Consider the following 115,343-nt stretch of genomic DNA (forward strand, 5'->3'; position numbering starts at 1 on the left):
CAACCGCAGTTCGTGAAGCATCTTCCAACCTGCCAGCAGGAGAAGGTCAGGCGGGGAATGTCAACGTTAATGTCACAGGGGCAGTGACGATTGCTGGGGTGAACAACGCACCCAGTGGTATTTTCAGCTATTTGGGAAGTGGGGCGATTGGTAAAGGAGGAAATATTAATGTCACATCAGGCTCAGTTTCCTTAACTGATGGTGCTCGACTTTTTGCCAGCACCTCAGGAAAAGGGGATGCAGGCAGTGTATTCGTGCAAGCAAAGGATTCTGTGTCTGCTTCTGGTAACAGTTACATCTTCAGTGATGTGGAATATGGAGCAGTGGGCAATGGTGGCAACGTCAACATCAATGCCGCAACACTGTCGCTCAAGGATGGCGCTCAACTGTCAACCAGTGTTCGTGGAGCATCTTCCACCCAGCGTGCAGGACAAGGTCAAGCGGGGAATGTCGACGTTAATGTCACAGGAGCAGTGACGATTGCTGGGAAGGACACAGGATATAGTGGTATTTTCAGCTATTTGGGAAGTGGGGCGATTGGTAAAGGGGGAAACATTAATGTCACATCTGGCTCAGTTTCCTTAACTGATGGCGCTTTCCTGGAAGCCAGCAGCTTTGGACAGGGGGATGCAGGAAAGATTCAAATTAACGCTACTGATTGGGTCAGTGTTTCTGGAATCGGTTCAATCACAGGTTCTGAAGCTAGAGGTGGCTTGTTTGTTCTTTCTCGAAGTTCAGGAGCAGCAGGAGACATTGAAGTTACCGCACCGCAAATTCGTTTAGACAACTCAGCGAGGTTCAATGCTGAATCAGCATCAGGTAACGGCGGCAATATCAACCTGCGAGTCGGAGACTTACTGCTGCTGCGCCGTGGAAGTTTCATCTCAGCCACTGCGGGTACTGACAAACTTGGTGGTAATGGCGGTAACATCACTATCAACGCTCCCAATGGCTTTATTGTTGGTGTCCCTAATGAAAACAGCGACATTACAGCCAATGCTTTCAATGGCACTGGTGGGAAAATCGATATTAACTCATTAGGCATTTTTAACTTCACTCAGCGTAGTCGAGAAGACTTGGTGGGCGAGTTGGGAACTGATAACCCAAATGAACTCAACCCGCAACAGTTACAAACTAACGACATCACAGCATTTTCCCTAACCAACCCAACTTTAAGCGGTCAGATCATTATCAATACACCGGATGTTGACCCAAGCAAAGGATTCGTCGAACTGCCCACAGTGTTAACAGAGACATCAAACCTAATAGCAGACACTAGCTGTGATGCCATTGCTAGCACAGATTCTGACACAGATAAAAGCAAATTTACGATCACCGGACGCGGTGGTTTGCCTCCCAGCCCCTACGAACCCCTCAGCACTGATGTCGTCTGGTTAGACACTCGATTACCAGCTATCACATCACAACAGCAACGTTCACAAGGAAGCGCAGCTAAACCACCCTCTAAAGCTGATGTTGTGGAAATTGTCCCCGCTACAGGTTGGGTATTCGACGGCAAGGGGAATGTTACCCTCATTTCCCATGCATCCAAAACCAATAGTTTGGGGTCTACTCCTGCTGGGTGTGCCAAAAAGTAAAGACCCCACCCCCGTAAAGCTACGCTTCACGTCCCCTCCCCCTTCGGGTTCGCCAGTTGCCTGCGGAGGGAAACCCTCCTGCAGCACTGGTCTCACCGCAAGCGGGGAGGGGATAAAGGGGTGGGGTGCAGTCAACGTGGAAATCATAACTAATTAGCCGAACATGATATAAGTCATGAATGCAACTTAGTATGAGGACATAAAAAAAGGACAAGAACTTTCTACCTCAGTGTGCGTGTTCTTCAACATACATTACCATCTAATAGGTGTTGAAAAATCCAACAAGGAGATACGTCAATGGCATACATATTAAAAGTCACATACTCAAGTGGAACGAATTTCAAACAGAGTCTCAAGGACTCAAGTCAGCTTGGTCTTTGTGAAAAGTATAATATTAGCAATGGGAAGACATTTAGAGTTAGAGAAAGAGCAGACGCAGATACAGACCACTACAGAGTGACTCTGTTTGATAAAGTCGGAAATGCTGGATGTCCTCAGTACGACACTTGGTATGTCTTTAAAAACCATGTAAGTATCCAGCCTGAAACGTCTGGTGGTTCTGGTGGTGTTGCAGAAGTCATCGTTATCAATGCTACAAGTGGTTTGAATGTTCGGGAACAACCCGACACGAGTGCTCGTGAACTTGGTAAGATTCCCAATGGGTCAAGAGTCACCGTATACGGCGAAGGCAAAGATAATGACGGGTTTCGTTGGATTAAGGTTAAATCCAACCAATGGGTTGTTTCTGAGGGTTGGGTTGCTACTGAGTATCTGAAGATTTTATCTGTGCGTTGACGCAAATGTGATTCGGTGGTGGGGTACTCTTGCGCTTCGCACCTTACGCTGTACCTGTCCGTTGAGGCAAATTTGATGAGGTAGTCCGTTAAGGGACTTCCAAATTAAAAAACATCCAACTTTTTTTTGTGGGATGGGCTTCTAGCCCGTCCTATAAACTGGGGGGAACCAGATGCCATTGGTGTCAACTTAAGCTGAAAACCAAGTCAAGAGCGTTACATTATGCCTTATTCTACTCACCCACAATTGCCGCTTCACCCCACCCCGGTTTTGTCTTACGCCAAAACCTCCCCTCCCCGATGCCTTGGGGAGGGGATTAAGGGGTGGGGTAAATCAACGTGGGATAAAGGCTTGAACGTGATTGTTGACACCAATGACCAGATGCCCACCCCACATAAGATTGGATAATTTATTTGTTGGAAATCCCTAAGCTCATGCTAACGCACCCTACGCAGTACGAAAACGCGCCAATTCCTCACCGGTCTTTGCATCATGGGCGTGAACGGTGCAAACCAAACAAGAATCAAACGATCGCGCTACATGACCCACTTCTACTGGATCAGTTGAGTCGTAAATGGGTGTCCCAACTAAAGCTTCCTCAATAGGTCCACGTATTCCTTCAGCGTCACGCGGTCCAATATTCCAGGTACTGGGAGCCATAATTTGGTAATTTTTAATCTTACCACCTTCAATCTCCAACCAGTGACACAGGGAACCCCGCGATGCTTCGGTTGCACCCCAACCGCGTCCATCTTTTTCTTTGGGTTTGATATACCAAGGGTCATTCAGGTGGAATTCGCGCAAGCAGCGTTCGGCTTGGCGATATAACTTGACAATTTCGTGAACTCGTGCTAACTGCCGCAGATGGATACTTGCCCCACCCATTTGTCTGAAGGCATCCAGGATAAACCCGTCGAAGTGTTGCCAAGATTCTCCATGTTTACCACCCGCCACTAACTGACGTGCGAGTGGTCCTGCTTCCAAGCGTCCGAGTTCTTTGTGACGCACTGCTGTTGACCAAGAGTATCGCCCTGTGAAGTCTTTGGCATTGTTCTGGGCTGGTTTGGTCGTGCGATCGTACGGGTGAATGTCCTCTGTCAGTTCCTCATACCAGGAGTGAGTTGTATTTTCCCGGACAAAAGCCTGATCCATCAAACTGTGAGTGTCGGTGAAACTGTCATACACTCCACTCTTCATAATCAAGGCAGAATTGCGCCCTTCAATTGTCGGCTTTTGGTATTTTGCTTCATGAGGTAAATATCCCCAACTGACATATTTACCTACACCAGCACCATATTTATCCAAACCAATATCTAAACCCATGCGCCAATAAAAACCTAAATCAGAATTGGCATGGCTTGGGTTTTCGTCCAACCACACCATAAAGTCTTCATAAGTTTTGATTTCTTCGTAGCGTTCTAAAGAACAACCCAACCACACGGGTTCTAACCAATTAGTGCGGAAGTATTCCAGAATCGACCAAGCGCGAGTCACGTCTGTTAAGGTGGGGGAACACATCACGCCACCAGGAACCATGTAGCTAGAATGGGGCCATTGACCGCCAAATAAGGCGTAAATTTCTACTGGTTTGGCAGAAATTGTGATGCCAAGTTCGTAGGATTTACCAGTAAAGGCAGCAAAGCGTCTGCATGCTTCTTGGTAAAAAGGGCTGTACCTATACTTTTTATTGGTCAAATCAATCGCATATAAACCGTAAAAGTAGCGGGGTATGCTTTGAATTGACTCGACAATTTGACCTAAGTTTCTTGCCAAAATCGCATTGCGCGGAACTTCTGTTCCCCAAGCGGTATCTAATGCCCAAGCTGCACTGGTGAGATGGGAAGCACCGCAAATACCGCAGACACGAGGTGTGACAATTAATCCTGCTTGGGGGTCTTTACCGCGCAGGATAACTTCAAATCCTCGGAAGAGTTCGGCATGTGTCCAAGCGTTTACGACTTGCCCATCTTCTATTTCCACTCGCACATCTAAATCGCCCTCGACTCTGCCTAGGGGCGATATGTCTAATGTTTGGATTCCCATTTGTCCTTTGTCCTGTATCATTCGTCCTTTGGTGAAATTTATAGTGGTTGTTACTTGGTTCTCATACAGCCGGAACCTCACCCCCTAACCCCCTCTCCGCTAAGCAGAGAGGGAGAATTTTCCCCCCCTCCTCGCTTGCGGTGAGTAAGCGCGCTGCAGGCGGGAAACCCGCCGTAGGCGACTGGCGTTCGCCCTTGGCGTGCCGTTCGCGTAGCGTCTCCGTCAGGAGAAGGCATACCCGAAGGGGGAGGGGTAAGGGGTGGGGTCAAAATCGTACTGCACCAAAATGGAAACCGCCATAACCACTAACTAAGGTGAAATTTATAGTGGTTGTTACTTGGTTCTCATACAGCGGGAACCTCACCCCCAACCTCCTCTCCGCTAAGCAGAGAGGGGGAAGTATTTTCCCCTCCTCGCTTGCGGAGAGCAGCGCCGTGCGGTGAGACAGCCCTGCAGGCGGGTTTCCCGCCGTAGGGGACTGGCGTTCGCGTAGCGTGCCGAAGGCATACCCGAAGGGGGGTTCCCCCGTTGAGGCGACTGCGGAGGAGGGGTAAGGGGTGGGGTCAAAATCGTACTGCACTAAAATGGAAACCGCCATAACCACTAACTAAACTGTGAAAAAGTCGTCTTCTGCCCACTCGGGCATTGTGTCTTTTGCCACGATGGAGGCTAGGGCATAATCTTTTTTGTTAACTCCTGCGGGCAAGTCTTTGGGAACCCCCATCACGGTTTGTGTTTTAAATACGGTTCCTGGTTTGAGGTCGTAGAAGGGGAATTCGGGTTCGGTGCAACCTAAACAAGGCATTCCAGCGCGGGTTTTGGAGGAGACGCGGTTCCACAAAATGCGGTTACAGGAAGAACGGGTCATTGGTCCACGACAACCTAAGTCGTAGAACAAGCATCCTTTACGCTGACCAAATTCGGTGGTTGATGCTTTGTAGGCAAAGTGGATGTTACGGGTGCAACCTGTTTGGGTATAGGTGTTGAAGAAGGTTTGTGGACGATGCAGTTCATCAAGAACAATGTCGCCTATTCGACCGGTGGCGATCGCCACTAATATTTGGCTAATCCAGTCGGGGTGCGAAGGACATCCAGGAATGTTGATCACGGGTAATCCGGATTTTGACCGGAATTCTTTCCCTAAAAAGCCCCCTTCTTTGCGTTTGAGAAATTGCAATCCCTCGGATTCGCTAGGGTTGGGTGCCATTGCGGGAATTCCTCCCCAGGTGGCACAGTCTCCCACCGCGACGACATAGTTGGCAACTTGGGATAAGTCGTTTAACCAGTCTTTCATCGGGCGAGCGGCAAAACGGTTCCATTCTCCAGTGCCATTGGGCGCGTTGATCACGCTGCCTTCAAATACCAGGATATCCAAGGGTATTTTGCCCATAAGACATTCCCACAGCATCGTCTGCAAATTTGCACCTAGTTCCAATCCGAGCGATGGATGCCAAAGGACGTTAATGCCAAAGTCAGTGACCAAATCACAAACGGTGGGTTCTTCAGCGTTAAGAAATGACATGGTGTTGCCTGAACATGCACCACCTTGCAGCCATAGTAAGTTCGTCATCAGCTATCTTGATTTGTATTGTTTACCCTGCATGATTCAGGTGACGTTGTTTATAGCGTCTCAACTGTTTTTTTCCCTTTATTTCTAATATCATGTATTTTTTGATTCAATTGTTTATTTCTTACATAAAAATTTATCTTGTTTGAATTGGAATATATTCTAAAATTCCCGAAACAGTTAGCCATTAACATTTTCATCGATTAACCAGAGTTAGTATATTAACAGTACGACGTTCATCAAAAGATAAGTGACATCTCTATATTCTTTTTCGATTAGCTATGACATAAAATCAAGGCTTGCTTGAAAAATATACTGTTTAAAGACAAGAAAGATAAAATTATATTTTTATGAAATTCTCTTAGATAAAAGTTCACATAAACATTCTATTTATTTGTCATCAAATGTTTTATATTAAAAGAAAATAGACTTAATAAATTCAAGGAGTATTCATTAGACTTCTAGCAAAAAGACTAAGCGTTTAAAACCGCTGTACCCCCTTTGATCCATAAGCCTCTCACCCAAAGGGAACTCAAGCGCCTAATTTTGCAAAGAGGCGATTAACCGGAGTTGAGTGATCATCTGCGTAAACAAGCTTGGTTGGTACAGCCTAAAGACGCCGTGTTCGTAGCGTCTTTAGGGTATGCAGGCTTGAAAGACTCAATAGACATTTTGCAAAAGTCATCTATCGACTATGAATTAAGAATTTCTCCGATGTTCTGCATTGTGTGTTCTCCCCTTACAAGCAATCTATTTTTGCCTGCATATTTGATTTTCTCCAACCTGCTTTAGGAAGATAGTAATGACTCCCAGCATGACAGATTCAGCAGTGAAGGCGGCAATGGCTGTCATTGCTTCGTCTTCAGCAACGACACAAGAAAAAATTGAGATGCTGATTGAAATGGCGCAGGGCTTTCAAAAAAAGCCAAAAACTGCCCAAGATTTGTGGAATGCAGTTTCATTGTGTCATCAAGCGCATGAATTGTGCGCTGAGGATAATCTGCTGTGGAAAGCTAGGGCAAAGGCAGGTATGGCAACTGCCCTAAAGGCAATTCCTGATGTTGGGGAACAACTGTTGTTAGAAGCGAAACAACGATTAGAAGAAGCGCTACCTATTTTGCTGGAGTTTGCCCCGCAAGAGGAAGTGGCGGAAGCCCAAATGAATTTAGGGTTAGTGTTGCAATCGCTTGTACCATTCAATTTAGCGCGGATGACCGATAGCATCCAAGCTTATCAGAAAGCTTTGCAGGTGTTTACCTGGCAGAAGTACCCGCAGGAATATGCAATTTTACACAATAATATTGCAATTGCTTACCTTTCCATGCCCCTGACATCAGAAAAAGAATCGTTGCGTCAAGGGTTAGCAGTGCAGACATTTGAGGAGGCACTGAAGCATATTCGGTTAATAAACCATCCAAGGGAATATGCGATGTTGCAAAATAACTTGGGTAACGCTTTGCAATATTTACCGAGTTCGCATCCTTTGGAGAATATTTTGCGGGCGATCGCTGCTTATGACGAGGCGTTAAAAGTGCGTGATCCTAAAGACACACCCTTGGAATACGCCAATACCATTTCTAATAAAGCCAACGCCTTATTCAACTTACCAGATAACCCGGAAAAACCAGAAGCCGGGAATCTGAAAAATCTGCGGCAAGCGCGTACCTATTATCAAGAAGCTTGGGAAATTTTCACTCAAAATGGACAAATAGAACAAGCGGAAGTTGTCGTACAGATGCTGCAAGAACTTGAGACAGAAATAGACAATAGTTAGTGCTTCTTGTGTAGAGACGCTTTCATGAGAGTGCGCCTGTACAACCAACAACTAACAATTTCCATTCAGGAGATGAGAATGACAGATATTCTGACAAATCAGACTTTGAGAGATTTTCTCACAAGCTTAATGGCTGGCGATTTGAATCTCATGACAGGATTTGTGTGGTTTTTAGTAGCAACAGCTTTATCTATAGTTGGCGGTGCTATTGGCGGGATGATTTTAGCTGGGAAAGATTTAGGCTATCAGTTAGCGGCACTGCTAGGCGGATTTTTTGGTCCGGCGGGCGTCATTCCTGGAATTATCTTAGGACTCATAGTGCTGAATGCCTTGAGAAACTTTTAGGAGGAATCATGTTAGAGATAGGATGGTTTAGCGCTAGGTTATTTTTTCGGGGAAAGCTACTGCGCGATCCCATGCAATTTGTTAGGCAAACTGCAATTGGTATTGGTGTAAGTGCGCTACTGTTGTTCTTACTTGCACAAACTAGAGTTAGCCTTTGGATACCAGTTGTCATCTCAAGCTTTTTGACTGGTATACTTATGCCATTTCTACATAAAGATATCAAGTTGAAGTAATTTTTTAGCTTTAGTCTTGAAAAACTTCAAACTGAAAGCTAAAACCTGTTTTGACAGATTACAGACGATTAACTATCAAAGAGATTTCCATTATTTTCCACTCATTTGAGATTTTTGCCCAAATTTATTTGAGGGTAAAAAAGCCGCATAATCCCAAATCTACCGATGGACACAGGAACTGAAATGACTCTTACACCAATAGATGAAACAGAAGCGGCAAAAGTTCCCCAACTTTTACCTCTTTTTCCTCAAGGTGCAGAAGTCATTTTAGGAAAGACTCTTGAAGGTCAATTAGTCATGCCTGTTGCACCTAGCAGCAGAGAAATGTTTGGTCCTCGCGGTGCCTGCTTGATATCAGAAAATGGACCATTGTGGGTATCAGATACAGGACATCATCGTTTATTAGGATGGCAGAATTTACCGACTCAAGATAGTCAACCTGCTGATTGGGTGATTGGACAACCTGACTTTAATCATGAAGGACAAAATGCTAAAGGCAACCCTGGAAGGGCAACACTGAGTGTACCAACTGGAATTTGTGCTTGTGGTCAAGGTTTAGCAGTCGCAGACGCTTGGAATCATCGCGTTTTGATTTGGAAAAAACTGCCAGAAGACAATAATGTTCCAGCCGATTTAGTATTAGGTCAAACTCATTTTACGGAGAATGAACCCAACCGAGGAACCCAAAAAGCAGCAGCCAACACTTTGAACTGGTGTTATGGAGTTTTCTATCATCAAGGAAAGCTATTTGTTGCTGATACAGGAAATCGCCGAGTATTAATTTGGCATCAATTACCAGAAGAAAATGGTCAACCTGCCGATTTAGTTTTGGGACAACCAGATATGATCTCCCGCGATGAAAATGGCGGCGGTACTCCCTCAGCATCCAGTATGCGTTGGTGCCATGACATTACGGTTTGGGGAGAAAATTTAGTTGTCACGGATGCGGGGAATAACCGCGTGATGATTTGGCAGGGCATACCAACAGAAAGCAATGCTTCTTGTGCAGTGGTTTTAGGACAAAAAACTTTTGATTCTGTGGAAATCAATCAAGGAGTTTATTTCCCCAGCGCCAATAGTTTGAGTATGCCCTATGGCGTAGCTGCTGCTGGTGAGTGGCTGTTCGTTACCGATACTGCTAATTCAAGGGTTTTAGGGTGGAAAAAGCCACAAACAATTCTGTCTTTACAAGGTGCTGAAAGTCATGCGCTAGTTGGACAAAGAAACTTTCAAAGTAAAAGCGAAAATCGCGATTTTGGGCTACCAAAAAGAGATAGTTTAAATTGGTCGTACGGAATCAAAGTATGTGGAAATACTGCGGTCATAGCTGACTCTGGAAATAACCGAATTTTACTTTGGAAAATAACTTAAACACTTCGATTGTTTCTAGGGGTTTGCATTTGCATTTCATACAATTCTTGTAAGGTGGACATCTTGTCTGCCCTGAATTAAGGACGGGCGGGACGCCCATCCCACAAGAAAATTAAATTGTCATCGTTTCAATTAAAAACCGCTACACTTTCGCATCTACGTGATTCATTAAAATCTTATGTCTACTGAAGAAATCAGGGTTCGCGGTACCGTTCAAGGAGTGGGATTCCGTCCCACTGTATATAGACTTGCAAAAGCATACGGATTGCAAGGCGAAGTTTGTAATGACGGCCAAGGTGTCTTAATTCGGGCATCTGGTCGTAAAGAATCTATAGAAGAATTTGTTCAAAAATTACAGAAAGAATGTCCGCCACTGGCGAGAATTGATGAAGTAACGCGCAAGCGTTATGAAGGCAAATCAATTTTCCATGATTTTGTCATTTCTCAAAGTGTCAGCAGCGTGGTGACAACAGAAATTCCTCCCGATGCTGCCACTTGTGGAAAATGTAAAGCGGAAATCTTTGACCCTTTCAGCCGGTGGTATCGTTATCCCTTCACGAACTGTACTCATTGCGGTCCCCGACTAAGCATCATTCGCGCCATGCCTTACGATCGCCGCAACACAAGTATGGCTGCTTTTGGCATGTGTGCAGAGTGTCGTCAGGAATATAACGATGTCGCAAACCGTCGGTTTCATGCCCAACCCGTAGCGTGTCAGGTTTGCGGTCCTAAAGCTTGGTTAGAACGTTCCGATAGTAAACCAATTACACCTCATATGTTTTCTATGCTTGACGATGTTGATGCCGTTTGTACCCTGTTACAAAAAGGCGAGATTGTTGCCATAAAAGGGCTAGGTGGATTTCATTTAGCTTGCGACGCCACCCAGGAAACTGCTGTGCAAAAACTGCGCCAGCGTAAACAGCGCCATCAAAAGCCTTTTGCTTTAATGGCAAAAGACATGGCAGTTATTGAACAGTACTGCATTCCCAACGCCAAAGAAAGAGAATTACTGGAAAGTCCCGCTGCGCCTATCGTGTTAATTCAGGCAAAAGGGGGAGACGACGACGAAAGGGGAAGTGGAAGAATAGGCAGACAAGAAGTCATATTCAGTTTGTCTAATAACCTACAAAACGAAGACCCCATCCCGCCTACCGCACCCCTCCCCGCTTGCGGGGAGGGGCTGGGGGTGGGGTTCCGAAAACACGGAAAACCATCAATTGCGCCCTCAGTTGCGCCGGGGCAAAACACCTTGGGTTTTATGCTACCTAACACACCCTTACACCACCTCATTTTGAGGCGGATGAATCGCCCGATTGTTCTCACAAGTGGCAATCTTTCTGATGAACCGCAATGTATTGATAATGTCGAAGCGCGTGAGAAGTTAGGAAAGATGGCCGATTATTTTCTCCTACATAATCGCGATATTGTTAACCGAGTAGATGATTCGGTAGTGCGGGTTGTTGAGGATAAAGTGCTAACCATCCGTCGCGCTAGAGGATACGCACCAGCGTCTATCAATTTACCACCAGGTTTTGAAAGCGTTCCTCAAATTTTAGCAATGGGCAGCCAGCTAAAGAATACTTTTTGTTTATTGCGAGATGGGAAAGCAATTTTATCTCAACATCAGGGAGATTTAGAAAATGCAGTCACTTTTCAATCCTATCAGGACACGCTCAATCTGTACTTAAATATATTTGAGCATCAACCAGAAGCCATTGCTGTTGATTTACACCCCGAATATCTATCTACCAAATTTGGTAAAGAACTCGCAGTTTCCAATCAGTACGGGCACGGCACTGCCGTGCCCCTACTCCACATCCAACATCATCACGGCCATATTGCTGCTTGCATGGCAGAAAATGGTTTACAAATTAACTCACCACCTGTTTTAGGTATTGCATTAGATGGATTGGGTTATGGCGAAGATGGAACACTGTGGGGCGGAGAATTTTTGTTAGCAGATTATCGCCAGTTTCAGAGACTGGCGACATTTAAGCCAGTGGCAATGATTGGTGGAAAACAAGCAATGAAAGAACCTTGGCGTAACACTTACGCCCAGTTAATATCTGCCTTTCCTTGGGACGAATTAAAACAAAAATACGGAGATTTAGAGATTTTAGAATTTCTTGAACAAAAGCCACTGAAACTTTTGAATCAGCTTGTCGAAAAACGAATTAACTCTCCTCTATCTTCATCAGTAGGACGTTTATTTGATGCTGTCGCTGCGGCAATTGGTATCTGCCGAGAAGAATGTAGCTATGAAGGACAAGCAGCAATTGAAATGGAAGCTTTAGCTGATACCACTATTTTAGATAATAAAGAAAATTTAAATTATTATTTTAACTTTGTTGTTTCAGATAGTATTTATCATATAGATTCACGTTCCATGTGGCAAGCCTTGCTAAATGATTTACAGCAGCATACTCCTCAAGCAATGATTGCTGCTAAATTTCATACAAGCTTAGCTCATGCCATTGTAGAAATGGTTGATAATCTCCGTCAGAAAAATGACATTCATCACGTTGTGCTAACAGGAGGAGTTTTTCAAAATTGTATTCTGTTAGAACAAGTTAGCAAACGCTTACAAGCTTTGGAAATCAATGTCCTTACTCACAGCTTAGTTCCAGCTAATGATGGTGGTTTATCCCTAGGACAAGCTGTTATTGCAGGCGCCCAATTAATGAATTAATACTTTTTGTTAGTTTATTGTTAATTTTATAAAAATTACAATATAGCAACACTAAATGCTTTACGCAATACTCTCTCTTTTTTCCTTCCTCTGCGTCCTCTGCGTCTTAGCGGTTTATTAAAAAACAGAAAATACAAAATGTGTTTAGGAATTCCCGGTCAAATCATAGAAATAACCGACGTTAAACAAAAATTAGCTGTTGTCAACGTTGGTGGTGTCAAGCGTCAAGTTAATATTGCTTGCATTGTTGATGAACAGCATCCGGTTGAATCTTGCGTTGGCGATTGGGCGTTAATTCATGTGGGCTTTGCTATGAATAGAATTAACGAAAAAGAAGCGATGGAAACTTTGCAAATTTTGGAAGAATTAGCAGAAGTCGTAGCAGTGGATCTTTAAACGAACCGCCAAGACGCCAAGAACGCAAAGAAAAGAGCAACAGAGAGTTTTACAAATGATTTAGGATTGCTATCGTCAGCGCTGATTACAAGTCAATCAAAAATTTTCATAAAAACTTGATATGAAATACGTTGATGAATTCAGAGAACCGAGAAAAGCTGATGCTTTACTTCGTGCCATTGGAGAATTGTGCCAACAGCTAGAAAAGCCTATCAAAATCATGGAGGTATGCGGCGGTCATACTCATTCTATTTTTAAATATGGTATTGAAGATGTTTTACCGCAAGCAATTGAATTAATTCATGGTCCTGGTTGTCCTGTTTGTGTAATGCCAAAGGGAAGGTTAGATGATGCTATCTCTATCTCCCAAAATCCTAACGTCATCTTCACTACCTTTGGAGATGCAATGCGCGTTCCCGGTTCCACAACAAGCTTGTTGCAAGCCAAAGCACAAGGTGCAGATATTCGCATGGTCTACTCTCCTTTAGATAGCCTGCAAATTGCTAAAGATAACACCGACAAAGAAGTTGTCTTTTTCGCCTTAGGCTTTGAAACAACTGCCCCTAGTACTGCTTTGACTATCCTACAAGCAGAATCTGAAAAAATTCATAACTTCAGTATGTTTTGCAATCACGTTCTTGTGATTCCCGCCCTAGAAGCACTGTTAGATAACCCGGATTTGCAACTCGATGGATTTATTGGTCCTGGTCATGTGAGCATGGTGATTGGTACTGAACCTTATCAGTTTATTTCCCAACAGTATCAAAAACCTATTGTGATTTCTGGTTTTGAACCTTTAGATATTATCCAATCAGTTTGGATGCTATTGCAACAAATCGTTGAAAATCGTTGTGAAGTAGAAAATCAATATAATCGCTTGGTAGAGGAAGCGGGAAATTCGGTGGCGATCGCCGCCATGAATCAAGTTTTTAAAGTGCGAGAAAGTTTTGAGTGGCGCGGGTTAGATGAGATTCCCAATTCTGCATTTAAAATGCGTGCTGAATATGCGGAATTTGATGCAGAAGTAAAATTTACCATTCCTAATCTAAAAGTTGCTGATCATAAAGCTTGTCAATGTGGAGAAATCCTAAAAGGAGTTTTGAAGCCTTGGCAATGCAAAGTCTTTGGTACAGCTTGCACTCCAGAAACACCGATTGGAACTTGCATGGTTTCTTCTGAAGGTGCTTGTTCCGCTTACTACAAGTATGGTCGCTATTCTCATGTTGCTAAGAAAATGATGTCTGAGAAATAGTGGTAGACATGGTGAGAAAACCATAACATAATTACGAATTACGAATTATGAATTATTTTGTCACTTTCAGTATTAAAGTCAATCCTGTAGACTTTAACACTGTGACACAAACAACAACAGAACCATCTCCATGCAACTCAACCACGGCATCACACAACACAGCTCAAAACGCCTGCGCGTCGTAATTGCAGGAGGTTCAATGGGTGGTCTATGTGCAGGGTTAGCCCTACGCGGCATCGGTTGTGATGTAGAAATTTTTGAGCGTGGTTCCTACAATGAAGCAAATCTTACGCCTAGTGGTGTGCAAAGTCGAGGTGCTGGTCTTGTCCTACAAATGGAAATCAATCGGTTTCTGGCAGAACATGGTATCACCACAGCAGAAGCCCTGGGTGTGACTTCGTGGAAGAGACAATACATTGTTGGAGATGGCAGCATTATTTGGGAAGAATCGACGCCTCAATTGATGACTTCTTGGGATATGTTGTATCGTCAACTGCGGAAAGTTTTCCCAGATCAACACTACCATCAAGGAAGTAAGGTTATTGGTGTTGAGCAGAGTGGCGACTGTGTAGTAGTCCGCTTTGAAGACGGACGGAAAGAAAAGTGTGACCTCCTTATTGGGGCTGACGGTGTTGATTCAACCATACGCCAACAACTGCTACCGGATGCCGTTCCGCAGTATGCAGGGTATGTAGCATGGCGAGGACTGATAGACGAAAGTCTTCTTTCCTCAGACGTTGCGAAATTTCTCGCCGAACAATTTACCTTGTTTCACGGACCGGGTATGCAGGCACTATGCTATCTGGTACCTGGACCAAATGGAGAATTAGACGAAGGGAAACGTCGCATCAACTGGCTTTGGTACTTAAACGTCCTAGATGGTGACGAGTTGAAAACAGTGATGACTGACTGCGAAGGACGAGTGCGGAAGTTTTTCTTGCCTCAAGGAGAAGTCCGAGAGTCAGTCATCCAACAGATGAGAGTGGCGGCAAAGGGATATCTACCAGAAATCTTTCAGTATCTATTTGAGGTGACAGAAAAACCCTTTATTCAACCCATCTACGACTTATCATTGCCGCGTATGGTTTTCGGGCGGGTGTGTTTAATCGGCGATGCTGCATTTGTAGTTCGACCTCATACGGCTGCTGGTACTTTTAAAGCTGTCACGAATGCGATCGAACTTGCACAAGAGTTACAGGAATCTGGCAGTGATGTGGTGGCGGCGCTAGAAAAATGGGAACCAATCCAGTTAGCGATGGGGAATTACCTCAAGGTTTTAGGGGTCACTCTCGGAAATCGTTCTGGATTGGGTCACTATGTTTTGCGTGACACACTCCTACACTGACTCTTCGAGTACAGTGTAGGCTTCTCAGACAATCCGGCTATTGCTTAGGAGACTCTGAGCTTTGTTTTGAGTCCACGGAATGCCCTGCCGCAGACTGTGAATTTCTTATTTTGTACCCTACAAGTTTTACTGCCCTGGATGAGATGCTGGCATATTCGCACTATCGGGCAAACCAAATGGCAACTTGTATTAGTCAAGATGTGCCGACTTACTTTCATGCTGTGCAACGGAGTCGCTTACCAATGGTCACAATGCCACTAGACAGAGGCTTATCAGACACCAATGTGGGTGAAGCAAACCATCAATATTGTAGCAAAAAACGCAGAAATTGGCGATTTCTCAACCACCCCTCTCCCTGTCAAACCTACGGTTTGAAATGGTCGGGGATGGTTTCGTCATCGCCCCAAAATCCATCCCAACACCGAATCAAAGATTACGGTATGGGGTTTCTTTTGGTTCAAGCTAGAGTAGGGTCTAGGGTGTAGAAAGTTTGTGGGGTAGGCCGGAAAGCCTGCCTCAAACCAGATGGCTGATATCATGTTCGCTTAGCCCATAACAAAACTTATTTGTAGTAAGGACAAGAGTCCTTGCTTTATCAGTAAAGAGGACTTTAGTCCTCACTACGGACTTCCGCAGGCTTATCTAAACGGACATGATATGAGGATACCTGTCGCACAAAAAAATTTTATTTAAACAGAATTTAGGATGAATTCCTTCTCTAACTCAGCACAGCATTTCCTCTTTCAAAAAGTTGAAAAACTTCGCCGTCATCCAAGTAAAATGCGAGATACTCATATCACCCTCGCGCATGGTAGCGGTGGCAAAGCAACACGCGATTTAATTGATGATATCTTTGTCAAGAATTTTGATAATCCTACTCTCTCTCAATTAGAAGACCAAGCCAGCTTTGATTTGGCGAGTCTCATGCAACAGGGAGACAGGCTTGCTTTTACCACTGATTCTTACGTTGTAGACCCTTTATTTTTTCCTGGTGGTGATATTGGAGAATTAGCCATCAATGGTACAGTTAATGATTTAGCAATGAGTGGTGCCAAACCGTTATATCTTAGCTGTAGTGTCATTTTAGAAGAAGGGCTGGCTGTAGAAACTTTGCGGCGTGTTGCCGAAAGTATGCGAACAGCCGCAAAAAAAGCTGGTGTACAAATTGTCACAGGTGACACGAAAGTTGTCCATCGCGGTGCAGCAGATAAATTATTTATTAATACTTCTGGTATTGGTGTCATTCCAACAGGAGTTAACGTTTCTGCCCACAACATTCAGCCAGGAGATGCAGTCATTATTAATGGTGAATTGGGCAATCATGGCACAGCAATTTTAATTGCCCGTGGGGAATTAGCATTAGACAGTGATATTGAAAGTGACTGTCAGCCGTTGAATGGTTTAGTTGAAACTATCCTTAATGTCTGTCCTGATATTCATGCTATGCGGGATGCCACACGCGGTGGTTTAGCTACAGTATTAAATGAATTTGCTCTCAGTTCTGGTGTGGGAATTCGTTTAGATGAACAGTCTATACCAGTGCGTGAAGAAGTCAATGGTGTTTGCGAAATTTTAGGTTTAGACCCATTGTATTTGGCAAATGAAGGTAAGTTTGTGGTGGTAGTAGGACGCGAAAATGCTGACACTGTTTTATCAGCGATGAAATCTCACCCAGCCGGAAAAGATGCTTGTATCATCGGTGAAGTTATTTCCTCTCCTCCTGGTGTTGTCTTGTTAAAAACTGTTTTTGGAACTGAACGTATTGTTGATATGCTTGTTGGCGATCAGTTACCAAGAATTTGTTAATTACGATTTTTTGCAAAAGTTATGAGCAATGGATATTTTGAACCACAGATGGACACAGATGGACACAGATAATTTATCGGTGTAGCCTACGGCACGGCTTACGCCTACATGTGTGGTTTGATTTTCCTAAATTTTATTTTTGTAAAAGCTTTATTGTGGTACGTTACATTGCAAAAATATCCTTTGACTATTGAAAATCAATGCACGAATTAGGAATTACTCAAAATATTGTGGCAATTGTGGCTGAATATGCCAATGAAACAAAAGTAAAAAGAATATTGTTAGAAATTGGTAAGCTTTCAGCCATTATGCCAGATGCAGTGCAATTTTGTTTTGATATTTGTACTCAAGGTACTGTTTTAGAAGGGGCAAAGTTAGAAATATTGGAAACTCCAGGATTGGCTAAATGTCGCCAATGCAGTGCAGAAATTCCTTTAGAAAAGCCTTTTGGAAGCTGTCAATGTGGTAGTGTGCATTTGGACTTAATATCTGGGCAAGAACTGAAAATTAAGGAAATAGAAATAGAGGAACTATGTGTGTAACCTGTGGTTGTTCTGATGATGCCGAAGTCAAAATTACCAATCCTGAGACAGGTGAAGTAGCAACAATCAATTCTTCAAGTGATACTCAGCACCATCATCATACTCACACTTTACCAGATGGCACTGTCATAACTCATTCCCATAGTCACGACCCTATCACTGAAGCATCTCAAATTCATGCCAATATACATAGCACAACTATATCTTTAGAACATGATATTTTAGCAAAAAACAACTTACTAGCCGCTCAAAATCGAGGATGGTTCAAAGGTCGAAATATCATCGCATTAAATCTTATGAGTTCTCCTGGTGCAGGAAAAACGACTCTGTTAACTCGAACCATCAATGATTTAAAGCATCAGTTACCTATTAACGTTATTGAAGGCGATCAAGAAACCACAAACGATGCCAAAAAAATTCAAGAAACAGGTTGTCAAGTTGTTCAAATCAACACAGGAACAGGTTGTCATCTAGATGCAGCGATGGTGGAACGAGGGTTACAACAACTGAATCCACCTTTAAATTCAGTGGTGATGATTGAGAATGTTGGCAATCTTGTTTGTCCGGCTTTATTTGATTTAGGAGAACTTTTTAAAGTCGTGATTCTCTCGGTTACAGAAGGAGAAGATAAGCCGATAAAATACCCCCATATCTTCCGCGCCAGTCAAGTGATGATTCTCACGAAAATAGATTTGCTGCCTCACGTACAATTTGACGTTCAGCGTTGCATAGAATACGCTCAGCAAGTCAATCCCCACATTCAAGTATTTCAGGTTTCTGCACTGACTGGAAGTGGATTAGAAAATTGGTATGAGTGGCTGTTACAGAAAGTGCTATATAGCTAATATTACAGTAATTAGAGAGTACCAAAAAGTAAATTATCCATTATGTTAAGCTGTTCCACATTTAACTTGCATTATTCAGGCGGGCAAGATGCCCACCCCACAAGATGGATAATTTATTTGTTGGAAATCCCTAACCTAGATAAGGTGGAAGTGAAACTGCGAAATCGTTAATGTAAGTTTTGCCATTTACCAGAAAAGATACTTTCAGTTGCGATCGCTATTCTTAATAAATCTTCCTTTAACAGTGGTGGCCATTCAACTCCTACTCTCCGCCCAGCTGCAAAAAGCTGTTGACTTTTGATACTTAACTGGTATAAAACGTAAGCTAATTCTTTGTCTACAACAGTAGCATCTTTTAGACCTTCAAATACTACTTTCAATGCCAACAAAATCGATGTTATCTGACCAGGTACTGGTGGTTTTCCCTGTTGTAGACGTATTAACAAGGCATCTGGGTTGTCCTCGTTTATGACTGTTTGGTCAATCAAGAATTTATAAGCAGTTTCGTAATTCATGTTTGAGGGGCATCCATCACACCGTTGCCTACCTATTCTCTAGAGACGTTGTATGCAACGTCACTACACGTGTAAAATTTTCACAAAAAATCCTTAACTCAACGGTATTGCATTTTAGCGGATAAGCCAAAAAAAATGTAGAAACGCAAAATTTGGCGTCTCTAGTTTGTATGTCTGCATTTTTCCACGAAATCATCCCAAAATCTGGGCAATCATCCGGTTCGCTTGCGACAGATAACCGCCACCGAATAAATTGAAATGATTCAAGATGTGATACAGGTTGTATAGAGTTTTTCTCTGCTCATACCCTTCATCTAACTGCCAAACTTCGTTGTAACCTCGATAAAAGGCTGCTGAGAAACCACCAAAAAGTTCCGTCATAGCGATATCAACTTCGCGATCGCCAAAATAAGTAGCTGGATCAAAAATCACTGGTTCTCCTGAAACAGTACATCCAGCATTCCCTCCCCACAAATCACCATGTACTAAAGACGGCTGCAGTTTGTGCGCCAAAAGTTCAGGTATCGCTTCTATTAACTCTTTTTCTTGAGGAAAATGACCACCCTTGCGCCTTGCTAACTGGAATTGATACCCCAGCCGATGTTTGGCATAAAACTCTGCCCAATCTGCTGTCCAAGTATTGATTTGAGGCGTGGAACCGATAGTATTGTTGATGTCCCAGCCAAAACTCCCCTGAGCCTTGACAACGGGGTTACATCTGTGCATCGCTGCTAATTTGCGCCCCATTTCTTCCCAAGATTTGGTATTACCTGAACCTATTTCCAGCCATTCCAAAACTACATACGCGGAACTACCAGCAGTACCCCAACAAATGGGTTTAGGAACCCGGATGGTAGCAGATTGGTACATTTGCTGTAAGCCCAGCGCCTCAGCCTCAAACATAGCAACTTGCGACGCTTGGTTGAACTTAACAAAGTAGGTGTGCTGACCATCAGAGATACTATAACCTTGATTGATACATCCGCCACCAACTGAACGCCGTTGCGACGATTGAAATTTTTCGCTCCTCACTTGGCTAATATGGGCATCAATTTCAGTCCACATCATGGCAATAGGAATAGGGGGATGAGGGAGATGAGGGAGATGAGGGAGATATAGCGCTTTTCATCTGAATGAAGTACAGATTTATCTGTGTCCCATGAGTGTCCATCTGTGGTTCATTATTTCTTTGTGTACCTTACTCCAGGTTCTTACCGCTATAATTTCCTCATCTTCCCTAGTTTAAGATGGTTTGAGGACAACGACACCGTAAGCATCTGGGGAAAGAAATTCTTGTGCCGCTTGCATCAAGTCAGTTGCATCATGTGCTTGAATGCGGGCTGGATAGTTAAATGCTGGTTCCAAATCTCCCACCATTGATTGGTAGTAGCCGTATAAATTAGCGCGATCGCTTGGTGTTTCATTGCCAAAAATAAATCTGTTAGCCACTTTTGTCCGCACGCGAGCAATTTCCGCTTCTGTCACCATCTTTGTTTGCAGATTGCGGATATGTTGGACAATCCCAGCCTCTACAGCTGGTAAGTTCTCCACCGCACAATAAGCTGCAATGTAAAAAGTCCCCTGCAACTGTTGCGTCATATTACTGACAGAAATACCGGAAACCAGCCCTCGTTCTTCCCGCAAATCCCTTACCAGCCTTGATGTCAGTCCATGTCCTAGAATTCCCGCTAAAATATCCAGTGCATAAGTATTATCTAATTGGTTTAACCCAGGTACTCGCCAAACCATCACGAGTCTTGCTTGCTGGAGGCTTTCGTCAATAAATTCTCTACGGACAATTTCTGTAAACGCAGGTTCAGGATTAGCCTGTAACTGCTGAGTGCTGAGTGTTGAATGCTGATTTTTAGCGACTTTTTCAAATCCATCCGCAACAATTTCAATCAACTCTTCCACGGGTAAATTGCCTACAGCCACAGCAGTGATTTCGCGGGGTTGATACCAAGTTGCATGAAAATCTCGCATCTGCTGAGGTTGCAATTGAGAAATGACAGCTTCTGGTCCCAAAACGGAACGCCGATAAGGTAGCTTATCAAAAGCTGTCTCCATCGCCCGTCCAAAAGTGCGGCGGCGGGGATTATCTTCCGAACGTCGAATTTCTTCCAAAACTACCAATCGTTCGCGTTCAAAAGCTGGGTCAGGTATGCTGGCATTGAGCACAACATCAATTTGCAGGGGAGCAAGGTCTGCAAAATCCTTGGGAGCTGTCGTAATGTAGTAATGGGTATAGTCTTGACTTGTAGCAGCATTCGTCACAGCACCCCGCTCTTCAATTTGACGTTCAAACTCGCCGCTTGCTAGTCGCTCAGTTCCCTTGAAAATCATGTGCTCTAAAAAGTGAGCCATACCGTTAATGGTATCTGACTCGGCGGCTGAACCAACGTTAACCCACAAGCTTAGGTTAACTGCTTCAACAGGCATCTGCTCTGCCACTATGGTCAAACCATTAGGCAACTGGTGCAGCTTTGGGGCATTAAGACGAGGAAAGTTCAGCAGGGTTGAGGTCATTTGTACTTGTGGGGTGAGCCTATACTTCTTTAATCTTACCTACCACTGAATTTCGTACCGAACTTCTCAGTACATAGCTAGGAGTTTGCTGAAAAAAGGTCTCACACCACAAAAACAGACAAATTGCCCCAATGTCTGCGAACTTGGTCAGCTATGCTTTTCCTTAGAAGCAATTGGCAACCAACTTCGTGACTTTTTAATCAGTCGAGGAGTCTGAGCAAAATCTACGACTTTTATGACTTAATATAAAATTATAATTATAAATATTAAGAAATATGTCATAAACATCAATGCCAAATTATCGTGTTGGCAAAAGCAAATCCCGCGTCATAGTTATCGGTGCTGGAATTGGCGGACTCACCGCTGGGGCATTATTAGCCCGTAGAGGTTACAGTGTCTTAGTTCTGGATCAAGCCCTCGTACCAGGAGGGTGCGCTTCTACCTTTAAACGCAAAGGGTTTACCTTTGATGTAGGAGCCACCCAGGTAGCAGGGTTGGAACCAGGGGGAATTCACCACCGTATTTTCACAGAATTGGAAATCGACCTACCAGAAGCAACGCCTTGTGACCCCGCTTGTGCAGTGTATTTGCCTGGTGAAGACACACCAATCAACGTTTGGCGAGATCAACAGAAATGGAAAGAGGAACGACAAAAGCAGTTTCCTGGTAGTGAACCACTTTGGCAGTTGATGGCAGCTTTGTTTAAAGCCAGTTGGGAATTTCAAGGACGCGACCCAGTGCTACCGCCACGTAACCTGTGGGATTTATTACAGCTTACCAAAGCAGTGCGTCCTAGTACATTCAAAACTGTACCCTACACATTGTTTACAGTTGGGGATGCATTGCGCGCCTACAAGTTGGCAAACGACCACCGCTTAAAAAGTTTTTTAGATTTGCAACTCAAGCTCTACTCTCAGGTAGATGCAGAAGAAACAGCTTTGCTTTATGCGGCAACAGCGTTGAGTGTGTCGCAACTGCCGCAGGGGTTGTATCATCTTCAAGGTAGTATGCAAGTCCTGAGCGATCGCCTACTAGAAGCCCTAGAAAAAAATGGTGGCAAGTTGCTCATGCGGCACACGGTGGAACATATCAAGGTAGAAAATGGCAAAGCGAACACTGTAGTCATTCGCAATCAGAAAACTGACGAAGTCTGGACAGAAGGTGCTGACCACGTAGTTGCCAATGTTACTGCGCAGAATTTGGTGCAGTTGTTGGGGAATAACGTTCCCAATGGTTATCAGCGACGAGTAGAAAAACTACCACCCGCATCAGGTGCTTTTGTTGTGTATTTGGGCGTAGACGAAAGCGCTATTCCTTCTGGATGTCCACCTCATCTTCAATTTATGTATGATGCCAATGGTCCGATTGGCGAGAATAATTCTCTGTTTGTTTCTGTGAGTCATCCAGGAGATGGGCGCGCTCCAGATGGAAAAGCAACAATTATTGCTTCTTCGTTTGTAGATGCACAACAGTGGTGGCTGACTGAGGATTATGAGGGGTTAAAGCAACAGTATACACAAGAAGCTATCTCGCACCTGGCAAAGTTCTTTTACCTGAAACCAGAAACCATTGTTCATCTAGAAGCAGCTACTCCCCGCACTTTTGCAAGGTACACAGCACGCGATCGCGGTATTGTTGGTGGTATTGGTCAAAGGATATCCACTTTCGGTCCTTTTGGTTTTGCCAATCGTACACCCATCAGCAACCTGTGGCTTGTTGGTGACTCTACCCATCCAGGCGAAGGGACTGCTGGTGTCAGTTACTCAGCGCTGACAGCAGTCAAGCAGATTGAAGCTCAAAAATATTAAGAAGAACGCAGAACGCAGAACACAGAATGCAGAATAACAAGGAAAAAGCGGGGGTAAAGAACTGTAAGCTTAGCTTAGCTTGTTGGGTTTTCATATGGTAAACCCAACAGACTTCCTTTGTCTGAATCTAGTGGTTCATGTCATTAATTATGAGGGTTTGTAGAGACGTTGCATGCAACGTCTCTACGGAATTTCTGCAATTTAACAACGTGTTAAAACTAATGACACAGACCACTAGGCGTTCCACTCAGACATCCTGGACAGCAAATCTTCAAGATGCCTATTATCTTGGATAATAACGTCCAAATCGGGGTCAGTCTTGACAAATATGTGAAAATTCGGGTTAATTTTCAGCGCTGTCTCAAGGCTTTCAATCGCTAGCGATTCTTTTCCTAATCGGGCTGCACAACAAGCGCTATTATACCAAGCATACTCATCGTCTGGGTTCAGTTCAATTGCTCTTTGATAGCTTGCAAGCGCCTCATCATAGCGCTCTAAATATCTCAAAGTATCTCCTATTTTGTAGTAAGTCCAAAATTCATCCGAACGGATATATTGGGCTTCGTCGTAACTTTTGAGCGCTTCTTTATAGCGACCCAAATGTCTCAAGGCGTCTCCGCGACGAAACCACGCCCAGTAATCATTACGACGAATTGATAAAGCTTCATCATAGTCAGAAATTGCTTCTTCATAGCGTTCCAAATGTCTCAAAGCATCTCCGCGACGAAACCAAGCCCAATAATCATCGCGACGAATTGCCAAGGCTTTGTCAAAATTGGCGATCGCTTCCTCAAATTGCTCTAGTTCTTCTAGGAAAATATTGCCGCGATTATACCACGCCCAGTAATCATTAGGGCGAAGTGCCAATGCTCGGTCAAAGCTTGCGATCGCTTGCTCATAGTAACCCAATTCCCGCAGGACGCTACCTCGGTCATACCACAGCCAGTATTCATCAGGGCGAATCTCTATAGCTTTGTTGTAATAGGCGATCGCTTCTTCGTAACGTCCTTGCTTTTCAAGCCGTTTGCCCTGTCGATACAAGTCTCTATAGTCTTGTGTGACGAGCGATGGACTATCTGCCTCAGTTGGTGCTGCTGGACTCATTCTTGATTCCCCAAAAAGTTATTACTGTTACAGACAAGCGCACTATTTATATTATGGGAAAGTCCTAGAGTTATTTAAATATTCGGGTAAGAAGGCAAACAGATTGGCTAGTATTCCTGAGAGTGCAATGTTTTCCCATATGCTATAATTTTCTTTACACGTATTTCTCCGTGTTTTCACACTGCATTAGTCTTTAACTTCAGTTTCTTGGTTGAGCCTTAGTTTCTGTTAAGACAAGCACCTAAATAATACGATGCAAATGCTAGATGAGGTTTTTACGTACTCCCGCCCAACATTAAGTTGGTGTGCAAAAACAAAGATTTTAATTTTCTGGAATGGGCAAGCCTCTAGTTGTAGAGATTATTAGAGCATTTTATTTATAACTAAACTCTATAACTAACCGAAGGGGATATAACCCCACTGTTGTAATCAAAAGCCCAGCTGTCGTGACTGGGCTTTTGACATGAGGTGAATGTTCTGTGTTTTACCGTTTTGGGCAGCTAGCAGCAGGAGTCGCCATAGCATGAGCTTTGGATGCATCAGAAATCAAGGTTACTTGGCCCTTACCGTTGAACACCCAACCCGTAGCAGGGACAATTTTTATAGCCTCAGCTTTAGACTGTGGTAAGTCCGCAGGTTCCTGTTTCGCTTGCTGTTGTGTTGTGATAGCTGATAGACGAGTATCTAACCATACGACATCAGTGCTGAGGGGTTCGTTAGGACTAGGGGGTAAACCGCCACGTCCCGTGACAATAAACTTACTACCTTCTGCTGAAGCAATAGCTGTACAGCTTGTGTTTATTGCGCTTGACATATCTGTTAACACAGTGGGTAGTTCCACAAATCCTTTGCTTGGATCAATATCGGGTGTATTGATAATTACTTGACCTTCTAAAGTCGGGCTGTTTTGGGAAAATGCTGTAATATCGTTGGTAGCTGACTTTTCAGGCTTCAATTGGTTTGAGTCAGTAGTTCCCAACAGACTGATAAAGTCTTGTCGATTACGCTCTTGGATACCAAAATTACTTAAAGATGTGATTTTAATTTTGCCACCACCGCCAGTAGATGCATTAGCGGTAATGTCGCTGTTTTCATTCGGGACAGTAACAATAAAGCCATTGGGAATATTGATGTTGATGTTGCCACCATTGCCACTACCAGTTGCAGTGGTGGAGATGGAACTCTGACGACGTAACAAAAGTAAGTTTCCTAGCTGTAGCTCAATATCTCCACCCCTACCTGTGCCTCCGTCTTTTGCATCGCTACGAATACTTGAACCATCTTGCATCTGCAATTTCTTCGCACTAATGTAGATTTTTCCACCGTCAGCCACGCCACTAGTATTTGTATTTATACTTGCAGACTTGAGGTCTAAAGAGTCTGCGACATTAAAGTTAATTTCTCCCGCTTTACCTGTACTCTGTGTATTGCTACTAACCCCTGCCCTTTCAATCTGGGCATTCTTGGCAGTAATGCTGATACTTCCAGCATCACCTGTACCAGAACTGTTAGCACTTATACCTGCGCTGACCATCCTAAAAGAGTCTGTGGCTTTAATAGAGATGTTTCCTGATTTACCAGAGTTGTTAGTATCACTATTGATAATCCCACCTTCAATCTGCACTTTGTTGGCATCAATCGTGATAGTTCCAGCATTACCTGTGCCAGAACTGTTAAGGTTGATATTTGGCTTGTTGAGTACAAAAGAGCCTCCAACTCTAAAGCTGATAGTTCCAGCATCACCTGTGCCAGAACTCTTAGCATTTATACCTCCATCGCTCAGGCTAAAAGAGTCGGTGGCATTAATAGAGATGTTGCCTGATTTACCTGAATTAGACGCACTGCTATCGATACCTCCATCTGAAATCTGCACATTCTTGGCATCAATCGTGATAGTTCCAGCATCACCTGTACCAGAACTGTTAGCAGTTATACCTGCGCGGTTCACTTTAAAAGAGTTTGTGGCATTAATAAATATGTTTCCTGATTTACTAGAGTTATCAGTATCACTCTTAATAATCCCATCTTCAATCTGTACATTCTTGGCAGTAATACTAATAGTTCCAGCATTACCAATACCAGAACTGTTAGCATTGATATTTGGACTTTTAAGTTCAAAAGAGTTTTTGACATTGATGATAATTTCTCCGCCATTAGCCGTGCTATCTTTCGCCGTAGTACTAATGATTCCCCCAGATTCGAGTCGAAAAGAATTTGCCTCGATGTTGATTTTTCCACCATTACTTTCCAATGGGGGGTAATTTCCAATACCAGAGCCAATGACCTCCAAATCGCCAACTATAATTTTGGTTTCACCGACGCCGCCTTTACTAAAAGAAGTCCCCCCAAAACCAGATTCCTTTTCAAGCCGCACCGAATTAGCTTCAACGTTTATCACTCCGGTATTACCTGTATCAAAGGTTTTGCTGGCTAGCCCACTTTGATTATTGGCAACAAAAGAATTCTTAGCTATGAGGGTAACGTCTCCCGCGTTTCCCGATGCTGTTGCCTGAGTTCCTCCGCCACCATTATTCTTAAATGTAATGTTGTTAGCTTCCAGCTTTATTTGTCCGCCATTCCCTGAACTAATGGTGTTAGCGCCGATGTTAGATCTATCGACAACGATCGCATCGCCAAGAATGCTGATTTGTTGCCCATTTTTGTCGCCCAGCGTATCAGATCGTACTATAGATTCAGAAGTGAAATTAATATTTCTACCAGCAACTGCAATCGCACCACCGCGATCGCCTGTAGCACCAATAAACGATTTTTCTCTTAACTCGATGTCTGCAAAACTGGTCCCAGCTTCATAACCCAGCTTCCAACCTTGTTCTATCGGGACAAGGCTGACAACCCCATTGCTACCAACACTGCCGATTTCAATACGTCCTGCTGGTGACTTGAGAACGCCACCCGAAATTGACACATTCCCTCCCACCAGTGCTAAGGTTTTTCCCACCTCTAATCCTGGAACGTTACTGTTAAGAAGGGGAGCAGCTTCTTTGTTTTTAGAGCCATTACTATACTCGATGATATCTTTTTCATATGAAAATTCGTGCCCTGGTCCACGAACCTGAATTTCTTTAGGATTTGAACCAAATTGCAACCCCAGTGGAACGCTGATCGTTAATAGAGGAGTGGTACCAGGATTCGTTGCGCTAAATTCCGTACCATCAGCAAACTTCAGACTGCTGGCAGTACTACCAATAAACGAACCTCCAATATTTAACCGTGCATTCGGTCCAAAAACAATGCCATTGGGATTTATTAGGAATAGGTTAGCAGTGCCGTTAGCTCGGATGAAACCATCAATATTAGATCCTAACCCACCTGTGACACGGCTAATAATGTTGGCAATGTCAACCGTATTGTTAAAGAAAGCTTCGCTACCAGTGGGAACAGAAAACTGTTGAAAGCTGTGGAACAAGTTGCTACCCGCTTGAGTTCCGCCAGTGATATTTATGATATTACCAGAGGGTGTGACGATAGAATTATTCGGTAGAGTGGCATCTGGTGTAATTTGAGCAACAGCGCAATGTGCACTCCAAATATACACACCACCGATCACAATTCCTGAGAGCCAACCCCAACGAGTACCCAACTTGGACACTGCACCCTCCAGTTTTTATGGTATTTGCACTAATACTCAGTAAATCATAATTGCTACTGACATCGCTATTTAGGCATGCTACTGTAAGCAATAACTTTTGTGTACACTAGCAGTAAACCATTTAATGCACAGTTATGACTTCCCAAGGAACGTCAGTTGAGGATTTAGTACTCGTTGCTGGTGCAACAGGTGGAGTGGGGCAACTTGTGGTCAGCAATCTGTTAGAGAAGGGCTATAAAGTTCGTGTCCTCACACGCAATGCCGCAAAAGCCCAAAAGATGTTTAATGACAGAGTAGAAGTTGCCATTGGTGACATACGCGACGCGAATACACTACCAGCAGCGATGCAGGATGTCACCCACATCATATGCTCCACTGGAACTACCGCCTTTCCCTCTGCTAGGTGGGAGTTTGACCAAACTCCTAACTTGATTGAATGGGTTCAGGTGTTTCTTGACCCCAAAGATAGTGAAGCAAAGGCAAAGAATAGTCCTGCAAAAGTTGATGCACAAGGTGTCAGCAATATAGTAGCAGCAGCACCTCGCAACTTGAAGCGGTTTGTTTTTGTGTCTTCTGCTGGAGTTCTTCGCAAGGATAAGCTTCCTTTTAGTATCCTTAATGCATTTGGCGTACTTGATGCCAAACTCAAAGGTGAGGAAGCCGTCATGAATTCCGGATTACCCTACACCATCATCCGTCCTGGACGTCTCATTGATGGTCCCTATACCTCATACGACCTCAATACCTTGTTAAAGGCAAAAACAGGAGGGAAGTTTGGTGTTGTGTTGGGTAAAAACGATACACTCTCTGGTCAGACTAGCCGGATTGATGTGGCAGCCGCCTGCGTAGAATTCATTTCTACCCCTTTTTGTCAAGGATTAGTTTTTGATTTAGTAAACCAGGGACCAAGACCGTCTGTGATTGACTGGGAAGCGCTTTTCTCCCAGCAAGGCAACCCTTCTGAATAAGAGCGTAAAGCGCTAATTGTCACTGCAAAAAGTGCATCAACTCTGACTGATTCGCGGCTGTTGCTTGCTCGACTGAGTGAAGCACCTCGCGTTGGAGTTGAGTGCGATTGGCAATGTCTGTGTCCCTTGGGCTATGGCCCAGCGGTTGCAATTCCTGCCAAATTTGCTCCCGCACGCCTTGTAAAAAGATTCGCCATTCACTCTCTATATCTTGAGTACGAAGTATGCAATCTATAAATTCTTCTACAATTGCGTAAATCGCTAGGCTAGGTTCGCTCAGCAACTCTTTCAAGGCTTTTTCGCACTTACCAATAGTTTCTGCATAAGCTATCTTAAGATTAAGTACTACTTGTTCAGCAGAAGGCGAGCCGGAAAGCTTTAGGGTTGCAGGCTCATTTGGAGTGAGTCCATCCAAATGTTTGCGAATACGGTACTGTAATAATCCCCGGTAAGAAAGCTTAAACTCCGCTAGCGTTTGGAACCCATACTTAAGTTGACTCGGTATCCCTGGTAGGAGTTCATCGGGTATTTGGGCAGCAATGTCTGCAATAAATTCAGTTCCTTTAGCTTGCGTCAGTTTTCCTAAATGTCCCTTTTCCATCAGTACGTAAGCCACTTGCGATTTGACTTTGTCAAGCGATCGCTCCAAACCCCTATCTATTAACAACAGATGTTTTGATAAATGGGCGCGGATTTCATTGAGGTACTTTTCGTATACAATCGCGTAGCTTTTTTCAACACAAAAGCGCTGTTCTATTTCTTGAATTGACGGAATTCCTGTATCACTTCGACAAGCCTGGAAAGCTGCTTCTACTTGCTTCTTAAAGTCCATATCAACTGCTTCTCGCTTTTTCCTCAGATCCTTGAGCAGTTTCTCCAAACTATTTGTCAAAGTCCACCAAAGTTCCTTGAATTTTACCTCGAACACGGCGAACCTATGAATATCATCATGCGTTGCTAAATCTAAAGCCTTACTGACTTTCTCTAACTCAGCTTTGACTTGGTTTTGGAGTAAAATCAATCGCTGTTGGCACAAGGAAGCGTATTTGTAATCTAAATCAGTGATGTTTGCCTTTAAGTAATCAAGAACTCGCTCAAGAACTTTATCAGCTTCTTGCGTATTAGCGCAGTTAGCTGTTACGCATTCAACAACATCGATATTTTTGTTGGCAATGTCTTGCGCCAAATCTTGGCAGCTTTTTGAGTTGTCGCGAAAGCGTGAATCAACTTCCGTACGGTTGAGTACCATGAAGGACCACAAGTTGATTGGCAGATCAGCTTGTGCTGCACGTACCGTGTCATACAGGCGTAGATCTACATCCATCCAGGAGTCGCCAGTTGACTTTGGCATCCGCACAAACAAGATCACATCAACTTGTTGCCCTAAAATTTTCATCAGATGCTGTTGATCGCAAATGCCTGTATCACCCAAACCAGGCATATCGACAAAGGCTATTTGTCCAACATCAGCGTTAGGATATTTACAAACAATCTTCACTTCCCGTACTGCCAGATAGTGAAACTGCGGTGCTGCGGGAGGGTTTCCCGAGCCAGGCGACGGCGTAAGCGCTACGCGCACACTTGGTGTTAGCGTAAGCTCTTCGCTCCGCGACGAGCCAGGCGCAGCGTCTTTGTAGGAGAACCCCGAAGGGTTAAAAAATATACGCTGAACATAGGGAGTTTCCTGAGCCACATACTTCCGAATCTGATCTTTAGAAATGCGGCGAGGTGAGGGTTGCTGAAATAAGTGGCGATACTTATCCCAATGTATGTGATACTGTGCTAGTTGTTCATACATCCCTCCCTGCTCAGGATATTTAGGATCGTCACTGGGCAACAAAGGCAGAGGTTTTGCGGCAAACTCATCAATTGTCTTCGGCTTTTCGCTTAAGCCAAGTTTTTCATAACAAGGACTAATAACTTCATCTAGGAATGACTGCTCTGAGTGAAACCAAACCTCAGCGTAAGTTTCTTCATTCTGATTGTTATAAATAATACTACGAGCCGCAGTGCAATAATGCCTTTCTCCATCTGGAATTTCAGCACCCGTCAGTCCTGTTAAACTTTGTAGCAGCCGACTCTTACCTTGCTTTGCTCTTCCAACGACTCCAATATTGAGTGTCTTGCGGCAAAAGCGCTCTTTGAGTTTCACTAGCCCTTCTAATTCAGTATTAATACTAAATTGTAATGTTGCCAAATTAATTTCTCCCAAAAGCCCAGCCACATTTGGGTCATCAACTTGTCTAAGCAACTGATAACGATATTTTTGAAGATGACGAATTGCTGAGTCAAGAGATTTGAGTTCCGCCTCTATACCTGCTATTTTTTCAGCCAAGGGTAGGCGCTTTTCAATAATGCTGGTAATGCTCGCAGTCTTATTTGTGTTCATTTGACAGCGTATTTTTCCGTTATTAAGTATATACCTAAAATTTGACGAAACCGATACATATAGCAGATACGAAAATCTACTTATATTTATACTAAAGAAAGATTGATATTTGATATCATTTGGCAGCGCTAGTCATATTTTTCCCAACCAAACCAGCAAAATGAACAATCTTGTATAAAGAAACGGTAAAATAGCCCAAGTCCTGATCCCGAGAAGAAACGCTGAAACCTATGGACAGTGACATACAACTTCCTTGGCAGCAAGAGACAGTGATTCGCCACAGTCAACGCCTGATGGAAAGTTTTTACTATTGGACGGGACGTTCTCTGTTATATGCTAACGGTTCACCAGAGGAAATAGCGCAGGCACTGTTTGATGCACCTTTTGTTGTATCTCACGGCACGCAATCAGATCCAATGTGCGATTCGTTGATAGCTGAATCACGGTATCCAGTCCGTACATAACCTACCCAGCTAAAACCAGAAATGGCAATGGCTGAACTTCGGAAGAAAGGCCACAAATCGTAGGGTGGGCATTGCTCCTAAAAGTTTATATGATGACATTTGAGATCGTGGTGAGCAATGCCCACCTTACAGAAAACCGCTGTAAGACAGAGGCATTTTGACAAGCTTAAGGTAGCAATTGCTATCCCGTTAGAAAGATGCGGTTATCACCCGCATAGTTTTAGACTATTTCACGAAAAATCATTCCAAATGAATACTGAAAGAAAGGATGAAGGATAAAAATTTTTATACTTCATACTTTTGCCTTTAGTAGCTCAGTCTTCTCCTATCAAAATTTAAGGAAAGATGCCGTGAAAGCAAGAAGTTTAGTTATCGGTGGTGCTTTACTGCTAAGCATAGCCCTTCCGGTCAATGCACAACAAGCGCAGGAACCAAGAGTAGAGCAACTTGAGGGCTATTTGGTAACGCCTCAACAACTGCAATTTGACGAATCATTGCTGCAACAACTCCAGGTACCTGCGGGATTCCGCATCAATGTATTTGCCAAAGACTTGGGTAATGCCCGGATGTTAGCAGTAGCTCCCGATGGTACGATCTATCTTACCCGCCGCGAACAAGGCGATGTGTTGGCTCTGCTTGATTCTAATCAAGATGGTCGTGCTGACGAAATACGAACGGTTGCCTCAGGTTACAAATACATCAATGGCATCACGATTTATCAGAATCGTCTCTACTTTGTCACAGACAGACAACTTTATGCTGCAGATTTACAGTCGCCGGGGGTCATCGGCGAACCGCAGGAGTTGATTAATGACTTACCAGATGCAGGACAACACCCAAACCGCACCCTTGCTTTTGGTCCTGATGGGTTGCTTTACATTACAGTAGGTAGCACTTGTAACGCGTGCGATGAGACGAACCCAGAAAGCGCGACTCTGCTACGGGCACAACCTGATGGTAGTAATCGCACGATTTATGCCACAGGCTTACGTAATACCATCGGCTTTGGTTGGCATCCGGAAACTGGGGAACTGTGGGGTATGGATCATGGTTCTGACTGGCGTGGTAATGAGCAACCGCCAGAAGAATTGAATCTCATCGCTGAGGGCGGAAACTACGGCTGGCCCTTTTGTTATGCCGATCGCCGTCCGGATGTGTACTTGCCAACAAATCCCACAGGTACGACAAAGGAGGAATACTGTGCTAATACACAACCGCCAGCACTCACGTACACGGCACATAGTGCGCCGTTGGGAATGATATTTTATACAGCATCCCAGTTCCCTGAAGAATACCGTAACGATGCTTTTGTAACTATGCGCGGTTCATGGAATCGTAACCCTCCCTCAGGTTATAAAGTTGTGCGGGTGCGATACGAAAATGGCAAACCAGTAAAATTTGAGGACTTCATCACAGGATTTTTGAACGAAGAACAATTGACACAGTTTGGCAGACCGGTGGGTATTGCGATCGCACCCGATGGTTCGCTGTTGTTCACAGATGATACCAACGGTGTGATTTACCGGGTGTCGTATGTAGGGACTAGCAACTAGCTTTACTTCTCTCCAAACCTCTCTCCTAAGAGGAGAGAGGCTTTTACCTTAGCCACTTCCCTTGTAGGGAAGGAAGGGGATTGGGGGGTTAAGTTTGGGAGCTAACGCACCTACAACCTATCTCCTAATTCCATTTGCAACGGCTTGCGATTCTTCTTCAGGTGGATATGACCTAAGAACTGATCCAGGTAGAGCAAGGCTGACATCAGCACCGTTGATCACAACTCCTAATAACCCAAGGTCAGATTCGATCAATTGGTCGATCGCCTCAGTCAGCATATTTTCCTGTGTGTGATTTGGTCTTGCCACCAGGACAATGCCATCGCTATAAGGTTGAATTAACAAAGCGTCGTTCGATAATCCTAAAGGAGTTGTGTCTAAAATCACCAAGTCAAAACGCTCGCGTACATCCTCCATCAGCCTTCGCATTTCACTCGATTCAAGAATTGCGGCTGATTGACGCACTGGACCCGCGCTGGGCAGAATGTATAAATTTTCTATATCTGGCACTAAGCGAATACATTCGCTTAAGCTGCCGTAATAACGCAAAGGTTCAACTGTGGCATCGGGGTCAGCAGTCACGTGCAAAGAAGAAGAGCGAGAGGGCGAGCGCAAATCGGTTTCCACAATCAAGGTTCGTTTTCCAGCACGAGCAGATGCTATTGCTAAGTTATAAGCACTTACGGTCTTCCCTTCATAACTGCTGGTACTCGTAATCAAGACCACCTTCAAGTTTCTCCCACCAATGCGGCGCAGATTACTGCGAAACCTTTCATAAAATTCCAGATAATAAGATTCTGGAGAAAGAACTACTGGCACTTCACCAAGATGCAAACCATCCACTGGCATCATAGGCAATTCCCCCAAGAGAGGAACTTCTCGTTGTTTGAGGGTGTCGCGGATATCTTCCTTGGTTTTGAAGGTTCCTTCCAATGACCCAAGTAAAAATATAACTCCGCCACCCACCAACAATCCTAGTAAGCTGCCTACACCCAAGGTCACAGGCACACCCAGACCCTGCCTTCTCGCTGCAAGCGCTACCGGTGGTCTTGCAACACCGAGACTGCTGACTGTTTCAGCTTCTGCTGTTTTTGCATCGGTGAGTTTCACCTGCATTTGGTCATAAACGGCTCTTTTAAGTCCAACTTCCTGTTCTAGACGCGATCGCTCTAATTGCTTATTTGGTATCAAAGAATACTCTCGCCGCAACCGTGCTTCTTCTTGCACTAAGTCAGTCTGTTGCTGTTGCAATGTCTCACGTTGGGTTTGCAAAGCCACCAGCTGGTTCGCCAGTTGTTGTCTTGCTGGATCTAGGTTGCTTCGAGAGCGAATGGCAACAGTCGTGGGAAGCGGTGCTGTTTGTTGATCACCGCCTACAACTTCACCGCCTCGTTGCCGCAATAAGCTTTCATAAGCATCTTTCTGACGCCGCAGTTGAACCATTGTTGGGTGATCGGGACGCAAGTCTTTTCTAAAAACTTCTATTTGCGATTCAATTTGGTAAATTTGCGCTCGTAAGTTAGCAATAATCGGATCAGCGCTCAAAGCAGAAGAGACATAAGCTTGGTTGACGTTTAAGCCCAATTTTTCTTGTAAACTGCGAATTTGAGCATCAATTCCAGAAACAGTGAATTGAATTTGCCGTTGCTGTACTTGGCTACCATTAATTGCGTTGAGCAAACTTCCATTCTCAGCCGCCAATATTGCTGGTCGCTCTTTGCGATCGTACAGTTCTAGCTTCCGTTCAGCGACTTGCAATTCCTGTTTTGCCTGTGGTATGCGTTCGTTAACTTTGGTAATAATTGCTTTTAATCGCCGTGTATTTATTTCCGCGCTCAACTGTATCATTGCTTGCATCAATTCCTGCAATGTTTGTTCTGCACGCTGGCGATCGCTATCCTGATATTTCAGTTCTATGAGTGTGGAAAGTAGTTGTCCTGTTCTTGGTTCTCTCTGGGGCATAGTGACGACAACATTGGCACCTATCTTTGCTGGCTTGACATTGACTTTCGCTGCCACACCATCAATGATTGGGTCTGATAGCAAAATATCCTGGCTCAGTTCCTGCCCTTGCTGATTAATTTCGCTACCTGTTGTCGAAAAAGACACTGTTGGACGATTGTAGGTGAGTGCGCCGTTCGCTACATATTTAGATTGTTGTGGTTGCAAAGCCACCACCGTTGAACCCGCTACAACTAAGGCAAAACTAGCTAGTCCAATCCACTTGTACTTATCGAATGCAATGAGGTAGCGTTTAACGATCGGTGGAGTCATAGCAACAGCAAATAAAAATTAGGTATAAATGAGGCTACAGTTATTATAGAGTTTCGGTTTTTACGACTTATAAATTATAAATTAATTCATTATGAATTATAAAAAAAAATTTCTGATTCATAATTGAAAGTTCATAATTTTACTTCGTTTCTCCCTTACCTTCTCTTCTAAAAAACCTACAGACACTGACTTGAAAAAGCACCCTGACGCATGGGAGATGATAAAATTTTTCTTCTCTCTTGAGTGTACGCACTTCACGACGGCTACTTATCTGTTATATATATCAAAGAATTCCAGAAAGCTGCGAACATCGAAGAAAGGACGGGTAATTGTACCGAGGATATTAGTAATTCTAGCAATTAGGTTTCGACCCACTACAATTACATCGTTATCTTGAAGTGGCACATTTTGAGATACATCCCCTGCCAATACCTTTTTAGCATTAATTGTTTGCCTGACGGCTCGACCTCTTTCCGGGTCAAAGCGAATTAATGCTATTTCACTGAGGTTTGCACTGTCAGTATTGATTCCTGTCAATACGTCTAGAAAAGTACTACCGTTAGGCAGAGGCACAGTGACAATGCCCCCTCCTGCATAATTTAACACACGGATTCTAATCTGTGGTGATGCTAAGGTTGAGCGAGACACCAAGCCGCGGTCATAACTAGCATCGTTTGCGATTTCTCGACGCGGCACAATGATCGCATCGCCATCCTGCAAGCGGAAGTTAGGTATTTCCCCTCCATTTTGTAACGGAGTATACAGATCAACATTTTGTGAAACCACAGAACCATCAACCCGTTTCCGACGGACTTGTACTTGCCGCAGATCTGCCATCATTGCAGAACCACCAGCTAAGAATAACGCATCACTCACACGAGGCGTTGCAGAGCCAATCGGATAAATTCCAGGTCGATTGACTTCTCCACTGATTGTGACTTGAACTGGTCGCTGTCCTACGAGTGATACTGACACAACTGGGTCAACTAATTCGCGACTTAAAGCCACGCGGATTTTTTCTTGCGCTTCATCCAACGTCAAGCCTTGTACGGACAGTGTCCCTACTTGCGGCACGAATATGTTACCTTCTGGGTTAATTTGAGCCGAAAAATTTAACTCTGGACGCTGTCCTACTAGTGACAACGTCACAATGGGATCGACGACAAAACGATTGTACCCTGAGCGAATTTTTTCTTGTGCTTTTTCCAGAGTCAAGCCTTTGAGTGACACTGTTCCTAGCAACGGCACGACAATGTTTCCTTCTGGATTAATTAGGGATTGAAAGCTTAAATCTGGGAAGCGTAAAACTGAGACTGCAATGGCATCTCCTTGTCCTAAGCGATAGGCACCCGGAGGACGCTGAGTCAAAACATTAATGGCATCTCCAGGTCCTAAGACGTAGCGGTTCAATTGGGGTGACGTCCCATCTATGGAACCTGGGGCTACAAAGTCAGTACTACCAGGTGGAGGTGCGGGAGGTTGTCGTGGCGATTGTTCTTGTGGAGTACCAGGTACAAGCGCAGGAGGTTGTTGTGGCGATTGTCCTTGTGGAGTAACAGGTACAGGTGCGAGAGGTTGTTGTGGCGATTGTGCTTTTACACTACGAGGTACAGGCGCGGAAGTCTGTTTTGAGGGTTGTGCTTTTACACTACGAGGTACAGGTGCAGGAGTCTGTTTTGAAGGTTGTTTCTGTGTGGGTTTTTGAGCAACAACAGGTTGGGCAATTGTTACCAAAAAAACGCCTACATAAATACCAACAGAAGAGAGGGCGTTAAATACACGCATACGACAACCAGCAATTATGGACAATAGCACTGTAACTTACTTAATGTAACTTACTTAAGTAGTATAAAGTGCGGAAACAACAGAGTTTTAATTCTACTTTATTCAATATGGTAAAAATTACCTTTTTGAGCGCAGAATTTTACATTCTTTTATACAAACGCATTGATGAACGAGGCTATAAAGGATCTGTCATCAAAGCAGCTTGCACTGTTTGACCAATAGACTTAGCTTGATTCCAAGTTGTTTCCACTTGCCCCAATGGCTCCATAGGAATGAGAATACTTACAGCAACCCAAGGAGCGCGTTTTTTGTGCCACTGTGCTATTTGATCGACTACGAACCACCGTAAAGGTGATGAATGACCACCGTTGGACCAGGCATACCATTGTAAGACAGCAAAGGTTTGCTGCCCAGTTGAGGCACGAAAGAATCTAGCTTCTACCTTTGTTTCAGCATTTGACCCCGCTTTTTGTGGTTTATTTTGTGGTTTAACAGTAAAATCAGCAGAGCGATACTGAGCTATCTGCCACTGCCAAAAGCTGTTTATTTCCGTCCACTCCACCACAGGCTGGTCTTTTGATCCTGTTTGCGGTAGCAAAAGCAGAATTGCTTTGGTTTGGTCACTTTGTTTTTGAATGAGCTGGTAAGACCATTTGCGTTCCCCTATCTGTTGTTGGCGCTGTTCTACAGTTTGCCAACCAGGAAGGCTCAACCCTTTTTTCGGTAAATTTTGCAACTCCTTAATATTGGTTATTCGTGGTAGTTCCTGCCAATTCCAGTGTGCTGTTAGGTAACCAGGAATCGCTCCTATAACCAACAGTAGTAATAGCAACAAAAGCGCTACTACCTGAGAAAACTGGCTCTTTTTAAGAAACTTGGTAAAGGAAGTCATCGGTGAAGTCTACAGTACTTAAACTAAATTTTACTTTGAGAATCAACATCGTGAAAGCAGCAATATTTATCTATATTCAGTAGACCGAAAAATGAATTTTTACCCAATCCTCTGCTCTCGCTTGCCTGGCTTTGTTACTAGGAGCCTTAGCACTTTCCAAATACTGATACTATGATGATATCATTTTGATATTAATTCTGGTTGATAGAAATTATGGAACAGAAAATCAAGGAATTTCCAGCGTTCAAGGTCAACGGCTTCGTCGTGTTGGCTGTGGTAGTCGCGCTCACGCTGGTGGCAGGGTGGTATCTTTGGTCTACTGTGCAGGGGCTAGAAGCTTTACTGGCAAGAGGCTTGAAAGTTACTGATTTTATCGGTGGTGAGGATAGCGTTGCAGAGCTTGTTGCTTGGTTGGCTGCTACACTCTTCGTTGTTGTCATCCCTTCGCTGTCAGGCTTCTTTAGTGTTGAGCCTAATCAAGCGGTGGTGTTGGTACTATTTGGGAAATACATGGGAACCGTTCGGGAATCTGGCTTTTGGTGGACAAATCCTTTTGCTAGCAAGCAAAAGATTTCGCTGCGGGTTCGCAACTTCAACAGCAAAATCATCAAAGTCAACGATGCCGAAGGGAGTCCGATTGAAATTGCGGCGGTTGTCGTCTGGCAGGTTTTCGATTCGGCTAAGTCAAGGTTTGCAGTGGATGACTATGAAGAATTTGTCGCCATTCAAAGTGAAACCGCCATTCGATCTTTAGCCATTCGATATCCTTACGATACTCCAGATGAAACAGGAACTCCTTCGTTACGGGGAATTCCCGATGAAATCGCTCAGGCTCTGCAAAAAGAACTCCAAGCCCGTTTGGAAGTAACGGGTGTAGAAGTGATTGAAGCACGGCTCTCGCATCTTGCCTATGCACCAGAAATCGCTCAAATGATGCTGCGAAGACAGCAAGCAAAAGCCTTAATTGATGCGCGACGGCAGATTGTAGAGGGTGCAGTGGGGATGGTGAATGAAGCGTTGAATCGTCTCAGTCAAGAACAAATGGTTGATTTGGATGACGAGCGCAAGGCTTCTATGATTAATAACCTGTTGGTTGTCCTAACCTCTGAACAAACCGCCCAACCCGTTATTAATACTGGAACGCTTTATAATTAAGAAATGGGACAAAAAAAACGATTCTTGTTACGTCTGGATGAGAGACTTTACGAGATGATAGAGAAATGGTCGGCAGATGAACTAAGAAGCGTGAATGCACAGATCGAGTATCTGTTGGCTGAAGCTGTGAAGAAGGCCGGACGCTGGAAGGAAGACAAGGGTGAGTAACTGTAACTTAACTACTGACCAAACCTACCCTTTGCTACCCCAGTAGCAAACAGGGTAACTTCATGTCCTTTGTTTAACCAGCTCCTTTCGTAAGTAATCCGACAACTAGTGGTTCACCACATTAATTTTGAGGGGCGCTTAAATCCCCGACTTCGCAGAAGTTGTCGGGGATCTGGACACAGTGAGGAAGCGATCGCACCGGAGGCGTGAAAAGTTACTAAGCTGTTCCACATTTAAATTGCATAATTAGGGCGGGCAAGATGCCCACCCCACAAGAGTTACAAAAATTTTAAATATGCAAACTAGATGTGGTTTAGCTTATGCAAAATCTGAGTGAATTTATCAATGAGGCGATGCAAGAGTGGAAAGTACCAGGGCTGGCGATCGCCATTATTAAAGACAGCCAAATAATTTTTTGTGAAGGTTTTGGCAAGCGAGATGTAGAACAAAATCTCAGTGTTACACCACAAACTCTCTTTGCGATTGCTTCTTGTACGAAACCCTTTACGACAATGGCGATGAGTATCCTGGTAGAAAGAGGTCTCTTAAACTGGGATAAACCTGTCAGAAATTATCTGCCCACTTTTAAACTTTATGACTCTTATGCAACTGAACATATCACACCTCGTGACCTCGTGACTCATCGGTCTGGCTTACCCCGTCATGATGCTATGTGGTCTCAAAGTCCCTTCACCCGTAAAGAAATAATAGATCGCTTACAATATCTCGAACCCACTCACGAATTGCGTACTGTTTTTCAGTATCAAAATTTGATGTACATGACTGCTGGCTACTTGGCTGGTGAAATTGCAGGGAGTAGCTGGGAAGAATTTGTGCAACAGGAAATTTTTAATCCTTTAGAAATGAGAGACAGTAATTTCTCTGTAGAAAAATCCCAAAAAGCTGCTGACTTTGCACTCCCTTATCAAGAGAAAGACGACAAAGTTGAGAAAATCCCCTTTTGTAATGTCGATGTTAGTGGTCCAGCAGGTTCGATAAATTCCAATGTTGCTGATATGGCTAACTGGCTTTTACTCCATCTTAATCAAGGTAAGTATGGCGATAAACAAATTATTTCACCAAGTCATCTGCAAGAGATGCACTCTCCACAAGTCGTGATGACTCAAACACTGGAATATAATGAACTTTTTTATTATTTTTATGGTTTAGGATGGGCGATTACCTCTTACCGAGGTCATAATTTAATTCAGCATGGTGGTAATATTAATGGATTTTCTGCGCGGACAACTTTGCTGCCTCAAGACAATATTGGTATAGTCGTTCTGACTAACATGAACGATACGCCAGTCATACATACTGTGACTTATTATGTATGCGATCGCTTGCTCGGTCTAGACCAAGCTCCTTGGAATGAACGAATGCAGCAAAAATATGCTCAAGCCAAAGAAGCTACTGCAAAAGCTAAAGAGCAAATCGCGCCCGATCGTAAAACTCCAACCCAGCCTTCTCATCCTCTAGAAGATTACACAGGCTATTATGAGCATCCAGCATACGGAATCTTCTCAGTTGAAATTCATGATAATCGTTTAACAGCAACTCATAATTCAAATATTTATAAATTAGAACATTACCACTATGATATTTTTGTTGAATATGAGTTGTTTGAGCAACCAAAACTTATATCTTTCTTAACTGATACCAAAGGCAATATTAGTAGCCTAAGCATTCCCCTAGAGCCAACTGTGAAAGATATTTTATTTACCCGACTGCCTGAAAGCAGTTCTGGTTAAATTTAGGACGTATGTCAATATGGTTCAGTTAAGGATTGTTGGTAACAATTCCAGACGTGTAGAGACGTTGCATGCAACGTCTCTACATTGCCATCCTGATAACAGTTTTGGTTTTATCTGAACGGTATTTGGACGTATGTCCGGAAATATGTAGCAATATCAAAATTTAGCTCAATTACCTATGCTTCACCTTCGTGCTGAATTTCTGAAACTTCTGAAAAATATGCATCAATCCAATTGAGAACAGGTATTAATAAAAGCAGCATAACCGCAGAATACACATCACCACCCCAACTATCATGCAGCCAATGAAAAGCCCCCTCTTGTCCTGTCCCATGAAAGAACGAGAGTAATGTGTTGCGAACAATATTAGCCGAGATACTCATTAAGACTGCAATAGATAAAAACCAGATACTTTTGCGGCGGGAAGACAAAGCACCCGTCCAATAAAGTAGCATCAAGCCAACGTAGAGAGTCGTGAATAGCATCTTTAACCCTGCACAGTAAGGCGCAACTTCTACAATTCTTCCTCCGACATATATATTTATCCCATCGACAATCACTTGCATTCCAATCTGAGTGAGTATAAATCCAGCAGTAGCCGCGATGAAACTTTGGAGGGGTAATGTGTAGGGAGTGATCAGATATGGAACGGACGTAGGTGTTGCTAAAAGCACTAGTACCAGAGGAAATCCTTGCAATTTGAAGCCAGGAATTCCTTTAAGCCACAGGCACAATCCTGCCAGTATAGCTGGAAAGGAAATGTTTACCCACTCGCTGACACCGCTTAGATAAAAAATTCCACCTACTACTAACAAGGCAGCACCCAAGGGATGGGAAGTATTTGGCAGTCTTTGCCACTTTTTTCGGTTCACCCAGCATAAATAGGCAGCGAACGGTAGACCAATAATACCGTGGCTAAAATATTCGTGTTCTATACTGATACTTTTTTTCGCCCAACCATCCCACCAGTACAGTAGCAGAGGAGCATAAAGCAGTACCAAAATACCTAATAGAGCTAGGCTCATCAACTGCGAAGAATTTGTATTTTTAAGCTGACGCTGAATTTGCATGGCTTTATTTAGTAATAAATTATGAATAAAGAACTATGAATTATTAGTATGACTTTAATTCATAATTCAGTATTTCTGAGTCATAAATTTTTCAAATGCAGAGCAAATGTATGTTGTTCAGCACTGAGGCTTGATGCAATTGCTGCAACCACTTCCTTGACTTGGCTATGACTCAAACCAGGATACATAGGTAAAGATAATATTTGCTTCGCCAGTATTTCAGCATTGGGAAAGTCCCCGACTTGATAGCCTAGGTGGCTGAATGCTGGTTGCAGATGACAAGGAATTGGGTAGTGAACACCAGTTTGAATTCCTGCGGCTGTGAGTTCTTCTTGAAGTTGTTGACGTTGTACGGCACAAGAATCATCGACTTTGATTACATAAAGATGATAAATGTGTCCCTCGCCGCTGTGGTTTTGTATGGGAGTTATCCCGCTTGATGCTAAGGGCGCTAGTTCAATATTATACTGCTCGGCAGCATTAAGGCGATCGCGATTCCACTGTGGCAGATACGGTAATTTCTGCTGCAACACCGCTGCTTGCATTGTATCTAAACGGCTGTTGGTACCCTCTTCAACGTGAATATATTTTTGAGCCGCGCCGTAATTCCGCAAGCGTAACATTTTTTGGGCGACATCTGGATCTCGCGTGAGTAACATCCCTCCATCGCCAAATGCCCCTAAATTCTTGCTGGGATAGAAGCTAAAAGCTGCTGCAATTCCCACTGAACCAGCGCGATATCCTTCGCGTTCGGCTAGGTGTGCTTGTGCGGCATCTTCAAAAATCAGCACTTTGTAAGTGTCGGCAAAGTCTAACAACTGGCGTGGTGATACCATTTGACCGTAAAGATGCACGGGAAGAATCGCTTTGGTTTGAGGCGTCACTGCCCGCGCTGCTGCCTGCAAATCAATTAAAGCTGTTTGTGGATCGCAATCGACGAAAACCGGCTTTGCCCCTGCACGTATCACCCCAATCAAAGTGGCAACAAAGGTGTTTGCTGGTAATATCACCTCATCTCCAGGACCAATATGACAGGCTTGTAGACCAAGAGCGATCGCATCCGTTCCCGAGGCAACACCAACGCCATATTCTACACCAGAAGCTGCTGCAAAAGCTGCCTCAAAATCTTTCAGTGCTTGCCCTAATACAAAATCTCCCCGTTCGATTACAGCCTGGACTGCCTGTTGTAGTTCAGTTTGAATTGGTTGGTGCTGTAACTTCAGGTCTACAAAAGGAACCCTAATCGTCATATTATTCATTCTTAAGTAAGCCCCTAGTATTTCATTTTAAAATGCTATTTTTTTAGCAGTTAATCCATTCTTGACTGAATACTATAGTTTGGGCAAATCTTCCTTATGAAGAAATCGTAAATTTTTTATTAAAATTATCTATAGTTGACTTTTTTTTAGATTTTTAGGAATCAACAGTTTTTTTCCCTCAATACCCTTTAATTAAGGATTTTTTGTGGAGATTTCATACGTGTAGAGACGTGAGATGGCACGTCTCTACAAGGGTTATTGTTGAAGAAATTTTCTTATCTGATCCGTATTGGTTTTTGCCTGACTTCTTGACAAATTCAATATATAAAATTTCCGAAACTAGAGCTATTCATTTTTAATTAAGTAGTCATTAGTCATTATTTTTTTAGTAGATACCTCGCTCTTGGTGGGCGAAAAAACAAAGATTTTCAACTGCTTCAAACCACGTTTTCTTCTGGCATGCTTTACTCATGACTAAACGGCGTTGCATAAATTTTATTTTGTCTCGCGTACACTCTAGACGCAAAGAAGAACACTAAGAAGCGGTTCTCAATTGTATGCATTACATGGTAAAGGCACGGCAATGCCGCTGGTGTAGTATAAAAACATCAAAATCAGACTGACATTTATGAAATCAGTAGCGTTGTGACTTGTTGTAGCACGGTCTTCGCTCCTAATAGAAAATTATTACTTACGAACTTGTGGAATTTTTTACTACCTGCACCAGTTGTAAGTACAACGCTCAGTCATTGGAGATAGCGATTCAAGACGACTTAATGATTTGGTGAAATAGAGGAAGTTAGAGGGTGGTATTTTCCGTTACATCCCAAGACTTACAGGAGAAAAAATTTTTACTTCTGGCTTGTTCATTTAAGACAAAATTAGGGAATCTTAAGGATAGCAAATAACCGAGAAACAGTGGTTATATAAATTACTGTAACCAGAGAATATTAAGGTAGCGATCGCAATGGTAGACCCTGAGAACAAATTGTTTGCCCTAAAGGACGACTGGGTGTCCCAGGAAACGAGAGAACGACAACGCCTCAAGGTATTGTCAGATTTGGGTTTACGTCAACCAGAAACAATTCCAGTTTTTGAAGAAGCTACTCAAACTGCTGCCCACTTCTTAGAAGCGCCAATTTGCATTTTGGGATTCGTGGATCAAGAACGCCACTGGTTCAAATCATCTGTAGGTTTATCCAAGCTACGGGGAGGAATCATGAATCAGCTGGCACAAAGCCGTGAGCTGTCACGCCAAGAATCCTTTTGCACTAAGGTAGTAGAGAGTTTGCAACCTTTTGTCATTAATGATACACACACATTGACTGGTGCATCTGCTTACAGCAAGTTGATTGAGGATTATGGCATTCGCTCTTACTTAGGAGTGCCATTGTTTGATGCTTTTGGGTATTGTTTGGGTGGATTGGCAGTTATGGATACAAAACCACGCGATTTTACAAATAAAGACATTGAGTTTTTACAAATCATTGCTCGTTGGAGCATGAGTGAATTTGAGCGTAACCGTCTGTTGCAAGCAATTCCGAGTAGCAGCATCCCCAAAAGTGCTTCTAACGAGTCACATAAAGATGTTATCAAAACTACTGAAATCAAAATCAGTCCATCTATTTTACAAAAAGATTTAGTTCCCACCAACCAACTGAAATTGGAACTGTTAGGACAGCTCATTCAAGAGTTGCGTACCCCTTTAACATCCGTGTTAGGCATGGCAAGTGTTTTAGGGCGTGAGATTTACGGTCCCTTAACAACGAAGCAAAGAGAATATCTAGAGATTATTCAACACAGTGGTCGGTACTTACTTTCGTTAGTTAACGAAATTTCTGAACTGGGGACAATGGATGAAAACCCCACAGAACTGAATCTAGCTCCTGTAGAAATTGAAATGCTGTGTCAACAAGCTATCAATACCTTAGAAGAAGCAGCCCACCGTCGTGAGCAGGATATTCGCCTATCTCTAGAACCACTGCGCAATCGCATTTGCTCGTTAGATAAAGACAAGGTGCGACAAATCTTATATCACCTAGTTTTTAGCGTGATTCAACTTTCTGCTACAGGTAGTGTTGTTCGGATTCATGTTTCTTCTAAAGACGATACGCTAAACATCACAGTTTGGGTATCACATCCTTGGCTGGGCGACGGTATGACTGAAATTGACCCCTACTTTCGCCTGAGCAATACACTACCAATGCTAGAGCTTATGGGTGCTATCCCAACTCATAAAGGTCATGCGGACAACCAACAGCAAGCAGAGGACTTATCAGTGGTATTGGATAACTCAAGCGTAAATTCAAATAAGCCGCATGGTAATCTTTCTCGTGAAAGCTTAGGTCTTTTGCTCAGTTGCCATCTAGCAGAGTTGCATAATGGACAAATTGTTATTCAAGGGTCATCAGAATCAGGATATCGTTATGTGCTGAGTTTGCCACTGGATTTAGACGTACCAGAAGCACCTAGCGATGCCTAACTCCGGTTTGCTTGCGTTGACGCCCAACTACAAACGAGCTGTGTTCAATAAGTAGCGACTGCAAATGCTTCAAATCATGACCAATGGTTGACAATTAATCGTTAATGGCTCTGATGGCAATTAGCAACGAGTGAATAGTAAGAACGCAACCTGCGGTGTGAACTTTTTAGAAGACCCGGATTATGATTAAGTCCAAGTTCTACGCGGGAGTGCTAATTCATCACTGCTTAGTATTATGAATTTAGTTTGGCAACGATTCACTTTATCCTATCTGCCTCTCAGACAATATCTTGCCACGAGTTACCTGCACCGGTCTGTAGTAGGGCTGTTGCATTCCTGGCGGCAAAGCAGCCTATTGATGCAATGGGGAGAAACTATAGCGGCTATTTTGCTCACCCTGATCTATGGTCTTGCACCTTTTGTAGCCAATGACCTATTGGGATTGATATTGCTTGCTTGTGCAGCATTTTGGCTGCTGTTAACTTTATCAGATGAAACAACAGCCAATACTCGAAGCGTTACCCCCATTCACTTGCTGGTCTTGCTTTATTGGGGAATTGCTGCCGTAGCGACAGCGTTGTCACCTGTGAAGAAGGCGGCGTTTACCGACTTGCGAAATTTCACACTGTATTTGCTACTGTTTGCCCTTTGTGCTAGGGTTCTCACCTCACCCCGCTTTCGATCTTGGTTGATTACGCTGTACTTGCATATATCTCTAATTGTGAGCGTATATGGGTTGCGGCAATGGTTTTTTGGAGCGCCAGCGCTAGCTACTTGGGTTGATCCTGATTCTCCTCTGTCAAAGTCAACAAGGGTTTACAGTTATTTGGGCAATCCCAACTTGCTGGCTGGGTATCTTCTGCCTGCGGTGGTTTTAAGTGCAGTTGCAATTTTTGCTTGGCAAAGCTGGTGGAAGAAAGCTTTAGCATTAACAATGCTAGTTGTCAATGCTTCTTGTCTGTATCTGACTTCAAGCCGTGGTGGCTGGATTGGGTTGGTAGTTGCAACTCTAACCTTACTTACGTTGCTTTACTACTGGTGGAGTGTGCAAATGCCCCCTTTCTGGCGCACTTGGTCGCTGTGGCTGATTTTAGGAAGTTTGTTTGGGTTATTGTTTGTTGCAGTAGTCTTTGTTGAGCCAGTTCGCGAACGTTTTTTCAGTATTTTTAGTGGCAAAGGTGATAGCAGTAGTAAATTTCGCACGAATGTTTGGAATGCTGTTTTCAAGATGATTCAGGATTACCCGATAACTGGTATAGGACCGGGTCACAATGCTTTTAATAAAATTTACCCGCTGTACCAGCTCCCCCGTTATAACGCTTTGAGTGCCTATTCAATTTTCTTAGAGGTGACTGTAGAAACTGGATTTATTGGTTTAGCCTGTTTCTTGTGGTTGCTGATTGTGATATTTAATACTGCCTTCCTACAATTGCGACGGCTACGAGAACTCAAAAGCGTAGAGGGATTTTGGCTGATTGGGGCGATCGCCTCTTTAGCTGGTATGCTTGGTCACGGCTTGGTTGATACCGTTTGGTATCGCCCTGAAGTGAATACCGTATGGTGGCTGCTGGTTGCCTTAATTGCCAGCTATTACAAATCCTTACCGCTAGATCGAACCAGAGAATTCAATTCGCCCAATTCAGAACCTACAGCGAGCTAATTCTTGTTTACAACAGCTGAGGATAGTCTTTACTACACGAGACTATCCTTGCTTAATGGACTTAAATAAGCCTTAGATATCCAGTCTAAGGCTTTGTGTCTTTTCATTGTTCAATTCTTTTTACACATAGCTTAGACAAAAACTACGATTATTCTCTGTAGCCAGTGGTTCCAACGGCATTGGGGTCACGATAGCGAGTACCTTCTTCGCGACGTTTGCCAGCCAAACCACCTAAACCAAGTAAACCAAGTAATCCCAACCAACCCCAATCAAAACCATCGTCACCACGATAATTTGTATTTGTCGTATCAGTTGTCGTAGTACCACCAGTGGTCGTTCCGGTCGTTCCGGTGTCACCAGTATTGGTCTGTGCCGAACCAGGCATTACGGGTAAAACAGCCATACTTAAGCCGATAACACTAGCACCAATAGCTGCTGTTAATTGACGTTTCATAATTTAACTTCCTCAACCATTAACATTTCACTCATCAATTTACCGATTTCTTAGCTCAACAAAATCATCCTGTGGCTATAAAATAAGAACCATCTCAACTCACGCTGAAGATATACAAAATTATTTCAACCTTTTCAAAAGTAGGATCGCACCTACGGAATGTGGATTTTATTTCTTATTAACAACGATTGATTGCATAAATAAAAACATAGATGACCGGAAATAAGCAATCAGTGATAAAAAAGATTAATTAAGAATACAAACAAGCTAAAACAGTATAAAAAAGCTAAATTAGTAGGATAAACCTAATATTCCGAGAAACATTGGTGCTGCTTTAAATTCCCATCTATACCCCCAAACTACCCTATACTATTTCTTTTGACACATATACCTACGCCAAATTATCAATGAGTGACAAGAACGAAGGTTACAAAGTTGTTAGCGATAATCGTCAAGCCCGTTATTTATACGAAATCCTCGAAACCTACGAAGCTGGAATTGAGTTGACAGGAACCGAGGTCAAGTCAATTCGTGCAGGTAAGGCTAATCTCCAAGATGGGTATGCCTTAATCCGTGATGGAGAAGTATGGCTAATTAACGCGCATATCTCGCCGTATACTGCTAGTGGACAGTATTTCAACCATGAACCGCGCCGCACACGTAAGCTGCTGCTGCACCGCGAGCAAATCCGTAAGCTGATAGGCAAAGTAGAACAGCAGGGTTTGACTTTAGTACCCTTGAAGATGTATCTCAAGCGCGGCTGGGTGAAAGTCAGTATAGCGCTTGGCAAAGGTAAAAAAGTCCATGACAAGCGCGAAGACATCAAACGACGCCAAGATCAGCGTGATATGCAACGGGCAATGAAGAATTATTAAGCAATTGTTCATTGTTAACTGTTCACTGATTACTGTTAACTGTGCTAAATACCTCCACAGGTTAGAAGAAACGACACGAAAAATTAGGTAGTGTGAGGCTGGTTCCTCAAAAATCGGAAAAAGCGCCTGTGGTTCCTATCAGAGATGATAATCCTGTAACAATCACGCCCTATGTCACTTATGGGCTGATTGCCGCCAATGTTTTGGCTTTTCTTTACGAAGCCAATCTACCTCCGCAACAATTAGATGGATTTTTACACCTTGCGGCAGTTGTGCCGCGAGAACTGAGTGCCAGTTTTGCGGGAATTTCAGTTCATCAGCCAGTGCCAGAATGGATCACTTTGATTACTTCGCAGTTTTTGCACGGTGGTTTACTGCACCTGGCTGGTAATATGTTGTTCCTGTGGATTTTTGGTAACAACGTTGAAGACAAATTGGGTCATATCAAATACTTGTTTTTCTATATAAGTTGCGGTGTTTTGGCATCACTGGCGCAGTGGTACTTTTCACAGAATTCTTCAATTCCTTCGTTGGGGGCTAGTGGTGCGATCGCCGGCGTGTTAGGGGCATACATTCTCCGGTTTCCCCAAGCAGAAATTCTCGGCGTCATTCCCCTAGGGTTTTTCTTCCCCACATTCCGTGTCCCAGCGTACTTGTTTCTTGGGTTTTGGTTTCTTGAGCAAGCTTTCTACGGAGTCGCTAGTCTAGAAACACCTACTAATATTGGTATGGAAAGCGGCGGTATCGCCTACTGGGCGCATGCAGGTGGTTTTGTATTTGGGGCAGTTCTTGGTCCATTGCTGGGGTTATTTAGCGACAAACCAAAGCAAGAGCCTTGGTACACTTAGTACAAAGCAAGTGCCACGAATAAGGCTGGCACTTCTTATGATGTTTGCCAAATACAGGTTTCTTATGGCAGCTTACAGCAGCAGGTCAAATTCCTTTTCAGCAACTGCTAGCCCCACAAGATATATTGCAGTTAATTAGTGATGAGGAAAAACACCTGTGTTTCCCCTATATGACGAAAACCCAACACGAATCACCCCGTATATTACCTACGGGTTGATTGGCATGAACGTTTTAGTTTTTTTTCATGAACTTAGTCTGTCAGGTGGACAATTAGAGCAGTTTTTGCGGCTGTATGCAGTAGTGCCACGAGAGTTAACCAACAACTTGCCTGGGGAATGGACGACTTTATTTACGTCGCAATTCTTACATGGTGGTTGGTGGCACCTAATTTCAAATATGGTGTTTCTATGGATTTTTGGTAACAATATTGAAGATCGCTTAGGTCATTTTAAATACATAATTTTTTATCTTAGTTGTGGTGCCCTAGCAGCTTTATGCCAGTGGGTGATAGGTGTCAATTCTGGAGTTCCATCGTTAGGGGCAAGTGGTGCTATTTCTGGAGTTTTGGGTGCCTACATCATTCGTTTTCCCCATGCAAGAGTCATGTCATTAGTCTTTTTAGGTTTTTTCATCACCACAATTAGAGTTCCTGCACTGCTTCTGATTGGGATTTTCTTTATCCAAAATGTGATATCTGGTCTTGCCAACCTACAAGCCGCCGCTAACATGAGTGTGGAGACGGGCGGAGTTGCTTACTGGGCGCACATCGGCGGTTTTGTCTTTGGTGTGATTCTCGGTCCCTTGCTTGGGTTATTTAGGCGCGATGACTATTAGGCAAACAGGGAGGTTGGGTCGGACAGATCCGTCGAACTCACATCAGTAGACTTCTTGCATTCATTCAAAAAACGTGAATGTCATTAGTCGCGAAACCCAGTGTAGCGAGGAATCTCCACTCCTATGTTCTCACTCGGTAAACATGACAATTCAAGCATTTTTGCAAGAGGTCTAGTTTACTGCCTGCCTTGGCAGTTAACAGGTAGATTCAACGGATGCTGCACCCCCAGTTCAGGTGTGGTAGCAACCAGGATGATTTCTCCACTGGCAGTTCTCTGCCATCCGGTTGCTTCGATGATTGGGGTATAGGATTTGGGAAAAGCCGTGAGCTGTTGTGAACGATTTGGGGTGTCAATGTTTCGGGTGTGGGGTGTGAGCTGCTGTGGGGTTTGCTGAGGAACTGTTAGTCTACGTCGGTCTTCCCACTCCGCGTCATCGTCTAATTCCTGCTCAGGAGTAGGAGGTAAACCACCGCGACCAGTGATAATGAATGAGTTGCCCTCGTTAGCGGGACAGCCAGTCGCAATCAACCGCGACGGATCTACAAATTCAGTTGGTAATTCAACTAAACCCGCCGTTGGCTCAATACCTGCTGTCGTGACATTGATTGTGCCACTTAAGGCAGAGTTCGCTCCCGTGGCGGTGATGTCACTACTGGGGGTAGCCTGAAAACGCGGTTGAATGCCAAAGATAGAATAGGCATTGATGCTGACATTACCGCCACGAAAATCCTGTGAATTAGCGCTGATATTGCTATCTTCACTCTTGCCAGCCACGAGAAACCGACTATCAATCTCAATATTGCCACCGGGAATGTTGTTTCCTGTGGCGTTGGTTGTGATGTTACTACCGTTTCGCAACAGAATTAGGCGCGATCGCAAATTAATATTCCCGCCACCACCCGAAGTATCTGCCCGAATTCTGCCTTGGTTGTCAAGAAAGATGCGATTGGCATCGACAAACAAGTTGCCTGCAGTGCCTGTACCGGAACTACTAACTGTGACTTCTGCTTGGTTTTGGATACCGAGAGTGCCTGTACGCAGAGTTAAGTTGCCACCTGCACCACCGCCACCTGTTCCTGCGGCAATCACCGAACCATTGCCTGTGAGAGTAATCGACTCTGGGGCAGTAATCGTTAGCAGCCCCCCATGACCACTGCTAGAAGTGGAAGCAGAGATTTGTGCACCGGATTGCAGGTTCACTCTAACACTTTGCCCGTTTCCTCGTGGCTGAATCGTCAAGTTACCAGCATCCCCGGCACTAGTGGTTCCGGTGAATAGACCACTGGTTGCCCCAGATAGTTGAAGCTCTGGAGTATTAACTGTGATGTCACCCGCACGATTGCTACTAGATGTCGTAGTGAGCAGTTGTCCGCCACTGCTTAAACCAACTGTGTCAGCACTGATTCTGATATTGCCAGCTCTTCCTTCTCCAGAGGTGGAAGCCGCGAGTTGCGCTCCATTAAGCAGTGAGAGCGATCGCGCTGTGATATCGATATTACCCGCACTTCCCACAGCTCCTGGTTTCACTGAAGTAAACACCTGACTGGGGTAGTCGGTACGAGTAGGGGCTGTGCCACTAATCTGTACAGAGTCACGAGCATTAATGGTGACGCGACCAGCATTTCCCTGCCCAGCCGTGGAAGTATTCACGGCACCCCCGTTGGTCAGAAACAGTGAGCCAGTTGTGATCGTCACATCTCCTCCTTGACCCACAGTTCGTGAAAACACTTGTGTGGAGATACTGCTGGTGTTATAGATTGTGCCAATGCTGCGTCCACCGCTGATGATTTCTGCGGAGTACTCACCATCAATAGAGACGCGATCGCGAGCATTAATATTCACTCTGCCTGCATTTCCCTGTCCATCCGTGTCGGAATACAGGTAACTGCCATTAGTGAGAGAAAACAATCCTGTAGTGATGTTGATATCGCCAGCATTAGCGATATCAGTTTCTTCCGGGGTAAGGGATAGATTCCTGCCCAGTTGTGTCTGGATCGAGGAACCGCCATCAATAGAGACGCTATCGCCAGCCTTAATGTTCACGCTACCTGAATCTTTCGGTGCAACCGAGGTGGCAGACAAGAAAGCATTCTGCGTGAGAGAAACGGTATCGCGGGCATTGATATTTATATTGCCTGAATTTCCCAGTACTGGCCCGTAGGAAGACATCTGGCCACGCGTGAGAGAAAATGATCCCGTAGTGATGTTGATATCGCCAGCATTACCGACACCAGTTGACTGCACAAGAGTTAATACAGAAGCGCCATCAAAAAAAGAGACAGTATCGCGAGCATTAATATTCACAGTGCTTGAATTTCCCTGTCCAGTCGAGAAGGAAGTCAGTCCAGCACCCCTGACAAAAAGCGACCCCGTAGTAATGTTGATCTCGCCAGCATTACCGACACCAGGTGATTGCACGACATTGTATATCCTACTGATATCAAAAGAAACGGTATCGCGGGCATTAATATTTATACTGCCACCATTTCCCTGTCCATCCGTCGCGGAAACCAGTTGAGCCGCATTGATGAGAGAAAGCGACCCCGTAGTGATGTTGATATCGCCAGTGTTACCGATGCCAGTTGGTTGCACCCTATTGTATACACTTGCGTGATCCAAAGAGACGCGATCGCCCGCACTTAGATTGACGCTACCAAGAGTTCCCACTCCAAGTAACCTGTTTTCCAAGAGGCTCTGGCTGATTGTGATAGAGCCAGTTGCATTCAACTCCATCTCTTCCGTTGAGCTATCAGGTAACCTCGAATCGTTGGGAATCCCCATCCTAAGTAAACTTTTGGAGATATTAATGTTTTGGGCAAGCATTCTAATACTGCCACTGGTTCCTACAGCGTAAATGCCACTCCCATTGCTGAAGGAAATATCTGCTCTTGGCACTCCATCGGGTATCGTCAGTTGCCAATCAGAGCTAGCTGTCGATAAACCAACAGTTCCTACCCCACCTACCGCCCCTAACTCAACATGGCTACCCGGACTAATCAACCATCCACCGTCTAGTTGAATGTCTCGTCTGGGATTCAAAAGAGTGAAGAACGATCGTCCAGGAGAGCTTGTGGGAATAAAGGGTTCTCCACTCTCGAGTTGAATCGATCCACCCACGAGCAAGAGGTTTTGTCCAGGGGGAACGTGTAAACCCGTGGCGTTAAAACTAGATTCATTGAAAACCATCTCGTTAAAACGAGATTGAACGATTATTGGCTGTGGCGTGAGTTGGTTAAAGAAAAGAGCATTGGGATTGACGGTGAGCAATTGACTAGGTAACGGACTGTTCGCATCGCTGCTGAACACTTCCCCATTAGGAAAGCCTAGAGCATTAGCCGTCGTGGCAACAAACGAACCCCCGATGTTGAGAGAGGCATTCGGACCAAACAAAATGCCATTTGGGTTGAGCAAGAACAGGTTTGCCGTACCGTTTGCTCGGATTAAACCATCAATATTAGAAATTGACCCACCTGTGACTCGTGTCAGAATGTTCTGCACATCTGCTGCATTATTGAAGAAGGCAGAACCTCCGGTGGGCACCGAAAACGATTGGAAGCTGTGGAACAGATTGCCACCCCGTCTTGCCCCGCCATCAATCTGGAAGTTGGGATTGCCTGTGACTTGCGTTTGCTCTGTTCTTGGCAGCGTGTTATCGGGAACGACTTGAGCTGCGATCGGTTGAGTACAGTGAAGCACACTCAAGACGCTGCCAATTAAAAACCATGATTTCAGGTGCCACTCGTTCATAAAAGCTGTTTTGCCCTCCGTATCCCTAACGACAAGTCAGGCGCTGCTTACAAAAGCTTAAACAATAGTAGCGATGCCCTTAGTGTTTCTTACAAACGCTTCAACTTTATTCACACCAGCTTCAGCGTTCCTGAGAGGATGTAAAACAAGTCTTTTTTTTACAAATGGCACGCTCTATTGTAGGGAATGACAACGGAATGAATAAGTAGCCCTATTTCATTCAAGCTTTCACAAGAAAGAACTCAGAACTCAGGAGTCAGAACCATCGTTCTGTACGACTGGGTGGCAAGATGCGTGGCAGAGCCTGAGGGTGGGGCTTCCAGTCTCACGGGGGAGTGCCTCAGATTGGACTTACGTCCACCCCTTGGTCTTACCTCCCCTCCACTGGCAGAGACGGCTGTCCCATCCGTCTTTAGCATTCTGATGCCTTCTGCTCTAATATTCGTTGCAGCGTTTCCATCCCTGTCATGATGAGTACCACAGTGGGGGCAAGTCCATTCCCGCACATCCAATGACATTTCATCAACTTGGTGGTAGCAATTAGAGCAAAGCTTGGAACTAGGGAACCATCTGTCAATCTCAACCAACTTCCCACCTTTGCGTTCTAGTTTATAGGCTAAGAAGTTAGTGAAAGTTCCCCATCCTGCATCAGATATTGATCGCGACATATTGTGATTACGAACCATGCCCTTGACATGAAGATTCTCTACTACGACAACTTGGTTTTCGTTGACGAGCTTTGTTGATAGCTTATGTAGAAAATCTTGACGAGTATTACTTATACGTTCGTACACTTTGGCAACTATTTTTGTGTACTTATATCTAGTGTTACTCCCTTTAGTTTTACGTGCTAATTTTTGTTGACGACGTTTTAGAACATGAGCGCGTTTTGCAAGGTGTTTAGGGTTGTCAAACTTAGACACCTTATTGCCATCACTAACAATCGCAAAGTGCTTCAATCCTAAATCCACACCTACAACTTTACCCTCAGTTGAGGCTACGGGATTGTCCCCCTCAACTTCAGTCAGAATAGATGCAAAGTACTTACCTGAGGGACACTTGCTGAGAGTCACAGTTTTGATTTTCCCCTCAATTGGTCGGTGAACCTTAGCTTTCACCTCTCCAATGTTTCCTGGAAGCTTGACAATACCATCTAGAACTTTGACGTTTTGTGGATATTGAACGGACTGTTTGTCTTTCTTTGATTTGAACCGTGGGAAACCCGCTCTTTTGTCAAAGAAGTTTTTGTAGGCAGTTGTCAGATTCAGGGTTGTAGCTTGCAGTACCTGACTGTAGCATTCTCCCAACCAAATAGTTTCTGAGTCCTTTTTTAAAGCTGGTAGAAGGGCGTTGAGTGCTGATTGGCTTAGTCCTTTTCCGGTTTCTCTATAAGTCTCAATTGATTTATTTAGAGCGTAGTTCCACCACCACCGTGAGCATCCGAATGTCTGCGCTAGCAATATTTGCTGTTCTTGTGTTGGGTAGAGCCTAACTTTGACTACTTTCCTCAGAACTCAATACCACCTCCTTACTGTCTACTTGGGTTAGCATTAAAGTTCATCTATTTTAGCTCTTTACTCGGAGATTGTCAAAAATAAAATTACCCTTTTCCCTGGTTTTGTTTACACAAAACATCGGTTTAAGGGCGTTTTATTTTTGACCCGCCTTACATCCCCACCCTGTAAGAGGGATGGGGAATTACGGCGGATTGTTAAAAGCGCTGTAAACAATTTACTGGCTGCCTTGGCAGTTAACTGCCAAATTCAATGGATGCTGCACCCCCAGTTCAGGTGTGGTAGCAACCAGGATGATTTCTCCACTGGGAGTTCTCTGCCATCCGGTTGCTTCGATGATTGGGGTGTAGGATTTGGGCTTCGGCGTGAGCTGTTGTGAACGGTTTGGGGTGTGAGTGCTTCGGGTATGGGGTGTGAGCTGCTGTGGGGTGTGTTGACCAACTGTTAGCCTGCGTTGGTCTTGCCACTCGGCATCATCGTCCAATTCCTGCTCAGGAGTGGGAGGCAAGCCACCGCGACCAGTGATGACGAAGGAATTGCCTTCGTTAGCGGGACAGCCAGTAGCAATCAACCGCGACAGGTCTACGAATTCAGTCGGTAATTCAACTAAACCAGCCGTTGGCTCAATACCGGCTGTGGTAACATTGATTGTGCCACTTAAGGCAGAGTTCGATCCCGTGGCGGTGATGTCACTACCGGGGGTGGGCTGAAGACGCGGTTGAATGCCAAAAATCGAATAGGCATTGATGCTGACATTACCGCCACGAAAATCCTGTGAATTGGCGCTGATGTCGCTATTTTCACTTTTGCCAGCAACCAGAAACCGGGTATCAATCCCAATGTTGCCGCCAGGAATGTTGTTGCCTGTGGCGTTGGTTGTGATGTTACTACCGTTTCGTAAGAGAATTAGGGGAGCTCGTAAATTAATATTCCCGCCACCGCCCGAAGTATCTGCCCGAATTCTGCCCTGGTTGTTGAGAAAGATGCGATTGGCATCGACAAACAAGTTGCCTGCACTGCCAGTACCCGAACTGCTGACGGTGACTTCTGCTTGGTTTTGAATGCCGAGGGTGCCTGTGCGCAGAGTTAAGTTACCACCTGCACCACCGCCACCCGTGCCTGCGGTAATAACCGAACCATTGCCTGTGAGAGTAATCGACTCTGGGGCAGCGATCGCCAACGTTCCACCTCGACCGCTGCTGGAAGTGTCAGCAGAAATTTGCGCCCCATCCTGCAGGTTCACTCGCACGCTTTGCCCATTGCCACGCGGTTGAATCGTCAAGTTCCCTGCATTTCCAGAACTGGTGGTTTGAGCAAATAGACCGCTGGTTGCCCCTGACAACTGTAGCTCTGGCGTGTTCACGGTGATGTTGCCCGCGTCTCCCTCGCCAGCAGTGGAAGTGGAGAGTTTGGCACCGTTGACCAGGGAGAGCGATCGCGCTGTGATATCAATATCGCCACCCCTGCCAACTGCCCCAGAGTCAAGCGTACTGATGGCATTTCCCCCATCAAACGAGACGGCATCTCTAGCCTGAATCTGGATATTTCCTGCCCTGCCTTGTCCCTGTGAATTGGTGTTAATTGCGCCAGAGTCAGAAACAGACAGTGTGCCTGTGGTGATGGTTACATCCCCTCCGCTTGCCACCGAGCCTGCCTGCGCTGAGGTCGTCACCCCACTATAAGGGCTATAGAACACAGGACCAAAAGGAAAAGGATTTGAATAACTAAGATAACTAGGGGCTGTGCCACTAATCTGTACAGAGTCACGAGCATTAATGATGACGTGACCGGCATTTCCCAATCTCTGCGTAGAGGTATTCACACGACCCCCGTTGGTCAGAAACACCGAGCCAGTTTTGATCGTCACATCTCCGCCTTGACCCACGCCTTTAAAAAAATACTCTGAAAGCACTTGTGTGGAGATACCACTGGTGAATCGAACAATGCCGTATATCAGGTCGGACTCACCATCTATGGTAACGCGATCGCGAGCATTAATATTCACTTCTCCTGCATTTCCCTGTCCTAACGTGTAGGAATACAGGTAACTGCCATTAGTGAGAGAAAGCGACCCTGTGGTGATGTTGATATCGCCAGCATGACCGATATCAGTTTCTTCCGGAGTAAGGAATGGAGGATTCCAGCCCAGTTGTGTCTGGATACTGGAACCGCCATCAATAGAGACGCTATCGCCAGCCTTAATGTTCACGCTACCTGAATCTTTCGGTGCTCTCGCAGTGGAAGACAAAACAGCCTTCTGCGTGAGAGAAACGGTATCGCGGGCATTGATATTTATATTGGCTGAATTTCCCAGTACTGGCCCCCAGGTAGACATCTGGCCACCCGTGAGAGAAAATGATCCCGTAGTGATGTTGATCTCGCCAGCATTACCGCCACCAGTTGACGGCACAATAGTTAATACAGAAGCGCCATCAAAAAAAGAGACAGTATCGCGAGCATTAATATTCACAGTGCTTGCATTTCCCTGTCCAGTCGAGTAGGAAGTCAGTCCAGCACCCCTGACAAAAAGCGACCCCGTAGTAATGTTGATCTCGCCAGCATTACCGACACCAGTTGAGTTCACGACATTGTATATCCTACTGATATCAAAAGAAACGGTATCGCGGGCATTAATATTTATACTGCCACCATTTCCCTGTCCAGCCGTCCCGGAAACCAGTTGAGCCCCATTGATGAGAGAAAGCGACCCCGTAGTGATGTTGATATCGCCAGCGTTACCGATGCCAGTTGGCACGCTATTGTATACATCAGTGTGATCCAAAGAGACGCGATCGCCCGCACTTAGATTGACGCTACCAAGAGTTCCCACTCCAAGTAACCTGTTTTCCAAGGCGCTCTGGCTGATTGTGATAGAGCCAGTTGCATTCAGATCCAGATCTCCAGTTTGGGTATTGGGTAATCTCGAATCGTTGGGAATCCCCATCCTAAGTAAACTTCTTTTGATATCAATGTTTTGGGCAAGCATTCTAATACTGCCACTGGCTCCCCTAACATCAATGCCACTACCATTACTGAAGGAGACATCTGCTCTTGGCACTCCATTAGGTATAGTCAGTTGCCAATCAGGACTAGCTGTCGATAAACCAACCCTTCCTACCCCACCCACAGCCCCTAACTCGACATAGCTTCCTGGACTAATTAACCATCCACCATCTGGTTGAACATCTAATTGTATGTCAGGCGAGTAAAATTTCAATATGGGTCGTCCAGGGGGGCTTGTGGGAATAAATGGCTCTCCAGTATCTAGTTGAATCGCCCCGCCAACGAGCAATAGGTTTTGCCCAGGGGGAACGTGTAAACCAGTGGCGTTAAAACTAGATTGATTGAAAACCATCTCGTTAAAACGAGATTGAACGATTATTGGCTGTGGCGTCAGTTGGTTAAAGAAGAGAGCATTGGGATTGACGGTGAGCAATTGACTAGGCAACGGACTCTTCGCATCGCTGCTGAACACCTCGCCGTTGGGAAAGCCTAGAGCATTGGCAGTCGTAGCCACAAACGAACCGCCAATGTTGAGTGACGCATTCGGACCAAACAAAATGCCATTGGGATTGAGCAAGAACAGGTTGGCTGTACCGTTGGCTCGAATTAAGCCATCAATATTAGAAATTGACCCACCTGTGACTCGTGTCAGAATGTTTTGCACATCTGCTGCATTATTGAAGAAGGCAGAACCGCCAGTGGGCACAGAAAACTGCTCAAAGCTGTGGAACAGATTGCCGCCCCGCCTTGCCCCGCCGTCAATCTGAAAATTGGGGTTGCCTGTGACTTGCGTTTGCTCTGCTCTTGGCAGCGTGTTATCGGGAATCACTTGAGCTGCGATCGGTTGGGCACAACCAAGTACCCACACAGCAGTGCCGCTCAAAACGCATGTACTTAGATGCCACCTGCTCATCTTGTCCTACCTCCAGTATGGCGATTGTTCGATGCGTTCGCGGAGCGGGCGTTCTGCGCCATCGCCTCTTCGAGGTGCGCTTTGCGCGATCGCTCTTTGGACAGTGGGCTGACTTGCGATCGCCATGCGTGGGCGCTGCGCTTTGCGCGATCGCTGATGGAGATTGTATGAAAATTAAACCACAGATGGACACCGATGGACACAGATGATTAACTAGTGTTCATTTTTGTGCATCTGTGGTTAAAAATATCCATTCATCATACTTTTTTTTGACCACAACTGGGTATGAAGGCGAAAGTGCTTCCAGTACTGTGGGAAGATTATTGTTGGGTTACGCCCAGTCAATAGTTTGATGCTGCATTTGAGCCATCGCATGTTCAAGATATTTAAATCCTGGTTGAATAACAGCCTAATTGCACTGCTGCTGGTAACTCTATTTTTAGGAATAAGTACAGTTGGATGGACTCCCTCTAGTAGCGCCGCGCTACCAGCTGGGAATGCTATTACTGACGGTAATGCTCTACTACGGTACGCACTCCCGATAGATAATAAACCTGTACGGCAACTGCAAGCTTCTTTAGAGGACATTGCCGCCCAATTGCGAGCAAATCGGCGTTGGGGTGCTGTTTCCAAAGACCTCAGCAAAGCATCGCGGATTCTCGATAAACCCTCTCAACTTCTAGCAGGTGTTCCAAAAGAACGCCAACCTCAAGCTGAAGCTTGGATTGCTGAGTTGAAATCCGGCGTGAATGAGTTGCAAGAGGTGGTGAAAACAAAAGATAAAGAACAAGTTCGGGATCAACGTGCCAAATTGCTGAGTTTGGTTAGCCAACTTGAAGAGTCAATGGTGACGGAATTTCCTTTTGAAGTGCCAGCCGAATACAGCAATTTACCACAACTTAAAGGTCGTGCGACTGTGAAGGTGAAAACTAACAAAGGCGACCTTACTGTTGTTGTTGACGGATACAGCGCCCCTGTCACTGCTGGGAATTTTGTTGATTTGGTGCAACGGGGTTTTTATGACGGCTTAGAATTCACCCGTTCTGAAGAATCCTACGTTCTGCAAACTGGAGATCCACCAGGCAAAGATGTGGGTTTTATTGACCCAAAAACGGGTAAATATCGCGCCGTTCCCCTAGAAGTACTCGCACAAGGCGATAAAAAACCTACTTACGGTATCACTTTAGAGGATGCTGGTCGTTACACTGATTTACCTGTTCTGCCTTTCTCTGCTTTTGGTGCTTTGGCGCTGGCACGTCCTGAAACTGACGTGAATGGCGGTTCTTCACAAATTTTCTTCTTCCTGTTTGAACCAGAACTCACTCCAGCAGGGCGCAACTTGTTGGATGGTCGCTACTCTGTTTTTGGTTATCTCACTGAAGGAAAAGATGTTTTGGATGAACTGAAGGCGGGTGACAAAATTGAATCCGCAAAAGTCATTCAAGGGGCAGAAAATTTAGTTGAGCCGAATGTGGCATAGTGCCATGAGTTGTAGAGACGTGCCATGGCACGTCTCTACATTTGTCTGGGATCCGAGTTTCAGGCGTTTGAACATTAGACTTCTTGCATTCATTCCAAAAAAAAGAATAATTAACCATAGATGGACACAGATGGAACTCACATTCCGCAATCTTGTCTATTAAAAATATTTACCAGTCTTCCAATGTCACTGGCTCGCCTTTGTAACCAACTGCTTTTAATGCGGCATTAAAGCGTTCCAGCCCAATCTTTCTAATGTCATCAACCATCTCGCCTAACATCATGTAGCCAAGTTTGTCTCCTTGGTCATCTAACTTTTGAGCCTCTATGTAGGAACGCGCTAGTTTACGTGCTTCGGTATCTTTGAGCGCATCTTTAGAGTCACTTACTGGCTCGATACCTTTAGATCGAAGGAATGCAACAATCCCCTTGTGATTCCACAGGTAGTAGGGCTTGCCTTGCTTGGCTTCAATTCTCTGGAAAAGTCCGTTGGCTACGGCTGTTGGTTCGCCGTCAGAATCGCGCAAGCCATGTTCTTTAAGAAGTTTTCCAAAAGCAACGGCTGATTTACCAAATTCAGTGCCAAGTTCGGTTAGCGTTCTCCACTCTGAGCGAAAGTTTTTCTTTGATTTTTTAGTCATTGTTTTGTCCTATTGTTGTTAGTAAATATTGCTGAAGACTTTATCCAGTTTTACTTTAGCCTGGCAAAAAAAGAAATTTAGTACCACCGGTAAGCGCTAGTCGTCAACCTCTACGGCGTCATCATAGGTTGAAGCTCGCTGTCTAGGTTGAGGCAGTTGCTGTCGAAGAAGAGTTTATATAGCAATTTTATTTCATTTGTGTGAAAGTGCCTGCGCTAAGCGTAGAAATTGACCTTATTCAGATCCCCGTCTTTTTTAAGAAGTCGGGGTTCTTGTTTAAAAAAAAACATTTAAAGGTTCTATATTAATTATTTATAAAAATGTTTTTTTTGATTTTTTAGTATCCTCGAACAGCATGACAAGAAATTTAAACATATGGGATGCCCCTTATGAAAGGTGTAGAGAAATATCGCAGAGGAGGTGTGGTATTCTGCCCTAATTAACTGTTGACTTATAAAAGAATCAATCTATGTCCCGATTGATTGGAAAAATCTTAAATCAAGGCAAAATAACAGTAATTTTTATTAAAATAGATATAGGTAAAAAATGTAAAATTACCAAAAACTGGTTGTGACAACATCCGCTCAAACAGTACCACTTGTTAAAGAACCTGAACGCCTAGAAAGCCGCCTACAAGAAATTCCGCCGGAACCGGGAGTTTATTTGATGCGAGATGGCAGCGATCGCATCATATATATAGGTAAATCGCGGAAGTTGCGATCGCGTGTTCGTTCTTATTTCCGAGACTCGCAAAGACTCAGCGAACGTATCGCCACAATGGTTAAGCAGGTGAGTGAAATTGAATTCATTGTCACCGATACTGAAACCGAAGCTTTGGCGCTGGAAGCCAATCTGATCAAGCAGCACCAGCCCTATTTCAACGTCCTACTCAAAGATGATAAAAAATATCCTTACGTCTGTATTACTTGGTCAGAAGATTATCCACGTATTTTTATCACTCGTAAACGTCAACTAGGTAAAGAAAAAGATAAATTCTACGGACCTTATACCGATTCTCGCCTACTGCGGGAGATATTGCGCTTGTGCAAGCGTATCTTCCCTTTGCGACAACGTCCTCAACCCCTGTTCAAAGACCGTCCTTGTTTGAATTACGATTTGGGACGCTGTCCGGGTGTGTGTCAAAAGCTGATTTCACCAGAAGAATACCGCAAAATCGTCCAAAAAATAGCGATGGTTTTCCAAGGTCGAAGTCAGGAACTGATAGATATCCTAGCCGAGCAAATGCACAAATCAGCAGAAGCACTGAACTTTGAGTCAGCGGCGCGGATTCGTGACCAAATTGCTGGGTTAAAGTCGCTCAATGCTGACCAAAAAGTGTCTTTACCAGATGATACAGTTTCCCGTGATGCGATCGCACTCTTCTCGGACGAACAACTCGCGTGCATTCAATTATTCCAGATTCGCGCTGGACAATTGGTCGGACGCCTTGCTTTCGTTGCAGATGCTCATGCTGAACCTGGTGCTATCTTACAACGAGTGTTGGAAGAGCATTATCAAACTGCTGATTCGGTAGAAATTCCCACAGAAATTTTGGTACAGCACGAATTGCCAGATGGGGAGATACTCGCAGATGTCTTGACTGGGCGTAAGGGACGAAAAGTGACGATTTTGGCACCCCAGCGACAAACTAAGGCAGAATTAATTGAGATGGTGGAGCGAAATGCTCAATATGAATTGCAACGAATGCAAAAATTGGGCGATCGCAACCAAGAAGCGATGCAAGATTTAGCCGCGATCGTCGATTTACCCGAGTTACCCCACCGAATCGAAGGTTACGACATTTCCCATATCCAAGGGTCAAATGCAGTCGCTTCCCAAGTCGTGTTTATTGACGGTTTACCCGCCAAGCAGCACTATCGCCACTACAAAATCAAAAATCCCACAGTCACAACAGGACACTCAGATGATTTTGCCAGTCTCGCCGAAGTTATTGGGCGTCGCTTTCGCAAGTATGCGGAAGATCCGCAACTAGCGCGAGTAGGAAATCCAGATTGGCCTGACCTTGTCATGATAGATGGTGGTAAAGGTCAGTTATCATCTGTTGTCGCAGTCTTACAAGAAATGAATTTATTGGAAGATTTGCGAGTTGTGAGTTTGGCAAAACGGCGAGAGGAGATTTTTTTGCCAGGAGAGTCCGAACCGCTAGAAACTGACGCAGAACAACCCGGAGTGCAACTTTTACGGCGCTTGCGAGATGAGGCGCATCGGTTCGCCGTGAGCTTCCACAGACAGCAGCGCAGTGATAAATTAAAGCGATCGCGTTTAGATGAAATTTCTGGTTTGGGACACCATCGACAAAAGCAGCTTTTAGGGCATTTTCGCTCTGTTGATTATATTCGGCAAGCAACACCCGCACAAATCGCTGAAGTTCCGGGTATTGGTCCACGTTTGGCTCAAGAAATCTACGATTATTTCCATCCCTCTTGAGGTATTGACGCACGTTAAGGGCACCCCTGCGACACTTGCGTGCGCGAAGCAATCGCTTTAACAGTGAACAGTGAACAGTAAGCAGTGAACAGTAAGCAGTGAACAGTGAACAAAAAGCTGACGACTAGTAACTGGTAACTGATAACTGATAACTGATTTAACCCCAAACGTCTGGTTTGTAGTTTATGCAAACGAAAAGCGCTGTATTTGAGAGTTGAACAGATTAAGTAGGCGGTTATATGCATTGACGAAAATCCACCAAGTCGTGCGGTTTTCACTTGTCTGATTTAAACGGGAAGCGCTTTTTGCTAATTTTCTCTTTAGGTTATTTACTTTTTATAAAAAATAATCTATTTATGAAAATATTTTTTATTTCTAAGTATAAAATTTAGCTGAAAACAACATCTATCTTGAGATTTATAAAGTATCTATAAGTATCTATCATAGGTAAGAAATAATATGGGTATAATTAATATCACATAGTGAATGCATCAGTTCTGATGTACCTCATTGCCTCCAAGCATCCCTACTCCTTATCACTCCTATGCTGACCGAACACCGTAAGCCCGTGTGCCTATCGCTTGTTTCCACAGACGTGCCAGTATTGTCTGTAGTCGATGCTGCCGCAACATTGTCTCAAAAAGACCGTGACCGATTCCATTTACTATTAACCGCACCGCCAAATAAAAGCTCCGAAGAGGCGATCGCCTCCGATCCTGCACTGACTCCCGAAGCGACACGCTACCGCGAAGGCGCGATCGCCCCCACCAGTCCCAGAACCTGGTGGTTGGAAATTTCCCCTCACCGCGTCATTATGACCATGCAGGGTAACGCTCAGTTGAATTACCGTCACATCTGGAAACAGGGCATTTCTGGCAGTAGTCGTTATTGGCTGCCAACTGAGTCATCGCCGCCTAATAAACCAATAACCTTACGTAATTTTACTAATATATTGGTGCTTGACGGACACCCGCTACCAAGGAATTTGCGGGTGGAATATGAATTGTGGGCGGAAAAAGTCCAACTGGGACACTACATCCTAAATTTGGAAATTCAGCATTAACATCAAGGCAATGAGCAGTAGTAGCAAAAGTTACTTTTTGCTGAGTTCTGAACCACTGAAAACCGACGCAGAACAAGTAGGGGTGCAACTATTTCTTGTGGCGGTTACGGGATAAGGCGCATGGGTTCGTGGTGAGTTTTCACTCTTAGCAGCGCAGTGATAAATTAGACAAGATTGCGGAATGTGAGTTCCATCTGTGTTCATCTACTTCGGCGTCCATCTGCGGTTAATTCTTCATTTTTTTTGGAATGAATGCAACAAGTCTAAGGACACTTGCTGGACGGTTTTCATCGTTTGGCTAAAGCTTATCTGCTGGGCATGGCCTGCCGTTCAGTTTTTGGTCAATCCAGAGCGAGATTGGCTCAAGCAGATTTTATGAGCTACCAACGGTACTATGTCTTCTTTGAATGTCAAGGTTTTAGAAAAAAGTTTTGCGGGCATTAAACCTTACGCCACACAGTTTGCATCAAGATTCTATTACAATTTGTTTACTGACAATCCTCAGCTTGAGCCGTTGTTTGCCAACACCAATATGCAAGAGCAGGACAAGAAGTTAATGATGACTTTGGTGCTGGTAATCTACAATTTACGGAACTTTGCTTATTTAAAGACTATACTCAGGGATTTGGGAGAAAGACATGTAAGATACGCCACTATCGAGGAACATTATCCGATGGTGGGTACAGCACTGTTGAAAACCTTTGAATTTTATTTAGGAACGGACTGGACGCCAGAAGTTAAGCAGGCGTGGACAGATGCCTATGCAGAGATTGTCAAGATTATGCTAGAAGGGGCGAAGTCTCCTGAAGAAGCGCTGAAATTGGAGAATGAACTTCAGCCGAGTACCAGGATAGCTATAGTAAACTCTGTCCCGACGCAGCCTCCTGCTATTGCCTCTAGCCTAAATCATTCAGAGAAAACCTCTAAGTTAGAGGATGTATCGCAGCCGAAAACCAACCCAGCCAGGACAAGCTTTGCTCCAACGCAGCCTCCTGCTACTGTCTCTAGCCTTAAGGCGAAGTTATTACCAATCATTTTTGTAGTAGCTGGTTTGTTGAGTGTTGGGCTTGTGTACTACCATTCCAGCTCGACGGAAAGACAAGAGGGAGTTATACCAATTCAAAATTCAAAATTCAAAATTCAAAATTAAGAAAGCCTAAGATAACGAGGGTTTGGCAGTGTGTATCTGTCGCATTCTTTTTTCAAATTGCTATTACGACACCAGAAGGAAAAATTGTTCGCTAAACACAATTTGATAGGACATCTTCAGGCATTTGCTAGGCGATCGTGTAAGCGTGATCATTTAAATGCTGACAGGCACATACTCGTCAGTTCATCCACATTGGGTACATTTTCCACATCCACGTTTGCCAATCCAAGTTGGTTGACAGCGTTCATAATTTGATCGTTGAATAAATTGTTGCGCTCCAAAAACTTATCAACCATCATTTTTTCAGTATGGGATTTTGATTCATAATGACTTGCGGCGTAGATTCTTCGTTTTATAAACTCGTTGCTGGCTGTGAGCCAGATGGCAGCAATGTTTTCAAAGTTCAGAGTATTTACAAGATCTGGCAATAAAGCCGAACCCTCCAGTACCAATCTGTCAGCTGACACATCCGTTGCATGGAAAGCCACAATATCTTCGATAAGCGGCCACACATTTTCTCTGTAATGACGAAGGACGTCAGTGATAAGTTCATCGGCTGACAGTAATAGATAATGATCCGCTACGTGATTTGGAACTTTCTTTGGTTTTGCTTGCCACGGACGTCCAGGATGGCGAGCTAGTTTGTCTGTGGAACAGTAGTTCCATTCCAGATGAAAGGCCAGAGACTGGGCAAGGGTCGATTTACCCACATGAGATGATCCGCCGATGAGGAGAATTCTATGTTCACCAAACATAGGAATCGTGTTAATCTCTATAATTGGAATTTTTGCTTATTTATTTACCATGATGTGTTCTTCTGCTCAATAGTAAACAAAGATTAATAAAAGCTAAAACTTAACATTTTGTTACTAAGACTCAGGATAGAGTTAGTTTTTAAGTAATACTTTTTGGATACACCTAGAGAATAGAGCCATTAACTTATGGCTTCTGCTTGCCCAGGTTTACTCTTTAGGAAAGAGTAGACTTGCAAAGGGCGAAGATTTGCCACAGAAGACATGAGTTGCTTTCGCTGCATAAAGAGCGACTCACGGTTGCTATTATCCAAAATTATTCAGTTTTTACCTGTTTGCTGCAAATATTACCTTTTAAAAAAGCTGAGATAGATTATAGCAAAAAAACAAAGTTGGTATGACTACAAATAAGATGGTCTCAAAGTATTAGCGTTTGGGATCATGCAATTTATGATGAAAGTGGAACTTGTAGAGATAATTTATATATCCTCAGTTGGATAGCATATAGCCTCATAGTAAGGATAATTAAGAAAATATAAATGAAAAAGAACACCTAATTTTGTTTGTGTTAATTTAAGCGATAAATTATTATCGCTTGTTCAATTCTGCCAATCTAAAAGATTTACAAGTTGAAGTTGCGTTTTTTCAAAAAAAATCATGAAATTCCAGGGTTTAAAAATGCAGATAGTACAAAAAATTCGCTGCCCAAACTGTGGTAGCGAAGGTGAAAGGCATTATTTATCTGATAGTCAGCTGACTCGAACGCAATGCCCAATCTGTGACTACTTGATGATCAATTGCACGCGTACTGGCAAAGTTATTGAGGCTTATGCTCCAGGTATTCATGCACAGCGTTAATTGAGGAGGAAACGGGGACGCGGTAAGACAGCGCGAATGACGGCTTTCCCGACAGCAGGCGACTGCGTTCGCGCAGCGTGTCCGAAGGACATACCCGAAGGGTGACACGGGGAATGAATCGATAAAACTCTCCGCGTCACCGCGTCTCGCCCACTCCTTTCTCCTGACTTTTCACGGTATCTAGAAAACCTCGCTTCTATTTCTCTCTACTATAAGGAGAGAGAGGCAAGAATTTTGGGTTTGAAAGTTAGATTTTTTGTGGACTTTTCACGTCATGTGGAAAAGTCAGCTCTTTCTCCTGCTATTTCTTGCTTGCCCGCAGTTGTCCACAAGCAGCATCCGCTTCTAAACCACGTGAGTAGCGAACACTAACCGCGATTTTTTGCTGCTGCAGAACTTTAACAAAAGCTTGAATTCGGTTTTGGTTGGGGCGTTTGTAGTCTGCTTCTTCAATGGGATTGTACGGAATCAAATTGACATGACTCTGGAATCCCCGCAAACGTTTTGCCAACTCCAATGCGTGTTCTGGGAAATCATTCACCCCAGCAAGGAGAATGTATTCAAAACTGACACGGCGTCCAGTAATTTCCACATACTCCCGACATTCAGCCAGCAAATCTTCAATAGGATAAGGGTGGGCGCTGGGAATGAGTTGTTCTCGTAGTGTTTGGTTGGGAGCATGGAGACTGACAGCAAGAGTGACTTGCAACTGGTGCTGAGCCAACTGGCGAATGCGATCGCGTATTCCAACAGTAGAGACAGTGAGGTTGCGCTGTCCAATACCTACATCTTTATTTAGGGATTGGATAGCTCCGATCAGATGATCTGTATTTAACAACGGTTCACCCATACCCATGAATACCACATGGCTGACCCGCTGCTGGAAATCTTCCTGAACCGTCAACACCTGATCGACAATTTCATGGCGGGCAAGATTGCGCTTGTAGCCTCCTTTACCAGTAGCGCAGAAATCACACGCCATTGGGCAACCCACCTGGCTAGAAACGCAAACCGTTAAGCGCTTTTCTGTAGGAATACCCACAGATTCAACAATTTGACCATCTGCTAGTTGTAAAAGATATTTGACAGTACCATCAGGAGCTACAGAGCGATGGTGTATCTTTGAGCGCCCGATGGGAATTTCTGCAACTTCAGCACGCCATTGTTTGGAGAAGACAGAGATATCCGAGAGACTACGCACTCCCTTTTGATAAATCCAATCGTGCAGTTGCTTTCCCCTGTAAGCTGGTTGTCCGTGTTGCTGCACCCAAGCCGTTAACTCCTCTACACTTGCCCCTAAAAGCGGTGGAATAGAGATGTTAGGTTGTTGTGGAATATCAGTTTTAGGGGAGGGGAGTACAGAGACAGACTTAGCAGACATGGTAGTTAAGAAATTCGCCTTGGATCTTTATGGTAGGCGATCGCTGTTCCTATTGCTTGGGTTTATAATTGCGGTTTTCACCACTGGAACACTGAAGAGTCTACGTGAACTACCCAACACCGACCCTATCGGGTACGGTGTGGGCTTCTGTAATCAATGGCGAGTGCCGTAGATTTGACTTTCGTCCCATCTTTGGTCTTACCTCCCCTCCTACAGCAGAGACGGCTGAACCTTCCGCCAATAGCCATCTGATACCCTCCGCTCTAATATTGATGGCTGCATTTCCATCTCGATCATGGTGAGTACTACAATGAGGACAAGTCCATTCCCTCACATCCAATGGCATCTCACCCATCTGATAAAAACAATTAGAGCAGAGCTTAGAACTGGGAAACCATCTATCTATCTCAACCAACTTTGCACCTTTGCGTTCTAGCTTATAAGCTAAGAAGTTGGTAAAAGTTCCCCATCCACAATCAGATATTGCTTTTGCCAAATTATGGTTACGTTCGCGTAGCGTGCGCGAAGCGCTCACCATGCCTAGAAGATGAAGATTTTCTACTATGACAGCTTGGCTATCGCTGACTAACTTGTAACTAAGTTTATGTAGAAAATCTTGCCTTGAGTTGCTAACTCGTTCGTACACTTTGGCAACAACTTTACGATATTTATACCTGGAATTACTCCCCTTTTGTTTACGTGCTAACTTTTGTTGTTTACGCTTTAGGTTTTTTTCGTGTTTAGCAAGATGTTTAGGATTGTCGTACTTAGACACTTTTTCGCCATCAGTTACAACAGCAAAGTGTTTTAATCCTAAATCAACACCGTAAATCTTTCCCTCTGTCGTAGTAGGGTTATCCCCTTCTAGTTCAGTCAGAATAGATGCAAAGTATTTCCCTGATGGAGTTTTAACGACTGTACAAGTCTTAATCTTTCCCTCAATCGGTCTGTGTATTTTGGCTTTGACAATCCCTATATTTCCGGGAACCTTGACATTCCCATCTACAACTTTGACGTTTTGAGGATATTGAATAGACTGTTTTCCGTGCTTAGACTTGAACCTTGGAAACCGCGCTCTACCATCAAAAAAGTTTTTGTATGCTGTGGTTAAATTGAGCGTTGTAGCTTGTAGAACCTGGCTATAACACTCACTCAACCATTCAGTTTCTTCAGCTTTTTTGAGGGCTGGTAAAAGGGCATTGAGTGCTGAGCGTCCAAGTCCTTTTCCTGTTTCTTTGTAAGACTCAATTGACTTATTTAGCGCATAATTCCACCACCAACGAGAGCATCCGAATGCTTGCGCTAGTTGTGTTTGCTGTTCTTTTGTTGGATATAACCGGACTTGTACAGCCTTATGTAGCACTCAATATCACCTCCTTGGTTTTTACATTCTATCACAATATACATTTAGCGATAAGCATAAGGCGCGAAAATATTTGGCGATTCCTCATGCATCTTTTCCTTGTCAATCCTTTTGGAAAGAATCAATCAAAGATGCAATTGTCACCGCCCGTCTTATATCCCGGCGCTAAACTGAGTACAGTTATAGCGCGGGACTTACGACGAATAGTTAAAACTTGTTAGACAGCTTTCCACGAGATTCCAATAGCACCTCTGGGTAATCAGATGAAGCTCTCTCAAGTAAAGCTTCACGCTGGTTTTTGAGATATTTATTGAAGAATGCTAATGTGTAAGCATTGATGATTTTGGCTGCCCGTTGAGGTTCAATTGAGCCAAGGGCTTGCTTGATTGGAGATTCTGCCTGAGTTGTGGAATTCGCTGAAAATGCGGGCAGTATTACCCCAAAATCTATGAACGTATTGTGCTTACTCCCTTTGAGCGTCAGGCTATAGGCATTGGTTTTTAGCCGTTGATAAAACGATTGCAGCGCCTGATCGCTACCATCATGAGACATCAGCAGGAAGGGGCTATCCAATCTGTCCTTATTTCCACTGCCCAAAAGCTTGCCATAGCTGCCACCGTCCATGTTGATTCCCGCTTTTAATCGGCGATCGCGCCACACTGCCTCGATAGCCGTATCTCCACCTAAGGAATGCCCAAAATACCGACTCGATTTAAATCTAAACGTCCGCTGAAAAGTCCTTGAGGGTCTTTGATCTTGAGGCGATTTAACTCATTGAGCACAAAGCTGACATCCTTTGCCCGAATTTCAACTGCTTGGTTAAAGGTACGCTGAATTTTCGCTCTTTTAGCTTTGGAGAAATTGAAGACCGTTGATTGAGTGATCACTCGTCCGTCCGGAAACAGGACTGGCACCTCATAAGTGGGATTAATCGCAACGACTACATAACCATGACTGGCAAGTTGTTCGAGTTGTGTTGTATAAAATTTGGGTGTCGAGCCAAAACCAGGGGAGAAAATGACAACTGGATAGCGTTTCGAGGCATTCGCAATCGCCACCTTTGGAACAGCGTTAGTTTGAATGGTTTGGGTAACTGATTGGACGAATTGGTCAGACGATACTCCAAAATCACGTCCCATGCCTTCAGCAGCAGCTAGCGCAAAACCCTCATCCATATAAGGGGCAGTGCTTGCTCCCGGCTTGGCATTCGTAGGATACCAAACATAAACCATCAACTCACGGCGATCTGTCGGTGGTGGGGTTGTAATCGGTTTTCGTGTCCGCAGATCGTAGACTTCAGTGCTGTAAGTCTCTTTACGGGAGGTATCAAGCAAGTGGTAAGCCGTTGTGCCTACTTGGTAAGAACCAGTGGGCACAGGTAACCGGAAGGTTGAAGCTCGATTTGTCGATTTTGGTTGCAATTGCGCTGGTTGCGCTAGGAGTGGTTCAATTTGGGTAAACAAAGGCTGAACACTTAGAACAGCGATCGCACCGACGGTGATAGCAGATTCTCGAAACTTTTGCATCTGGTCAGTTTTAAGCCTTGCAGTTCTCATCCAAGCCAAGGCACACGACCGCACAATGCACTGCTGTGTTCCTATCGGTTGTGCGATCGCACACAGACCGATCTCGCACAAACCAAAATCTAAAACCTTTTCCGCATAACGTGTTGTCGTTGATCATGTATTTCGAGTTTCCATCCCCGTTAGGGGAAGAGGATTTTTGACATACTCCCCGCACTTTTAGGGCGGGGATTCTAGGCTAAAATAACGATTGCAGCGCCTTGCCCGTCTTACCGAGTCTAACCCAACAGGTAAAGAATCCAAATGGAAAGAGCAGGTGCGACTTCAGTATCGTTTCCATCCCCGTTATCGCCTTATTTGCCTTTTACAAATTTGTTCGCTTAGTACAGAATTTCACAAGTTCGTAACGAATTAATTTCAGAAAGGCTCTGCGTTACTCTGCGTTGACTCCGCGTCCCTCTGCGTTTTAAAACGCTACTAATTAATGCAAAGCTGTACTTAAGTGCAAGATGTGACTTAACCAAAAGTTGTGCCGTTCCAGCCCCACATTGCGCCTTTGGCATCAGCAAACTCTATATAAATGCGATTTTGAGGCACACCCAGGGCTTTGTTAATCTCTTGGCAAAAGTCTTGGCTCATCGCCTGAGTTTGGTCTGGCTTCATTGTACCGACACTCTTAATCTCGATGTAGCATACTGGATCTGTCGTACCACCAAATGTCATAGGAATTCCGGCTTCAAAAGCCGTCATCATGTAGGATTCGGGTTTTCCAGTATGCTTGGCTAACTTAGCTGATAGGCTTTTGAGCATTGCTTCAATTTCTTCTCCAAGAGGAGCAGATACAGAAGTTTGGACTTTAATTAAAGGCATAATAACAATTCAAAATTCAAAATTGTCAATTTTAATGGTATAATCAGCCAGTTAATTTTGTCGAACTGCACGAGGCAACAGAGGAGATGAGGGAGATGAGGAACATGAGGGAGATGAGGAACATGAGGGAGTTTTGTCTTCCCCTGCTCCCTCTGCTTGCTAGGGGTGAGATTGGCGAAACAGATGACTGTGTTCGGGATGATATAAACGAGAGCGCGCTGATGCTTGTGAGAGTGCAGGGCTGATTATGTAAAGTGTGGTGCGAATCAGATTTTCTTGGTGAGTACAGTCTGCCATTTGATTGAGGGGAACAACCCTAATTTTTTCATCACTCCACCCTAAGCGATAGCAAATAGCCACCGATGTTTCGGCTGGGTAGTGTTCCAGCAGTTTGGCTTCGGCTGCTTCAACGTGACGCGCACTCAAATATAAACATAAACTAGCCTGATGAGCCGCGAGCGTTGCTAATTCTTCGCTTGCGGGGACTTCTGTGCGTCCGCTGATGCGCGTGAGTATGATTGTTTGGACTAAACCGGGGACAGTGAGTTCTACTTTGAGTTTAGCGGCTGCTGCTTGAAAAGCACTAATACCTGGTATGACTTCAAAGGGAATTTCTGCCTCTGCCAAAAGATGCATTTGTTCGTGGACGGCACTGTAAAGACTGGGATCGCCAGAATGGAGACGAACGACAGATTTGTGCGATCGCACTCGTTCTATCATGACTGGCAAAATCTCTTCTAAAGTCTTGTTCGCAGTGTGAATAATCTGGGCATCTTCGCGGCAAATTTCTAAAATTTGTTGGGGTACCAAGGAATCAGCAAACAAAATCACATCGGCGCTTTCTAACAGTTTCTGCGCCTTAACAGTTAATAGTTCTGGATCTCCAGGACCAGCACCCACGATATAAACAGCAGGTTCTAAAGCTTTATAAGGTTTTTTAGTACTTTCTACGCTCGTATATTTACTCATATGCGAACACACAGCAATTCCTCAAAAAAATTTTTTTAGCATTTCCTCAGTATCTTTCCGGATAGAACCCCTCCTTCTAGAAAAGTGTATTGGTAGATGCACCCTGGTTAAGCCCTGGAGAACACTCTGGGGCATTTTTTATTTGTGAGCCAAGAGTCCTCCTTTTCATGTGCTTACCTCCTCTCTCCATTTGCTTCAAGAGTGGAAACGACATCTGGTAAAGGGCGTTTAGCTATATAAAGCCAAGCTAACCCAGCTAAACCTAAGACGATTCCCACTAAACTCACGACTTGTGCTATCCGTAGCGGTCCAAGCATCAAACTATCCGTGCGAAAACCTTCAATCCACAAGCGTCCTAAGCTGTAAGCTGCTAAATAAACAAAAGACAGCGTACCTGTTTTCAAAGCTGGTTTGCCCGACAAACTCCTAAAAAATAAAGTTATCAGCAAAGCGAATACCATCAAATTCCACACAGATTCATAGAGAAAAGTGGGATGGAAGTACTCAAAATTAGCTAATTCTGGAGGACGATTTTGTGGTGGGATAGACAGCTTCCAAGGCAAATTGGTAGGGCTGCCAAAAGCCTCAGAGTTGAAGAAATTGCCCCAACGTCCAATTGCCTGCCCTAAAATCAGCGAAGGAGCCACTAAATCTGCCAATTGCCAGAAAGAAATCTGCTTAATTTTGGCAAATATTAATGCTGCAACAACGCCACCGATAATTGCTCCATGAATCGCAATGCCTCCTTGCCAAATCGCAATAATCCGCTCTGGGTGCTGGGCGTATTCTGACCATTGAAACAAAACGTAATATAACCGTGCTGCTGGAATTGCCCCAATCACCAGCCAAATTGACAAATCGCTGAGCAATTCTGGATTAACGTTACGGCGCTTTGCCAAGAACTGGGAAAGCGTAACGCCAATCAATACTGCTATAGCAATGAAAAAACCATACCAACGGATAGTGAACCATCCTATTTTCACCAGAATCGGTCCTGGAGAAGTAAATTGAAATGCCAAGGGCAAAGTCGAAAGATCCAGTGCCATGCAAAAGTACCTAGAAGACTATAAAAAGGTAATATACATTTGACTTGTGGGACTGGGTACTGGGGACTGGCGACTGGCGAAATGCTCCCGACTTGGAGAGAGCTTTATTACCCAATCTCCAATCCCTAATCCCTAATCCCCTTTACTGAAAACTTGCACTTTGTTGCTCCTAACCAGTAGTGGTTAGATATAATCACCTAAACAACTTTGAGGCATCTGTGATTGTGATTGCCATTTATCCAGGAAGCTTCGATCCTATCACCTTAGGACACCTTGACATCATCCAACGCGGCAGTCGCTTGTTTGCCCACGTGATTGTCGCTGTGGTGCGCAATCCTAACAAAAATCCACTGTTTACAGTGCAAAAACGGCTAGAACAGATTCGTCTATCTACAAAACATCTCGCTAATGTAGAGGTAGACGCCTTTGATGGTTTGACCGTAAACTATGCCCAAATGCGGGAAGCGCAAGTGCTACTGCGGGGTTTACGAGCAATTTCAGACTTTGAAGTAGAACTTCAGATGGCTCACACAAATAAAACCCTTTCTTATCAAATAGAAACAGTTTTCTTAGCAACATCAAATGAGTATAGTTTTTTAAGTAGTAGTGTGGTAAAAGAGATTGCTAAGTTTGGTGGCTCTGTCGATCATCTTGTTCCCCCGCACGTTGCCCTGGATATTTCCCAATGCTACGCCCAAAACAGTCCGGTATCGAACCAAATCAAAACGGAAGTAATCCCCCCCCGCAAGAGTTTGCCGATGGAATCTCCTACGACGGAGACGCTACGCGAATAGCAAGCGTAGACATTCAGCAGGAACTCAACCGCTTGGAGGAGATGATTCTTGCCGGTTTCAATATTCCACTGACGCGACGCACGTTAGTGGATGAAGACAAGCTGCTGGATCAGCTTGATGAAATACGGCTTTGTTTACCTGAAGCTTTTCAAGAAGCAGCAGCAATCATCCAGCAAAAGGAGGAAATTCTCCTACAAGCGGAAGAGTACGGGCAACAAATTGTTGATGCAGCGCAAGCCAAGCGATCGCAAATTTTGGATGAAAGTGACATCATCAGACAAGCAGAACGCGAAGCCTCGGAACTGCGGCGACAAGTTCAACAAGAATGTGACGAAATGCTGCAAGAAACCCTCGAAGAAATTGACCGTAAGCGACGCGCTTGTCAGCAAGAAATAGAGGAAATGCGCCGTCAGGCAATTGCAGAAGCAGAGGCAGTTGAACAGGGAGCTGATGACTACGCTGATAGCGTTCTAGAAAATATTGAGCAGAATCTTCAGGATATGTTGCGAGTTATTCGTAACGGACGTCAACAATTACTACCAGACTCCTCTTTAGACGATAATTCTCAATTTCCCAAGAAGAAATAGGCGCAGGTAAATTGCAACACTTTCGGTTCCAAGAGAAGGATATTATGCTGACTCGGTTGAAAGTTTCTGGCTTTAAGAATTTAGTTGATGTTGATGTACGCTTTGGACCATTCACCTGTGTAGCGGGTGCTAATACCAATTCGCTATGAAGATGCACTTAATATTTTTAAACGAACCACAAAGACGCAAAGAACACGAAGGAAGAAGGAATAATTATTAAGTGCAAGTTTACGGAGAATTGGTATAACGGTGTTGGCAAGTCTAACTTATTTGATGCCATCCGATTTTTAAGTGTGATTGCCCAAAGGGCAGTGGGCTTCACGCAATCGCGGATCGTCCTCTTATTGAAGCTGCCTTAGCTGTTCGAGATGAAGAAGGTCGGACAGCCGACGTGCGAAGTTTGTTCCATCGTGTTGGTGATATCTATACAGATCAAATGTCCTTTGATCCTGAAAAAACTAGGTTACATTATTTTGCAAATTATCTAAAAAAAGCGAGATTTCGTTGACTAAACTCAAATAAACAGGTTGCTCAAAAGATACTCTTCTCCACTACAACGTGTATGTAAAATCCTCTACCAACATACCGGGAACCATACTACCTCCAAGTTGACGACTATCGTATGTTCCTACTTCAGGAATGAATTCTTGGAAATTTGTCAAATCTACGAGATTTTCTCCCCAAAAACGATAGAGACTTTCATCAAAACGCAAGTTTTCAATAGGAGCGATAATTTCGCCACCTTCCACCCAAAAACAAGCATAACGAGTCATACCTGTAATTCTTCCTGTGGGGCGATCGCTCCAATTCAAGTAATGTAAATTAGAGACGTACAAACCGGTATCTAAACTAGGAAGAATTTCCTCAAATCTTAAATTGCCCGGATTGATTTCTGGCGCACGTAAAGCCTCATAACTATTAGCGCCGTTAGCAGTTTTTTGATATTCCTTTGCCGTGCGAGAATTTACCAGCGTATTTACCAAAACTCCCTTTTCAATTAAAGGCAATTCTGGTGCTGCCATTTCTCCTAATTCATTAAATCGCGGCACCAACCCTCGTTGAAAGTTTTCTTTCACAAAAAATGCATTACTCAACTGCTTTTCTTTGCGCCACAGTAAAGCTAAAGCACTGCCCCCTTGTTGTAAATCAGCTTCACTGACACCTCCCCAAGAAAGCATGGCTAATAAATCAGCAACCGCTGCTGGTGCAAAATAAGTTTTGTACTGACCCCGTGGTAATTCTTTTACAGGACGACAAAGCAATTTGAGTTGTCTTTTGGCATCACTAATTTTAGCTGCATAAGCTTCATGATTCCAATCACTACCTGCAAAAGTTCCTTTAACAGCTTGTCCTTCGGTCGTGAATATAGAATAGTCCAATGTAAAAGTATCGGTACTAAACCAATGCTTTTGCCCACTCGAATCGGCATAAGCTTTAATAACAACTCCCCCAGCGTATATACCTGTAAAATCTAATTCTGCAACCTGTTTTAGCACCGTTGGCACGACCAGTTCATCAGCCAATAAGTTTCCAGAATGGACTTCTCGACTGGTATTTGTGCCTGATGGTAATACTAGATATGGATCTACGGGTAACTGGGGAAGTTCTTCACGTAGTTCTTGCAAAGCTTGATATGCTAAAAACCAATCTTCTTCGCAATTTCCAGTAAAGGGAAATTGCCGAGAACTACTGCGCTGATTTTGCATTAAAGTCAGTTCAATCCAACCATCAGCGACACAACCTGTTTGTCGCACCTTGGCATGATTGAAACGAGTAAATTGACTGCGTTCACTGCTGAGTTTCACAGTGAATTGTTCATCTTCTTTCTTATCTAGAAGAGTGTCAATCAGTTGGTTAAAGCTGACTTCTAAGGCAGATAGTTCTTCGTGTTTCATGGGCATTGTAAATCGAGGGGTAGATGAGGAGGTGGGGAGCACGGGAGCAGGAGAGCAGGGGAGCACGGGAGCACGGGAGGAAGGTAGAGAAGAACAACTCTTCTTGTTCCCTTGTCGTTTTGTCCTCTTGTCCCTTAATCTTCTTCAACCGCCGCCGCCAAAAACTTCGACGTTAGCAAATACACAAATGGGTGAACCATGACCTACCGAAATCGCTTGGTTTGGTTCTCCTTTACCACAAAATGGAGTTCCATACATCTGCCAAGTAGAGGAGTTTCCTACTTTTACTAAGCTGTGCCAAAACTCTGGAGTCGTGGCTCTATAGTTGGGATTGCGGAGGGTTTTGGTGAGTTTGCCGTTTTCAATCAATTTAGCGTACTCGCAACCAAACTGAAATTTATACCGGCGATCGTCAATCGACCAGGAGCGATTAGATTCCATGTAAACACCGTGTTCTATTCCAGCAATGATTTCCTCAAATGAGGTTTCCCCTGGCTCTAAATTCAAGTTTGCCATGCGGTCAATTGCTGGTCGATTCCAAGAGCTAGCACGCGCACAAGCAACACCTGGTACGCCTGCTCTTGCTTGGCTTTCCAGACTGCCCAAACCTCGCAGGAGAACGCCTTCTTTGATTAAATACTCCCGCGTTGCCACAGCACCCGTATCATCGAAGCCATAGCTAGCAAATTCACCCAGTACTGTGGGGTCAAAGGTAATATTCATTGCGGGAGAACCATACACCAAAGTGCCGAAATCACTCTTACTGACGAAGCTTCCTCCGGCGTAATTGCGCTCATCTCCCAAAATTCGGTCAATTTCTACGGGATGCCCCACGCTTTCGTGGATTTGCAGCATCATCTGGTCTGGCGCTAACACCAAATTGGTACGCGTAGTTGGACATTCTTCTGCTGTCAACAGTTCTACTGCTTGTTCACCAATTTGTTGTACCCGTTGCCATAAGTCTGGTTCTTGGAAAAGTTCCAGCCCCCCTTGGTAACAATTTGCTTGCCAGCCGTTGTTGGTGCGTTGCTGGACAATCGCGCCATCTTGTGCTGTAGCCCCGTAATGACTGCTAAAAAACATGAAGTTTTGATACACTTCAGAGCCGTTGCTGCTGACAAACCAAGTTTCCCTTTCGCTGATGCTAGCAACTACTGTGGTTTGTACAATTTGGTCAGAGACTTTTAGGGTTTGGCAAATGCGGACAAGTAAATCGTTGATTTCCCCTGGACTAAGAGCATCCAAGGGTTCAAGAAACGGCGAAGTATACTGACCGACTACTTTAGGACGCTCTCTCGCCGCGTTAAATGGATATATCCACCATTCACTGGCAGCTAGTGCTTGTTTATACGCTTTTTCAGCAGCAGATTGCAAATCTTGCAGTTGCAGTGAATTGGTAGCTCCATAGCCTATACACCCGTTTACCATGACTTCCAGCATAGCTCCGGTAGTGGAAGATTTACCGTTGCTTTGGGGTATGCCGTCACGGAAATGACGGTTATATGAAGTATCTTTCACGCCTCTAATACCGACCCAATCAGCAGGTATATTTATTTGAGCGATCGCTTTTGTTAGTTCAGACCACATAGCAATTCAAAATTCAAAATTCAAAGTTCAAAAAACTATTTTTGATGATTTTGTTTGGTTTAACGACGATAGTAGCAATTATCTTAATAAGTTCGTTAATTTGCCCTAAAAGAGATAGTAAGCGATTTTCTGGTATCAATTCAGTAGTAATCAAAAGTCTTATCCAGTATCTGGTTTCTTTTGCCTCTTTCAGCGCAATTTCTAGCTTGTTAACAAAATCGGCTGTACTCTGTGCTGATTCGGATTCTTCGACATTTGCGCCAATTGACGTTCCAGACTTGATCAACTATTTGGAGAGTGTTTGCACTACTCGCGGACTTTCATCTAGTACCTTGCAAAGTTTAACAATGCGGACAGCGAACTCAAACGTCCTATCTGTAATTGCTTTATAATGGCTCGTCATTTTCCATTTTCAATCTCATTATTAATTTTGTTCGCGTAGCGTGCCCGCAGGGCATACTTTGAATGCGTGAATGCGTGAATTTTCAATTGCGGTGCCATCTAGTGCCTTCACGGCTATCAATTAGGGTAATACCTTGTGCTTGTAGTTCGTCACGAATGCGATCGCTTTCGGCAAAATTCTTTGCTTTGCGTGCATCCTGCCTTTTCTGAATCAACGCCTCAATTTCCGCATCGCTTATACCGCTATTTTGGGGTGTTTGGGCTGACATCTTGGCTTCTAAACCCAGAACTTGAGCTAATGTGACAAGAGTTTGCCACTTGCTTTGTAGTTCTGCACTTGATGTCTCGGTTTTTCCCTCATGTACTAAAATATTTCTCTGGCGTTGTAGTTCCTTGGCTAATTCAAACAGCACAGGTAACCCAGCAGAAAAATTAAAGTCATCATTGACAGCTTGTTGAAAACGCTCAACGTAGGAATTTTCGATTGTGGATGATTCTTCCCATGCGAGTTGTTTACCGTATTCATAGCCGAAGAGTAAACCTTCTTTGAGAGTTTGCCAACTGTTTGTCTTGTCGGCGATCGCCTCATCGGTAAAGTCAATGGGTTTGGTATAGTGCGCCCCAAGTACAAACAACCGCACCACCATTGGGTCAACTCCTTGATCCAGCAATTCCCGAATCGTGATAAAGTTGCCCAAAGACTTGGACATTTTTTCACCATCCACTTTTACCATGCCGTTGTGCAGCCAGTAACGCGCCAGTGGTTTTCCTGTGACAGCTTCTGATTGAGCGATTTCATTTTCATGGTGGGGAAACTTTAAGTCTTCACCTCCAGCGTGAATGTCTATAGTTTCGCCAAGGCGATCGCGCACCATCGCCGAACATTCAATATGCCATCCCGGACGACCTTGACCCCAAGGTGATTCCCAAGCGGGTTCTCCTGCTTTTGCTGCTTTCCACAAAGCAAAGTCAAACGGGTCTCTTTTCTTCTGATACTCTGGATCGTCCACATTTACCCGTTCGCTGGCTCCTGCTTGCATATCTTCTAATTTGCGTCCGGAAAGTTTACCATACTCAGAAAACTGGCGCACTGCGTAGTAAACATCACCCTGGGCAGGGTAAGCGAAGCCTTTATTTTCTAACTCATGAATGAGCCGCACAATGCCATTTATCGTGTGAGTTGCACGGGGATACTCATCAGCATCCTTAATCCCCAGCCGCCTCATATCCTCAAAATATGCTTGGATAAAGCGCTCAGAGACAGCTTCCATTGATGAATGTTCTTTCTGCGCTCGGTTCAGTATCTTGTCGTCAATATCGGTAAAATTCTGGACGAAGCGCACTTGATAGCCAAGAAATTGCAGGTACCGACGCACGACATCCCAAACAATACAAGCTCTAGCATGACCCAAATGGCAGTAGTCGTACACTGTCACGCCGCAGTAATACATCTTAACTTTTCCGGGTTCGACGGTTTCAAAAGGTTCTTGGCGACGGGTGAGTGTATTGTAAACAGTTAGGGTCATAACCAAGTTTTACTAAATATAGAGATACGTAATAATAGGGGAGGGCAGTGACACAGCGCTGCACGAGGGTCTTTCGCTCTCACAGCGACTGGCAACCCGTAAGTTGTACGGACTGGCACTTTCGGCGCTAGCGTCTCTGAAGGAGAAGGGCTGGGATGAAATACCAGCATCCCTATGCTAGTGTTTTCTGTACTCTGTGCGCTACATTCTTCTATTTTGACTTTTTCACAGCATCGCTATGCAAGCAGTTAGTTCCGAATCGAAATCAATAGATGCACCGAAACAAGGATTGCCAGTAACAATTATTACTGGATTTCTTGGTAGCGGTAAGACGACTTTACTTAATCATATCCTGACTAATCAGCAGGGGCTGAAGACTGCTGTTTTAGTGAATGAATTTGGCGAAATTGGCATCGACAATGAGTTAATTATCTCCACTGACGATAATAATAATATGGTGGAGCTGAGTAACGGTTGTATCTGCTGCACCATTAACACTGATTTAGTAGATGCCGTTTACAAAGTTTTGGAACGCCAAGACAAGATAGATTATCTCGTTGTCGAAACAACTGGACTGGCAGATCCGCTACCAGTTGCGCTCACATTTCTCGGCACGGAGTTACGCGACTTAACCCGTCTGGATTCAATCATTACGGTCGTAGACGCGGCAAATTACAGCCTGGATTTATTCAATTCTCAGGCAGCTTACAGTCAAATTGCCTACGGTGATGTGATTCTGCTCAACAAAACAGATTTAGTTTCTCAAGCAGAATTAGAGACGCTGGAAGCAAAAATTCGGGAAGTTAAGGAAGGAGCGAGAATTATTCGCACTAACCGATCGGAAGTACCACTCCCCTTGATTCTCAGCGTCGGTCTGTTTGAGACAGATAAGTACTTTGATGATGCTGCTAATGAGCATAGTCATGACCATCACCATGACCACCATGACCATGAACATGAACATCATCAGCACCACGATCATGACCACTCTGAATGCGGTCATGACCATGACCATGATCACGAACATCACCATCATTCTGACCATTTAGAAAATGATGGTTTCACCTCCATATCCTTTCAGAGTGACAAGCCTTTTGCGATTAGGAAGTTTCAGTATTTTCTAGATAACCAGTTACCTGAAACTGTCTTCCGCGCAAAGGGGATTATGTGGTTTGATGAAAGTCCCAAACGTCATATTTTCCACCTTTGCGGTAAGCGTTTTACTCTGGATGATGATGAGTGGAAAGGTGAGAAGAAAAACCAGTTGGTGCTTATTGGTCAAAATTTAGATCATGAGGCTTTGCGACAACAACTGGAAAACTGCGTTTGTCTGCCTTCAACCACTCGCGGCAAAGGTTTCGGGAAATAATTATTAGTCATTCGACTCGTTCCCAGGTTCCACCTGGGAATGCACTTTTTAAGTGGCTCTGCCACTTTTTGTCCTAAGAAAGCACTCTACCAGTAAGCATTCCAACACAGCCACCTCAGAACGACGATATCTGGTGAAAACCGTCGTATTCAAATCAATGAATAAACTGTCGCATGAACTCTAAGGTTTTATCAAGGGTTTTTGTATACACGGTTACTGCCATTGACGGGAATGCCGTTGTAATTATTTTTGTAAGTGGTTGAGAGTTTTGTATTAACTGAGTTTTGTCTACAGCTAGCAACTTTAACGATCGTCTAAAAAATTTTGGATAACCATCTATAACTGCTAAATTTGTTACTTATATTTTTCCCTGAAAAATTTAATGTCAATACCATAACTAAGTATGAAAGGACGCATTCGTTCGAGTTCAAGTAAAATCAACAACAGTAGTTGTGGGAAACAAGCGATGAATTGCAATTTGTGCAGGTTGTCCCCAGTCAAGTAAATCAGTCGTAGCGGTAGATAAGTAGAGACTTGAAATTCCAATCCACAATCCAAAATAGGAATGCGTGTCATTATCCAGCGAGTTAAATCATCTCAAGTGACTGTCAACAGTGAAATAGTCGGTAAAATTGGACGAGGGCTAAACTTGCTCGTCGGTATTGCCGATACTGATACTCATGCCGAACTTGATTGGATGGTGCGTAAGTGTTTGGAATTGCGGCTGTTTCCCGATGAAGAAGGCGGTGATCGTTGGCAAAAATCTGTACAAGAAATTGGCGGCGAATTGCTGGTAGTAAGTCAGTTCACCCTTTACGGTGACTGTCGCAAAGGTCGCCGTCCGTCTTTTGACCGTTCAGCTGCTCCTGAAATAGCACAAGAGTTGTATAACCGCTTTGTTGACAAGTTACGCTCAAGTGGTTTGCAGGTGGAAACAGGTCAATTTGGGGCAATGATGCAAGTCTCTATTGAGAATGACGGTCCTGTTACTTTGTTACTAGAGCGAGAAGCAACATAAGAGTTTATACTGAAAATAAAAATCTCAGCGGCAGCTAGACTGCTAGGTACTAAATGGTGAGAGAATATTAAACTACCGATAATAAAAGTTTAAATTCACTCAACATGGCTCAAATTCAGTTTTCCAGAGGTATAACCGAAGATGTAGTTCCAGACGTGCGCCTGACGCGATCAAAGACGGGTGACAGCGCAACAGCGACGTTTATCTTCCAAAATCCCAAAGCTTTAGAGAGCACCAGCACCGAGGAAATCACTGGGATGTACTTAATTGACGAAGAAGGAGAAATTGTCACCCGCGAAGTTAAGGGTAAATTCATTAACGGCAAACCAGAAGCATTAGAAGCCGTTTACGTGATGAGATCGAAAGACGAGTGGGAGCGCTTTATGCGGTTCATGCAAAGGTATGCTGAAGACAACGGTCTGGAATTCAGTAAATCTTAAACAGTTATTCGTTATTAATTAGTGTTAGTGCTTGGTCGTTAGCAAGACAACCAACAACTAACACAAAACAACGAACAAATGACTAATAACAAAAACTCTATAGTTTACTTATGACGCACATTCCTCACCCAGATTCCCCTGGCATAGCGGTAAGTTGTGCTGTCGTTACTGTCAGCGATACACGTTCAAAAGAAACAGACAAAAGTGGTCAGCTGATTCAAGAATTACTCCGCAATGCCAATCATACAGTAGAAGCTTACATGATTGTCAAAGATGAACCTGTGCAGATTCAAAACCAGATGCAAATGCTGGGTGAGAATCCAAATTTGGATGTTGTGATTTTCAATGGTGGCACAGGTATTGCGCCGAGGGATACCACCTACGATGCTATTGAAAACTTGCTAGAAAAAATTCTGCCAGGCTTTGGTGAGTTGTTCCGCTTTTTAAGTTATCAAGAAATTGGTTCGCGAGCTATTGCATCTCGCGCTGTTGCTGGTGTTTATCAACAGAAACTTATCTTTTCCCTTCCTGGTTCCAGTAATGCAGTGCGATTGGCAATGGAAAAGCTGATTTTGCCAGAACTCGTTCATCTAGTTGGACAGATGCGTAAGTAAGAAGAACGCAGAACACAGAACACAGTAATCAGAATATCCCCTGCATGATTTATCCGGGGGATTTAAGTACGGAAAAAGTTTGTTGGTCTCCTGCATGATTTATCCGGGGGCATAAGACCAATACTCAGGAACCTTACTCTTAATTCATGCTCAAAAAGCGCGTTTAATATTCTGACTTCTAAGTTCTGATTCCTGAGTTCTTTTTTGGTGAAAAAAAACAACCCCCTCTATGAGAGGAGGTTATTAATTTTTATTCAGGTAATTCCTAAAAGAATCATAACCCACCAATTGTTAAACAGATGACAGCCAAAATGGCACTAACTATATAAAAGACGGCAACAACTTGCAGTTCTGACCAACCAGTCAGTTCCAGATGATGGTGTAACGGAGCCATCTTCAGCAGGCGCTTGCCTTTGCCATCAGGACCTTTGGTAGCTTTGTAATAACCAACCTGTGCCATCACGGAAAGGGTTTCTACGAAGAAGATGCCGCTGAGAATGAACAGCGCTACTAAGCTGTTAGTCAACAAACCTACTGCTGCTAAAGCGCCTCCTAAAGCCAAGGAACCCGTGTCTCCCATGAAAACACGGGCTGGGTTACGGTTATGTGCCAGGAATCCTAAGCAACTGCCACTCATACAAGCGCAGAAAACCATCAATCCAGGCGAGGAGGGTGCAGCCAGCGCCCCTAATGCCAGCAGTGCGACCGCCACCGTTCCTGCTGCTAAGCCATCAATACCATCAGTCAGATTTGTGGCGTTACTTTCTGCCACTAAGACAAAGCCAGCCAAGGGCCAGAACAGTAACCCTAAGGGTAAAGAAAAACCCAAAGGCAAAGCAATTGTTGTAATGTTAAAAGGTTGAGTAAAAAACAGCCACACACAGAAAGCTAGTGCAAAACCGACTTGCAAAGCTAGTTTCATCCGAGGAGATATACCTTTATTAGACTTGCGGCGCAGAATTTCCCAGTCGTCAATCCAGCCAATAAATCCATAACTTAATGTTAAAGCAGAAACGGCTAGCACTTCTGTCGCAAAGCTAGACCATACACAGGCAGCGATCGCTGCCACGGGAACAAAGAAAATGCCCCCCATTGTTGGTGTACCTGCTTTTTTTAGATGAGCCTGCGGACCATCCTCGCGGATGATTTGCCCTGTTTTCAGGGCTTGCAGTAGTGGTATTGCCCAGAAGCCGGCGGCGGCTGAAGCCAGCGCGCAGAATAAAAATGGCAAGGTGAGCGACATACCTTGCCAGGGCAACCTATTCGCCACCCAATCTAATACCAGTGCTGATACACCTAGACTTACACCCAGTACAGAGACCAGACCTATGCCATTGATAATGCTCAATCCTTGGTCAGGAGATAATTTTGCGTCCACGGAAACTTCCCTTCACTCCACACTTGCAAAACTAAACAATCGGGACTATCTATGCCAATATACCTTCAGCCAGAATTATTTACTCCTCATCAGGAGCAGCATCATCGTCGTCATCGAAGTCATATTCGCCAATGCCATCATCAGTACTCAAAAACTCTGATATCTCTTCTTCGTCATCTAGAAAATCAGGCTCGAGAACATCACGTGCTATCAGACGACCGTTAGATTGCAACCAGTCGAGTAGGGAGGACTCTTGCTTTAATGGAATTACAGATGCCCGCTGGTTTCGGGGTACTTCACGCAAAGGAGAATTTAGCATATCTACAGAAGACAATAAAAGGGGAAGGTAACTAGACACTTAGAGTTTATCACTTGATAATGCCCGATTTACTTGTTCATTCAACTGTTTGACTGATAAATCCGACAAAAAATTTTTTATTTATTTATTGATCAGCCAAATTTGAAAGCCAATTCTTCATTAGTATGGCACTATACATAGTTCATCAATATTTTCTTGATACTGATGTTTTTGAGGTTATATGACGATGCTTGGAAAGACAGATCTTTTAGAAGCAATTGCTGGGAAAAATCGCGGGCTGCTTGCTACAGAGCAGGACAAGCAAGCTATTTTGGTAGCAATTGCAAATTTGGAAGATGTAAATCCTACACCTTCTCCAGTTGAAGCAACAAATTTGCTAAATGGTAATTGGCGATTAATATATACCACTAGCAAAGCTCTATTAAACATTGATAGCTTACCACTGTACAAACTTGGTCAAATTTATCAGTGTATCCGCGTAGAAACTAACAGTGTTTACAACATAGCTGAGATTTATGGCTTACCTTTTCTTGAAGGTATAGTCAGCGTTGCTGCAAAATTTGAGCCAGTCTCAACTCGGCGCGTCAACGTGAAATTTGAGCGATCGATTATCGGTTTACAACGTTTACTAGGCTACAATTCTCCAGAGAAATTTATCCAACAACTCGAAGTCGGTAAAAAACTCACTGCAATTGATTTTCCTTTAAATAGTAAGGAACAACAAGGCTGGTTAGATATAACTTATATAGATGACAATTTGCGTATTGGTAGAGGTAATGAGGGGAGCGTGTTTGTCTTGACAAAAGCATAAGGTTATCCCAGAAAAGTCCTTGCGACCAATGAAGTTAAGCGATCCCAGGAATTTTGTCAAGGAGAATTTTACACTTTTTTTGAATAATCTAGAATGGGGAATAGGTAACAAGTCGTAGGTGAGAGTCAAATGCCTCGCCTGCGCTGTACTCAAACAACCTATTTTTTGTAACCTATCCCCTGCACCTGATAACCTTTACCCTGTAACCTATCCCGTAGGTTCGTGGTTCGCTGCACCCTGTAACTTATTCCCTCTTTACTCTAAATGACGAAAATTGATCCTATAAGTTCCTCAAGAGACAACAAGAAGGCAAGATAAATAACTTAACAAAGCCTCTTGATGAGACCTCCTGGTTGTAGAGTGAAATCAATTAGCCTTATATATTGGCGATTGATAACTCAAAGGGAAGAAACTCATGGTTCAACGTGGTTCTAAAGTACGTATTCTCCGCCGGGAATCTTACTGGTATCAGGATGTAGGAACCGTAGCGTCTATTGACCAAAGCGGTATCAAATACCCTGTGATTGTCCGTTTTAACAAGGTAAATTACGCTGGCGTCAACACCAATAACTATGGTCTGGAAGAACTCATAGAGATTGAAGCTCCACAGGCAAAGGCGAAGAAGTAACAGGTTCGCGCCAGATTATCATGGGGAAGTCGGGAAGATGAGGAGTATGAGGAAGATGAGGAGTATGAGGAAGATATCCCCCTTATCCCCCTTATCCTTCTTATCCCCCTCATCCTTCCATCTCCCCCATCTGCTGATCTCCTAAAAAAGATGCCTGAACTGCCTGAAGTTGAAACAGTCCGGCGGGGTTTGAATCAATTAACCCTTAACCAGGAAATTACGGGTGGAGATGTGCTGCTTAAACGCACCATCGCCTACCCGTTTTCTGTTGATGAGTTCTTAACTGGAATCAAAGGAAGTGCCATCTCAACTTGGCATCGTCGCGGCAAATATCTTCTAGCCGAACTCACCCCATCCCCCTCACTCCCTCACTCCGTTCGGCTGAGCGCTCACGGCGAAGCCCTCACTCCCTCATCTTCCTCATCCCCCTCATCTCCCTCATCTCCCTCATCTCCCCTTAACGGCGGGCTGGGGGTTCATCTACGAATGACCGGTCAACTTTTGTGGCTGCATCAAGATGAACCGTTACACAAGCACACGCGAGTCAGATTATTTTTTAGAGATCAACGCGAATTACGCTTTGTTGACCAACGTACCTTCGGTCAAATGTGGTGGGTGCCTCCAGGAGTGCCACCAGAAAGCATTATCACAAGTTTGGCAAGATTAGCAGTAGACCCCTTTTCACCGGAATTTACTGTTGAGTACTTGGCGCTTAAAGTGCGGAACCGTCGGCGTCCGATAAAGACGGCACTTTTAGATCAGTCAGTCGTGGCAGGCTTAGGTAATATCTATGCTGATGAAGCCCTGTTTCTCAGTGGAGTCCTGCCAGAAACTTTATGTATAGATTTGCAGCCAGAGCAAATTGAGCGTTTGCGATCCAGCATTATTCAAGTGTTAGAAGCCAGTATACAGGCTGGCGGTACAACTTTTAGTAATTTCCTGAATGTCAAGGGCATCAACGGTAACTACGGTGGGGTTGCCTGGGTTTACAACCGTGCTGGAGAACCCTGTCGAGTTTGTGGTACGGCAATTGCACGGACTCGGTTAGCTGGGCGTTCAAGCCACTATTGTGTTCAGTGTCAACGATAAGCAATTCAAATTAAAAATCCAAAAGATTGCAACTTAAAGTGAAAAATTAATGTATAAAAATTATTGTATTCTTCTGATACAATTTTCATTTAAGATTCGGAATTTTGAATAAACGTAGATGAGGGCAGATAGTTATCTAGAAATTATCTGCGTATATCTGCGTGTGCCTGCGGTTGCAATGCGTGGATTTTGAGACAAGCTACTACCAGTAGGAAGTTTGAGGAATCCAAATTTAGCAGCCATAAAACGAACTGATATCTAATCAGGGCATTTCCCGACACACCTAGGGAGGAGGCAACTCCTAGCTCTAGAAGGACTTCGTGCGAGCTAAGATCCTGAATACAACCAATTTACATACTCAAGAGGGAAACTCATGGCTGTAAAAAGAGGAGATATGGTTCGCGCTGTCCGCGAGAAGCTGGAAAACAGTCTAGAAGCACAAGCGAGTGACCCACGTTTTCCTTCCTATCTGTTTGAAACCAAGGGCGAAGTTGTAGATATCAAAGGTGATTATGCCCTTGTGAAGTTCGGGAAAGTGCCAACACCAAATATGTGGCTACGTCAGGATCAACTTGAAGAATTTAAATAACACTCAACCATTAGCACAGGTACTGCAATTATGAGCTATTCCCCTTCCTCCCCAAAAATGTGTCATTCACCCCGTGTCACCGTTGTCGGTGCTGGCAAGGTTGGTAGTACCTTAGCGCAACGTATTGCCGAAAAAAATCTAGCAGATGTCGTGTTGCTTGATATTGTCGAGGGTATGCCCCGAGGACTGGCACTCGATTTGATGGAGGCAAGGGGAATTGAACTGCACAATCGTCGGATTATTGGTACAAACGATTATGCTGAGACATCTGGTTCTGATGTCGTAGTCATTACGGCAGGTTTTCCCCGCAAACCTGGCATGACTCGCGATGATTTGCTGGTGGCAAATGCCAAGATTGTGGTGGAAGCCGCAAGCAAAGCAATTGTTTATTCTCCCGAAGCTATATTTATAATTGTCACAAATCCCTTGGATGTGATGACTTACTTAGCATGGCAAGCAACCGGGCTTCCAAGCGATCGCATTATGGGTATGGCTGGCGTGTTAGACTCAGCACGCTTAGAAACCTTTATTGCAATGGAATTGGGAGTTTGTCCCCAAGATGTCAACGCGATGGTTCTGGGTAGCCACGGAGATTTAATGGTGCCCTTGCCGCGTTATGCTACTGTCAATGGTGTTCCGATTACAGAATTGCTCGATGCAGCCACAATTGAGCGATTAGTGCAGCGTACCCGTAACGGTGGTGCAGAAATTGTGCAATTGATGCAAACAGGAAGTGCTTTTTTTGCCCCCGCTTCTTCGACTTGCGTGATGGTGGAATCAATATTGCTGAATCAGTCGCGATTGTTACCAGTGGCGGCGTATCTCCAAGGTGAATATGGTTTAAATGATATTTTTATCGGCGTTCCCTGTCGCTTAGGACGTAGCGGAATTGAGAAAGTCGTGGAATTAAACCTCTGTGATGCAGAAAGGGATGCTTTGCATATTTGCGCCCGAGAAGTACGTAAAAATCTTGACAGAGCACAAGAAATTTTTGCTGCTGTTACTAGGTAATATTATGCCGCTCTAATTATCCATAACCGGAAAACCCCACCCCGCAATCATCTGCGCTTTTGCTCCCCTCCCTGCTTGCGGGGAGGGGTCAAGGGTGGGGTTCTGTGATTATAAGTAGTATCAAGTGCGCTCGATTACCCATAGCCCAATACGGTTCAGTTAGTGGTGTTTAGTTTTGTTAAGATCCCCCAACCCCCTTAAATAAAAAGGGGGCTTAGTTCCCTCCTTTTTAAGGAGGGCTAGGGAGGATCAATCCTTAACTGAACTGTATTGACCCATAGCCGGAAAACCCCACCCCGCAATCATCTGCGCTTTTGCTCCCCTCCCCGCAAGCGGGGAGGGGTTGGGGGTGGGGTTCTGTGATTTTGGTTTTGGGTAAGTTTCCGGATTTTATATAAAATTATGTGTATTTAGCTACCTATAACAAAACAAAAAGACTCCTTCCTTGACCTCGCTAAAAGCGGAGATGGGGGCGGAGTCTATATTGGGCTTGGCTGTAATCAGTAGAGGATTATTTTTCCTTTGTTAATTATCGGTAACCCTGATCCGCAGGGTCGCCGTAGGGGTCTTCACTTGCTGGGCGGACGTTACCATATTCTTGGTCTGCAGGGTCGCCGTAGGGGTCTTGGCTTGCGGGGATGACGTTGCCATACTCTCCATAGGAATCAGCAGGGTCGCCGTAGGGGTCTTGGCTGGCGGGGATGACGTTGCCATACTGCCCGTAGGAATCAGCAGGGTCGCCGTATGGGTCTTGGCTGGCGGGGATGACATTGCCATACTGCCCGTAGGAATCAGCAGGGTCGCCGTAGGGGTCTTGACTTGCGGGGATAGCGTTACTGTAGTAATCCTGATCGGCTGGATCTCCATATGGATCTTCACTTGCTGGACGTGGCTGGCGCTGATCGTCGTTTGACCCAATAATCAAATCCTTTGCCTTTCTCAAAAAGTCGTCTACCATAACGTATCTCCTTTTTATTTCGGTGGTTAATTGTGCCGTTGTTTTTTTGTCGTTTTGGGTTGCCTTATTGCCTACGCCTAAGTGCTATCCCGAACAAACGGCTTTTTATTTAAAATGCGGGGGCTTCTTGTGGAGCGATGTCCGTTAAAGTGCGACCTGTTTGACGCCCGTTATATCCTTGGAAATCTCGGTACTGTTGCGCTTGTGACTCCGGAACTTGAATTCCTCCGGAAGGTGGTGATACCCACTGTGGACGACCTTGAGCATCGCGGTAGTAGACACGCCCGTTCTTAGAAAGGTAGTACTTGCCCTGCGCTCCCTCTGCTTTAGCATTCTTTCGCTGGTTGTAGAGGTAGTAAAGAGCGGCGGCTCCCACCAAGGTTATCCCTACTTTTTGCCCCGTTGATAATCCCCTCTTAGCTTCTTGTGGTTGGTTTGCGGGGGCTGGATTATTTACATTTCTACCAACGGTATCGTTAACAGGTGGCGGTGGCGCAGCAGTTTGGGAACCTCCACCGCAACCACTCAGTATCGGTAGTATTAGTAATGCCGAAAGAAAGATAGCCAGTGGAAGCGGAGCTTTTTTACGCTTTGGGGATATCGTGATCATTATGTTTCCTCATCACCCTGCATTTGCTAAATGCGTACTGTTAGAACAAACAACTGTGAAGGAATTTCTGTAATTTCAAGGTACGACAGAAAGAACACTAGCCGTTCTTTGACAACAGCACAAATAAACCGTTTGATTGCAATCATGATGCAATTTCTCAAGTTCTCCATCCCGCCTTTGAGAGAATCTGCATTCATCCTCAGGAAATATGCGTTAAATATACAACTTTTAGATAGGTGTTTTTGCTGTTCCGTATTTGCATTTGGATGCACTACGGTTTTGACCCCACCCCTTACCCCTCCCCGCAAGCGAGGAGGGGAGAAATACATACATGTCAAGTTAAGGTGAAAGTCAGTAATTGACAATTTTTTGAAGATTGTCTTGTTCCCAGGCTCTGGCTGGGAATACCATTGGGAGGCACAGCTTCCATCTTGCTCAGACCTGCCTAACCACATTTCTAGGTTCTACCTAAAAATGAGATTTTAGAAGGGTTTTGGCTTAAGTTCACACGAATGGGAGAAATACTCCTGCTCTGGAGGGTTCTTCCAGAGAGGGGCTTGGGGGGTGGGGTTCCTGTCATATTTGAGCAAATTGAGAACCGCTATAAAAAAATTATTTAGAGGGCTATCTATTTCGTTTATTTATAAATAATTTCAAAAATTAAAGTTACAACCGAGACATTGATAAATCAGTGTTGAGTTTTTGTGGAGATACATTTAAGTAAAATTTAGCAAAAATACATACACGAACTATTTAAGTAAAAATACATAAGTAGCAGTGTTTGACTAAAAACTATACTAGTTGTAGCAAATAGAACTATTAATATGCCGTCAAAAAATTTACAAGGTATCGAAACTCAAGCGAAAACTCGTCTCCTTCTGGCTTTGTGGGATTTGGGAGGAGCAAAGCAGGAAGTGAAGAAAGGTGAACTGACGAAGCGAATTGTTACCAAAAGCAAGAAGGTAGCAGATTATCAGAGCATCTTTAAGGAATTGGAGGAAAAAGGAGCGATCGCTATTTCCAAACAAGGCTACTCTCTAGTATCTCCTGTGGGTTTAGAGGTGCTGGGTGAAGGTTTGAAAAGTTCGGATTTTAGGTTTGAAGGAACTATTGTCGGTACTTGGACGGCTAATGCACTGCTGAAGTAGATTGGTGATCAGCATGTGCGGTAGCTGGACTCCCTACCGCACCACCTAAGGCGGTAGGGAGTGCGATCGCGTCTTACACTGATTTATTCAGTTTCTCGCCAGCCTTCAATAGTTGCCACCAAGATGTTCACTAGTGGGTGGTCTACAGCTTCTTTAAAAGCTTCAGTTCCTCCTGCTTTTAATGCATTAATAACCCGTGCTTTCAGTGTCGGATTTTGATTTATTGCTTCTGTCGCTTTAGCTACAACTGTAAGTTTTTCAATCTCCGTTGTAGTAGGATTAGTTTTCTCTAGTCGCTTTAACAATAGCTGGATTTCGGCAGCAGCTTCAGTTCGGCTTTTTGTTTGAGCTTCGTTGTTAATTATTCCACCTAAATTTGTTGTGCGAATCTCTCCTTTATTGACGCCTACAACAAAAAATTCGCCTTTTTGCTGAATAATATCTCTATCTTGATAGTTCATAAATTTTATGGTCTCCTAAATTAAAATGAATTCATGTTTCCTTGATTAACTCCAACATCAAAATTACCGCTTTGTTGAATCAAGTCTCCTTCTACTACAAAGTGATAGCTTGCGGGGGTATCTTGATTTTCCATTACCTCGTATATCTTTGCCATTATATTCTCTATATACTCTTCGTCATAATGAGGTATACTTACCTTTTTACCATCATTAGTTGAGATAGAAACACCATAGTACAATGGTTGTTTTTTTTCTTCTATAAATATTACTTTGATTAGTTCTTTTATCATGGCTAACCATTTATAGGAAGACTTTTTAGCGACTCCTGTTCTTGCTTTTTGAATGATTTGAAATACTGTTGTTCTTTTGACAATTATTCTATATAAAACAAAAGGCGACAAGCCGTAGACTGAAATTACTATTATTAACTCAATTACTTGACCGCGACTCAAAAATACCATGAATGCTGCAATAGAAAATAGTAAACCAATTAATATCAGAAAATATCTGATAAATAATCCTAATTGTTCTTGCAAATTAGGATTTTGTTTTTTTTGTAACAAAATTTATTTAAAGTAGCAATATTCCGAATTTGATAAACAACGTATGGATAGTCAATTTTCAAGGTTCTATTAGTGATTGACAAGTTTGCTGGCTTGATATTTCTTATCTGTCTAGGAGCCATAAAAACCTCTGTTCATACTTATAAGTAGCGGAAAGTGTTCTGCTGTAGCTTTACAATTAAGTAGATATAAAAAATTTTGAATTTGACACGATTTACGCAGATTTAACGAGAAAAGGAGCATTCTAGACTTTTAGATCACCCCAAGCCCCCTTAAAAAGGGGCAGTGTGTAAGTCCTATTTAAGCCTTGAATGAGCGTTGTACCCGTCCAAACCCTGATACCAAAAGCTAGCATTTATACAGGTATGACGCTGCTATTTTATAAAAAATTCAGTATATAGTAGTACCGATCCGGATGATTTTGTGTAAAAGTGCCTAATTCTTTGTAAAGAAGCTATCTTGCCAACGTAACACGCCAAATTACCAAGTTCGCTAATCATCGCATAAATTCAATCTTGTTAAGCCGTTACGTTAGACGACTTACTGAGTTCATCAAGTGCAATTACAGAAATGTTGGGTTTCTTTGCGCGTTGCGTATACAAGCTACCTTATGCCCTAAAAGTGTCAGTCAACCCCAGCATTTAGGAAAAGGTAGGAAAGTTTGTTGTTTTACCGCAACCTGTGACTGTTTCTCAAGCAAACCCCGTGTTGAACGATCGCTTCTTTACCATTCGCAAACACCAACTCGAAACACGCCAACCACCACTGCATCCAGAATTGGAAGAATTACAGAGTGCTTTAGCCTCCCTTACCATCACCAACCCAGCGGCTAAACAATTAGATCAGGATATCAAAGCATTTTTAGGTTGGACTACAGAGGAACTTATCCAGCAACCCGATGCAGATTTAGCTTGGATAAACAACATTGCAGCGTTAGGCGATCGCAGCAAAGAACAAGATCAGGGCAAAAGCAATTATCAAGCTGGAACAGAATTTGAAAACATTGCACGTCGCAGCCTTGAGTTTTTAGGATTTAAGCTTGAGGAAGCCTATAAAGGGGGTGCAGGCGGCTTAGATTTATTTTGTTCAAAACCGTATTCCTTAGTTAGCGAATGTAAGGCAGGTAAAAGTATTCCTGATCGTACAGTTGAGGAATTAGACAGGATTGGCAAGAGACATCTTAAAGAAAATTATATGAACGCTGTTCGCTTGATTATTGGTCCTGGTAAACCGACTAAACAACTTCAAGCATCGGCTGCAATATCTAAAATCAGTATTATCAATGTTATGACTTTACAGAAGTTAGTTGAACTACACGCAAAATATGCTGGTTCTGTTGACCTAATTGAACTAAAAAAATATCTTGCTCCTGGGCAGATTGACTACAAGATTGATGAGTATATTGAAAAAGTTAAAAGACAAATCCAGTTGCGATCGCAAATCGTCCAAGCAGTCCAACAACTCTTTAATCAAGATAACGAAAGGTCAGTAACTACCAGTCAAAATTTCACAGTAACAGAAATTCGCGCTCATTATAATGCCACTCAAAATCCCAAGCTAACCGATGAAGCAGTTCACGATTTAGTGATTGAACTTTCCTCACCATTAATAGGATATTTGGGAAGAATCAAGGGGAGTGATTGGAAGAGCGATCGCTTTTACTTCCTGCGCGACTTACCAACTCCTCAAATTTAGTCCTCTCTCTTACCTCTGCGTCCTCTGCGTTCTCTGCGGTTCTTTTCACAGCACATACATTCATCCCAAAGTCAGTATTCCAACCTTATAATTCACTGTTAACGCGCAGTTTATAGGACGGGCAAGATGCCCATCCCACAAAAAAAGTTGGATATTTTTTTATTTGGAAGTCCCTAAGCGAAAATATTCTTGTAGCCGAAACACTCCCAAAAATCATGCAAACCTACCAAGAACAGCGACACTACTCTCCAGAAGAGTATTTACAACTAGAAGAAACCGCAGAATACAAAAGTGACTATATTAATGGTCTAATAATCCCCATTGCAGGTGGAACGACAAATCACAACCGGATAGCCCTTAATGTCAGTACTGAATTAAATTTTGCTTTTAAGCAGCAGGATTATGGAGTCTTTATGGGTGATGTGCGTTTGTGGATACCGCAGCAGCGAATCTACACGTACCCAGACGTGATGGTAATAGCTGGTGAACCAATATATTGGGATAATCGCACTGATACTATTAGTAACCCTATAGTAATTATTGAAGTTTTGTCAGAATCAACCGCAGGTTATGATCGAGAGGGAAAATTTCAGGCTTACAGGACAATTCCCTCTTTTGGTGAGTATGTTTTGATTGACCAAACTCGAATATATATTGAGCAATATTCTAAAACGGCAAAGAAGCGATGGTCGCTTTGTGAATACGACGAAGAAGATGAAAGTATAACTCTCATCTCAATACCGTTTCAAATGTCTTTAGCAGATGTGTACAACAAGGTGAAATTTGGCGAGACACAAAAAAATTAGGGTGGGCTACTCACCCAGCCCTGACACAAGTTAACCTAAACAACTTATACTGGCGTCGCCCCATAATTCTTTATTTGGTTTGTCATTTCCAAATTCTTCAACGCCGCTTCTGCTGCTTCTAAATCATAAGGAAATGGTCGCTTATGGGGAATATAATCCCGCGCTTGAGGTGGTTTGTGACGCAACACTGCATTCACCAAAACACAGGGTTGTGAACTCAAATTAATCGCCCCGTGCAAAACTCCTGGCGGAATTATCACTAACTCAGGATGCTCTTCACTTAAAGGAATATACTGATATTGCTTATTAAGCAAAGTGACGATGACAAACCGTCCCTTAACCACTAATAGTTGGTCTGTGTGCGTTTTGTGAACAAATAAATCATCTACTGTATTGGGCGGAACCTGTACCAGCATTGTTTCATGACTGGCTTGGGCGGTAAAAAAGTCAACCATCCCCCCTTTGCTAGATTCCAGCCTACGGATTTCAATTCCCCTGTATTTACTCATAACGGTGTTGTAAAAGAGCATCGTAAAAATTGAAGCTTGTCTTCAATCTTAGATGCTCAATCAAAAAAAATTGTTACTTTGGCAACAAAAGATGACCAAAGTATGGTAGGGGAACTGTTAAATTTATCCGCTGATAGAAACCTTCAAACTGCTGGGTTCTGCCAAATTACCTTCCAACACAATTCCGCGCTGATTTGCGTGTAAATGACGCAATATCTTGTAAATTTGCTCAATTTGGTTTGTTGCAGCTGCTTTTTGAGCAACCTGTTCCAGAGAAAGGGCGGTTTTTTCTGTTTGCAAAACTTCCAAGACTCGTTTTTGTAAGTCAAGAATGGCAGCGGCTGCTTTTTTACCAGCTTCTACGCCTGGTTGATGATAGGCGTTAACGTTCACTAAGCTGCCATAAAAACCTACAGCTCGCTCATATAAAGCAATTAACGCTCCCACTGTCCGGGGATTGACTTCGGGAATGGTGACAGTAATCGAGTCGCGGTGGTTTTCATAAAGCGCTTGTCGGGTTCCTTGGAGAAAACCAGAGAGATAATCGCCTGCTGTTGTTCCGGGGTCAATTTCTGTAGATGGACCCTTTCGGTCTTCCAAAACTTCAATGAAGGTAACAAAGAAATTCGCCACACCCTCGCGCAACTGCTGAACGTAAGCGTGTTGGTCGGTTGAACCTTTGTTACCATAAACGGCGATACCTTGGTGAACGATGTTCCCTTCTAAGTCTTTCTCCTTACCCAAGGATTCCATCACCAGCTGTTGCAAATAGCGACTGAATAACAGTAAGCTGTCTTTGTAAGGTAGGACAACCATGTCTTTTTCGCCCCGTCCATTACCTGCATAGTACCAGGACAAAGCTAACAATGCGGCTGGGTTCTGTTTGATGTCAGGGACGCGGGTCGCGTCATCCATCTCTTTTGCACCCTGCAGCATAGGAAGAATATCGATACCTTGCAACGCCGCTGGTAATAGCCCCACGGCAGACAGTTCTGACGTGCGCCCTCCCACCCAGTCGAACATGGGAAATCTGGCGAGCCATCCTTCGGATTTTGCTTGTTCGTCGAGCTTACTACCTGGCATGGTAATAGCGATCGCATAATTCGCAAAGTCCAAATTCTGTCCTGAATAAGCCTTTTTGACTTCGAGCATGCCGTTGCGCGGTTCGGGCGTTCCCCCAGACTTGGAAATCACCAATACCAAAGTGCTAGCAAGGCGATTTCTCAGATGAGTCAAAATGCGGTCAATTCCTGCTGGGTCGCTATTGTCGATAAAATGAATCGCCAGAGGTGGAAAGTCTGGGGCTAAAGCATCAGCAACAAATTCCGGACCCAGGGCAGAACCACCAATGCCAATCGAGATAATATCGGTGAAGCGGTTAGCTTTTGGAGAGTGAATCCCACCTGTGTGGATTTTTTCGGCAAATACTTCGATTTGCTCTATGGTTTCTACGATTTCTTGTGTGAGTTCTGGCGTAGGGGCTAAATCAGGATTCCGCAGCCAGTAGTGTCCAACCATGCGGTTTTCATCTGGGTTGGCGATCGCCCCCTTCTCAAGTTCCGCCATATCCGCGAAAGCTTTTTCAAACTTCGGCTGCAACTTCAGGGCGAAGGCATCATCAAACCGCATCCTGCTTACATCGAGGTACAGTCCTAATCCTTCATGGAAATATAACCATTCCTGGTACCGTTGCCAAAGTGCCGTAGCGTCCATAGGGAAATCTCAAGTAAAGTGATTTTCAAAAACAAGTTTAAGCCAAGGAGCGGCATTCCCCTGTCTACCTTATACAGTTTTAAGTGTTGGCTGAATTATTCACCTTAAACATCTGGCATAGGTATGACCCTCGCTTACGCTTAAATATTGCCAGCACATAGAAACTACATCGGAACAGACTGTCCTGCTGCAAATACTTGTTTTGCGGTAAGTTGCAAGTTGGGAAAGGTTGAGGAAACAAGTTGGTCGTTATTTTGAAATAACTGTTTTTGATACTCATCCTCTACTAGGGTACAAATTGTCACCGTTGGCTGTTTAGGTTTACCAATATATTCTCTGCCACCAATCCCCAGATAATCGACGGACACTTGCTTCAAGCCGGGGAACCCGTCCAACGCAGTGTCCTCAACAATCCAATACTCAAACACCCCTAAGGTGGCGTAATCTTCAACCTTACGGGCGTAGTGGTTTTGCCAGTTTGTACTGACGACTTCAGCAATGAGTTTAATTGAGTTTCCCAATGTAATGACAGGTTCTTTTTGCCATAACCGCTCATTTATCAGTCGAGTTTGGTCTAAGACAATCAGATGGGGACGAAATGCGGTATCAGTCCCCAACAGTTTGATGAGGCATCGATGGGGGATAAAATAGGTTGCATCCTGGCGATCAATTTCTACATTCAGTTTTCGCCCAATGAAGGCGGATACCTGCTCATGTGGTCCAGTTGGTTCCATCTCGATTAATTCACCATCAATTAACTCATAGCGATCGCTATCGCCGTAGTAGCTAATAAATTCATCAACAGTTAAAAGTTTTGGCGCTGATTGAACCATTGTGATTGTTCCTGATAATTCTTGCTTACCCAGAGTTTTTGTTTTTAAACTAATTCTAAGTCAGCACCAATGCCCAAGGTCGCAAGAGTACAAACAGCGGTTTTACCGTGCAGGCTGATCGAGAATGACTTTGTACCGAACGTACCCGCAAATGTTAATTGATGAAGATGTAGTACAATGTCCCGCGCCAGCTTTGATCAATGCGTAATATCAACTAATAACTCATGACTTAATAACTTATGGTTGAATATCTCATTTTCTTAACGATTTCTACCTCAATTTTTGCTTTGTTCGGTCTGGGACTGAACTTGCAGTGGGGTTTTACGGGCTTGATTAACTTTGGTCATGTTGCCTTTATGACTCTGGGCGCGTATACCACTGTGTTGTTAAGCTTAAAAGGTGTTCCTTTGTTGCTGTCAGCAATCATTGGCGCAGTTGTTGCAGCATTATTGGGATTGGTAATTGGTTTCTCGACTTTGCGTTTACGAGAAGATTACCTGGCAATTGTCACCATTGGCGTTGGCGAATTGATCCGTCTTGTGGTGAATAACCAGGATTTACCTGTGGGTAATGAGTGGAGGTCTGGAGCATTTGGTGTACAAAGTTACCCTATACCTTTAGCAACTCTTGTACCCAATCTATTCATCAAACTTTTGCTAATTGGGGTGTTGACCCTACTTGCTGGTATCACTTTCTTCTCGTTGTGGCGATGGATTCGCGTTTCTGAAGTATCAAATATTGCTAATTCACATAAGAAAGTAGGTGGCAAGCAAGAATTCATATCACGCCTGGTTATAGGAGTTTTGTTGGCAGTGTTAACAGTGGCTGTTTATATATCGGGTGCGATCGGCTTATATAACGACAACCCAACAGCAGGTTTGATGCTGATATCACTGATAGTATTAGCTTTTGTGTTCTGGCGGCTGGAAATTTTAGTGCGATCGCCTTGGGGTCGAATCCTTAAAGCCATCCGCGAAGATGAAGAGATTCCCAAGGCATTAGGAAAAAACGTCTTTTGGTATAAACTCCAATCGCTGATGCTAGGAGGTGCTGTTGCAGGTATTGCAGGTGCTTTCATTGCATGGCAACTTTCCGCAATTTATCCAAATAATTTTGAGCCACAGGAAACTTTTAACGCTTGGATTATCGTCATTTTAGGTGGTTCTGGTAATAATCTTGGCACAGTCTTGGGCGCGATCATTTACTTTATATACTATGAAGGAACGCGCAACTTAGATAAAATTATCCCTCTAGATTCAGACCGTTTAAGTGCATTGCGGATCATGATCATAGGTCTTATCTTGATGGTACTCATGATTTGGCGTCCTCAAGGTATTTTAGGGAAAAAGGAGGAACTCACCCTTGGCAAATAACGAGTCGTCTCAATTTCCGCTGTTGTCTGCAACGGGGCTTTGCAAAAACTTTGGTGGGATTAAGGCGGTCGATAACGCCGAAATTCAAGTGCCAAGTGGTAGTATCACTGGCTTGATTGGTCCTAACGGTGCAGGGAAAACGACATTATTTAACTTACTCTCACACTTCATCCGCCCAGACAAAGGACGGGTGACATTCGACGGCGAACCGATACAGAACTTGCAGCCATACCAAATCGCCCAAATGGGAATGGTTCGTACCTTTCAGGTAGCCCGAACTTTGTCGCGGTTGTCGGTGCTGGAAAATATGTTGCTAGCAGCGCAAAAACAAACAGGCGAGAACTTTTGGCAGGTACAATTCCAACAACATAAAATTGCCCAGGAACAAAAAGCACTTAAAGAACGGGCGCTGTTGTTGTTGGAATCGGTGGGATTAGCGCACAAAGCATATGATTACGCTGGAGGACTATCTGGTGGACAGCGCAAGCTGCTGGAGATGGGAAGGGCGCTGATGACTGAACCCAAATTAATTTTGTTGGATGAACCAGCCGCTGGCGTGAATCCCAGACTGATTGATGAGATATGCGATCGCATTATCGCTTGGAATAAGAATGGCATGACATTTCTGATCATTGAGCATAATATGGATGTCATAATGTCATTATGCAATCAAGTTTGGGTGCTAGCCGAAGGACGAAATCTTGCCGACGGCACACCAGAAGAAATTCAGCGTAATTCCAAAGTTTTGGAAGCCTATCTGGGGAAATCAGCGTAAAGGGGATTGGGGATTAGGGATTAGGGATTGGGTATTGGTTCGGGATCCTTGAACCCGTAAGGTCAGTTATCAGTGCGTGCGTTAGGATAACCTTGTCTATATTGATATGGTCACTATGCCAGCTGGTAAAAAAAGAGTTGGTTTAGCTGTAATAGTCGCCATAGCAACGGCGATGAATACTTTTATAGCTGTACCTGCTTTCCCTCAGTCTTCACCATTGAGGAACTCGCCATCGTCCACATATACTCCCAGCGATAATCAGGGCGACAATAACTCTAATATCAGTGCATTAGATGTCGCAAGACCTATCTTAATTGGCGGTGTTGCTGCACTTGCCTTGACGACACTTGGTTTGGCAACAGCACTGCTATCTGGGAGAAATAAAGAACAAGTAGAAGAATTACTCAAAAGCACCAGAGAAACTGTCAATGCTGTCAAGCGATCGCAATTAGCCTTTAATTTCTCTGCTTCCAGACCTCAAAATATCACAGATGAGGCTCACAGTAGTCTCAGTTCAATAGCGGCGGAACTTATTGAAAGTTATCATACTCAAGCTTTAACTCAGGCTGCGGCACAGTTTTGGTTTAGTGTTTCAGCAGCAACTATTGGGTTTCTCTTTATCATGTATATAGGTTTTTTTTACTCGCTAAAGCGACAACCCCAACTAACACTGCTGAACACTCTTCCAGGAATCGCTATAGAAGCAGTAGCAGCACTATTTTTTAAGCAAGCTGAAGACACAAGAAAGCGAGCAACAGAACTTTATGATCGCTTACGTTTAGATGATAAGCAAACACAAGCTATTACTCTTATAGAATCTATAGAAAATCAAGATCTACGAGATTTCGTCAAGGCTCAATGGGCGCTCCAAATTGTGGGATTAGAATCTCAGCCGTTACCTAATCACTTGATTTACCAAAAAGATGAAGAAAACAAAACTAGCCTAACAGAAAAGGAAAATCCTAATACTAGACAGTTTATTCGTTGACACTCAGCGACCTAAAGGTACGGTGATTCTTAAGACATCGCCGCCTTAATATCCTGATTGCTCAGGTTCCCAGGCTCACCACGTTTGCGATAATCGCGTGGTGATTTCTCCTTACGATTTTTCGGGCGTTTAGAACCTCGTGGCTCAGGTTTCACGGAGTTCCCGTGTACCATACTTTGAATTACTTCGATAGCTCTATCTCTGATGGTTTTTGCTGCACCAATGTCGGCATTTTCAATGTGACCACAACTTGTGCAAACGAACCTTTCTCTATCACGATTCAGTTTATCTATGTGACCACATTTTCTACATTCACATGAATAATGCCGAGGGTTAACTTTAATTACAACCTTTCCATGTTTCCCAGCAAGATACTCGATTTTTAAAGTTAATTCCGTCCATGCAGCTTCAGAAATAGAGCGGTTTAAAGCCTTTTTTCTACTCTGTCCGTTTTTTAAAAATCTTCTATTAGATTCGTCAACTTTTACCTTACAACGACGTAGCATACCAGCCACGTTTAAGCCTTCCAACCCGATAGCATCAACTTTCTTACTAATAATTTTGTTAGCCACGTACCATTGATAGGATTGACGTTTATCCGCTATCTTTTTATGAAGTTTACCAACTTTCTGGGCTGCAATATCCGGTTATTACTGCCTTTCTTTTTAGAGGATGTTTGGAAAGTGTCGTGTTGTACCAAAATTTATTAATGATCCCCCTAAATCCCCCTTTTTAAGGGGCAAAGGGGGGATCAACTAAAATATTTGATACTTCTCAAGAGTTCCTCCAAACAGGGAGAGCCATTCCTCGTCCTCAATTCCTCCCAGTCGCCAATCGCTAGTACTCAGTACCGTGAAGTCATTGTTCAAGCATCAGCGTGCTTACCATACCTTTGAGTTAATCCTAAAGCAGATTGAGCAGAGGGGAATGTAGAAGTGGCTGTTTGCACAGATAATTGATTCACTGTTATCGGTTGAGGCTCATACTCTGTGTTAGTAATGACCAGTGGTTTGGTAACGGTTTGAGAAATTGTGGTTTCTGTAGTTTTTGTAGAAACAGGTGTAGAAACACGTGGCGCAGCCTGTGGGCGAGTAATTGTATTTACACCAGCTGTGGTTGCTTGAGTTTTGCTCTCATTTTCCTCCAAAAACCATTTCAGTTGAGACAGCGTTGGATTGGATGGTGAAAGCTTAAGCGCTTGAATTTGAGAGTCTTTTTCCGCTATCTCCTTTTGGAGATTGGATAACTGCTTTTCTAAGTTAGAAGATTGATCTAAGGACTGTTGCAATCCCCACAAAACTGCACCCGCAAGTCCTAGTCCTAGACTGAACACGGCTCCCACTCCGGGAGAAACAATATCTTTGAGTTCACCGTAGAAAATTTCTTGACTCTCTGTTTGGATCTTCACAGGCTTAGACCCTTGCAGGGCTAAAAGCAACATGAAGGAAGCAAAGAGTGTACCTGATATCACTACGGTAGGGAGTAAGATTTTTTTGAACATAATGAAAACCTAGTGGTATCCAGTGTGAAGACAACTTCAGTAATCAAAGACCTGCACCCTTAATCAAACACTGTATTTACAGCCTAAACAATTTAAAAATCCCAAGTCAAGACAACACAATGATGTAAATTATACTTATTTTCTCATCCAAAATTAGTACATGAGTTGAAGACTTGTTTGTATATTTTTGATGAAGAATACCAAAAATCTCTAAAATTTTTAGTATAATTTATCTTTGATGACCAAGAAAATACTGTTTTTCTGTAAAAAGTTCTCTTTCTAAGTAGTATTAAACACAAAAAGAGTTTATGTAATCGTAAAAATACTTAAATATTGTCTTTACTTAAATAGAATACATCCCCCTTAAATGAATATAGTCTTGTATGTATATATAGTGGCGGGGGATAATCTGTATCAAACCGTATCAGCGATTGAAATAATTTGCCTCGTCAATCTTGTACGAAACGCCAATACATTCTATTTTCGCTTCGCATCAACTGGTAGCTGATTAACTCTCGGCGTAAAGTGGCGTAGTCAGGATGGTAGCACTTGAGAATTTCATTGACTGTGCGTTCCGAGTACTTCATTTCCATGTCAAATTTGCTTGCCAACCATTTGAGAATCACTAAGCGTTTTTTGCGGCTCGTAGGAATTTCTTTAAGGCGATCGCCGCTTCAAGAGGTGGGCTCAAAGCGATTAGCCAAATTGTTTCGACTTTGCCAGCTAACTTTCCAGCAGGGATTATTGTGGTACAGCATTTGTCTCCCCAGTACCCCAGTTACATGGCGGAAATCCTTAGCAGATCGACGGCTTTGCGAGTCAAGCAGGCAGAGCAAGGAGATTTGTTACGTTCAGGGACAATCTACACTCCTGTCCCCAACAAGCACCTGCTAGTGAACCCAAACGGTACCCTGTCGCTTTCAGATACACCAAAAATGAACTTTGTCCGCCCGGCAGGTGATAAAATGTTCGCATCAGCGGCGGAAAGTTTTAAAAGTCGAGCGATCGCGGTCGTCGTCACTGGCAAAGATAGCGATGGTGTTTTGGGAGTACTAGCCGTAAAAAAGCATGGCGGTACGGTGATTGTTCAAGATGAGGCTACTAGCGAGTGTTTCAGTATGCCCCAATCTGCTATCAACACTGGGAAAGTCGATTTCGTTCTTCCTCTAAATGCGATCGGTTAGCCTGGTTATGACTGAAAAAGTAGCCTGACAAGAACTATGCCAAAATCGAGCCATTCGTCTGGCGGACTAACGTCCGCCAGATGAATGGCTTCAGCTTTAGTCTGGTTTAACTTTCCTTGACAACTCATGAATGAAGCATGACCAACAAACTGAATTCCCACTTCATTAAATTGAGCTTTAAGTTCTCTAGAGCGAGCCTGAATTCCCTGAGAATACTCTCTAAGCATCCTAGATTTCGCCCTAATTTCAGCACCTTGCTTTCTCAGTTCCGTAGTCTTAGTTTTTAACGCATCAAAATTAGTGGATATGCAATTGTTTGGCTCAGTTGACGAAGGTTTCATAGAATGTGAGTTGTGTATCTGCTCCAACTCTGAAGGTTTGACAGGTGAATTATAGATAGCGCTTAGGAGTTTTGCTAAAGTTTCACCGACAGGCTTTTTACTTACCGAAATTTCTTTAACTAATTGTTTAGCCTGATCAAGCGTTACCCACGGTGAATGAAGCGCAGCACACAAGTCCTCATTTGTATAACGCAACTCTTGCTTTATCTCTTCGAGTTCTAACTGCTTGTAGTACAATAGTTGCTTGAGAGTTTCTATTTGCTCGCACAAAAGCTCTACTCTATCCTCAATTTCCGGTCTTTCACCAGAGTCAAGGTCAATTGAATCTGTAAGAAGATTATCTTTATCAAAATTGGTATTTTCTGGGACTTGCTCAAGTCCCTGACCAACTTGATTGCTTTTGCATATAGACTCTATGTTATTTAATAATAATGAAACCTTGCTTAGAATCGAGTCTGGTTCGCTTTTTTGGGTACGAGGCTCGAAGTTTTCTAAGAATGTTGTCTTGATAGAGTCGTCCAAACTATCCATCTATTACGCTCGTGCAATCTTCTCAACTTGTTTTACTAGAGAGCAAGTAGCAAGTTTTATTATTATTATTATTAAATAATTATGTACAATTGTTGCACTTGCCACAAAGCTCTAGTCTATTGCTTTGCGCTCTCGTTTGTCTGTCCGCTAACGTACTTACTAATACTAACAAATTTTTAATACTAAGCCCAAAGACAGTACTGAGTGCTGATTAGCAAAATTAAAAGGACTCATGGAGAGGTTGGTTCCTGTACTGGACGCACAATTGCGGGTGTTGTTGGTCTATTTTGTTGGAAGATGGCAGCAAGTGCTTGTTCCAAAGTTTCTGCCATGACAATCCGGTTATTGTAGGCAACAATTACCCTAACAAATGTTGGCAGGCTATTTTGTTCAGCTTCTAGATATAGGGGTTCGACATACAGCAGCGATCGCTCAATCGGAATCACTAACAAATTTCCTTGAATTGCTTTTGAACCTTGGCGGTTCCACAGAGAAATTTGCTGTGAAATAACTGGATCTTGGTTAATCAAAGCTTCAATTTGTTCGGTTCCATAAACCAATTGCTGCTTAGGAAACTGATAAAGCAACAACTTGCCGTATTCTTGTCCGTCGGAACGCGCTGCTAACCAAGCAATTAAATTTGCACGTTGTACAGGCTTGAAGGGCAGTAGTAAGATGAACTCTTCTGATTGTGCTTGAGGTAGTTTCATAATCAGGTAGTAAGGTTCTACCTGCTGTTGTTCGCTACCGTAAATTTCGTTGGGGATTTGCCACAAGTCTTCCCGGTTATAGAAAACCTGTGGATCTGTCATATGATATGTTAGTAATCGCTCGGATTGGATGCTGAAAAAATCTTGGGGATACCGGATATGGCTGCGCAGCGCAGCTGGCATTTCGTCCAAGGGTTTTAGTAAGTTGGGGAAAATAGCCCCGAAAGTATGAATAATTGGATCTGTTGGATCAGCAATGTAGAAATTGACACTGCCATTGTAGGCATCGATGACAACTTTTACAGAATTACGAATATAGTTAAATCCATGTTTGCCTGGGTCAGAATATGGATAGCGATCGCTTGTGGTGTAAGCGTCAATCATCCAATACAGATAAGTCTTTTCACCTTTGATATCTGTTCCTCCCCCATCTGCAGCAACGAGGTACGGGTCAGTATCGTAGCGTAAAAAAGGAGCGATCGCCTCCACTCGTTCTTTAATATTGCGACGAAACAGCAACTTGGTTTGTGGCGTAAAATTGCGCGTCAGCAGCATCTGCCAATCTTTAAGATATTGGCCAAATACTAAGCGCCGCCACACAGAACTAATCGAAATCCCACCGCGTCCATCGTAGATGTTATAGGCATTATCATTGCCGCTGGGATAATCCAATTCTTGGGTTTTTGTCCCCGTCATCACATAAGTATTGGTCATTTCCCCGTAGTAAATGCGCGGTTGACCAATGGGAATACTTGAGCGAACTGATTCATTCGATATCTGCAATGAACCCTCGTTACCAGTATCATCAACTCCAATATCTTGGACGTAGTAATAAGGTAATCCACCTGGAGCAACAACATTCACAGGGCTGAGTGTAAAGCCGTACCCGTGAGTATAGATAAGATGTTTGTTTATCCACGTTTGTGCTTGTTGGGGAACGTCACCATAATCTAGTTCCCGCGCTGCAATGATTGTTTGTTGCTTTTCGGTTGTTTGCTCTTGTTTGAGGGTGTAGCGGTCAATGTCAGCGCCAGAAAATTTGTAGTAAGGTCGGATTTGTTGCAACTGGCGATTGCTTTGTAACAAGGGGCGTGTATCCCACAACCGGATATTGCGAATTGTCAGGTCATTTTCTTGCAAATCAGCGGTAGTGAGTTGACCTCGCGGGTCAAAAGTTCTCGCTTCTATGCGGTTTAAATGAAAAGCTTCTCGGGTGAGGGCGATAGTACGTTCAATGTAAGGGCGTTCGCGGGACAGTTCATTTGGTTGCACAACCAAGCGTTGTACGACTGAAGGTAAAATTTCGCCAGAAATCGCCGCTACTAATATGTATAGTCCTAATGCATAAATTATTTGGGGTGGATAGGGAATTGGTTTAAAACTTGTTTTCCTTGCTCTTGACAAAACAATAATTCGCAGTAGCAAGTAAACGGCGATCGCCGCTGCTAAAAGACTCAACCCGGTATATATCGGCAATAGCACATTAATATCGGTGTAGCTAGCACCATAGATGACGCCACCGGTGGAATACAAAAGTCTATAGCGTGCATTCCAATAATGCAGCGCAATACTCAACATGAATAAGCTACTTAAGGCGTTCAAGTGGAGTCGCTGCGGTACAGAAAACCCTGCAAATCTTCCCTCACTCAGACTATTTGCCGAAAGCAGGTAAATTAACGTTACTGCTGCAATGCCAAACAGAAACAGCCCTACTAGCCAAAATGCCACTAATTCCCAAATCGGCAGCGAGAATATATAAAAGCTAATATCTTGCTGAAATAGCGGCTCTGTTTGGTTAAAACTGGTGGCATGGAAATACTGTAAAACTTGATCCCAATGTGCCGACAACAGGAAACCCAGCAGCAAACTAACCAGGAGGGCGATCGCCGTCAAGCAAAATTCATAATTTATTAAAATTGCAACACTCAACACCAGCAGCAAACCCAACTGTACAACTGGGATGGCTATCTGCTGCATTTGCACTTGCTGCAACACCTGTTTTAACCAAGGTGGTAATGACAAGGAAGTGGTTGGCAATTTCATGTCCGGATGCCAAAAATTTAAAGCTTTCTGGCTGTAGTAAATCAGTATCAATCCCACAACAGCACTCAATGCAATCACCACTGGCAAAAGCAAGCGTAATCTTACTGCTGACTTTAATCCTGCTTGGTGTTCATAAATCATATCTGACCTCACCCCGCCTGCGGTACTTCTGTCTACTTGCATAGAAGGGGTGGGAGTGACGTCAACAATAGGGTTCGGCTGAAAAGGCAAACCTAACCCCCCTTCCCTTGAAGAGAAGGGAGGAGTGTTTCTCCCCTTTGCTTTTAGGAGAGGGGGTGGGGGAGAGGTTAACCCAACCGTATTGGGAGTGAGGTGCTTTAGCCGAGAGGCTACAGTCAAATTGCCAAGTAAAAAACCAGCTGACGTGAAGAAGGCGATCGCCCACAATCCTAGCCGCATCACCAACCGTAGCCAAAATTCTCGTAAATATCCTACTTCCTCAAACCACAGTATTTCTACTGCTAGGTGACTGGCTAAATTAAAAAATAGCCACAATCCTAACAGGAGTACAACCAATATATAAATTTTTTTGTTATTTTTTACCATAATTGGTAAAGTGGCGCAGCAAGTACCAGAACACAGCTACATTTACTATAAATACCACTAATTTGAGTATTGTTGTTCCTTTAATTAACTCAAATATTTCTGGTGGAATACTAATTCCAACTAGCCCCAGTACTAATAATTTCGCCCAGGTTTTTTGATACCACAAACCTAGACCTTCAATCGCCGTGACAACTGCATAGATTCCAGCTGCTATTCCGCTCAACTGTAACGTTTGCCTTTTGACATTGATAATCTTTTCTATAACCCATTCAATAATTGCTAACTTGCCTTCTAAAACATAAGATTCAGAAAATTCAATCAAATTATCATAATTTTTCAGAGCTAAAAGTAAAACTACAGATGTAATACCAAGCAGTAAAGCAACAAAAGCTTTGTAAATGATAATTGCAATTAAACCAGGTGGGCGCTTATTGTTTGTGGAATTTTTCTCCATAGTTAAAAGTTCAACTTTCCCTCAAACTTTAGCAAACAACTAAGCATTGCATATTTTACTTTTTCACTTGGTTTATTTTTCCAAAACAGAAATATAAGATTCCCGACTTTTTTAAAAAGCCGGGAATCTGAGCGTTATCTGGTGTCAACTTCATAAGACCTCGTGGGAAGTATGGAAACGAGCGCGTCTATGCCTGCGGCACGCTGCGCGAACAGACCTTCCTAGGAAATACGACTCGTGCGACTTTAGTCGCTTTGTTCATTACCGCCTTGGGGTTACTTGAATCGGTGTACTTTTGTGATGTACTTTCGAGCTTGACAATTACCCTTACGGGTTCGCCATGTACCTCCAAGGAGGGAGACCCTCCTTCAGTACTGGCGAACCATCTCAACTCGTTCACCCCAACGGGAGAGCCAGTTCCCTGCGGAGGGAAACCCTCCTTCAGGACTGGACTCACCTGTACGCATAACGGTTTTGCACTCGATGTGCCTTCCCAAAAGGGAGTAAAGTTAGCCTGGACAATGTTACTGGTCGGCACTTCCATTCATACACTGGCTTAACCCAATAAACCTATTTAATCCTTCGGTTCTAGAGCTACAAACTGACTATGCCTAACGGCACGCTGCGCGAACGCATCTGTAGGTAGGAACTTGAACACTTGCCAATAACGTAGTACACGAGGTACGCGCGTCGGGTCAACTACTGTCCTTGGACTTAGGCTAGAAGCCCAGCGTCTTTAGACCTGGGTTGTTGACGCACAGGATAAGATTAGCTAAACTGCTCCTCTACATCCAGGTTAAACAACTTTTGCAGAGTTTGCATACAGTGGCGTCTTGCCTCAACATCTTGCTGAGCTCGCAATTGCACCATCGGGTCATGTAAAATTTTGTTAACAATACCCCGCGTCAAGGCTTCGATAACTTCTTGATGTTTTTCGGCAAATTCTGAACCCAATCTCGACAAAGCTTTTTCGAGTTCTTGTTCGCGGATAGTTTCGATTTTATTCCGCAAACAGCTAATAGTGGTGACAGTTTCAAGCGATCGCCACCAAAGATCGAAAGCTTCCACCTCCTGTTCTAAAAGTGCTTCTGCTTCCTGGGCGATTTTGCGGCGACTTTCTTGGTTTTGCGCCACCACCGCCTTTAAGTCATCGACATTAAACGCCTGGACGTTTGCTAATGCGTTGACATCAGCATGGACGTTGCGCGGTACGGAAATATCAATTAACGTCAAACGTCGGCTGGGTTCCAAAACCATCTCCAATTTGGCGCGATCCAGAATTGGCTCGGTCGATGACGTACTTGTAAATACTAAATCAGCTTCGGTAATTACTGTAATCATTTCCGAGAGCAAGCAAGTCTTGATTGATGGTTCCGGGAACTGCTTGACCAATTCCTCCGCCCGCGCTAAAGAACGATTTAAGATACAGATTTGGTCAGCGCCTTTAGAAAGTAGGTGTTGTACTAGCAACCGCGACATTTTGCCAGCGCCCAGAATTGCCACCCGACAAGCCGCTAAATTTTCTAATTTCATGTGCGCCAACTCCACAGCAGCAGAACTGATGGAGACTGCACCAGTGCCAATGCTGGTTTCAGTTCGCACCCGCTTACCTGCTGTAATGGCTTGTTTAAATAATCGATTCAAAACTGTTTTTATACCGTTGTATTGCTGTCCCAGTTTATGAGTATTCTTCACCTGAGCCAGAATTTGACCTTCTCCTAGTACCAGGCTATCTAAACCAGCAGCAACACGCATCAAATGCATCACAGCATCTTCATGTAGCAAAACGAACAAGTCTTGCCGGAGAAATGTCACTGGTAACTTACTGTGTTCTGACAGAAATTGAGTCACTTCTCGGATACCCTGTTCGGTTTCGTGGGTAACAACGTAAATTTCCAGGCGGTTACAAGTGCTTAGTATTGCGACTTCTTCAATATGAGGATAGCTAAGCAGGTGGGCGATCGCCCCTTCGGTTTGTGGTTCTGGAATACTCAGCTTTTCCCGGACTTCTACTGGGGCTGTTTTATGGCTTAACCCCACCACTGCTATATTCATTTGCTAAATGGTAATTGCTAATCGGTATTTGGAAAAAGTTAGGAGTTAGGGATATTAGGAGTTAAGAGGAGCCAGTGCGTCGGCGAGCCCAAGACACTTGCAACTGGCGTCTTTGGAGTTAGGAATAAAGCCTTGAGTTGAGAGTGAAGAGTTAGGAAGAATCATAACTGCTGACTTTTTACTCCTGACTTTTTATTCCTGACTCCTCACTCCTGGCTCCTCACTTTCTAGTGCAGCTGCACAATCTTAGGCTCATCAAACATATGAATGGTATCCACAAAACGAGCGGTTTTTGACTGGTTGGAGATAACCAGGCTTTGAGTTCTTGCTCCGCCGTTGAAGAAGCGTACACCTTGCATCAAATTGCCACTGGTGATACCGCAAGCTGCGAACAGAACAGTTTCACCAGATGCCAGTTCATGAGCATCGTAGACCTTATCGGGGTCATTGATATTCATAGACTTCAAGCGATCGACGTTAGCTTGTTTACTTTCCCCAATCAGACCTGTTTTCACTACTTCTGGATCGTAGATCAGTTGCCCTTGGAAGTGTCCACCTAAAGCACGCATTGCTGCTGCGGAAATGACACCTTCAGGAGCAGCACCGATACCCATGAGGGCATGGATATTCGTACCGGCAAAACCACAAGATACCGCTGCGCCCACATCACCATCCGAAATCAGCTGCACTCTCGCTCCGGCTTCGCGAATTTCTTTAATCAACTCGTTGTGGCGTTCGCGCTTCATAACAACTACCACAAGTTCTTCAATAGAGCGGTTTAAACACTCGGAGAGAATCTTGAGGTTTTCGGTTGCTGACTTGTTGATGTCCACCTTGCCCTTGGCTGCTGGAGGTGCTGCTAGCTTCTTCATATAGAAGTCAGGAGCAGCAAATAATCCTCCTTTTTGAGAAATTGCCAAGACAGCCATCGAACCAGGTTGTCCGTATGCTACCAAGTTGGTACCTTCACAGGGGTCAACGGCAATGTCAATTTCGACTAATTCATCTGGGTTACAGAAGTCTTTGGCATCTGGACGCGAGCAAATACCCACTTCTTCCCCAATGTATAGCATGGGAGCGTCATCGCGTTCGCCTTCGCCAATAACGATACGACCCCGCATATAAATTTTATTCATCCGTTCCCGCATGGCTTCTACAGCCACTTGGTCAGCGGTATTTTTTTCACCTTTTCCCATCCAGCGTGCGGATGCGATCGCGGCTTGCTCAACTACCTCAATAATTTCTAACCCAAGTGTATTTTCCACAAATGCCCTCTCAATTGCTTGATTTCGCGTCGTTCCAGAAACCTGTTTCAGTTTTCAAGTCTACCAAAGGGCGGATACCTATGGAAAATAGTATCAACTAGCGACTATGTTAAGTTTTGCTTCTAATGTACCGTGTAGGGGGTCGGGGCGCAGGATGTACGGATGAATTAGGGACTACACCACACCCTTAAATTTCTATAGCTCCCAAAGCTTTCAGCGTCGCAATCATCGCTTGAGTTCAACCTGTAACACCAGTAATGCTCATCCCCTGGTAGAGTCCGTCAATTATCAAAGTTTTGTCACAACGACCTGTACTAACATCCCAAATTTTGGGCGTCTCATCTTGGGTTGATTGGTTGGTCCTGGTCGTTAGTCGTAGAGCCCTTCTTCAGAAGTGCATGATTTTTGCTTGTATTCCCTATTGATAACTAA

General features: G+C 43.9%; 96 protein-coding genes and 3 pseudogenes. 50 read left to right on the forward strand and 49 right to left on the reverse strand.

The features are described from left to right. Together V5G28_RS24980 and V5G28_RS24985 are read left to right on the forward strand one after the other, a co-directional pair. Window positions 1-1,598, forward strand: a pseudogene (locus V5G28_RS24980) (S-layer family protein); the annotation flags it as partial. A 297-nt stretch (window positions 1,599-1,895) separates the two neighbouring features. Continuing rightward, window positions 1,896-2,393, forward strand: a complete 498-nt coding sequence (locus V5G28_RS24985) for an SH3 domain-containing protein (RefSeq protein ID WP_332995583.1) — start codon at window positions 1,896-1,898, stop codon at window positions 2,391-2,393. 447 nt (window positions 2,394-2,840) lie between these two features. Here V5G28_RS24985 and V5G28_RS24990 read toward each other — a convergent pair whose 3' ends face one another. From V5G28_RS24990 to V5G28_RS25000, 3 genes are all read right to left on the reverse strand, one after another. Beyond that, on the reverse strand, window positions 2,841-4,436 hold the full coding sequence (locus tag V5G28_RS24990) for a nickel-dependent hydrogenase large subunit (protein ID WP_073636563.1): 1,596 nt from the start codon (window positions 4,434-4,436) through the stop codon (window positions 2,841-2,843). Between the two features lie 265 nt (window positions 4,437-4,701). Then, a complete protein-coding gene (locus V5G28_RS24995; RefSeq protein ID WP_336231331.1) occupies window positions 4,702-5,034 on the reverse strand; it encodes a hypothetical protein in 333 nt (110 codons plus the stop codon). 9 nt (window positions 5,035-5,043) lie between these two features. Next, window positions 5,044-6,006: a hydrogenase small subunit gene (locus V5G28_RS25000; protein ID WP_332995585.1), complete on the reverse strand. Its 963-nt coding sequence runs from the start codon at window positions 6,004-6,006 to the stop codon at window positions 5,044-5,046. Between the two features lie 799 nt (window positions 6,007-6,805). Here V5G28_RS25000 and V5G28_RS25005 point away from each other — a divergent pair. The 12 genes from V5G28_RS25005 to hypB all read left to right on the forward strand — a co-directional run bounded on the left by V5G28_RS25005 (window position 6,806) and on the right by hypB (window position 18,601). Further along, on the forward strand, window positions 6,806-7,777 hold the full coding sequence (locus V5G28_RS25005) for a hypothetical protein (RefSeq protein ID WP_332995587.1): 972 nt from the start codon (window positions 6,806-6,808) through the stop codon (window positions 7,775-7,777). A gap of 78 nt (window positions 7,778-7,855) precedes the next feature. Beyond that, entirely contained in the window at window positions 7,856-8,122 is a 267-nt protein-coding gene (locus V5G28_RS25010; RefSeq protein ID WP_073633728.1) for a hypothetical protein, read from the forward strand. Window positions 8,123-8,130: 8 nt separating this feature from the next. After that, on the forward strand, window positions 8,131-8,355 hold the full coding sequence (locus tag V5G28_RS25015; protein WP_332995590.1) for a hypothetical protein: 225 nt from the start codon (window positions 8,131-8,133) through the stop codon (window positions 8,353-8,355). 183 nt (window positions 8,356-8,538) lie between these two features. After that, window positions 8,539-9,726, forward strand: coding sequence for a hypothetical protein (locus tag V5G28_RS25020; RefSeq protein WP_332995591.1), 1,188 nt, complete (start codon window positions 8,539-8,541; stop codon window positions 9,724-9,726). 178 nt (window positions 9,727-9,904) lie between these two features. Then, on the forward strand, window positions 9,905-12,415 hold the full coding sequence (hypF, locus tag V5G28_RS25025) for a carbamoyltransferase HypF (protein ID WP_332995593.1): 2,511 nt from the start codon (window positions 9,905-9,907) through the stop codon (window positions 12,413-12,415). A gap of 138 nt (window positions 12,416-12,553) precedes the next feature. Beyond that, window positions 12,554-12,811 (forward strand): HypC/HybG/HupF family hydrogenase formation chaperone, encoded by a 258-nt coding sequence (locus V5G28_RS25030; protein WP_332995595.1) that lies wholly within the window; start codon window positions 12,554-12,556, stop codon window positions 12,809-12,811. Window positions 12,812-12,932: 121 nt separating this feature from the next. Continuing rightward, on the forward strand, window positions 12,933-14,063 hold the full coding sequence (gene hypD / locus V5G28_RS25035; RefSeq protein ID WP_332995598.1) for a hydrogenase formation protein HypD: 1,131 nt from the start codon (window positions 12,933-12,935) through the stop codon (window positions 14,061-14,063). A 130-nt stretch (window positions 14,064-14,193) separates the two neighbouring features. Continuing rightward, entirely contained in the window at window positions 14,194-15,408 is a 1,215-nt protein-coding gene (locus V5G28_RS25040; protein WP_332995600.1) for an FAD binding domain-containing protein, read from the forward strand. A gap of 143 nt (window positions 15,409-15,551) precedes the next feature. After that, window positions 15,552-15,893 (forward strand): hypothetical protein, encoded by a 342-nt coding sequence (locus tag V5G28_RS25045; RefSeq protein ID WP_332995602.1) that lies wholly within the window; start codon window positions 15,552-15,554, stop codon window positions 15,891-15,893. A gap of 220 nt (window positions 15,894-16,113) precedes the next feature. Continuing rightward, entirely contained in the window at window positions 16,114-17,214 is a 1,101-nt protein-coding gene (gene hypE / locus V5G28_RS25050) for a hydrogenase expression/formation protein HypE (protein WP_332995604.1), read from the forward strand. A 200-nt stretch (window positions 17,215-17,414) separates the two neighbouring features. Next, a complete protein-coding gene (gene hypA, locus V5G28_RS25055; protein ID WP_332995606.1) occupies window positions 17,415-17,756 on the forward strand; it encodes a hydrogenase maturation nickel metallochaperone HypA in 342 nt (113 codons plus the stop codon). Continuing rightward, on the forward strand, window positions 17,747-18,601 hold the full coding sequence (hypB, locus tag V5G28_RS25060; protein ID WP_332995608.1) for a hydrogenase nickel incorporation protein HypB: 855 nt from the start codon (window positions 17,747-17,749) through the stop codon (window positions 18,599-18,601). Before hypA ends, hypB begins: the two co-directional genes overlap by 10 nt. A 167-nt stretch (window positions 18,602-18,768) precedes the next feature. Here the strand turns inward: hypB and V5G28_RS25065 are convergent, their stop codons facing one another. The 3 genes from V5G28_RS25065 to V5G28_RS25075 form a co-directional block, all read right to left on the reverse strand. Beyond that, window positions 18,769-19,116 (reverse strand): Dethiobiotin synthetase, encoded by a 348-nt coding sequence (locus V5G28_RS25065; protein ID WP_332995610.1) that lies wholly within the window; start codon window positions 19,114-19,116, stop codon window positions 18,769-18,771. 192 nt (window positions 19,117-19,308) lie between these two features. Then, the gene (locus tag V5G28_RS25070) at window positions 19,309-20,181 is read right to left on the reverse strand and encodes a fructosamine kinase family protein (protein ID WP_332995916.1); all 873 of its coding nucleotides are present in this window, start codon (window positions 20,179-20,181) and stop codon (window positions 19,309-19,311) included. Window positions 20,182-20,358: 177 nt separating this feature from the next. Next, a complete protein-coding gene (locus tag V5G28_RS25075; protein WP_332995612.1) occupies window positions 20,359-21,642 on the reverse strand; it encodes a M16 family metallopeptidase in 1,284 nt (427 codons plus the stop codon). 290 nt (window positions 21,643-21,932) lie between these two features. Here V5G28_RS25075 and crtD point away from each other — a divergent pair, with 290 nt between their 5' ends. Next, the gene (crtD, locus tag V5G28_RS25080; protein ID WP_332995614.1) at window positions 21,933-23,450 is read left to right on the forward strand and encodes a C-3',4' desaturase CrtD; all 1,518 of its coding nucleotides are present in this window, start codon (window positions 21,933-21,935) and stop codon (window positions 23,448-23,450) included. Between the two features lie 234 nt (window positions 23,451-23,684). Here crtD and V5G28_RS25085 read toward each other — a convergent pair whose 3' ends face one another. After that, window positions 23,685-24,554 (reverse strand): tetratricopeptide repeat protein, encoded by an 870-nt coding sequence (locus V5G28_RS25085; RefSeq protein ID WP_332995616.1) that lies wholly within the window; start codon window positions 24,552-24,554, stop codon window positions 23,685-23,687. A gap of 484 nt (window positions 24,555-25,038) precedes the next feature. After that, window positions 25,039-28,164 (reverse strand): two-partner secretion domain-containing protein, encoded by a 3,126-nt coding sequence (locus V5G28_RS25090; RefSeq protein ID WP_336231332.1) that lies wholly within the window; start codon window positions 28,162-28,164, stop codon window positions 25,039-25,041. Between the two features lie 134 nt (window positions 28,165-28,298). On the opposite strand from V5G28_RS25090, the gene V5G28_RS25095 reads away from it, so the two are divergent. Continuing rightward, on the forward strand, window positions 28,299-29,132 hold the full coding sequence (locus tag V5G28_RS25095; RefSeq protein ID WP_332995618.1) for an SDR family oxidoreductase: 834 nt from the start codon (window positions 28,299-28,301) through the stop codon (window positions 29,130-29,132). A 19-nt stretch (window positions 29,133-29,151) separates the two neighbouring features. Here the strand turns inward: V5G28_RS25095 and V5G28_RS25100 are convergent, their stop codons facing one another. Beyond that, on the reverse strand, window positions 29,152-31,521 hold the full coding sequence (locus V5G28_RS25100) for a hypothetical protein (protein ID WP_332995621.1): 2,370 nt from the start codon (window positions 31,519-31,521) through the stop codon (window positions 29,152-29,154). Window positions 31,522-31,751: 230 nt separating this feature from the next. On the opposite strand from V5G28_RS25100, the gene V5G28_RS25105 reads away from it, so the two are divergent. Both V5G28_RS25105 and V5G28_RS25110 read left to right on the forward strand, forming a co-directional pair. Beyond that, window positions 31,752-31,985 (forward strand): MEKHLA domain-containing protein, encoded by a 234-nt coding sequence (locus V5G28_RS25105; protein ID WP_332995623.1) that lies wholly within the window; start codon window positions 31,752-31,754, stop codon window positions 31,983-31,985. Between the two features lie 350 nt (window positions 31,986-32,335). Further along, window positions 32,336-33,538: a PQQ-dependent sugar dehydrogenase gene (locus V5G28_RS25110; RefSeq protein ID WP_332995625.1), complete on the forward strand. Its 1,203-nt coding sequence runs from the start codon at window positions 32,336-32,338 to the stop codon at window positions 33,536-33,538. 117 nt (window positions 33,539-33,655) lie between these two features. Here V5G28_RS25110 and V5G28_RS25115 read toward each other — a convergent pair whose 3' ends face one another. From V5G28_RS25115 to V5G28_RS25125, 3 genes are all read right to left on the reverse strand, one after another. Beyond that, window positions 33,656-35,812 (reverse strand): GumC family protein, encoded by a 2,157-nt coding sequence (locus tag V5G28_RS25115; protein WP_096567887.1) that lies wholly within the window; start codon window positions 35,810-35,812, stop codon window positions 33,656-33,658. 267 nt (window positions 35,813-36,079) lie between these two features. Next, window positions 36,080-37,597, reverse strand: a complete 1,518-nt coding sequence (locus V5G28_RS25120) for a polysaccharide biosynthesis/export family protein (protein ID WP_332995628.1) — start codon at window positions 37,595-37,597, stop codon at window positions 36,080-36,082. A 175-nt stretch (window positions 37,598-37,772) separates the two neighbouring features. Then, window positions 37,773-38,489, reverse strand: coding sequence for a cyanoexosortase B system-associated protein (locus tag V5G28_RS25125; RefSeq protein WP_096567889.1), 717 nt, complete (start codon window positions 38,487-38,489; stop codon window positions 37,773-37,775). A gap of 213 nt (window positions 38,490-38,702) precedes the next feature. On the opposite strand from V5G28_RS25125, the gene V5G28_RS25130 reads away from it, so the two are divergent. The 3 genes from V5G28_RS25130 to V5G28_RS25140 all read left to right on the forward strand — a co-directional run bounded on the left by V5G28_RS25130 (window position 38,703) and on the right by V5G28_RS25140 (window position 41,563). Continuing rightward, entirely contained in the window at window positions 38,703-39,644 is a 942-nt protein-coding gene (locus V5G28_RS25130; RefSeq protein ID WP_096567891.1) for an SPFH domain-containing protein, read from the forward strand. Between the two features lie 3 nt (window positions 39,645-39,647). Next, window positions 39,648-39,812, forward strand: a complete 165-nt coding sequence (locus tag V5G28_RS25135; RefSeq protein WP_332995635.1) for a hypothetical protein — start codon at window positions 39,648-39,650, stop codon at window positions 39,810-39,812. Window positions 39,813-40,132: 320 nt separating this feature from the next. Continuing rightward, window positions 40,133-41,563: a serine hydrolase gene (locus V5G28_RS25140; protein ID WP_332995637.1), complete on the forward strand. Its 1,431-nt coding sequence runs from the start codon at window positions 40,133-40,135 to the stop codon at window positions 41,561-41,563. Between the two features lie 179 nt (window positions 41,564-41,742). On the opposite strand, the gene crtB is transcribed toward V5G28_RS25140, so the two are convergent. Then, entirely contained in the window at window positions 41,743-42,636 is an 894-nt protein-coding gene (gene crtB, locus V5G28_RS25145) for a cyanoexosortase B (RefSeq protein WP_332995639.1), read from the reverse strand. Between the two features lie 80 nt (window positions 42,637-42,716). Continuing rightward, on the reverse strand, window positions 42,717-43,895 hold the full coding sequence (locus V5G28_RS25150) for a DegT/DnrJ/EryC1/StrS family aminotransferase (RefSeq protein WP_442994290.1): 1,179 nt from the start codon (window positions 43,893-43,895) through the stop codon (window positions 42,717-42,719). Window positions 43,896-44,862: 967 nt separating this feature from the next. Between V5G28_RS25150 and V5G28_RS25155 the strand changes: the two genes are divergently transcribed. Together V5G28_RS25155 and V5G28_RS25160 are read left to right on the forward strand one after the other, a co-directional pair. Further along, a complete protein-coding gene (locus tag V5G28_RS25155; RefSeq protein ID WP_332995644.1) occupies window positions 44,863-46,377 on the forward strand; it encodes a GAF domain-containing sensor histidine kinase in 1,515 nt (504 codons plus the stop codon). 235 nt (window positions 46,378-46,612) lie between these two features. Further along, window positions 46,613-48,037, forward strand: a complete 1,425-nt coding sequence (locus tag V5G28_RS25160; RefSeq protein WP_332995646.1) for an IctB family putative bicarbonate transporter — start codon at window positions 46,613-46,615, stop codon at window positions 48,035-48,037. Window positions 48,038-48,185: 148 nt separating this feature from the next. Here the strand turns inward: V5G28_RS25160 and V5G28_RS25165 are convergent, their stop codons facing one another. Beyond that, the gene (locus tag V5G28_RS25165; RefSeq protein ID WP_332995648.1) at window positions 48,186-48,491 is read right to left on the reverse strand and encodes a WGxxGxxG family protein; all 306 of its coding nucleotides are present in this window, start codon (window positions 48,489-48,491) and stop codon (window positions 48,186-48,188) included. Between the two features lie 407 nt (window positions 48,492-48,898). Between V5G28_RS25165 and smpB the strand changes: the two genes are divergently transcribed. The 3 genes from smpB (at window position 48,899) to V5G28_RS25180 (ending at window position 51,049) form a co-directional block, all read left to right on the forward strand. Beyond that, window positions 48,899-49,366 carry an SsrA-binding protein SmpB gene (gene smpB / locus V5G28_RS25170; protein WP_096567915.1) on the forward strand — a complete coding sequence of 156 codons (468 nt, stop codon included), beginning with the start codon at window positions 48,899-48,901 and terminating at the stop codon, window positions 49,364-49,366. 128 nt (window positions 49,367-49,494) lie between these two features. Continuing rightward, window positions 49,495-50,214, forward strand: coding sequence for a rhomboid family intramembrane serine protease (locus V5G28_RS25175; protein WP_332995920.1), 720 nt, complete (start codon window positions 49,495-49,497; stop codon window positions 50,212-50,214). A gap of 157 nt (window positions 50,215-50,371) precedes the next feature. Beyond that, complete coding sequence (locus tag V5G28_RS25180; RefSeq protein WP_332995652.1) at window positions 50,372-51,049, forward strand: rhomboid family intramembrane serine protease; 678 nt, start codon at window positions 50,372-50,374, stop codon at window positions 51,047-51,049. A 176-nt stretch (window positions 51,050-51,225) separates the two neighbouring features. Here the strand turns inward: V5G28_RS25180 and V5G28_RS25185 are convergent, their stop codons facing one another. From V5G28_RS25185 to V5G28_RS25195, 3 genes are all read right to left on the reverse strand, one after another. Further along, window positions 51,226-54,798, reverse strand: coding sequence for a two-partner secretion domain-containing protein (locus V5G28_RS25185; protein ID WP_332995654.1), 3,573 nt, complete (start codon window positions 54,796-54,798; stop codon window positions 51,226-51,228). Between the two features lie 242 nt (window positions 54,799-55,040). Continuing rightward, window positions 55,041-56,309, reverse strand: a complete 1,269-nt coding sequence (locus tag V5G28_RS25190) for an RNA-guided endonuclease InsQ/TnpB family protein (RefSeq protein ID WP_332995922.1) — start codon at window positions 56,307-56,309, stop codon at window positions 55,041-55,043. 220 nt (window positions 56,310-56,529) lie between these two features. Beyond that, entirely contained in the window at window positions 56,530-60,228 is a 3,699-nt protein-coding gene (locus V5G28_RS25195; protein WP_332995656.1) for a two-partner secretion domain-containing protein, read from the reverse strand. A gap of 17 nt (window positions 60,229-60,245) precedes the next feature. On the opposite strand from V5G28_RS25195, the gene V5G28_RS25200 reads away from it, so the two are divergent. After that, window positions 60,246-60,437, forward strand: a complete 192-nt coding sequence (locus V5G28_RS25200) for a hypothetical protein (RefSeq protein WP_332995658.1) — start codon at window positions 60,246-60,248, stop codon at window positions 60,435-60,437. A 164-nt stretch (window positions 60,438-60,601) separates the two neighbouring features. Continuing rightward, a complete protein-coding gene (locus V5G28_RS25205) occupies window positions 60,602-61,708 on the forward strand; it encodes a peptidylprolyl isomerase (RefSeq protein WP_332995660.1) in 1,107 nt (368 codons plus the stop codon). 169 nt (window positions 61,709-61,877) lie between these two features. Here V5G28_RS25205 and V5G28_RS25210 read toward each other — a convergent pair whose 3' ends face one another. Continuing rightward, window positions 61,878-62,348 (reverse strand): hypothetical protein, encoded by a 471-nt coding sequence (locus tag V5G28_RS25210; protein ID WP_332995662.1) that lies wholly within the window; start codon window positions 62,346-62,348, stop codon window positions 61,878-61,880. Window positions 62,349-62,918: 570 nt separating this feature from the next. Here V5G28_RS25210 and uvrC point away from each other — a divergent pair. The 3 genes from uvrC (at window position 62,919) to V5G28_RS25225 (ending at window position 67,009) form a co-directional block, all read left to right on the forward strand. Beyond that, window positions 62,919-64,796, forward strand: coding sequence for an excinuclease ABC subunit UvrC (uvrC, locus tag V5G28_RS25215; protein WP_332995664.1), 1,878 nt, complete (start codon window positions 62,919-62,921; stop codon window positions 64,794-64,796). 544 nt (window positions 64,797-65,340) lie between these two features. After that, window positions 65,341-65,859: a hypothetical protein gene (locus V5G28_RS25220; RefSeq protein ID WP_332995666.1), complete on the forward strand. Its 519-nt coding sequence runs from the start codon at window positions 65,341-65,343 to the stop codon at window positions 65,857-65,859. A gap of 394 nt (window positions 65,860-66,253) precedes the next feature. Continuing rightward, the gene (locus V5G28_RS25225) at window positions 66,254-67,009 is read left to right on the forward strand and encodes a globin family protein (protein WP_332995668.1); all 756 of its coding nucleotides are present in this window, start codon (window positions 66,254-66,256) and stop codon (window positions 67,007-67,009) included. A 149-nt stretch (window positions 67,010-67,158) separates the two neighbouring features. On the opposite strand, the gene V5G28_RS25230 is transcribed toward V5G28_RS25225, so the two are convergent. Next, on the reverse strand, window positions 67,159-67,764 hold the full coding sequence (locus V5G28_RS25230) for a 2-phosphoglycerate kinase (protein ID WP_332995670.1): 606 nt from the start codon (window positions 67,762-67,764) through the stop codon (window positions 67,159-67,161). Window positions 67,765-68,439: 675 nt separating this feature from the next. Here V5G28_RS25230 and V5G28_RS25235 point away from each other — a divergent pair. After that, window positions 68,440-68,619 (forward strand): replication restart DNA helicase PriA, encoded by a 180-nt coding sequence (locus V5G28_RS25235; RefSeq protein WP_096571411.1) that lies wholly within the window; start codon window positions 68,440-68,442, stop codon window positions 68,617-68,619. A gap of 301 nt (window positions 68,620-68,920) precedes the next feature. Here V5G28_RS25235 and rlmN read toward each other — a convergent pair whose 3' ends face one another. The 7 genes from rlmN to lgt all read right to left on the reverse strand — a co-directional run bounded on the left by rlmN (window position 68,921) and on the right by lgt (window position 75,771). Beyond that, on the reverse strand, window positions 68,921-70,000 hold the full coding sequence (gene rlmN, locus V5G28_RS25240) for a 23S rRNA (adenine(2503)-C(2))-methyltransferase RlmN (protein WP_332995672.1): 1,080 nt from the start codon (window positions 69,998-70,000) through the stop codon (window positions 68,921-68,923). A 109-nt stretch (window positions 70,001-70,109) separates the two neighbouring features. After that, window positions 70,110-71,363: an RNA-guided endonuclease InsQ/TnpB family protein gene (locus tag V5G28_RS25245; RefSeq protein WP_332995674.1), complete on the reverse strand. Its 1,254-nt coding sequence runs from the start codon at window positions 71,361-71,363 to the stop codon at window positions 70,110-70,112. Between the two features lie 207 nt (window positions 71,364-71,570). Continuing rightward, the gene (locus tag V5G28_RS25250) at window positions 71,571-72,023 is read right to left on the reverse strand and encodes an alpha/beta hydrolase (protein ID WP_336231334.1); all 453 of its coding nucleotides are present in this window, start codon (window positions 72,021-72,023) and stop codon (window positions 71,571-71,573) included. Between the two features lie 23 nt (window positions 72,024-72,046). Further along, window positions 72,047-73,000, reverse strand: a complete 954-nt coding sequence (locus tag V5G28_RS25255) for an alpha/beta hydrolase family protein (RefSeq protein WP_336231335.1) — start codon at window positions 72,998-73,000, stop codon at window positions 72,047-72,049. Between the two features lie 402 nt (window positions 73,001-73,402). Next, window positions 73,403-73,756, reverse strand: a complete 354-nt coding sequence (locus tag V5G28_RS25260) for a phenylpyruvate tautomerase MIF-related protein (RefSeq protein ID WP_332995678.1) — start codon at window positions 73,754-73,756, stop codon at window positions 73,403-73,405. 159 nt (window positions 73,757-73,915) lie between these two features. Further along, the gene (gene cobM / locus V5G28_RS25265; RefSeq protein WP_332995680.1) at window positions 73,916-74,725 is read right to left on the reverse strand and encodes a precorrin-4 C(11)-methyltransferase; all 810 of its coding nucleotides are present in this window, start codon (window positions 74,723-74,725) and stop codon (window positions 73,916-73,918) included. Between the two features lie 173 nt (window positions 74,726-74,898). Further along, window positions 74,899-75,771, reverse strand: a complete 873-nt coding sequence (lgt, locus tag V5G28_RS25270) for a prolipoprotein diacylglyceryl transferase (protein WP_332995682.1) — start codon at window positions 75,769-75,771, stop codon at window positions 74,899-74,901. 224 nt (window positions 75,772-75,995) lie between these two features. Here lgt and coaD point away from each other — a divergent pair, with 224 nt between their 5' ends. Then, entirely contained in the window at window positions 75,996-76,565 is a 570-nt protein-coding gene (coaD, locus tag V5G28_RS25275; protein ID WP_332995924.1) for a pantetheine-phosphate adenylyltransferase, read from the forward strand. Continuing rightward, window positions 76,457-77,152, forward strand: a complete 696-nt coding sequence (locus V5G28_RS25280; RefSeq protein WP_332995684.1) for a DivIVA domain-containing protein — start codon at window positions 76,457-76,459, stop codon at window positions 77,150-77,152. Before coaD ends, V5G28_RS25280 begins: the two co-directional genes overlap by 109 nt. Window positions 77,153-77,703: 551 nt before the next feature. On the opposite strand, the gene V5G28_RS25285 is transcribed toward V5G28_RS25280, so the two are convergent. The 4 genes from V5G28_RS25285 to cysS form a co-directional block, all read right to left on the reverse strand. Beyond that, window positions 77,704-79,047, reverse strand: coding sequence for a TldD/PmbA family protein (locus V5G28_RS25285; RefSeq protein ID WP_332995686.1), 1,344 nt, complete (start codon window positions 79,045-79,047; stop codon window positions 77,704-77,706). 144 nt (window positions 79,048-79,191) lie between these two features. Beyond that, entirely contained in the window at window positions 79,192-80,634 is a 1,443-nt protein-coding gene (locus V5G28_RS25290; protein WP_332995689.1) for a TldD/PmbA family protein, read from the reverse strand. A gap of 13 nt (window positions 80,635-80,647) precedes the next feature. Beyond that, a complete protein-coding gene (locus tag V5G28_RS25295; RefSeq protein ID WP_332995691.1) occupies window positions 80,648-80,920 on the reverse strand; it encodes a four helix bundle protein in 273 nt (90 codons plus the stop codon). A 199-nt stretch (window positions 80,921-81,119) separates the two neighbouring features. Next, window positions 81,120-82,562 (reverse strand): cysteine--tRNA ligase, encoded by a 1,443-nt coding sequence (gene cysS / locus V5G28_RS25300; RefSeq protein WP_332995692.1) that lies wholly within the window; start codon window positions 82,560-82,562, stop codon window positions 81,120-81,122. Between the two features lie 238 nt (window positions 82,563-82,800). Between cysS and V5G28_RS25305 the strand changes: the two genes are divergently transcribed. From V5G28_RS25305 to V5G28_RS25320, 4 genes are all read left to right on the forward strand, one after another. Continuing rightward, complete coding sequence (locus tag V5G28_RS25305) at window positions 82,801-83,931, forward strand: CobW family GTP-binding protein (protein ID WP_332995694.1); 1,131 nt, start codon at window positions 82,801-82,803, stop codon at window positions 83,929-83,931. 565 nt (window positions 83,932-84,496) lie between these two features. Then, window positions 84,497-84,949 carry a D-aminoacyl-tRNA deacylase gene (gene dtd, locus V5G28_RS25310; protein ID WP_332995698.1) on the forward strand — a complete coding sequence of 151 codons (453 nt, stop codon included), beginning with the start codon at window positions 84,497-84,499 and terminating at the stop codon, window positions 84,947-84,949. 104 nt (window positions 84,950-85,053) lie between these two features. Beyond that, window positions 85,054-85,389 carry a photosystem II reaction center protein Psb28 gene (gene psb28 / locus V5G28_RS25315; protein ID WP_332995700.1) on the forward strand — a complete coding sequence of 112 codons (336 nt, stop codon included), beginning with the start codon at window positions 85,054-85,056 and terminating at the stop codon, window positions 85,387-85,389. A gap of 110 nt (window positions 85,390-85,499) precedes the next feature. Then, window positions 85,500-86,003, forward strand: a complete 504-nt coding sequence (locus V5G28_RS25320) for a MogA/MoaB family molybdenum cofactor biosynthesis protein (RefSeq protein WP_332995702.1) — start codon at window positions 85,500-85,502, stop codon at window positions 86,001-86,003. A gap of 274 nt (window positions 86,004-86,277) precedes the next feature. Here the strand turns inward: V5G28_RS25320 and mraY are convergent, their stop codons facing one another. Further along, window positions 86,278-87,381 carry a phospho-N-acetylmuramoyl-pentapeptide-transferase gene (mraY, locus tag V5G28_RS25325; RefSeq protein ID WP_332995704.1) on the reverse strand — a complete coding sequence of 368 codons (1,104 nt, stop codon included), beginning with the start codon at window positions 87,379-87,381 and terminating at the stop codon, window positions 86,278-86,280. 79 nt (window positions 87,382-87,460) lie between these two features. Then, window positions 87,461-87,700 carry a DUF3134 domain-containing protein gene (locus tag V5G28_RS25330; protein ID WP_041037964.1) on the reverse strand — a complete coding sequence of 80 codons (240 nt, stop codon included), beginning with the start codon at window positions 87,698-87,700 and terminating at the stop codon, window positions 87,461-87,463. 226 nt (window positions 87,701-87,926) lie between these two features. Here V5G28_RS25330 and V5G28_RS25335 point away from each other — a divergent pair, with 226 nt between their 5' ends. The 5 genes from V5G28_RS25335 (at window position 87,927) to mdh (ending at window position 91,828) form a co-directional block, all read left to right on the forward strand. Then, on the forward strand, window positions 87,927-88,511 hold the full coding sequence (locus V5G28_RS25335; RefSeq protein WP_332995926.1) for a PAP/fibrillin family protein: 585 nt from the start codon (window positions 87,927-87,929) through the stop codon (window positions 88,509-88,511). Between the two features lie 415 nt (window positions 88,512-88,926). Next, the gene (locus V5G28_RS25340) at window positions 88,927-89,139 is read left to right on the forward strand and encodes a photosystem I reaction center subunit IV (protein WP_073636322.1); all 213 of its coding nucleotides are present in this window, start codon (window positions 88,927-88,929) and stop codon (window positions 89,137-89,139) included. A 150-nt stretch (window positions 89,140-89,289) separates the two neighbouring features. Continuing rightward, window positions 89,290-90,228, forward strand: coding sequence for a DNA-formamidopyrimidine glycosylase (locus V5G28_RS25345; RefSeq protein WP_332995708.1), 939 nt, complete (start codon window positions 89,290-89,292; stop codon window positions 90,226-90,228). A 373-nt stretch (window positions 90,229-90,601) separates the two neighbouring features. Beyond that, the gene (locus tag V5G28_RS25350) at window positions 90,602-90,817 is read left to right on the forward strand and encodes an NAD(P)H-quinone oxidoreductase subunit O (RefSeq protein ID WP_073636319.1); all 216 of its coding nucleotides are present in this window, start codon (window positions 90,602-90,604) and stop codon (window positions 90,815-90,817) included. A gap of 30 nt (window positions 90,818-90,847) precedes the next feature. Then, window positions 90,848-91,828, forward strand: a complete 981-nt coding sequence (gene mdh / locus V5G28_RS25355) for a malate dehydrogenase (protein WP_332995710.1) — start codon at window positions 90,848-90,850, stop codon at window positions 91,826-91,828. A 529-nt stretch (window positions 91,829-92,357) separates the two neighbouring features. Here the strand turns inward: mdh and V5G28_RS25360 are convergent. Together V5G28_RS25360 and V5G28_RS25365 are read right to left on the reverse strand one after the other, a co-directional pair. After that, window positions 92,358-92,786: a hypothetical protein gene (locus tag V5G28_RS25360; RefSeq protein WP_332995712.1), complete on the reverse strand. Its 429-nt coding sequence runs from the start codon at window positions 92,784-92,786 to the stop codon at window positions 92,358-92,360. Between the two features lie 109 nt (window positions 92,787-92,895). Further along, on the reverse strand, window positions 92,896-93,396 hold the full coding sequence (locus tag V5G28_RS25365; protein ID WP_332995714.1) for a hypothetical protein: 501 nt from the start codon (window positions 93,394-93,396) through the stop codon (window positions 92,896-92,898). An 824-nt stretch (window positions 93,397-94,220) separates the two neighbouring features. On the opposite strand from V5G28_RS25365, the pseudogene V5G28_RS25370 reads away from it, so the two are divergent. Continuing rightward, a pseudogene (locus V5G28_RS25370) lies at window positions 94,221-94,541 on the forward strand (hypothetical protein); the annotation flags it as partial. 86 nt (window positions 94,542-94,627) lie between these two features. On the opposite strand, the gene V5G28_RS25375 reads toward V5G28_RS25370, so the two are convergent. After that, window positions 94,628-95,005 carry a hypothetical protein gene (locus V5G28_RS25375; RefSeq protein WP_332995716.1) on the reverse strand — a complete coding sequence of 126 codons (378 nt, stop codon included), beginning with the start codon at window positions 95,003-95,005 and terminating at the stop codon, window positions 94,628-94,630. A 20-nt stretch (window positions 95,006-95,025) separates the two neighbouring features. After that, entirely contained in the window at window positions 95,026-95,568 is a 543-nt protein-coding gene (locus tag V5G28_RS25380; protein ID WP_332995718.1) for a hypothetical protein, read from the reverse strand. A 681-nt stretch (window positions 95,569-96,249) separates the two neighbouring features. On the opposite strand from V5G28_RS25380, the gene V5G28_RS25385 reads away from it, so the two are divergent. Together V5G28_RS25385 and V5G28_RS25390 are read left to right on the forward strand one after the other, a co-directional pair. Then, window positions 96,250-97,263, forward strand: a complete 1,014-nt coding sequence (locus V5G28_RS25385; RefSeq protein ID WP_332995720.1) for a DUF1802 domain-containing protein — start codon at window positions 96,250-96,252, stop codon at window positions 97,261-97,263. Between the two features lie 215 nt (window positions 97,264-97,478). Continuing rightward, the gene (locus V5G28_RS25390; RefSeq protein WP_332995722.1) at window positions 97,479-98,069 is read left to right on the forward strand and encodes a Uma2 family endonuclease; all 591 of its coding nucleotides are present in this window, start codon (window positions 97,479-97,481) and stop codon (window positions 98,067-98,069) included. A gap of 44 nt (window positions 98,070-98,113) precedes the next feature. Here V5G28_RS25390 and V5G28_RS25395 read toward each other — a convergent pair whose 3' ends face one another. From V5G28_RS25395 to V5G28_RS25405, 3 genes are all read right to left on the reverse strand, one after another. Further along, window positions 98,114-98,578, reverse strand: a complete 465-nt coding sequence (locus V5G28_RS25395) for a dTDP-4-dehydrorhamnose 3,5-epimerase (protein ID WP_332995724.1) — start codon at window positions 98,576-98,578, stop codon at window positions 98,114-98,116. 123 nt (window positions 98,579-98,701) lie between these two features. After that, window positions 98,702-100,291, reverse strand: a complete 1,590-nt coding sequence (locus tag V5G28_RS25400; RefSeq protein ID WP_332995725.1) for a glucose-6-phosphate isomerase — start codon at window positions 100,289-100,291, stop codon at window positions 98,702-98,704. Window positions 100,292-100,455: 164 nt separating this feature from the next. Further along, complete coding sequence (locus tag V5G28_RS25405) at window positions 100,456-101,124, reverse strand: Uma2 family endonuclease (RefSeq protein WP_332995727.1); 669 nt, start codon at window positions 101,122-101,124, stop codon at window positions 100,456-100,458. Window positions 101,125-101,363: 239 nt separating this feature from the next. Between V5G28_RS25405 and V5G28_RS25410 the strand changes: the two genes are divergently transcribed. The 3 genes from V5G28_RS25410 (at window position 101,364) to V5G28_RS25420 (ending at window position 104,260) form a co-directional block, all read left to right on the forward strand. Beyond that, entirely contained in the window at window positions 101,364-102,497 is a 1,134-nt protein-coding gene (locus tag V5G28_RS25410; RefSeq protein WP_332995729.1) for a branched-chain amino acid ABC transporter permease, read from the forward strand. Beyond that, window positions 102,487-103,272, forward strand: coding sequence for an ABC transporter ATP-binding protein (locus V5G28_RS25415; RefSeq protein WP_096567995.1), 786 nt, complete (start codon window positions 102,487-102,489; stop codon window positions 103,270-103,272). Before V5G28_RS25410 ends, V5G28_RS25415 begins: the two co-directional genes overlap by 11 nt. A 115-nt stretch (window positions 103,273-103,387) precedes the next feature. After that, complete coding sequence (locus V5G28_RS25420) at window positions 103,388-104,260, forward strand: TRADD-N-associated membrane domain-containing protein (protein ID WP_336231336.1); 873 nt, start codon at window positions 103,388-103,390, stop codon at window positions 104,258-104,260. A 29-nt stretch (window positions 104,261-104,289) separates the two neighbouring features. Here the strand turns inward: V5G28_RS25420 and V5G28_RS25425 are convergent, their stop codons facing one another. From V5G28_RS25425 to V5G28_RS25435, 3 genes and pseudogenes are all read right to left on the reverse strand, one after another. Next, on the reverse strand, window positions 104,290-104,901 hold the full coding sequence (locus V5G28_RS25425) for an RNA-guided endonuclease InsQ/TnpB family protein (RefSeq protein WP_332995928.1): 612 nt from the start codon (window positions 104,899-104,901) through the stop codon (window positions 104,290-104,292). Between the two features lie 224 nt (window positions 104,902-105,125). Beyond that, a complete protein-coding gene (locus V5G28_RS25430; RefSeq protein WP_332995735.1) occupies window positions 105,126-105,761 on the reverse strand; it encodes a hypothetical protein in 636 nt (211 codons plus the stop codon). A gap of 449 nt (window positions 105,762-106,210) precedes the next feature. Continuing rightward, a pseudogene (locus tag V5G28_RS25435) lies at window positions 106,211-106,432 on the reverse strand (DUF2087 domain-containing protein); the annotation flags it as partial. A gap of 45 nt (window positions 106,433-106,477) precedes the next feature. On the opposite strand from V5G28_RS25435, the gene V5G28_RS25440 reads away from it, so the two are divergent. Beyond that, the gene (locus tag V5G28_RS25440) at window positions 106,478-106,945 is read left to right on the forward strand and encodes a chemotaxis protein CheB (RefSeq protein WP_332995737.1); all 468 of its coding nucleotides are present in this window, start codon (window positions 106,478-106,480) and stop codon (window positions 106,943-106,945) included. Window positions 106,946-106,950: 5 nt separating this feature from the next. Here V5G28_RS25440 and V5G28_RS25445 read toward each other — a convergent pair whose 3' ends face one another. The 6 genes from V5G28_RS25445 to glpX all read right to left on the reverse strand — a co-directional run bounded on the left by V5G28_RS25445 (window position 106,951) and on the right by glpX (window position 114,911). Further along, entirely contained in the window at window positions 106,951-107,817 is an 867-nt protein-coding gene (locus V5G28_RS25445; protein WP_332995739.1) for a hypothetical protein, read from the reverse strand. 230 nt (window positions 107,818-108,047) lie between these two features. After that, window positions 108,048-111,137, reverse strand: coding sequence for a UPF0182 family protein (locus tag V5G28_RS25450; RefSeq protein ID WP_332995741.1), 3,090 nt, complete (start codon window positions 111,135-111,137; stop codon window positions 108,048-108,050). After that, a complete protein-coding gene (locus V5G28_RS25455) occupies window positions 111,124-111,591 on the reverse strand; it encodes a DUF2127 domain-containing protein (RefSeq protein ID WP_332995743.1) in 468 nt (155 codons plus the stop codon). Before V5G28_RS25455 ends, V5G28_RS25450 begins: the two co-directional genes overlap by 14 nt. 187 nt (window positions 111,592-111,778) lie before the next feature. Continuing rightward, the gene (locus V5G28_RS25460) at window positions 111,779-112,135 is read right to left on the reverse strand and encodes a hypothetical protein (RefSeq protein ID WP_336231337.1); all 357 of its coding nucleotides are present in this window, start codon (window positions 112,133-112,135) and stop codon (window positions 111,779-111,781) included. A gap of 224 nt (window positions 112,136-112,359) precedes the next feature. Beyond that, complete coding sequence (locus V5G28_RS25465; RefSeq protein WP_332995747.1) at window positions 112,360-113,646, reverse strand: glutamyl-tRNA reductase; 1,287 nt, start codon at window positions 113,644-113,646, stop codon at window positions 112,360-112,362. Window positions 113,647-113,873: 227 nt separating this feature from the next. Then, on the reverse strand, window positions 113,874-114,911 hold the full coding sequence (gene glpX, locus V5G28_RS25470; RefSeq protein WP_332995749.1) for a class II fructose-bisphosphatase: 1,038 nt from the start codon (window positions 114,909-114,911) through the stop codon (window positions 113,874-113,876). Window positions 114,912-115,343 lie beyond the last annotated feature (432 nt).

The sequence above is a fragment of the Scytonema sp. PRP1 genome (assembly GCF_036697665.2).
GTDB lineage: Bacteria > Cyanobacteriota > Cyanobacteriia > Cyanobacteriales > Nostocaceae > Kalymmatonema > Kalymmatonema gypsitolerans.

Bases quoted from the DNA above. Each gene is read 5' to 3' on its own strand.
- V5G28_RS24985 (WP_332995583.1), top strand. From the start codon at position 1,896: ATGGCATACATATTAAAAGTCACATACTCAAGTGGAACGAATTTCAAA.
- V5G28_RS24990 (WP_073636563.1), bottom strand. From the start codon at position 4,436: ATGGGAATCCAAACATTAGACATATCGCCCCTAGGCAGAGTCGAGGGC.
- V5G28_RS24995 (WP_336231331.1), bottom strand. From the start codon at position 5,034: ATGGCGGTTTCCATTTTAGTGCAGTACGATTTTGACCCCACCCCTTAC.
- V5G28_RS25000 (WP_332995585.1), bottom strand. From the start codon at position 6,006: ATGACGAACTTACTATGGCTGCAAGGTGGTGCATGTTCAGGCAACACC.
- V5G28_RS25005 (WP_332995587.1), top strand. From the start codon at position 6,806: ATGACTCCCAGCATGACAGATTCAGCAGTGAAGGCGGCAATGGCTGTC.
- V5G28_RS25010 (WP_073633728.1), top strand. From the start codon at position 7,856: ATGACAGATATTCTGACAAATCAGACTTTGAGAGATTTTCTCACAAGC.
- V5G28_RS25015 (WP_332995590.1), top strand. From the start codon at position 8,131: ATGTTAGAGATAGGATGGTTTAGCGCTAGGTTATTTTTTCGGGGAAAG.
- V5G28_RS25020 (WP_332995591.1), top strand. From the start codon at position 8,539: ATGACTCTTACACCAATAGATGAAACAGAAGCGGCAAAAGTTCCCCAA.
- hypF (WP_332995593.1), top strand. From the start codon at position 9,905: ATGTCTACTGAAGAAATCAGGGTTCGCGGTACCGTTCAAGGAGTGGGA.
- V5G28_RS25030 (WP_332995595.1), top strand. From the start codon at position 12,554: ATGTGTTTAGGAATTCCCGGTCAAATCATAGAAATAACCGACGTTAAA.
- hypD (WP_332995598.1), top strand. From the start codon at position 12,933: ATGAAATACGTTGATGAATTCAGAGAACCGAGAAAAGCTGATGCTTTA.
- V5G28_RS25040 (WP_332995600.1), top strand. From the start codon at position 14,194: ATGCAACTCAACCACGGCATCACACAACACAGCTCAAAACGCCTGCGC.
- V5G28_RS25045 (WP_332995602.1), top strand. From the start codon at position 15,552: ATGCTGGCATATTCGCACTATCGGGCAAACCAAATGGCAACTTGTATT.
- hypE (WP_332995604.1), top strand. From the start codon at position 16,114: ATGAATTCCTTCTCTAACTCAGCACAGCATTTCCTCTTTCAAAAAGTT.
- hypA (WP_332995606.1), top strand. From the start codon at position 17,415: ATGCACGAATTAGGAATTACTCAAAATATTGTGGCAATTGTGGCTGAA.
- hypB (WP_332995608.1), top strand. From the start codon at position 17,747: ATGTGTGTAACCTGTGGTTGTTCTGATGATGCCGAAGTCAAAATTACC.
- V5G28_RS25065 (WP_332995610.1), bottom strand. From the start codon at position 19,116: ATGAATTACGAAACTGCTTATAAATTCTTGATTGACCAAACAGTCATA.
- V5G28_RS25070 (WP_332995916.1), bottom strand. From the start codon at position 20,181: ATGTGGACTGAAATTGATGCCCATATTAGCCAAGTGAGGAGCGAAAAA.
- V5G28_RS25075 (WP_332995612.1), bottom strand. From the start codon at position 21,642: ATGACCTCAACCCTGCTGAACTTTCCTCGTCTTAATGCCCCAAAGCTG.
- crtD (WP_332995614.1), top strand. From the start codon at position 21,933: ATGCCAAATTATCGTGTTGGCAAAAGCAAATCCCGCGTCATAGTTATC.
- V5G28_RS25085 (WP_332995616.1), bottom strand. From the start codon at position 24,554: ATGAGTCCAGCAGCACCAACTGAGGCAGATAGTCCATCGCTCGTCACA.
- V5G28_RS25095 (WP_332995618.1), top strand. From the start codon at position 28,299: ATGACTTCCCAAGGAACGTCAGTTGAGGATTTAGTACTCGTTGCTGGT.
- V5G28_RS25100 (WP_332995621.1), bottom strand. From the start codon at position 31,521: ATGAACACAAATAAGACTGCGAGCATTACCAGCATTATTGAAAAGCGC.
- V5G28_RS25105 (WP_332995623.1), top strand. From the start codon at position 31,752: ATGGACAGTGACATACAACTTCCTTGGCAGCAAGAGACAGTGATTCGC.
- V5G28_RS25115 (WP_096567887.1), bottom strand. From the start codon at position 35,812: ATGACTCCACCGATCGTTAAACGCTACCTCATTGCATTCGATAAGTAC.
- V5G28_RS25120 (WP_332995628.1), bottom strand. From the start codon at position 37,597: ATGCGTGTATTTAACGCCCTCTCTTCTGTTGGTATTTATGTAGGCGTT.
- V5G28_RS25125 (WP_096567889.1), bottom strand. From the start codon at position 38,489: ATGACTTCCTTTACCAAGTTTCTTAAAAAGAGCCAGTTTTCTCAGGTA.
- V5G28_RS25130 (WP_096567891.1), top strand. From the start codon at position 38,703: ATGGAACAGAAAATCAAGGAATTTCCAGCGTTCAAGGTCAACGGCTTC.
- V5G28_RS25135 (WP_332995635.1), top strand. From the start codon at position 39,648: ATGGGACAAAAAAAACGATTCTTGTTACGTCTGGATGAGAGACTTTAC.
- V5G28_RS25140 (WP_332995637.1), top strand. From the start codon at position 40,133: ATGCAAAATCTGAGTGAATTTATCAATGAGGCGATGCAAGAGTGGAAA.
- crtB (WP_332995639.1), bottom strand. From the start codon at position 42,636: ATGCAAATTCAGCGTCAGCTTAAAAATACAAATTCTTCGCAGTTGATG.
- V5G28_RS25150 (WP_442994290.1), bottom strand. From the start codon at position 43,895: ATGAATAATATGACGATTAGGGTTCCTTTTGTAGACCTGAAGTTACAG.
- V5G28_RS25155 (WP_332995644.1), top strand. From the start codon at position 44,863: ATGGTAGACCCTGAGAACAAATTGTTTGCCCTAAAGGACGACTGGGTG.
- V5G28_RS25160 (WP_332995646.1), top strand. From the start codon at position 46,613: ATGAATTTAGTTTGGCAACGATTCACTTTATCCTATCTGCCTCTCAGA.
- V5G28_RS25165 (WP_332995648.1), bottom strand. From the start codon at position 48,491: ATGAAACGTCAATTAACAGCAGCTATTGGTGCTAGTGTTATCGGCTTA.
- smpB (WP_096567915.1), top strand. From the start codon at position 48,899: ATGAGTGACAAGAACGAAGGTTACAAAGTTGTTAGCGATAATCGTCAA.
- V5G28_RS25185 (WP_332995654.1), bottom strand. From the start codon at position 54,798: ATGAACGAGTGGCACCTGAAATCATGGTTTTTAATTGGCAGCGTCTTG.
- V5G28_RS25195 (WP_332995656.1), bottom strand. From the start codon at position 60,228: ATGAGCAGGTGGCATCTAAGTACATGCGTTTTGAGCGGCACTGCTGTG.
- V5G28_RS25200 (WP_332995658.1), top strand. From the start codon at position 60,246: ATGGCGATTGTTCGATGCGTTCGCGGAGCGGGCGTTCTGCGCCATCGC.
- V5G28_RS25205 (WP_332995660.1), top strand. From the start codon at position 60,602: ATGTTCAAGATATTTAAATCCTGGTTGAATAACAGCCTAATTGCACTG.
- V5G28_RS25210 (WP_332995662.1), bottom strand. From the start codon at position 62,348: ATGACTAAAAAATCAAAGAAAAACTTTCGCTCAGAGTGGAGAACGCTA.
- V5G28_RS25220 (WP_332995666.1), top strand. From the start codon at position 65,341: ATGCTGACCGAACACCGTAAGCCCGTGTGCCTATCGCTTGTTTCCACA.
- V5G28_RS25225 (WP_332995668.1), top strand. From the start codon at position 66,254: ATGTCTTCTTTGAATGTCAAGGTTTTAGAAAAAAGTTTTGCGGGCATT.
- V5G28_RS25230 (WP_332995670.1), bottom strand. From the start codon at position 67,764: ATGTTTGGTGAACATAGAATTCTCCTCATCGGCGGATCATCTCATGTG.
- V5G28_RS25235 (WP_096571411.1), top strand. From the start codon at position 68,440: ATGCAGATAGTACAAAAAATTCGCTGCCCAAACTGTGGTAGCGAAGGT.
- rlmN (WP_332995672.1), bottom strand. From the start codon at position 70,000: ATGTCTGCTAAGTCTGTCTCTGTACTCCCCTCCCCTAAAACTGATATT.
- V5G28_RS25260 (WP_332995678.1), bottom strand. From the start codon at position 73,756: ATGCCTTTAATTAAAGTCCAAACTTCTGTATCTGCTCCTCTTGGAGAA.
- cobM (WP_332995680.1), bottom strand. From the start codon at position 74,725: ATGAGTAAATATACGAGCGTAGAAAGTACTAAAAAACCTTATAAAGCT.
- lgt (WP_332995682.1), bottom strand. From the start codon at position 75,771: ATGGCACTGGATCTTTCGACTTTGCCCTTGGCATTTCAATTTACTTCT.
- V5G28_RS25280 (WP_332995684.1), top strand. From the start codon at position 76,457: ATGCTACGCCCAAAACAGTCCGGTATCGAACCAAATCAAAACGGAAGT.
- V5G28_RS25285 (WP_332995686.1), bottom strand. From the start codon at position 79,047: ATGAAACACGAAGAACTATCTGCCTTAGAAGTCAGCTTTAACCAACTG.
- V5G28_RS25290 (WP_332995689.1), bottom strand. From the start codon at position 80,634: ATGTGGTCTGAACTAACAAAAGCGATCGCTCAAATAAATATACCTGCT.
- cysS (WP_332995692.1), bottom strand. From the start codon at position 82,562: ATGACCCTAACTGTTTACAATACACTCACCCGTCGCCAAGAACCTTTT.
- V5G28_RS25305 (WP_332995694.1), top strand. From the start codon at position 82,801: ATGCAAGCAGTTAGTTCCGAATCGAAATCAATAGATGCACCGAAACAA.
- dtd (WP_332995698.1), top strand. From the start codon at position 84,497: ATGCGTGTCATTATCCAGCGAGTTAAATCATCTCAAGTGACTGTCAAC.
- psb28 (WP_332995700.1), top strand. From the start codon at position 85,054: ATGGCTCAAATTCAGTTTTCCAGAGGTATAACCGAAGATGTAGTTCCA.
- V5G28_RS25320 (WP_332995702.1), top strand. From the start codon at position 85,500: ATGACGCACATTCCTCACCCAGATTCCCCTGGCATAGCGGTAAGTTGT.
- V5G28_RS25330 (WP_041037964.1), bottom strand. From the start codon at position 87,700: ATGCTAAATTCTCCTTTGCGTGAAGTACCCCGAAACCAGCGGGCATCT.
- V5G28_RS25335 (WP_332995926.1), top strand. From the start codon at position 87,927: ATGCTTGGAAAGACAGATCTTTTAGAAGCAATTGCTGGGAAAAATCGC.
- V5G28_RS25340 (WP_073636322.1), top strand. From the start codon at position 88,927: ATGGTTCAACGTGGTTCTAAAGTACGTATTCTCCGCCGGGAATCTTAC.
- V5G28_RS25345 (WP_332995708.1), top strand. From the start codon at position 89,290: ATGCCTGAACTGCCTGAAGTTGAAACAGTCCGGCGGGGTTTGAATCAA.
- V5G28_RS25350 (WP_073636319.1), top strand. From the start codon at position 90,602: ATGGCTGTAAAAAGAGGAGATATGGTTCGCGCTGTCCGCGAGAAGCTG.
- mdh (WP_332995710.1), top strand. From the start codon at position 90,848: ATGAGCTATTCCCCTTCCTCCCCAAAAATGTGTCATTCACCCCGTGTC.
- V5G28_RS25360 (WP_332995712.1), bottom strand. From the start codon at position 92,786: ATGGTAGACGACTTTTTGAGAAAGGCAAAGGATTTGATTATTGGGTCA.
- V5G28_RS25365 (WP_332995714.1), bottom strand. From the start codon at position 93,396: ATGATCACGATATCCCCAAAGCGTAAAAAAGCTCCGCTTCCACTGGCT.
- V5G28_RS25375 (WP_332995716.1), bottom strand. From the start codon at position 95,005: ATGAACTATCAAGATAGAGATATTATTCAGCAAAAAGGCGAATTTTTT.
- V5G28_RS25390 (WP_332995722.1), top strand. From the start codon at position 97,479: ATGCAAACCTACCAAGAACAGCGACACTACTCTCCAGAAGAGTATTTA.
- V5G28_RS25395 (WP_332995724.1), bottom strand. From the start codon at position 98,578: ATGAGTAAATACAGGGGAATTGAAATCCGTAGGCTGGAATCTAGCAAA.
- V5G28_RS25400 (WP_332995725.1), bottom strand. From the start codon at position 100,291: ATGGACGCTACGGCACTTTGGCAACGGTACCAGGAATGGTTATATTTC.
- V5G28_RS25405 (WP_332995727.1), bottom strand. From the start codon at position 101,124: ATGGTTCAATCAGCGCCAAAACTTTTAACTGTTGATGAATTTATTAGC.
- V5G28_RS25410 (WP_332995729.1), top strand. From the start codon at position 101,364: ATGGTTGAATATCTCATTTTCTTAACGATTTCTACCTCAATTTTTGCT.
- V5G28_RS25420 (WP_336231336.1), top strand. From the start codon at position 103,388: ATGCCAGCTGGTAAAAAAAGAGTTGGTTTAGCTGTAATAGTCGCCATA.
- V5G28_RS25430 (WP_332995735.1), bottom strand. From the start codon at position 105,761: ATGTTCAAAAAAATCTTACTCCCTACCGTAGTGATATCAGGTACACTC.
- V5G28_RS25445 (WP_332995739.1), bottom strand. From the start codon at position 107,817: ATGGATAGTTTGGACGACTCTATCAAGACAACATTCTTAGAAAACTTC.
- V5G28_RS25450 (WP_332995741.1), bottom strand. From the start codon at position 111,137: ATGGTAAAAAATAACAAAAAAATTTATATATTGGTTGTACTCCTGTTA.
- V5G28_RS25455 (WP_332995743.1), bottom strand. From the start codon at position 111,591: ATGGAGAAAAATTCCACAAACAATAAGCGCCCACCTGGTTTAATTGCA.
- V5G28_RS25460 (WP_336231337.1), bottom strand. From the start codon at position 112,135: ATGGAAGTGCCGACCAGTAACATTGTCCAGGCTAACTTTACTCCCTTT.
- V5G28_RS25465 (WP_332995747.1), bottom strand. From the start codon at position 113,646: ATGAATATAGCAGTGGTGGGGTTAAGCCATAAAACAGCCCCAGTAGAA.